The 110,709-nt window shown below is 65.3% G+C and carries 125 protein-coding genes (2 of these 125 cut by a window edge); 23 read left to right on the top strand and 102 right to left on the bottom strand.

The features are described from left to right. On the top strand, window positions 1–1,425 hold the 3' portion of the coding sequence (locus tag MNQ99_RS05795) for a chitinase (protein ID WP_241914752.1). 165 nt of this gene lie to the left of the window's left edge; only the last 1,425 of its 1,590 coding nucleotides appear in the window; the start codon falls outside the window, past its left edge; it ends in the stop codon at window positions 1,423–1,425. Between the two features lie 45 nt (window positions 1,426–1,470). Here the strand turns inward: MNQ99_RS05795 and tsaD are convergent, their stop codons facing one another. The 6 genes from tsaD to alr form a co-directional block, all read right to left on the bottom strand. Then, window positions 1,471–2,538 carry a tRNA (adenosine(37)-N6)-threonylcarbamoyltransferase complex transferase subunit TsaD gene (tsaD, locus tag MNQ99_RS05790; RefSeq protein ID WP_241914751.1) on the bottom strand — a complete coding sequence of 356 codons (1,068 nt, stop codon included), beginning with the start codon at window positions 2,536–2,538 and terminating at the stop codon, window positions 1,471–1,473. Next, window positions 2,535–3,047 (bottom strand): ribosomal protein S18-alanine N-acetyltransferase, encoded by a 513-nt coding sequence (gene rimI / locus MNQ99_RS05785; RefSeq protein ID WP_241914750.1) that lies wholly within the window; start codon window positions 3,045–3,047, stop codon window positions 2,535–2,537. The genes tsaD and rimI overlap by 4 nt, the downstream gene beginning before the upstream one ends. Before the next feature lie 35 nt (window positions 3,048–3,082). Then, entirely contained in the window at window positions 3,083–3,751 is a 669-nt protein-coding gene (gene tsaB / locus MNQ99_RS05780) for a tRNA (adenosine(37)-N6)-threonylcarbamoyltransferase complex dimerization subunit type 1 TsaB (protein WP_241914749.1), read from the bottom strand. Window positions 3,752–3,830: 79 nt separating this feature from the next. After that, entirely contained in the window at window positions 3,831–4,250 is a 420-nt protein-coding gene (locus MNQ99_RS05775) for a VOC family protein (RefSeq protein WP_127511164.1), read from the bottom strand. A gap of 135 nt (window positions 4,251–4,385) precedes the next feature. Next, window positions 4,386–5,072, bottom strand: a complete 687-nt coding sequence (tsaE, locus tag MNQ99_RS05770; protein WP_241914748.1) for a tRNA (adenosine(37)-N6)-threonylcarbamoyltransferase complex ATPase subunit type 1 TsaE — start codon at window positions 5,070–5,072, stop codon at window positions 4,386–4,388. After that, window positions 5,069–6,379, bottom strand: a complete 1,311-nt coding sequence (gene alr, locus MNQ99_RS05765; RefSeq protein ID WP_127511163.1) for an alanine racemase — start codon at window positions 6,377–6,379, stop codon at window positions 5,069–5,071. Before alr ends, tsaE begins: the two co-directional genes overlap by 4 nt. A 214-nt stretch (window positions 6,380–6,593) precedes the next feature. Here alr and MNQ99_RS05760 point away from each other — a divergent pair, with 214 nt between their 5' ends. The 4 genes from MNQ99_RS05760 to MNQ99_RS05745 all read left to right on the top strand — a co-directional run bounded on the left by MNQ99_RS05760 (window position 6,594) and on the right by MNQ99_RS05745 (window position 9,115). Continuing rightward, window positions 6,594–7,931: a 6-phospho-beta-glucosidase gene (locus MNQ99_RS05760; RefSeq protein ID WP_127511162.1), complete on the top strand. Its 1,338-nt coding sequence runs from the start codon at window positions 6,594–6,596 to the stop codon at window positions 7,929–7,931. A gap of 49 nt (window positions 7,932–7,980) precedes the next feature. Continuing rightward, window positions 7,981–8,364, top strand: coding sequence for a hypothetical protein (locus MNQ99_RS05755; RefSeq protein ID WP_241914747.1), 384 nt, complete (start codon window positions 7,981–7,983; stop codon window positions 8,362–8,364). A 42-nt stretch (window positions 8,365–8,406) separates the two neighbouring features. After that, window positions 8,407–8,703: a hypothetical protein gene (locus MNQ99_RS05750; protein ID WP_241914746.1), complete on the top strand. Its 297-nt coding sequence runs from the start codon at window positions 8,407–8,409 to the stop codon at window positions 8,701–8,703. Between the two features lie 100 nt (window positions 8,704–8,803). Next, window positions 8,804–9,115 (top strand): MmcQ/YjbR family DNA-binding protein, encoded by a 312-nt coding sequence (locus MNQ99_RS05745; RefSeq protein WP_241914745.1) that lies wholly within the window; start codon window positions 8,804–8,806, stop codon window positions 9,113–9,115. Between the two features lie 43 nt (window positions 9,116–9,158). Here MNQ99_RS05745 and MNQ99_RS05740 read toward each other — a convergent pair whose 3' ends face one another. Then, window positions 9,159–11,759, bottom strand: a complete 2,601-nt coding sequence (locus tag MNQ99_RS05740; RefSeq protein WP_241914744.1) for an MMPL family transporter — start codon at window positions 11,757–11,759, stop codon at window positions 9,159–9,161. Between the two features lie 4 nt (window positions 11,760–11,763). Further along, window positions 11,764–12,396: a TetR/AcrR family transcriptional regulator gene (locus MNQ99_RS05735; protein ID WP_164745352.1), complete on the bottom strand. Its 633-nt coding sequence runs from the start codon at window positions 12,394–12,396 to the stop codon at window positions 11,764–11,766. 146 nt (window positions 12,397–12,542) lie between these two features. Here MNQ99_RS05735 and MNQ99_RS05730 point away from each other — a divergent pair, with 146 nt between their 5' ends. Both MNQ99_RS05730 and MNQ99_RS05725 read left to right on the top strand, forming a co-directional pair. Continuing rightward, entirely contained in the window at window positions 12,543–13,004 is a 462-nt protein-coding gene (locus tag MNQ99_RS05730; protein WP_241914743.1) for a DUF3817 domain-containing protein, read from the top strand. A 359-nt stretch (window positions 13,005–13,363) separates the two neighbouring features. Then, window positions 13,364–14,638: a cation:proton antiporter gene (locus MNQ99_RS05725; RefSeq protein ID WP_241914742.1), complete on the top strand. Its 1,275-nt coding sequence runs from the start codon at window positions 13,364–13,366 to the stop codon at window positions 14,636–14,638. On the opposite strand, the gene MNQ99_RS05720 is transcribed toward MNQ99_RS05725, so the two are convergent. The 4 genes from MNQ99_RS05720 to MNQ99_RS05705 all read right to left on the bottom strand — a co-directional run bounded on the left by MNQ99_RS05720 (window position 14,635) and on the right by MNQ99_RS05705 (window position 19,557). Further along, complete coding sequence (locus MNQ99_RS05720) at window positions 14,635–14,850, bottom strand: hypothetical protein (protein ID WP_241914741.1); 216 nt, start codon at window positions 14,848–14,850, stop codon at window positions 14,635–14,637. The genes MNQ99_RS05725 and MNQ99_RS05720 overlap by 4 nt on opposite strands. A 16-nt stretch (window positions 14,851–14,866) precedes the next feature. Continuing rightward, window positions 14,867–17,635: a cation-translocating P-type ATPase gene (locus tag MNQ99_RS05715; RefSeq protein WP_241914740.1), complete on the bottom strand. Its 2,769-nt coding sequence runs from the start codon at window positions 17,633–17,635 to the stop codon at window positions 14,867–14,869. 84 nt (window positions 17,636–17,719) lie between these two features. Further along, the gene (gene ppk2 / locus MNQ99_RS05710) at window positions 17,720–18,532 is read right to left on the bottom strand and encodes a polyphosphate kinase 2 (RefSeq protein WP_241914739.1); all 813 of its coding nucleotides are present in this window, start codon (window positions 18,530–18,532) and stop codon (window positions 17,720–17,722) included. Between the two features lie 476 nt (window positions 18,533–19,008). Further along, complete coding sequence (locus MNQ99_RS05705; protein ID WP_241914738.1) at window positions 19,009–19,557, bottom strand: ATP-binding protein; 549 nt, start codon at window positions 19,555–19,557, stop codon at window positions 19,009–19,011. A 325-nt stretch (window positions 19,558–19,882) separates the two neighbouring features. On the opposite strand from MNQ99_RS05705, the gene MNQ99_RS05700 reads away from it, so the two are divergent. Further along, a complete protein-coding gene (locus MNQ99_RS05700; RefSeq protein WP_127511151.1) occupies window positions 19,883–20,269 on the top strand; it encodes an SHOCT domain-containing protein in 387 nt (128 codons plus the stop codon). A gap of 27 nt (window positions 20,270–20,296) precedes the next feature. Further along, a complete protein-coding gene (locus MNQ99_RS05695) occupies window positions 20,297–21,148 on the top strand; it encodes a class II glutamine amidotransferase (protein ID WP_127511150.1) in 852 nt (283 codons plus the stop codon). Between the two features lie 129 nt (window positions 21,149–21,277). Here MNQ99_RS05695 and MNQ99_RS05690 read toward each other — a convergent pair whose 3' ends face one another. From MNQ99_RS05690 to MNQ99_RS05680, 3 genes are all read right to left on the bottom strand, one after another. Continuing rightward, entirely contained in the window at window positions 21,278–21,919 is a 642-nt protein-coding gene (locus MNQ99_RS05690; protein WP_277883620.1) for a GAP family protein, read from the bottom strand. 63 nt (window positions 21,920–21,982) lie between these two features. Continuing rightward, entirely contained in the window at window positions 21,983–23,152 is a 1,170-nt protein-coding gene (locus MNQ99_RS05685) for an AI-2E family transporter (protein ID WP_241914736.1), read from the bottom strand. Between the two features lie 199 nt (window positions 23,153–23,351). Further along, window positions 23,352–23,768, bottom strand: a complete 417-nt coding sequence (locus MNQ99_RS05680; RefSeq protein ID WP_127511147.1) for a hypothetical protein — start codon at window positions 23,766–23,768, stop codon at window positions 23,352–23,354. A gap of 451 nt (window positions 23,769–24,219) precedes the next feature. Between MNQ99_RS05680 and MNQ99_RS05675 the strand changes: the two genes are divergently transcribed. Next, the gene (locus MNQ99_RS05675) at window positions 24,220–24,621 is read left to right on the top strand and encodes a PLD nuclease N-terminal domain-containing protein (protein WP_127511146.1); all 402 of its coding nucleotides are present in this window, start codon (window positions 24,220–24,222) and stop codon (window positions 24,619–24,621) included. 54 nt (window positions 24,622–24,675) lie between these two features. Here the strand turns inward: MNQ99_RS05675 and MNQ99_RS05670 are convergent, their stop codons facing one another. From MNQ99_RS05670 to glgX, 8 genes are all read right to left on the bottom strand, one after another. Continuing rightward, entirely contained in the window at window positions 24,676–25,131 is a 456-nt protein-coding gene (locus MNQ99_RS05670; protein WP_241914735.1) for a GNAT family N-acetyltransferase, read from the bottom strand. Window positions 25,132–25,134: 3 nt separating this feature from the next. Further along, complete coding sequence (mgrA, locus tag MNQ99_RS05665) at window positions 25,135–26,175, bottom strand: L-glyceraldehyde 3-phosphate reductase (protein WP_241914734.1); 1,041 nt, start codon at window positions 26,173–26,175, stop codon at window positions 25,135–25,137. Window positions 26,176–26,378: 203 nt separating this feature from the next. Then, window positions 26,379–26,792 (bottom strand): hypothetical protein, encoded by a 414-nt coding sequence (locus MNQ99_RS05660; protein WP_241914733.1) that lies wholly within the window; start codon window positions 26,790–26,792, stop codon window positions 26,379–26,381. Between the two features lie 336 nt (window positions 26,793–27,128). Next, window positions 27,129–28,781: a bifunctional ADP-dependent NAD(P)H-hydrate dehydratase/NAD(P)H-hydrate epimerase gene (locus MNQ99_RS05655; RefSeq protein ID WP_241914732.1), complete on the bottom strand. Its 1,653-nt coding sequence runs from the start codon at window positions 28,779–28,781 to the stop codon at window positions 27,129–27,131. A 54-nt stretch (window positions 28,782–28,835) separates the two neighbouring features. Further along, window positions 28,836–30,008, bottom strand: a complete 1,173-nt coding sequence (locus MNQ99_RS05650; RefSeq protein WP_241914731.1) for a DUF6226 family protein — start codon at window positions 30,006–30,008, stop codon at window positions 28,836–28,838. 10 nt (window positions 30,009–30,018) lie between these two features. After that, window positions 30,019–31,827, bottom strand: a complete 1,809-nt coding sequence (treZ, locus tag MNQ99_RS05645) for a malto-oligosyltrehalose trehalohydrolase (RefSeq protein WP_241914730.1) — start codon at window positions 31,825–31,827, stop codon at window positions 30,019–30,021. Continuing rightward, window positions 31,824–34,130, bottom strand: a complete 2,307-nt coding sequence (gene treY / locus MNQ99_RS05640; protein ID WP_241914729.1) for a malto-oligosyltrehalose synthase — start codon at window positions 34,128–34,130, stop codon at window positions 31,824–31,826. The genes treZ and treY overlap by 4 nt, the downstream gene beginning before the upstream one ends. After that, window positions 34,127–36,499: a glycogen debranching protein GlgX gene (glgX, locus tag MNQ99_RS05635; RefSeq protein WP_127511139.1), complete on the bottom strand. Its 2,373-nt coding sequence runs from the start codon at window positions 36,497–36,499 to the stop codon at window positions 34,127–34,129. The genes treY and glgX overlap by 4 nt, the downstream gene beginning before the upstream one ends. Before the next feature lie 295 nt (window positions 36,500–36,794). Between glgX and MNQ99_RS05630 the strand changes: the two genes are divergently transcribed. Then, window positions 36,795–38,480 (top strand): glycoside hydrolase family 10-like protein, encoded by a 1,686-nt coding sequence (locus MNQ99_RS05630; protein ID WP_241914728.1) that lies wholly within the window; start codon window positions 36,795–36,797, stop codon window positions 38,478–38,480. 9 nt (window positions 38,481–38,489) lie between these two features. Continuing rightward, window positions 38,490–38,855 carry a TfoX/Sxy family protein gene (locus MNQ99_RS05625; protein WP_127511137.1) on the top strand — a complete coding sequence of 122 codons (366 nt, stop codon included), beginning with the start codon at window positions 38,490–38,492 and terminating at the stop codon, window positions 38,853–38,855. Window positions 38,856–38,867: 12 nt separating this feature from the next. Here MNQ99_RS05625 and MNQ99_RS05620 read toward each other — a convergent pair whose 3' ends face one another. Further along, the gene (locus MNQ99_RS05620; RefSeq protein ID WP_241914727.1) at window positions 38,868–39,218 is read right to left on the bottom strand and encodes a VOC family protein; all 351 of its coding nucleotides are present in this window, start codon (window positions 39,216–39,218) and stop codon (window positions 38,868–38,870) included. Between the two features lie 216 nt (window positions 39,219–39,434). Here MNQ99_RS05620 and MNQ99_RS05615 point away from each other — a divergent pair, with 216 nt between their 5' ends. Continuing rightward, on the top strand, window positions 39,435–39,998 hold the full coding sequence (locus tag MNQ99_RS05615; protein WP_241914726.1) for a dihydrofolate reductase family protein: 564 nt from the start codon (window positions 39,435–39,437) through the stop codon (window positions 39,996–39,998). A gap of 3 nt (window positions 39,999–40,001) precedes the next feature. On the opposite strand, the gene MNQ99_RS05610 is transcribed toward MNQ99_RS05615, so the two are convergent. Both MNQ99_RS05610 and glmS read right to left on the bottom strand, forming a co-directional pair. Continuing rightward, complete coding sequence (locus MNQ99_RS05610) at window positions 40,002–40,352, bottom strand: holo-ACP synthase (protein ID WP_127511134.1); 351 nt, start codon at window positions 40,350–40,352, stop codon at window positions 40,002–40,004. A 240-nt stretch (window positions 40,353–40,592) separates the two neighbouring features. Further along, window positions 40,593–42,494, bottom strand: a complete 1,902-nt coding sequence (gene glmS, locus MNQ99_RS05605; RefSeq protein ID WP_241914725.1) for a glutamine--fructose-6-phosphate transaminase (isomerizing) — start codon at window positions 42,492–42,494, stop codon at window positions 40,593–40,595. A 175-nt stretch (window positions 42,495–42,669) separates the two neighbouring features. Here glmS and coaA point away from each other — a divergent pair, with 175 nt between their 5' ends. The 4 genes from coaA (at window position 42,670) to MNQ99_RS05585 (ending at window position 46,072) form a co-directional block, all read left to right on the top strand. Then, window positions 42,670–43,647 carry a type I pantothenate kinase gene (coaA, locus tag MNQ99_RS05600; RefSeq protein WP_241914724.1) on the top strand — a complete coding sequence of 326 codons (978 nt, stop codon included), beginning with the start codon at window positions 42,670–42,672 and terminating at the stop codon, window positions 43,645–43,647. Between the two features lies 1 nt (window position 43,648). Beyond that, complete coding sequence (locus MNQ99_RS05595; RefSeq protein WP_241914723.1) at window positions 43,649–44,461, top strand: M15 family metallopeptidase; 813 nt, start codon at window positions 43,649–43,651, stop codon at window positions 44,459–44,461. Between the two features lie 64 nt (window positions 44,462–44,525). Continuing rightward, a complete protein-coding gene (mscL, locus tag MNQ99_RS05590) occupies window positions 44,526–44,924 on the top strand; it encodes a large conductance mechanosensitive channel protein MscL (protein WP_241914722.1) in 399 nt (132 codons plus the stop codon). 167 nt (window positions 44,925–45,091) lie between these two features. Next, entirely contained in the window at window positions 45,092–46,072 is a 981-nt protein-coding gene (locus MNQ99_RS05585) for an SMP-30/gluconolactonase/LRE family protein (RefSeq protein WP_241914721.1), read from the top strand. 52 nt (window positions 46,073–46,124) lie between these two features. On the opposite strand, the gene glmM is transcribed toward MNQ99_RS05585, so the two are convergent. From glmM to MNQ99_RS05415, 34 genes are all read right to left on the bottom strand, one after another. Beyond that, entirely contained in the window at window positions 46,125–47,489 is a 1,365-nt protein-coding gene (gene glmM / locus MNQ99_RS05580) for a phosphoglucosamine mutase (protein ID WP_241914720.1), read from the bottom strand. 209 nt (window positions 47,490–47,698) lie between these two features. Then, window positions 47,699–48,193: a 30S ribosomal protein S9 gene (gene rpsI / locus MNQ99_RS05575; RefSeq protein ID WP_241914719.1), complete on the bottom strand. Its 495-nt coding sequence runs from the start codon at window positions 48,191–48,193 to the stop codon at window positions 47,699–47,701. A gap of 37 nt (window positions 48,194–48,230) precedes the next feature. After that, window positions 48,231–48,674, bottom strand: a complete 444-nt coding sequence (gene rplM / locus MNQ99_RS05570; RefSeq protein ID WP_127511127.1) for a 50S ribosomal protein L13 — start codon at window positions 48,672–48,674, stop codon at window positions 48,231–48,233. Between the two features lie 432 nt (window positions 48,675–49,106). After that, window positions 49,107–49,367 carry a carbon storage regulator gene (locus tag MNQ99_RS05565; RefSeq protein WP_241914718.1) on the bottom strand — a complete coding sequence of 87 codons (261 nt, stop codon included), beginning with the start codon at window positions 49,365–49,367 and terminating at the stop codon, window positions 49,107–49,109. 133 nt (window positions 49,368–49,500) lie between these two features. Further along, a complete protein-coding gene (locus MNQ99_RS05560; protein ID WP_241914717.1) occupies window positions 49,501–50,760 on the bottom strand; it encodes a hypothetical protein in 1,260 nt (419 codons plus the stop codon). After that, window positions 50,735–52,789 carry a flagellar biosynthesis protein FlhA gene (locus MNQ99_RS05555; RefSeq protein WP_241914716.1) on the bottom strand — a complete coding sequence of 685 codons (2,055 nt, stop codon included), beginning with the start codon at window positions 52,787–52,789 and terminating at the stop codon, window positions 50,735–50,737. Before MNQ99_RS05555 ends, MNQ99_RS05560 begins: the two co-directional genes overlap by 26 nt. Then, a complete protein-coding gene (locus MNQ99_RS05550; protein ID WP_241914715.1) occupies window positions 52,789–53,979 on the bottom strand; it encodes an EscU/YscU/HrcU family type III secretion system export apparatus switch protein in 1,191 nt (396 codons plus the stop codon). Before MNQ99_RS05550 ends, MNQ99_RS05555 begins: the two co-directional genes overlap by 1 nt. Continuing rightward, on the bottom strand, window positions 53,980–54,738 hold the full coding sequence (locus MNQ99_RS05545) for a flagellar biosynthetic protein FliR (RefSeq protein WP_127511611.1): 759 nt from the start codon (window positions 54,736–54,738) through the stop codon (window positions 53,980–53,982). Next, window positions 54,738–55,013, bottom strand: coding sequence for a flagellar biosynthesis protein FliQ (gene fliQ, locus MNQ99_RS05540; protein ID WP_127511122.1), 276 nt, complete (start codon window positions 55,011–55,013; stop codon window positions 54,738–54,740). Before fliQ ends, MNQ99_RS05545 begins: the two co-directional genes overlap by 1 nt. A 2-nt stretch (window positions 55,014–55,015) precedes the next feature. Then, complete coding sequence (fliP, locus tag MNQ99_RS05535) at window positions 55,016–55,879, bottom strand: flagellar type III secretion system pore protein FliP (protein WP_241915280.1); 864 nt, start codon at window positions 55,877–55,879, stop codon at window positions 55,016–55,018. 2 nt (window positions 55,880–55,881) lie between these two features. Next, window positions 55,882–56,742 carry a flagellar biosynthetic protein FliO gene (gene fliO / locus MNQ99_RS05530; protein WP_241914714.1) on the bottom strand — a complete coding sequence of 287 codons (861 nt, stop codon included), beginning with the start codon at window positions 56,740–56,742 and terminating at the stop codon, window positions 55,882–55,884. Continuing rightward, the gene (gene fliN, locus MNQ99_RS05525; protein WP_127511120.1) at window positions 56,743–57,441 is read right to left on the bottom strand and encodes a flagellar motor switch protein FliN; all 699 of its coding nucleotides are present in this window, start codon (window positions 57,439–57,441) and stop codon (window positions 56,743–56,745) included. Beyond that, window positions 57,438–58,346, bottom strand: a complete 909-nt coding sequence (locus MNQ99_RS05520; RefSeq protein WP_241914713.1) for a flagellar motor switch protein FliM — start codon at window positions 58,344–58,346, stop codon at window positions 57,438–57,440. Before MNQ99_RS05520 ends, fliN begins: the two co-directional genes overlap by 4 nt. Window positions 58,347–58,478: 132 nt before the next feature. Beyond that, window positions 58,479–59,576 carry an OmpA/MotB family protein gene (locus MNQ99_RS05515; RefSeq protein WP_338423115.1) on the bottom strand — a complete coding sequence of 366 codons (1,098 nt, stop codon included), beginning with the start codon at window positions 59,574–59,576 and terminating at the stop codon, window positions 58,479–58,481. Next, a complete protein-coding gene (locus MNQ99_RS05510; RefSeq protein ID WP_241914712.1) occupies window positions 59,573–60,394 on the bottom strand; it encodes a motility protein A in 822 nt (273 codons plus the stop codon). Before MNQ99_RS05510 ends, MNQ99_RS05515 begins: the two co-directional genes overlap by 4 nt. Beyond that, window positions 60,395–60,712 (bottom strand): flagellar FlbD family protein, encoded by a 318-nt coding sequence (locus tag MNQ99_RS05505; RefSeq protein ID WP_241914711.1) that lies wholly within the window; start codon window positions 60,710–60,712, stop codon window positions 60,395–60,397. 252 nt (window positions 60,713–60,964) lie between these two features. Continuing rightward, window positions 60,965–62,725: an HNH endonuclease signature motif containing protein gene (locus MNQ99_RS05500; protein ID WP_241914710.1), complete on the bottom strand. Its 1,761-nt coding sequence runs from the start codon at window positions 62,723–62,725 to the stop codon at window positions 60,965–60,967. Window positions 62,726–62,934: 209 nt separating this feature from the next. Then, window positions 62,935–64,122 (bottom strand): flagellar hook protein FlgE, encoded by a 1,188-nt coding sequence (locus MNQ99_RS05495; protein ID WP_241914709.1) that lies wholly within the window; start codon window positions 64,120–64,122, stop codon window positions 62,935–62,937. Between the two features lie 90 nt (window positions 64,123–64,212). Further along, entirely contained in the window at window positions 64,213–64,728 is a 516-nt protein-coding gene (locus MNQ99_RS05490) for a flagellar hook assembly protein FlgD (RefSeq protein WP_241914708.1), read from the bottom strand. A 13-nt stretch (window positions 64,729–64,741) separates the two neighbouring features. After that, entirely contained in the window at window positions 64,742–65,407 is a 666-nt protein-coding gene (locus MNQ99_RS05485) for a flagellar hook-length control protein FliK (RefSeq protein ID WP_241914707.1), read from the bottom strand. A 1,076-nt stretch (window positions 65,408–66,483) separates the two neighbouring features. Beyond that, window positions 66,484–67,380 carry a C40 family peptidase gene (locus MNQ99_RS05480; RefSeq protein WP_241914706.1) on the bottom strand — a complete coding sequence of 299 codons (897 nt, stop codon included), beginning with the start codon at window positions 67,378–67,380 and terminating at the stop codon, window positions 66,484–66,486. 2 nt (window positions 67,381–67,382) lie between these two features. After that, window positions 67,383–67,805: a flagellar FliJ family protein gene (locus MNQ99_RS05475; protein ID WP_241914705.1), complete on the bottom strand. Its 423-nt coding sequence runs from the start codon at window positions 67,803–67,805 to the stop codon at window positions 67,383–67,385. Window positions 67,806–67,807: 2 nt separating this feature from the next. Continuing rightward, complete coding sequence (locus MNQ99_RS05470) at window positions 67,808–69,136, bottom strand: FliI/YscN family ATPase (protein WP_277883602.1); 1,329 nt, start codon at window positions 69,134–69,136, stop codon at window positions 67,808–67,810. Next, window positions 69,133–69,792 (bottom strand): FliH/SctL family protein, encoded by a 660-nt coding sequence (locus tag MNQ99_RS05465; RefSeq protein ID WP_241914704.1) that lies wholly within the window; start codon window positions 69,790–69,792, stop codon window positions 69,133–69,135. Before MNQ99_RS05465 ends, MNQ99_RS05470 begins: the two co-directional genes overlap by 4 nt. After that, a complete protein-coding gene (fliG, locus tag MNQ99_RS05460; protein ID WP_127511109.1) occupies window positions 69,782–70,801 on the bottom strand; it encodes a flagellar motor switch protein FliG in 1,020 nt (339 codons plus the stop codon). The genes MNQ99_RS05465 and fliG overlap by 11 nt, the downstream gene beginning before the upstream one ends. Further along, window positions 70,798–72,423, bottom strand: a complete 1,626-nt coding sequence (gene fliF / locus MNQ99_RS05455; protein WP_241914703.1) for a flagellar basal-body MS-ring/collar protein FliF — start codon at window positions 72,421–72,423, stop codon at window positions 70,798–70,800. Before fliF ends, fliG begins: the two co-directional genes overlap by 4 nt. Next, the gene (gene fliE / locus MNQ99_RS05450; RefSeq protein WP_241914702.1) at window positions 72,423–72,728 is read right to left on the bottom strand and encodes a flagellar hook-basal body complex protein FliE; all 306 of its coding nucleotides are present in this window, start codon (window positions 72,726–72,728) and stop codon (window positions 72,423–72,425) included. The genes fliF and fliE overlap by 1 nt, the downstream gene beginning before the upstream one ends. Beyond that, the gene (locus MNQ99_RS05445) at window positions 72,728–73,120 is read right to left on the bottom strand and encodes a flagellar basal body rod protein FlgC (RefSeq protein ID WP_127511106.1); all 393 of its coding nucleotides are present in this window, start codon (window positions 73,118–73,120) and stop codon (window positions 72,728–72,730) included. The genes fliE and MNQ99_RS05445 overlap by 1 nt, the downstream gene beginning before the upstream one ends. Next, the gene (locus MNQ99_RS05440) at window positions 73,120–73,461 is read right to left on the bottom strand and encodes a flagellar basal body rod protein FlgB (RefSeq protein ID WP_127511105.1); all 342 of its coding nucleotides are present in this window, start codon (window positions 73,459–73,461) and stop codon (window positions 73,120–73,122) included. The genes MNQ99_RS05445 and MNQ99_RS05440 overlap by 1 nt, the downstream gene beginning before the upstream one ends. 125 nt (window positions 73,462–73,586) lie before the next feature. After that, window positions 73,587–73,958, bottom strand: a complete 372-nt coding sequence (locus MNQ99_RS05435; protein ID WP_241914701.1) for a hypothetical protein — start codon at window positions 73,956–73,958, stop codon at window positions 73,587–73,589. 1 nt (window position 73,959) lies between these two features. Next, window positions 73,960–74,406, bottom strand: coding sequence for a flagellar export chaperone FliS (fliS, locus tag MNQ99_RS05430; protein ID WP_241914700.1), 447 nt, complete (start codon window positions 74,404–74,406; stop codon window positions 73,960–73,962). Beyond that, entirely contained in the window at window positions 74,403–75,749 is a 1,347-nt protein-coding gene (gene fliD / locus MNQ99_RS05425; RefSeq protein ID WP_241914699.1) for a flagellar filament capping protein FliD, read from the bottom strand. Before fliD ends, fliS begins: the two co-directional genes overlap by 4 nt. A 121-nt stretch (window positions 75,750–75,870) precedes the next feature. Next, window positions 75,871–76,716, bottom strand: a complete 846-nt coding sequence (locus tag MNQ99_RS05420; RefSeq protein ID WP_241914698.1) for a flagellin N-terminal helical domain-containing protein — start codon at window positions 76,714–76,716, stop codon at window positions 75,871–75,873. 185 nt (window positions 76,717–76,901) lie between these two features. Continuing rightward, window positions 76,902–77,711 carry a sigma-70 family RNA polymerase sigma factor gene (locus MNQ99_RS05415; RefSeq protein WP_241915278.1) on the bottom strand — a complete coding sequence of 270 codons (810 nt, stop codon included), beginning with the start codon at window positions 77,709–77,711 and terminating at the stop codon, window positions 76,902–76,904. Window positions 77,712–77,957: 246 nt separating this feature from the next. Between MNQ99_RS05415 and MNQ99_RS05410 the strand changes: the two genes are divergently transcribed. The 4 genes from MNQ99_RS05410 to fliW are packed head-to-tail and all read left to right on the top strand — an operon-like array spanning window position 77,958 to window position 81,155. Then, window positions 77,958–78,443, top strand: a complete 486-nt coding sequence (locus tag MNQ99_RS05410) for a flagellar protein FlgN (protein WP_241914697.1) — start codon at window positions 77,958–77,960, stop codon at window positions 78,441–78,443. A gap of 10 nt (window positions 78,444–78,453) precedes the next feature. Further along, window positions 78,454–79,860 carry a flagellar hook-associated protein FlgK gene (gene flgK, locus MNQ99_RS05405; protein ID WP_241914696.1) on the top strand — a complete coding sequence of 469 codons (1,407 nt, stop codon included), beginning with the start codon at window positions 78,454–78,456 and terminating at the stop codon, window positions 79,858–79,860. Window positions 79,861–79,863: 3 nt separating this feature from the next. Further along, entirely contained in the window at window positions 79,864–80,775 is a 912-nt protein-coding gene (gene flgL, locus MNQ99_RS05400) for a flagellar hook-associated protein FlgL (protein ID WP_277883601.1), read from the top strand. Beyond that, window positions 80,772–81,155 carry a flagellar assembly protein FliW gene (fliW, locus tag MNQ99_RS05395; protein ID WP_241914694.1) on the top strand — a complete coding sequence of 128 codons (384 nt, stop codon included), beginning with the start codon at window positions 80,772–80,774 and terminating at the stop codon, window positions 81,153–81,155. Before flgL ends, fliW begins: the two co-directional genes overlap by 4 nt. Before the next feature lie 191 nt (window positions 81,156–81,346). On the opposite strand, the gene MNQ99_RS05390 is transcribed toward fliW, so the two are convergent. The 33 genes from MNQ99_RS05390 to rpsJ all read right to left on the bottom strand — a co-directional run bounded on the left by MNQ99_RS05390 (window position 81,347) and on the right by rpsJ (window position 101,169). Next, a complete protein-coding gene (locus MNQ99_RS05390) occupies window positions 81,347–82,279 on the bottom strand; it encodes a tRNA pseudouridine synthase A (protein WP_241914693.1) in 933 nt (310 codons plus the stop codon). Window positions 82,280–82,467: 188 nt separating this feature from the next. Continuing rightward, window positions 82,468–83,031, bottom strand: a complete 564-nt coding sequence (gene rplQ / locus MNQ99_RS05385) for a 50S ribosomal protein L17 (RefSeq protein WP_241914692.1) — start codon at window positions 83,029–83,031, stop codon at window positions 82,468–82,470. A 65-nt stretch (window positions 83,032–83,096) separates the two neighbouring features. Then, window positions 83,097–84,101 carry a DNA-directed RNA polymerase subunit alpha gene (locus MNQ99_RS05380; protein WP_127511086.1) on the bottom strand — a complete coding sequence of 335 codons (1,005 nt, stop codon included), beginning with the start codon at window positions 84,099–84,101 and terminating at the stop codon, window positions 83,097–83,099. 157 nt (window positions 84,102–84,258) lie between these two features. After that, window positions 84,259–84,660, bottom strand: a complete 402-nt coding sequence (gene rpsK, locus MNQ99_RS05375; protein ID WP_127511085.1) for a 30S ribosomal protein S11 — start codon at window positions 84,658–84,660, stop codon at window positions 84,259–84,261. Between the two features lie 46 nt (window positions 84,661–84,706). Continuing rightward, the gene (gene rpsM / locus MNQ99_RS05370; protein WP_127511084.1) at window positions 84,707–85,081 is read right to left on the bottom strand and encodes a 30S ribosomal protein S13; all 375 of its coding nucleotides are present in this window, start codon (window positions 85,079–85,081) and stop codon (window positions 84,707–84,709) included. Between the two features lie 157 nt (window positions 85,082–85,238). Continuing rightward, on the bottom strand, window positions 85,239–85,352 hold the full coding sequence (gene rpmJ, locus MNQ99_RS05365) for a 50S ribosomal protein L36 (protein ID WP_005267758.1): 114 nt from the start codon (window positions 85,350–85,352) through the stop codon (window positions 85,239–85,241). 74 nt (window positions 85,353–85,426) lie between these two features. After that, window positions 85,427–85,648 carry a translation initiation factor IF-1 gene (infA, locus tag MNQ99_RS05360; RefSeq protein ID WP_005267757.1) on the bottom strand — a complete coding sequence of 74 codons (222 nt, stop codon included), beginning with the start codon at window positions 85,646–85,648 and terminating at the stop codon, window positions 85,427–85,429. A gap of 256 nt (window positions 85,649–85,904) precedes the next feature. Then, entirely contained in the window at window positions 85,905–86,948 is a 1,044-nt protein-coding gene (locus MNQ99_RS05355) for a P1 family peptidase (protein ID WP_241914691.1), read from the bottom strand. Between the two features lie 117 nt (window positions 86,949–87,065). Further along, entirely contained in the window at window positions 87,066–87,314 is a 249-nt protein-coding gene (locus MNQ99_RS05350; protein ID WP_241914690.1) for a hypothetical protein, read from the bottom strand. Between the two features lie 60 nt (window positions 87,315–87,374). Further along, window positions 87,375–88,220 carry a metal-dependent hydrolase gene (locus tag MNQ99_RS05345; RefSeq protein ID WP_241914689.1) on the bottom strand — a complete coding sequence of 282 codons (846 nt, stop codon included), beginning with the start codon at window positions 88,218–88,220 and terminating at the stop codon, window positions 87,375–87,377. Between the two features lie 115 nt (window positions 88,221–88,335). Then, entirely contained in the window at window positions 88,336–89,163 is an 828-nt protein-coding gene (map, locus tag MNQ99_RS05340; protein WP_241914688.1) for a type I methionyl aminopeptidase, read from the bottom strand. 25 nt (window positions 89,164–89,188) lie between these two features. Beyond that, on the bottom strand, window positions 89,189–89,764 hold the full coding sequence (locus tag MNQ99_RS05335; protein WP_241914687.1) for an adenylate kinase: 576 nt from the start codon (window positions 89,762–89,764) through the stop codon (window positions 89,189–89,191). Further along, window positions 89,761–91,074 carry a preprotein translocase subunit SecY gene (gene secY / locus MNQ99_RS05330; RefSeq protein ID WP_127511078.1) on the bottom strand — a complete coding sequence of 438 codons (1,314 nt, stop codon included), beginning with the start codon at window positions 91,072–91,074 and terminating at the stop codon, window positions 89,761–89,763. Before secY ends, MNQ99_RS05335 begins: the two co-directional genes overlap by 4 nt. Before the next feature lie 197 nt (window positions 91,075–91,271). Next, a complete protein-coding gene (rplO, locus tag MNQ99_RS05325) occupies window positions 91,272–91,727 on the bottom strand; it encodes a 50S ribosomal protein L15 (RefSeq protein ID WP_241914686.1) in 456 nt (151 codons plus the stop codon). 2 nt (window positions 91,728–91,729) lie between these two features. After that, window positions 91,730–91,942: a 50S ribosomal protein L30 gene (gene rpmD, locus MNQ99_RS05320; RefSeq protein WP_127511076.1), complete on the bottom strand. Its 213-nt coding sequence runs from the start codon at window positions 91,940–91,942 to the stop codon at window positions 91,730–91,732. Continuing rightward, complete coding sequence (gene rpsE / locus MNQ99_RS05315) at window positions 91,942–92,646, bottom strand: 30S ribosomal protein S5 (protein ID WP_127511075.1); 705 nt, start codon at window positions 92,644–92,646, stop codon at window positions 91,942–91,944. Before rpsE ends, rpmD begins: the two co-directional genes overlap by 1 nt. Next, window positions 92,643–93,026 carry a 50S ribosomal protein L18 gene (gene rplR, locus MNQ99_RS05310; RefSeq protein WP_127511074.1) on the bottom strand — a complete coding sequence of 128 codons (384 nt, stop codon included), beginning with the start codon at window positions 93,024–93,026 and terminating at the stop codon, window positions 92,643–92,645. Before rplR ends, rpsE begins: the two co-directional genes overlap by 4 nt. Before the next feature lie 3 nt (window positions 93,027–93,029). Continuing rightward, window positions 93,030–93,566: a 50S ribosomal protein L6 gene (rplF, locus tag MNQ99_RS05305; protein WP_127511073.1), complete on the bottom strand. Its 537-nt coding sequence runs from the start codon at window positions 93,564–93,566 to the stop codon at window positions 93,030–93,032. Between the two features lie 18 nt (window positions 93,567–93,584). Continuing rightward, window positions 93,585–93,983, bottom strand: a complete 399-nt coding sequence (rpsH, locus tag MNQ99_RS05300) for a 30S ribosomal protein S8 (RefSeq protein ID WP_127511072.1) — start codon at window positions 93,981–93,983, stop codon at window positions 93,585–93,587. Window positions 93,984–94,066: 83 nt separating this feature from the next. After that, window positions 94,067–94,636, bottom strand: coding sequence for a 50S ribosomal protein L5 (gene rplE / locus MNQ99_RS05295; protein WP_127511071.1), 570 nt, complete (start codon window positions 94,634–94,636; stop codon window positions 94,067–94,069). Continuing rightward, a complete protein-coding gene (gene rplX, locus MNQ99_RS05290) occupies window positions 94,636–95,001 on the bottom strand; it encodes a 50S ribosomal protein L24 (protein ID WP_127511070.1) in 366 nt (121 codons plus the stop codon). The genes rplE and rplX overlap by 1 nt, the downstream gene beginning before the upstream one ends. A gap of 3 nt (window positions 95,002–95,004) precedes the next feature. Continuing rightward, a complete protein-coding gene (rplN, locus tag MNQ99_RS05285; RefSeq protein WP_127511069.1) occupies window positions 95,005–95,373 on the bottom strand; it encodes a 50S ribosomal protein L14 in 369 nt (122 codons plus the stop codon). Between the two features lie 389 nt (window positions 95,374–95,762). After that, the gene (gene rpsQ / locus MNQ99_RS05280) at window positions 95,763–96,062 is read right to left on the bottom strand and encodes a 30S ribosomal protein S17 (RefSeq protein WP_127511068.1); all 300 of its coding nucleotides are present in this window, start codon (window positions 96,060–96,062) and stop codon (window positions 95,763–95,765) included. Beyond that, window positions 96,059–96,406, bottom strand: a complete 348-nt coding sequence (gene rpmC / locus MNQ99_RS05275) for a 50S ribosomal protein L29 (RefSeq protein ID WP_127511067.1) — start codon at window positions 96,404–96,406, stop codon at window positions 96,059–96,061. The genes rpsQ and rpmC overlap by 4 nt, the downstream gene beginning before the upstream one ends. Window positions 96,407–96,408: 2 nt before the next feature. Then, window positions 96,409–96,825, bottom strand: a complete 417-nt coding sequence (gene rplP, locus MNQ99_RS05270; RefSeq protein ID WP_127511066.1) for a 50S ribosomal protein L16 — start codon at window positions 96,823–96,825, stop codon at window positions 96,409–96,411. After that, window positions 96,826–97,674: a 30S ribosomal protein S3 gene (gene rpsC, locus MNQ99_RS05265; RefSeq protein WP_127511065.1), complete on the bottom strand. Its 849-nt coding sequence runs from the start codon at window positions 97,672–97,674 to the stop codon at window positions 96,826–96,828. Further along, entirely contained in the window at window positions 97,675–98,040 is a 366-nt protein-coding gene (rplV, locus tag MNQ99_RS05260) for a 50S ribosomal protein L22 (RefSeq protein WP_074701290.1), read from the bottom strand. Window positions 98,041–98,078: 38 nt separating this feature from the next. Continuing rightward, the gene (rpsS, locus tag MNQ99_RS05255) at window positions 98,079–98,360 is read right to left on the bottom strand and encodes a 30S ribosomal protein S19 (RefSeq protein ID WP_074701289.1); all 282 of its coding nucleotides are present in this window, start codon (window positions 98,358–98,360) and stop codon (window positions 98,079–98,081) included. 12 nt (window positions 98,361–98,372) lie between these two features. Then, on the bottom strand, window positions 98,373–99,212 hold the full coding sequence (rplB, locus tag MNQ99_RS05250) for a 50S ribosomal protein L2 (RefSeq protein ID WP_127511064.1): 840 nt from the start codon (window positions 99,210–99,212) through the stop codon (window positions 98,373–98,375). Window positions 99,213–99,242: 30 nt separating this feature from the next. Further along, window positions 99,243–99,548: a 50S ribosomal protein L23 gene (gene rplW / locus MNQ99_RS05245; RefSeq protein WP_127511063.1), complete on the bottom strand. Its 306-nt coding sequence runs from the start codon at window positions 99,546–99,548 to the stop codon at window positions 99,243–99,245. Beyond that, window positions 99,545–100,186, bottom strand: coding sequence for a 50S ribosomal protein L4 (gene rplD, locus MNQ99_RS05240; RefSeq protein ID WP_127511062.1), 642 nt, complete (start codon window positions 100,184–100,186; stop codon window positions 99,545–99,547). Before rplD ends, rplW begins: the two co-directional genes overlap by 4 nt. Before the next feature lie 4 nt (window positions 100,187–100,190). Further along, on the bottom strand, window positions 100,191–100,844 hold the full coding sequence (gene rplC, locus MNQ99_RS05235; protein ID WP_127511061.1) for a 50S ribosomal protein L3: 654 nt from the start codon (window positions 100,842–100,844) through the stop codon (window positions 100,191–100,193). Between the two features lie 16 nt (window positions 100,845–100,860). Beyond that, window positions 100,861–101,169, bottom strand: a complete 309-nt coding sequence (rpsJ, locus tag MNQ99_RS05230; protein WP_003803825.1) for a 30S ribosomal protein S10 — start codon at window positions 101,167–101,169, stop codon at window positions 100,861–100,863. 485 nt (window positions 101,170–101,654) lie between these two features. Here rpsJ and MNQ99_RS05225 point away from each other — a divergent pair, with 485 nt between their 5' ends. Then, the gene (locus MNQ99_RS05225; RefSeq protein WP_241914684.1) at window positions 101,655–103,190 is read left to right on the top strand and encodes a glycoside hydrolase family 1 protein; all 1,536 of its coding nucleotides are present in this window, start codon (window positions 101,655–101,657) and stop codon (window positions 103,188–103,190) included. A gap of 5 nt (window positions 103,191–103,195) precedes the next feature. Here the strand turns inward: MNQ99_RS05225 and MNQ99_RS05220 are convergent, their stop codons facing one another. Next, entirely contained in the window at window positions 103,196–103,333 is a 138-nt protein-coding gene (locus tag MNQ99_RS05220) for a hypothetical protein (RefSeq protein ID WP_164745350.1), read from the bottom strand. 118 nt (window positions 103,334–103,451) lie between these two features. Here MNQ99_RS05220 and MNQ99_RS05215 point away from each other — a divergent pair, with 118 nt between their 5' ends. After that, the gene (locus MNQ99_RS05215) at window positions 103,452–103,832 is read left to right on the top strand and encodes a VOC family protein (RefSeq protein ID WP_127511059.1); all 381 of its coding nucleotides are present in this window, start codon (window positions 103,452–103,454) and stop codon (window positions 103,830–103,832) included. 140 nt (window positions 103,833–103,972) lie between these two features. On the opposite strand, the gene tuf is transcribed toward MNQ99_RS05215, so the two are convergent. The 8 genes from tuf to MNQ99_RS05180 form a co-directional block, all read right to left on the bottom strand. Then, window positions 103,973–105,163, bottom strand: coding sequence for an elongation factor Tu (gene tuf, locus MNQ99_RS05210; protein WP_127511058.1), 1,191 nt, complete (start codon window positions 105,161–105,163; stop codon window positions 103,973–103,975). A 237-nt stretch (window positions 105,164–105,400) separates the two neighbouring features. Continuing rightward, entirely contained in the window at window positions 105,401–107,515 is a 2,115-nt protein-coding gene (gene fusA, locus MNQ99_RS05205; protein WP_127511057.1) for an elongation factor G, read from the bottom strand. Between the two features lie 63 nt (window positions 107,516–107,578). Continuing rightward, the gene (gene rpsG, locus MNQ99_RS05200; RefSeq protein WP_127511056.1) at window positions 107,579–108,049 is read right to left on the bottom strand and encodes a 30S ribosomal protein S7; all 471 of its coding nucleotides are present in this window, start codon (window positions 108,047–108,049) and stop codon (window positions 107,579–107,581) included. A gap of 1 nt (window position 108,050) precedes the next feature. Continuing rightward, window positions 108,051–108,425: a 30S ribosomal protein S12 gene (gene rpsL, locus MNQ99_RS05195; RefSeq protein ID WP_127511055.1), complete on the bottom strand. Its 375-nt coding sequence runs from the start codon at window positions 108,423–108,425 to the stop codon at window positions 108,051–108,053. Window positions 108,426–108,701: 276 nt separating this feature from the next. Next, window positions 108,702–108,830: a hypothetical protein gene (locus tag MNQ99_RS19005; protein ID WP_277883600.1), complete on the bottom strand. Its 129-nt coding sequence runs from the start codon at window positions 108,828–108,830 to the stop codon at window positions 108,702–108,704. A gap of 66 nt (window positions 108,831–108,896) precedes the next feature. After that, entirely contained in the window at window positions 108,897–109,688 is a 792-nt protein-coding gene (locus MNQ99_RS05190) for an IclR family transcriptional regulator domain-containing protein (protein WP_127511053.1), read from the bottom strand. A gap of 25 nt (window positions 109,689–109,713) precedes the next feature. Continuing rightward, window positions 109,714–110,358: a 3-oxoacid CoA-transferase subunit B gene (locus MNQ99_RS05185; RefSeq protein ID WP_127511052.1), complete on the bottom strand. Its 645-nt coding sequence runs from the start codon at window positions 110,356–110,358 to the stop codon at window positions 109,714–109,716. After that, window positions 110,358–110,709: the 3' portion of a 3-oxoacid CoA-transferase subunit A gene (locus MNQ99_RS05180; protein WP_241914683.1), read on the bottom strand. 335 nt of this gene lie beyond the right edge of the window; the window shows 352 of its 687 coding nt (coding positions 336–687); its start codon lies off the right edge, out of view; the stop codon is at window positions 110,358–110,360. Before MNQ99_RS05180 ends, MNQ99_RS05185 begins: the two co-directional genes overlap by 1 nt.

Raw genomic sequence — 110,709 nt, 5'->3', positions numbered from 1 at the left:
ACAGCTACGCCGTTCTACAGCTTTGAGAACCCCTCCAGCGATGCCGAGCGCAGCGTCATCCTCTCCTTTATCGTGGCGGACCCCCAAGAGTCCTGCACTCCGTCCTGGGGAGGCTTCTACGGATTCGACGAAGCCCAAGCCACCATGGACCTGGACCGGAGGGTTGCCCGGCTGGCGGACACCGGCGGACACATCGGCATTTCGTTCGGCGGGCTGCTGAACAAGGAACTCGCCACCGGCTGCACCGACCCAGTCGCGTTGAAGCGGGCGTACAGCCAAGTGCTGGAGCGCTACAACGTGGACACGATTGATCTGGACATCGAAGGCGACAACCTCGCGGATACCGCGGCCGGCGAACGCCGCGCCACCGTCATGGCCCAACTGGCCGCCGAACGGGAAGCAGCCGGCCAGGATCTGGATATTTGGCTGACCCTGCCGGTCGCCCCGCATGGCCTGACCGACGAGGGCGTCCGCACGGTCGAACAAATGCTCGCAGCCAAGGTGCCCCTGGCCGGGGTCAACCTAATGACCATGGACTATGGCCAGAGCCGGCAGCCGGACCAAAGCATGCTCGATGCCTCCATCCAGGCGGCGCGCTCGGCGCACGTCCAACTTCAGGCGGCCTACCGTGAGGCCGGATTGGAATCGGGCGAACGGACGGTCTGGAGCAAGATTGGGCTGACCCCGATGATCGGCCAAAACGATGTGCCGGGCGAGATCTTCAGCCTGGAAGATGCCACCGGCCTCAACGCGTTCGCCTCGGAGGTCGGCATCGGCCGGATGTCCATGTGGTCCTTGAACCGCGACGCCACGTGCAGTGCCAACTATGGGGACGTGACCAAGGTATCCGACAACTGCAGCGGCGTGGAGCAGCACGAGAGCAGCTACGCGGCCGTGCTGGGCCAGAACCTGGGCGGCCTGCCCAGAGCCGTCAGTGAACCGGGTCGGACTGCCTCCGCCGGCGCTGCACCGGAAAGTACGCCCGCCGCGTCCGCTGCCGGGATCGTGGACGACCCGGCGACCAGCCCCTACCCGATCTGGAACAGCGAGGCTGCGTACGTGGCAGACGAGCGCGTTGTCTGGCATCGCAATGTTTACAAGGCCAAGTGGTGGACGCGCGGCGATGTCCCCGACGACCCCACCGCGACTGCAGAAGTGACCCCGTGGACCTTAATCGGGCCAGTGCTTCCGGGCGAAACTCCGCAGCCCGTGGTCACTGCCCCGGCTGGAACCTTCCCGGAGTGGAAGATAGACACCATCTACCTCAAGAGCGACCGCGTCCAACTCGAAGGCCGCGTGTTCGAGGCGAAGTGGTGGACCCAGGGCGACAGCCCCGAAGCCGCCCTGCAAGGAGCGGACAGCACGCCGTGGCTGGTCCTGACCAACGAAGAAGTGGCCGAATTGCTCTCCGACCTCCAGAAGTAGCGGTGCCCCTGTAACGGGGCCTTGCCCGGGTCGGGCCGGGTCCCGTTACAGGTGCACGCTGGTGACCGGCATGGAGGAATCCGGAGCGAACTCGATTCCGGACGGCTGGCCGCCGGCCATCACCACCTGGGCGCCGAGCGCGGCGACCATGGCTCCGTTGTCGGTGCACAGCGACACCGGCGGCACCCGCAGCGAGATGCCGTGTGCGGCACAGCGCTCTTCCGTCAGCGCGCGCAGCCTCGAGTTCGCCGCCACTCCGCCGCCCAGCAGCAAGTTGCTGATGCCGTGCTCGGTACAGGCCAACATGGCCTTGGCGGTGATCACGTCCGCCACCGCTTCCTGGAAGGACGCCGCGATGTCGGCCACCGGAAGCGGCTCGCCCGCGGCCTCGAACTGCTCCACGCAGCGGGCCACGGCCGTCTTCAGGCCGGAGAAGGACCAGTCGTAGCGGTGCGGTCCCGGCGCCTGGGCCGAACCCATGTACTTGGGCTGGCTCAGCCCGCGCGGGAAGCGGATCCGCTTCGGATCGCCCTCGCGGGCCAGCTTGTCGATGGCCGGACCGCCGGGATAGCCCAACCCGAGGATGCGGGCCACCTTGTCGTAGGCTTCGCCGGCCGCGTCGTCAATGGTGGAGCCGAGCAGTTCCACATCGTCGGTCAGGGAGCGCACCCGCAGGATCTCCGTGTGGCCGCCGGACACCAGCAGCGCACCCAGATTCTCCGGCAGCACTCCCCCGTCCAGCACGCCGACGCCCACGTGGGCCACCAGATGGTTGATCGCGTACAACGGCTTGCCGGTGGCCAGCGAGAGCGCCTTGGCTGCGCAGACCCCCACCATCAGCGCGCCGGCCAGCCCGGGCCCCGACGTCACGGCGAGCGCGTCCACCTCGTCCAATGTGACGCCGGCGGTGTCAAGCGCCTGCTCCAGCGTGGGGATGAACGCGTCCAGGTGGGCACGCGAGGCAATCTCCGGGATCACTCCGCCGAAGCGAACGTGCTCGTCCATCGACGAGGAAACGGTGTTGGCCAGCAGCGTGTCGCCGCGGACGATGCCGACACCGGTTTCGTCGCAGGAGGATTCGATCCCCACCACCAGCGGCCGGGTGCGGTTCATCTTCTCTCCTCCGTTGTTTTCGGTTGCTTGCCTGATGTGCCCGCCCCTGCGGCGTCCCGGCCGGCGCCGGGCATGCCGGCCCAGTCCTTGAGCTTCAGCCGCATGATCAGCGCGTCGGTTCCGCCGCGGTAGTAGCGCGGCCGCACGTGGATCTGTTCGAACCCGAACCAGCGGTAGAGCCGCTGCGCCCGCGGATTGTCCGCGCGCACTTCCAGCAGCACGTCCTCCGCCCGCTGTTCCGCGGCCTGCTCGATCAGCAGGGTCAACAGCCTGCTGCCGATCCCCTGCCCCTCGCGCTCGGGCACCACGGCGATGGTCTGCACATCGGCGATCGGCCGCACGCACATCAGGCCCGCATAGCCGATCACTTCGCCGAGCGCATCAACGGCCACGTAGTAGCTGCGGGTGTCCTGCGCCAGTTCCTCGTAGAACATTTCGGTAGGCCAGGCATCGGCCGGAAACAGTTTCTGCTCCAGTGCGTCCACTGCCGGAATATCGTCCTCGGTCATCGCCCTGATGCGGCCCGCGGGCTGCCCGCCGGCGCTCACAGTGCCCGCTTCCGCGGCCCGGGGATCTTCGCGTCGGATTCGCGCAGGTACAGCGGAGCGGTGTCCAACAGGTCCAGCCCCTTGGCCAGCTTGACGATGGCAGTGCGGCCCAGCGCCTCGGCCGTCGGCTGCGTGCCGCTGTACTCGGTGACGCCGCGCAGCTGCTCCGGGTACAGCCCGGCGCCCATGCCGTAGGCTGGCAGGTCCGGGACCTCGGACGGTGCGCTGACGTGCGGGCCGTCCAGCAGTTCATGCGTGCCGCCGGTGCTGCGGTAGCGCGCCCAGTACACTTCCTTGCGCCGGGCGTCGGTGGCCACCACGAACTCGTCCACACCGGCCCGCCACGCATCCAGCGCGGCGTCCACGGCGATGGCGTCCAGGCTCATCACGCCGTGCAGCGGCTTGCCCCAGGCGAAGGCCAGCGACCGTGCGGTGGCAATGCCGGAGCGCAAGCCGGTGAACGGTCCCGGCCCCACGCCCACCACCAGGGCGTCGATGTCTGCGCCGGTGACGTCCGCCGTCGTCATGATCTTGCCGATGCCGGGAGCCAGCACTTCCGCGTGGCTGCGGGTGTCCTCGGTGGCGAAGGCGGCCAGGGTCTCTCCTTGTCCGGTCAGCAGCGCGGCGCTGGCGATGGCGGAGGTATCAACGGAGAGGATCAGCACGCATCAATTTTACTTGAGGTATACCTCGGCCCATCCCATCGGCCCCGGCGCCCCGTGGGGCTGCGGGCGGACGGAGCGGTCAGGACGGCGGTTGGCCGGCGATATTGACCATCCACTGGACGCCGAACTTGTCGGTGCACATGCCGAAGGTGTCGCCCCAAGGCGCTTGTTGCAGCGGTTCGGTGACGTTGGCGCCGTCGATCAGCTTGTCCCAGTAACCGCGCAGTTCGGCCTCGTTGTCGCCGCTGAGCGAGAGCGAGTGGCTGGAACCGGGTGTGTAGTCCATGCTGTTCGGTGTGTCCGCGGCCATCAATACCAGGCCGCGCTCGGTGGCCAGCTGCGAGTGCATGATCTTGTCGATCTCGGCCGGGTCGTCGCTGGCGTGGAAGTCGCCGAAGGTGTTCAGCGTCAATTCGCCGCCGAACACCGACTGATAAAAGGTCATGGCTTCTTTGGCCTGGTCGCGGAATCCCAGGTACGGGGTCAGCGCAGTGTCCATGGTTGGCCTCCTCGCGGGTCTGCTCTCGCCCTCGATTATGGACCTGTGCCCGGGGGCAGTGAAGAGCGCATGCGCCTGCGGCGCCTCCCAGTGCGCTAAATCGTGCAGGAAATCGTGCAGAGCAGCCGTGAGGCGTCAGGCGAAAATGTACGCGGCCCAGCGCGGCCCGTAGGCGGCCATCCGGATCAACCGGGGCTCGCCGTCGTCGGGCTCTTCAAAATCCAGCACGACGCCGGTGCTCGCCTGCGTGCCCGCGGCGCCCTCCGCCGTGCCCGCCACCGTGCGCTCCGCCGTGCCCGGCGCGGCGCCTTCGGCCGGGCGGTTCATCAAGTCGGCCCCGGTGGGCCGGACCAGCGAAATATCCAGCCAGCTGTCGGAGAGGTGCTCCACGCGGCCGCGGCCCCACTCCACAACCGTGACGGCCTCGTCCAGGGTGTTCTCCAGGTCGATGTCGTCGATCTCGCCCTCGGACTCCAGCCGGTAGGCGTCCACGTGGACCAGGTCCGGGCCGCCGTTCATGCTCGGATGGCTGCGTACCAGGACGAACGTGGGCGAAATGATGCCCGGCCGCACGCCGAGTCCCTCCCCCAGACCCTGGGTAAAGGTGGTTTTCCCCGCGCCCAGCTCTCCGCTGAGCACCACCAGGTCGCCCGCCCGCAGTATCCTGCCCAGCCGGGCCGCGAGCTCCTGCGTCTCCGCCGCGGAGCCCACGTGGAACTCGCGTTCCCACACCGGCGTGGCCTGTTGCTCCGGGGCCACGTCTGCCGCGCCCGGCTGGCCACCGCCTGTCACGCCGCCGCCGGTCATGCCAACACCACTCATGCCAGCACCGCTCCGGCGTCCCCGGCGCTGTCCGTGTTCCGGTCGTCGGCCGTGGTCAAGGCGGCGCGGATCTGGGCGGCTGCGGCGGCCTGCTCCGCCGCGGACGCGGTGAGCCCCGTCGCCTCCGCCACGGGAGCGGCCTCCCCGCCGTCGTCCTGGTCCTCGGCGGTCCCGGTGTAGTAGCGCGGGACCCGCGGGCTCACGCGGGTGACAATCTCATAGTTGATGGTGTCGGCGGCGATCGCCCAGTCGTGGGCATCGGGAACATCCGGGCCCGGGCCGAAGAGGATCACTTCCTCGCCCGTGAGGTCGCCGGCGTTGCTGGTCCTCAAATCCACCACGAACTGGTCCATGGCCACCCGGCCCACCACGTCGTAGCGCTTACCCGCGATGGCCACTTGGACGCCGGAGGCGCTGCGCGGGATGCCGTCTGCATAGCCCAGCGGCACCAGGACCAGCGTGGTTGGCTCGGTGGTCAGGTAGTTCAGCCCGTAGGAGACGCCTTGGCCGGGCGGCACCTGCTTGCAGTTGGCCACCCGGGCGCGCAGCGTCATGGCCGGCACCAGCCCCAGTTCTTCGGGGGTCTGCCCGTCAAAGGGCGACAGCCCGTAGATGCCCAGGCCCACACGGACCAGGTCGAAGTGCGCATCCGGGCGGCTGAGCGTGCCGGGCGTATTGGCCAGATGCCGGACTTCCAGATCCAGCCCGGCGTTTTCTGCCACCGCCACCGCCTCCCGGAAGCGGTCCACCTGCTCGTCCGTCTCGGGCCGGTGCGGTTCGTCGGCGACGGCCAGGTGGGAGAACACGCCCACCACGCGCAGCAGCCCCAGTTCCTGGTACTCCACGGCCCGGTTGATCAGGTCTTCCCAGAGCGCCGGCGGACAGCCGTTGCGGCCCAGGCCGGTGTCAATCTTCAGGTGCACGCGCGCCGGACGTTCCAACTGCCGGGCAGCCTTGACCACCGGTTCCAGCTCCCAGCCGGAAACGCCGACGTCGATCCCCGCCTCGATGCCGGCGGCGAAGTCGGTATCCGGGGTGTGCAGCCAGGCCAGGATGGGGGCGTCGATGCCCGCTTCGCGCAGGGCCAGTCCCTCGGTGAAGTGGGCCACGCCCAGCCAGCCGGCACCGGCTTCCAGTGCGGCGCGGGCCACGGGAATGGCGCCGTGGCCGTAGGCGTCCGCCTTGACCACGGCCATCACGCGGGCGGGGGCCGCGATCTCGCGCAGGTGCCGCACGTTGGCGCGGATCGCGTCCAGGTTGATGACGGCTTGGCGGTCATAGGGCAGCGGTGACGTTGTAGAGCTCACGGATCCATTCTCCCATCCGAAGCTTGCTTTCCAGCTGAAGGGTTACGCGGAGCAGGGGCGCCGCAGGGGACGCGCCGGCAGTGCCCTTCGATTGGGCCGCGGCTTCACGCGGCAAGGATGCGTGGTTTGCCCTAGCTGGCACAATACAAGCAAGGGGCGCGTCCCGGGCTCGGGTCCGCCGATTGTTATCCAATGTCAATGTTCGGGGGAAGCGGTGGCAACACTTGCCATTCTGGGCGGCGGCGGGTTCCGCGTGCCGCTGGTCTACCGCGCGCTGGCCGAGGGGCCGGCGGCGGGACTGGTGGACCGGCTGGTACTCCATGACGTGGACGCCGGCCGCCAGCAGGCGATCGCCCGGGTGCTGGCGGATGCTCCGCTGCCCGCAGGCGTCCGGCCGCCAAGCATCGTGTCCGCGCGCAACCTCGACGACGCGCTGGCCGGGGCCGACGTCGTCTTCTCAGCCATTCGTCCCGGTGGCACGCAGGGCCGGACGCAGGACGAACGTATTGCCAGCCGGCTGAACCTGCTGGGCCAGGAGACCACCGGAGCGGCCGGCATTGCCTGCGGCCTGCGGGCTGTCCCCGCCGCGCTGGATATCGCCCGGCGGCTGCGCGAGTTGAGCCCCGGCGCGTGGCTGATCAACTTCACCAATCCCGCCGGGCTGGTCACCGAAGCCGTGCTGCCGGTGCTCGGCCACCGGGTGATCGGCATCTGCGACACGCCCCTCGGGCTGGTCCGCCGCTCGGCCAAGGCCGCCGGCGCCCCGTTGCGCCGCGGCTCATTGGCGGGCGTGGACTATGTGGGCCTGAACCATTTGGGCTGGCTGCGAGGTTTGGAGCACGACGGCGGGGATCGCCTTCCGGAGTTGCTCGCCGACCCAGCGCGGCTGCAGTCGTTTGAAGAGGGCCGCATCTTCGGCACACGGGAATTGCAGGTCCTCGGCGTCATCCCGAATGCCTACCTGTTCTATTACTATTTCCGCCGCGAAGCCACCATGGCGCTGGCCGGTGCCGCCCAGACCCGCGGCGAGTCCATCCACGAGCTGCAGCAGGAGTTGTACGGCAGGCTGCAGACCTCCGGGACTCCGTACGCGGAATGGGAAGACGCCCTCCGACGCCGTGAGGAAAGCTACCTGTCCGAGGCCCGCGAGATCGGCGTTTCCCGCGATGAGGAGGACCGTGCGGCCGGCGGCTACGAACACGTTGCCCTGGACGTGATGCGTGCCCTGCTCACCGGTGAGCGCAGCGAGCTGATCCTCAATGTCCGCAATGCCGGGACCATCCCGCAACTGCCGGCGGACGCCGTCATCGAAGTGCCGTCGGTGGTCGATGCGGACGGCGCCCGTCCCCTGCCGGTGAAACCGCTGACCCTTCACCAGGCCGGCTTGATGACGCAAATCAAAGCAGTGGAGCAGGAAGTCATCCGCGGCGGACAGGGCGACCGTGCCGCCGCGCTGCGGGCTTTCATGATCCACCCGCTGATCACCTCCGGCCATGTGGCCCATCGGTTGCTCGAGGCCTACGAACAGGCCCACGGATACCGCTGGAACTGAGATGGAACAGGCTCCGGGCACGAGCGGTTCAGCGTCGAGGGTCCCGACCGTGCTCCAGGTTGCGGCCTGCTTACTGGCCTTGGCAGCCGGCGCCGCCGCCCTGCTCCTGCCCACGATCGTGCAGGAGACGGTGTCCAGCTCCCCCGGGGCCGAGCCGGAACGCACCACCGAATCGCTCAGCCTGCTCCAGACGCATCCACCTACCATCCTCATTCCGCTGGCTGTTCCGCCGATATTGACGCTGGTTCCGCTTCTGGTTCCCCGCCGCGCTGCGTGGCTGGCAGGCATCATCTGCAGCGCCTTGCTGTTTGGGTTCACCGCGCTGGCCATGGCAAGTGTTGGCTGGTTCTATCTCCCCGCGTTGGGGGCGGCGGTCGCGGCCGTTGTCCTGCGCAAAACAGCCCGGCCCGCCCGCAATCCGAAGGCCGGTTGACCGAGCCTCGCCGCCCGTACATCCCGGGGGGATAATCACCTCATGGACTTCGTTGGCGGCCTGATCGCCCTGGGACTGGTGGCGTTGATCATTGCCGCAACCGTGGCGATGGCGTCCCGCCCGCGGCGTGGCGGTCCCGGGTCTTCAGGGTTCTCCGGCATGTTCGGTGCCATGGAGGAAATCTTCGCCCCGGGCCGCTACGAGGCGCGGATCGAACAGGAGCGGCAACAGCAAGCTCCGGCCACCGCCCCTCTCCCCGGCGACAAGCCCAAACCCGGCGACGAGATCGAGGCCGACGGGCCCGCCGACCGCGACGACGGAAACAGCCCGCAAGGCTGAGCCCCCGCCGGAACTGCCTGCCGACCGGGCCTGCTTATGGTCTGGATCGACCGACCGGCGGCGCTGGCGCCGGCGGACGGGGCTCTGGCAAGGTGGGTGCATGCCCACCGAGGACGATGCGCGCCGTCTCTGCCTGGCCCTGCCCGGTGTCACCGAACGGCCCAGCTGGGGCCGGCCGGCGTGGTTCGCGAAAACGCTCATGGCCCGCATCTGGGAGCCGGGCGTGCTGACCGTCAAGACCGAGGAACGCGAGGCCCTGGCCGGCACGGCCCCGGACGTCTTCTTCTGGACGCCCCACCATCAGCGTTCGCCGCAGCTGGTGCTCCTGCATTTGGCCAAGGTCTCACCGGCCGAGCTCGAAGAACTGCTCGACGAATCGTTCAGGATCGCCGGCGGCCGGCACCTTCCCTGAGGGATGGTGCTGGCCGCCGGTAGAGGATTCGGGTGTGCGCTGCCTAACGGACTCCAGCCGCCAGAGCCTCGTCCCGTTCGGGCGTGTCCACCCGCTGAACCAGCTTGGCGCCTTCCACGTCCACGTCCGGCAGGATCTTGTCCAGCCAGCGCGGCATCCACCAGGCGGCCTTGCCGAACAGGTGCATGGCCGCCGGAATCAGCGTCATCCGCACCACGAAGGCGTCCAGCAGCACGCCCAGCGCCAGCGCGAAGCCGATCGGCCGGACCATGGTCAGGTGCGAGAAGATGAACCCGGCGAAAACGGAGACCATGATGATCGCCGCGGCGGTGACCACCTTGGCACCGTGGTTGAAACCGCTGACCACGGCTGCCCTGGCGTCTTCGCCGTGCGCATAGGATTCGCGCATGCCGGAGACCAGGAACATCTGATAGTCCATCGCCAGGCCAAAGAGCACGCCGATCATGATCATCGGCAGGAAGCTCAGGATGGGCCCGGGGTCATGCACATCGAACAGGTTACCGAGCCAGCCCCACTGGTAGATCGCTACGACGGCGCCGAAGCTGGCACCCAGCGAGAGCAGGAAGCCGGCGGTGGCCAGCAGCGGCACCAGGATGGAGCGGAAGACCAGCAGCAGCAGGATCAGCGAGAGCCCGATGACAATGGCCAGATAGACCGGCATGGCGTCCGCAAGCTTGTCCGAAACATCGATCTGCATCGGCGGCTGGCCGGTGACGGAAATCCCGACGCCGGTGCTCTCCTCGAGAGCGTCCGTCTCCGCCCGCAGGTTGTGGACCAGATCCTCGGTGCTTTCGGCGGCCGGACCTTCCTCCGGAATGACCTGCAGGACCGCGGTGCGGCCATCCTGGCTGGTTCCGGTCGGAACGGCGGCGGACACGTGATCCATGGCACGCAGTTCCTGCGAGAGCTGCAGCAGGGTCTGGTCCGTCTCAGCCCCCTCCAGTCCGGCCGGCAGATCGGCCACCACAATCAGCGGACCGTTGATGCCCTCGCCAAAGTTTTCGCCCAGCTGGGTGTAGGACCGGTAGGCCGTCGAGTCCGCCGGTTCGGAGCTGCCGTCCGGCAGGCCCAGCCGCAGACCGGCGGCCGGCACTGCCATCACGCCCAGCACGGCCACGCCCGCGATCAGCGCCAGCCACGGGTGCTTGGTGACCGATTTGCCCCAGCTGCGCTTGGGATCGTTGTGGAACTCGTGTCCCGGCGCCGCAACCTCCGCATCGGCGGCCACCGGGCCGGTCAGCCCGGCCTTGGCCCAGGCCCGCTTGGAGAGAATGCGCCGGCCCATGATTGCCAGCAGCGCCGGAGTCAGGGTCAGGGCAACCACGACGGCGACGGCCACCGTTGCGGCTCCGGCCAGTCCCAGCACGGTCAGGAACGGAATGCCCGGCACCGCCAGCGCGGCGAGCGCGATGATCACCGTGAGCCCGGCGAAGAGCACCGCATTCCCGGAGGTTCCGGTGGCGCGGCCGATGGATTCGATCAGCGGCACGCCGGACAGCAACTGCGTGCGGTGGCGGTTGACGATGAACAGCGAATAATCGATGCCCACAGCCAGTCCCAGCATCAGCGCCAGCACCGGCGAAACGGAGCTCATCTCGACCACACCGCTCAGGGCCATGGTGCCGCCCACCCCCACGCCCACGCCGACCAACGCCATCAGCAGCGGCAACCCGGCAGCCAGCAGCGTGCCGAGCATCAGCACCAGCACGGCGGCGGCCACGGCAATGCCGATGATCTCGGCCGCACCGAACAGGCTGGAGATATCTTCGACGATGTCCTTGCTGTACTCCGCCTGAAGGCCGGAAACCAGGCCGGCTTCGGTGACTTGCTGGACCTGTTCGCGGTCCTCCTTGGAGACCGACATCATGTCCTGTTCGAACTGGACCTGGACGAAGGCGGCCGAACCGTCTTCGGATACGAACCTCAGTCCGTCCGATGACTGCTGTTGCAGCTTGGCCGCTTCCAGATCGGCAACCCCGGACTCGTACTCTGCCCGGCCGTCTTCGAGCCGCTGTTCGGCTTCATCCAATTGCGCCTGCGCCGCTTCCAGCTGGGCCCGCTGCGGCTCCAGCTGGGCACGGGCCTGCTCGGCCATAGCGGTTTGGCCGGCGGCCTCAAGCTGCTCGATCTGCGCCTCGGCGGCCCGGACTTGCTGCAGCCCCGGCTCCAGCTGCGTCTTGCCCGCATCCAGTTCTGCCCGACCGTCGTCGAGCTTCTGCGCCGCGGCTTCCAGCTTCTCTTCGCCGTCGGCAATTTTCTCCGGTGCGGTGTCCAGAGAGGCCTGTAGGTCCACCGGATCCGTGGCGCGCTTGACGGCGCCCAGCTCCGTCAGGTCAGCGGAGATCTTGGCAATGGCGTCCTCCTGCTTGGCAGTGAATGCCGTGCCGTCCGCCGTCGTGAACACAATGGTGCCGAGTCCGCCTGAAGCGTCCGGCAGTTTCTCCTGCAGCTCATCCGCCACCGCCTGCGCGGGGGTGCCCGGAATGGTGAAGCTGTTGGACAGCGTGCCCATGAAGGCTGCGACGGAACCGCCGACGGCCACCATGATGACCAGCCACGCAGAGACAAACCACCAGCGCTTGCGCGCGGCAAGCTTGCCGAGTCTGTAGAGCAGTGAAGCCATGCGATTAGTCCTTGTGGTTGATGTTGAAGCCGGAACGCAGCAGGTCGAGGCTCTCCAGCAGTTGCTGCCGGAAGGCAGACGGCGGGGGCGCCTCGCCGTCGGGAGTCTGGGTGGCTGCCATCCGCATGGCAGCCTGGGCACAGGCAATGAGCGATCCGGCGAGCGCGGTGACCGTCAGTTCGCCGGCGCTCTCCGGCAGCCGGTGGCGCAGCCCGTCTTCGAGCGATTGCTGGGCGTGCCGCCAAATCTGCAGCTGTATGCGTTCCAGCTGCGCGTCGTCCGCGCCCATTTGGTAGATCTCGCAGAGCAGCGCCAGCCGTTCCTGGCTGATGTCCCCGCCCAAGGTGGCGAGCACTGCGTCCATGATCGGTTCGTCGGCGGAGCGCTCGTCCAGCCGCGCGAACGATTCCTCTAGGAATTCCTCCACCGGCAGCGTGACCGCTGCCTCGATGGACGGGAAGTAATTAAAGAAGGTCCGACGCGAGACGCCAGCCTCTGCCGCCACCTGATCCACGGTGAAACCGCCTGGCCCCTGCTCGCGGGCCAGCCGCAAAGCGGACGCAGTGATGGCAGCCCGGGTTGCCAGCTTGTTTTTCTCGCGGCGACCCTCCAAGGGCACCGCACTTTCTGAACTCACCGGCCCAGCATAGAACCAAACTTGCACACCATGCAAAATTGCCCACCGTGCATGGATTACCTGCACAAAGCTGCCTCGGCTACATTTGTAGGGACCCTGCTTCAGAAGCAGAACGGCCCCCGCACCCCAACCATCCGAGGACATGCATGTCTCCGCGCACCCTGTTCCGCACCGTCGCTTTTGCCGAAGCCGTCACCTGGACACTTCTGCTGATGGCCTTGCTGCTGCGGGCTTTGGTTCCGGAAGCCCGCGTGGCGGTGAGCATCGCCGGCGGCCTGCACGGCTTCGTCTTCCTCTGCTATGTGGTCAGCACGTGCTTCACCTGGGTCAACCAGAAATGGCCTGCGGGCCGCGGCGTCCTCGCGCTGGTCTCCGCCGCCATCCCGTACGCGACCATTCCCGTTGAAAAGTCCTTGGACCGTCACGGCCTGCTCGGCGACATCTGGCGGCTCGGCGCCGGCGGGGAACAACCCCGCGGTTTCCTCGAGAAACTCCAGGCCGGTGTGCTGGCCCGCCCGGTGGCAGCCATCGCCGTTGTCTTAGTCGCCGTCGCCGCTGTCTTTAGCTTCCTGCTCTTCATGGGTCCGCCGGACACCTGGTTCGCGTAGCAACCGGACGAACCGATTCAGGAGCCCGGTCTTCTGAGAACCACCTGCCCACTCGACTTCGGACGGCGTCTGGAACGATGCCGCAGCAGCATGTAGCATCTGCTCAAGCCCTGCTGCCTGACCGCTTTTGCCCACGGTGCCGAGCAGATCGAAGGTTCATGTGAAAGCGCCCGCAACCGAATCCTTGTCTGCCGACGGCGGAATGTTCCGGCCGACGGGCCCCTCAGGGGGTGCGCTCACTCCCTGGCCCCGTTCGGCAAGCCGGGAGGACCACCCCGGCGAGGACCAAGGAAGCCCGTCATTTTTGGAATCCGCCCCGCTGGCGGCTAGCAACGCTCACGATCGAGAGCAGGACCCGCATGGTGGCGGCGACGACGATACTGACGATCATCATTCTCTGGAGCCTGGTCTCCGGGCCGCTTGACCGGCGCGGGATCACGTCGGCCCTCTTCTTCTCCGCCGCTGGCTTTTTCGTCGGCACTTCAGCCCTCGGCCTGCTCGATGCCTCCTTGGAGTCCTCCGCGCTCGGGCGGGTGGCCGAGATCGCGCTCGTCCTGCTCCTGTTCAGCGACGCCACCCGACTCGACGTTCGCTCGCTCCGTCGCGAGCTGGGGTGGCCCGTCCGCCTCCTACTGATCGGGTTACCGCTCACGATGCTCGCCGGGGCAGGGGTGGGGGCGCTGGTCTTCCCCGGAATTCCGCTGGCCTCCACGTTTCTGCTGGCGACGATACTGGCCCCGACCGACGCGGCCCTCGGACAGAAGGTCGTCGCCGACCCGGCTGTGCCGGCCCGCGTGCGGCAGGCGCTGGACGTGGAGAGCGGCTTCAACGACGGCCTCGCGGTTCCCTTCTTCCTCGTTGCGCTTGAAATTGCGAACGCCGAGCTCGAGACGGGCGTGACCTGGGCCGTCGCCAGCAACATGGCTGCACAGATCGGCTGGGGACTCGCCGCCGGACTCACCGCAGGCATTTTGGGCGGCATGCTTTACGGCATCGCCGATCGACGTGAATGGATCAGCTCGGACTGGCGGCAGATCGCACCGTTGGGGGTGGCGTTGCTGGCCTACACCATCGCCTTGCTGCTCGGCGGCAGCGGCTTTATCGCCGCCTTCGCCGGCGGCATCGCCTTCGGGAGTGTCTCGGGCGAACGCAGTTCGCTGGTCAACCTGTTCACGGAGGAGACCGGGGGCCTTCTCGCCGCCACAACATGGATCGGGTTCGGAGCACTGGCCCTCACCCTGGCCATCCCGCACATCTCCTGGCAGGTGATCCTCTATGCCGCGCTGAGCCTGACGCTGGTGCGCATGATTCCCGTGACCATTGCCTTCGCCGGCCGGGGTGTAAGGCGTCCGACGGTGGCGTTCATTGGCTGGTTCGGCCCGCGGGGCCTGGCCTCGCTGGTGTTCGCGCTACTCGCGCTTGAGCGCGGCATTCCCGACGGCGAGGTCGTGCTCACCACCGTCGTTGTCACCGTCGCCCTCAGCGTCGTCGTTCACGGACTGACCTCCGTCCCGCTGATCGCCGCGTACCGCCGCTGGTATGAGGGCCGTCCGGCCGAACATCCGGCAGTGGAGGAGACCATGCCGGTGATCATGCCTCGCCGGCGACGCCAACGCGGCACCGGTCCGGCCTAGCGGGGCGTGTTCCTCATCGGCGCGCCGACCTCGGATCCGCCTTCCCTGGTCAATCGAGTCCGCAGGGTGACCAGGCTCGGCGCGGGAACGAATCCGCCGGCAAACAGTGCTTCGCCCTGCCGAAAGAACGGCGACTGTTCAAGGAACGCCCGGGGCACAAACCCAAAGGTGGACGCCAGCCCATCCAGATCGCTCGGCGAGCTCATCTTCATGAGGGCGCCAATATCTTCACGTGATCGGCGCCGGGACTACGCGCCCGCCGCCGTCGGCGCGGGCAGGCTCGACGGCGCTTCTGCGGCGTGCCTGACCGCGGCGGATTGCCTTGTCCAGTTCGACGACGATGGGGACGATCAGCGCCAGGCCGATGCAGGCCAGCCACTGGCCCCCGCTCAGCGAAGTTGTCAGCAGCAGGTTCTGCAGGAAGCCGATCTCCACCGCTGCCACGGTGAAGAGCACCGGGATCGAAAGGATCTTGAGCGCATTGATAATCGGTGCCACCAGGCCCGACTCCGGATCGCGCCGCTTGGCCAGGCTGCCGAAGACGGAACTCAGCGCGAGCACCACGAACGCCATCGTCAACGGCACGTTGGGTTCGGTGGCGCTCATCGGCCCCGGAGCCAGGAGCAGGGCCGTGATCGTCACTGCGAATCCGACCACCCCGTAAACCAGCCACTGGGTGACGGAACTGCCGTTCGTGATCGGTTGCGTGGTATCCCGCGGCGGTCTGGACATCAAATCCGGGGCCGGAGGATCGGTCATGATGACCATCACCGGAAAAATGGTGATGAAGAAGTTGATGAACAGCACCATCGTCGGAGTCAGGGCAACGCCGTCGTTGATGTTGAAGACACTGGCGGCCAGGAACAGCAGCACCAGCGCGAACAGCGCCGACATCTGGTACCGGACGAATGACACGATCTTGTCGTAGATGCTGCGGCCAAGCCGGATCGCGGTCACCAAGGTGCCGAAGTTGTCATCCGTGAGGATCAGGTTTCCGGCTTGCTTGGTCACCTCGCTCCCCGAGCCCATGGCCACGCCAACATCCGCCTGCTTGAGCGCAGCGGCGTCGTTCACGGCGTCGCCGGTCATGGCGACGACGGCGCCGCCCTGCTGCATGAGCCTGGCCAGCCTCAGTTTGTCCTGGGGTGTCACCCGCCCGAAGACGTGGAGTCCAGGCAGGGCCCGCTGCAGATCCGCATCCGACATCGCCTGGATTTCCGCGCCGCTGATCGCCCCGGCACCCAGCTTGAGTTCGGCCCCGATTGCGGAGGCGGTGACCGCATAATCGCCGGTGATCATCCGAACTTCGATGCCCGCCTCCTGCGCTGTACGCACGGCGGCGGCCGCCTCCGAGCGCAGCGGGTCGATGATGCCGACCATGCCCACGAAGGTGAGCTCGTCAACGAACTTCATCGGATCCTGGGCCACCTCGGCTTCCCGGCCGTCCAGCCTCCTCACAGCGAAGGCGAGGACCCGCAGGCCTTTCTGCGACAGGGACGCGTTGGCTTTCGTGATGTCATCACGGACGTCGCCGATGGTAACCTCCCCCTCGGGCAGCAGGGCCATGCTGCACCGGGCCAGGACCACATCCGGGCCGCCCTTGACCATTTCGACGAAGTGCGGCTCGCCGTCGAGCGGCAGGTTGTGGAATGTCGCCATGAACTTGTAGGCCGAGTCGAAGGGAACCTCCGCGATACGGGGGTAGGCCCGGCGCGTATGTTCCGCATCGACGCCCATCTTGGCGGCCAGCACCACCAGCGCGGCCTCCGTGGGGTCACCGATCACCTCGCCAGAGTCGGAAACCGTGGCATCGCTGTCCAGGCACAGCCCGTACGCCAGTCGGGTGAAGTCCGGCACCGGCTCGCCGGCCGTCTGGCGGATGGCCCCCGTCTTGGCGTAGCCCTCGCCCTGCACGCTGTACCATGTGCCCCGGACATACAATTGCCGCACCATCATCTGGTTCATGGTCAGGGTGCCGGTCTTGTCCGAGTTGATCGCGCTCGTGGCACCGAGCGTCTCGACGTCGCTGAGGTTCTTGACCACTGCCTTGTGCTCGGCCAGCTGCTTGGCCCCGTAGGCCAGCATCGCCTGCACGAACGTCGGCATGCCGGTCGGAATGGCCGCGATCGCCATCGACATGCCCACCAGCAGGACCGTCCCGAGGGCCTGCCCGCGGATCACCCCGATGATGATGATGATCGCGACCGCGGACCAGGCGATGATGCCGATCACTTTGGTGAGTCCGTCAAGCTCCCGCTGCAGCGGGGACTTTCCCGGGTCCACGGACGAAAGCATCGAAGCGATCTTCCCCATTTCGGTCTGCATACCGGTGGCAGTCACCACCATCGTCGCTGTTCCCCGCGTGACGGCGGTGTTCTGGAAAACCATGTTGGTGCGGTCGCCCAGTGACACATCGGCCGCCTCGAGCGTTTTAGGGTCCTTCGCGATCGGCGCGCTCTCACCGGTCAGCGCGGCCTCCTGGGTTTCCAGCGTGGCTGATCGGAGCAGCCGGCCGTCCGCGGGCACCAGGTCGCCGGCCTCGAGGTTGACAATGTCCCCCGGTACGAGGTCCGTGGCGTCCAGCTGGGCCAGGGAACCGTTCCGTACGACGCGTGCCTGCGGAATCTGCATCTTGGCCAGGGCATCAACGCTGGCACGCGCCTTCAGCTCCTGCTGGGTTCCCAGCACCAGATTAAGGATCACCAGCAAGGCCACGATGATACCGACCGCAACCTGGTCAATGATCAGGCTGACGATGACAACCCCCACGAGCATCAGGTTCATCGGATCCCGCAGCAGCCGCAGCGCGATCGCCCAGCGTGAGGGCGGCCGCTCGGCGGCTATCGAGTTGGGCCCGTACCGGGCCCGCCTCTGGTCCGCCTCAGCGGTGTCAAGCCCCGCCTGCTCGTTCGTGCCGAGCTTGGCCACCACCGCCTCGGGCACCTGCGCGTACCACCGATCGGCTGCAGCAGTTTCGGTTGTTTCCGGAATTGACATAGCACTGGTCCTTGCTCTTGCGCGGCCTGTGGTCGCGTCCTTACAGGGAACCTGCCGGTGCAGGGGACTACCAGAGGGCGACAATCAGTAAGGCTCCGGGATCTCACGCGGCAGATACGCCGGTTCTTCATAGTCCCCCGGTCCTTGCCGCTTGGGAAGCATGACGTCCGGTTGTTTAAGCGGCTCATAGGGGATCTGTTCAAGGATGTGGGTCATGACGTTGAGCCACCCGCGTTTCTTATCATTGGTGTGAGCCACAAACCAGGGGGCCCACGCAGTGTCCGTCTGACGGAACATCTCATCCCGGGCACGTGAATAGTCATACCACCGGCTGTAGGACTTCAAATCCAAGTCCGAGAGCTTCCAGTACTTGCGCGGGTCATCGATCCGGCTCTGCAGCCGCAAGGTCTGCTGTTCGGCATCAACCTCGAGCCAGTACTTCAGCAAAATGATGCCCGAATCCACCATGGCGCGCTCAAAGGATGGGGCCATCAGGAGGAACTTCTTCACGTCTTCGTCGCTGCAGAAACCCATGACCCGTTCCACCCCGGCCCGGTTGTACCAGCTTCTGTCGAAGATGACGACCTCTCCCGCTGCAGGCAGATGCGGAACATACCGTTGCACATACATCTGCGACTTCTCACGCGGGGTGGGCGTCGGCAAAGCCACGACCCGGAAAACACGGGGGCTGACGCGGCTGGTAAGCGCCTTGATCACGCCGCCCTTGCCCGCCGTGTCCCGGCCTTCAAAGACGATGACGATTTTGGCTCCTGAAGACTTGACCCACTCCTGCATGGCCACCAATTCACCATGCAGGGGCTTGACGAGCTTTTCGAACTCCCGCTGCTTCATCCTGGGTCTATCTTCGGCACTGTTCTGCTTCTTGGTCTTACCCATGGCCGCCAGTCCTTCGTCGGGTCATCCGACTCAATCACCCGGGCGCTGTCCCTGAGCGCTCCCTGCAGGTTCCCGGTGACCCGCTTGGGACTCCCAGCCACGGGCTACCCCTGTGCCCGCGGCGTAACTTCTCGCAAGATTGAACCTGTGCAGCGGCACCTAGCCACTTGAACGAAGTCTAGCCGCAAGTCAAGCCGCTGAGAACGGTTCGCGGCCAACGTCCCAAGCCAGCGGGCAGCCGGCCGGGATGCGCTGCTGCAGTCCGTAGGGCCAGATGCCGAGAGGTCCTCATTGCGGCCTGACCTGTTCGTTGTGCGTTAATTCCGCGGCTTCCAAGACCCCCAAGGCCAGCTCCTTGGTTTTCAGATAGCTTTCACGCTGCCGTTCTGCTCCTGAACCGTTCCGCAGAATCGAGGTGATCATTCTTTCGACCAATGCCGATTCCTGCCACTCGAGCAAGACCTGATCAATATGACTCAGCAGTCCCGCGACGACATCACCAGCCGAGGAAGGCCTGCCGGTGAGCGCGTTGACCAAAATCCAAGCAGCTCTTCAAGCACAACGCCCAAGGCGTACGTCTTTCCTGAGCCACTCTGGCCGCACCAGAACGTATGGCGGTTGAACCTTTTCGGAATCAGCCGTGCGTCGAAGTGGTCTGTGTTCGTGAAAGTGCCGATCTCCAGCAATGCGCCCGAGGAAGATAGCAGCAACTCCACCATCGCCCTGTCGGCGGCGGCGATATGCGCCGCGCGAAACCCTAAACCCGAGCTGGGCGCGGCCATCCCTTCCGAGTTGTAGGACCAGATGATCCTCACCGAGCCGCTCATAACCCCGTTTTTCCCCAGGCGGAGCTGATGAAGCTGGCCCATCATCGGTGGCCGGTCCGGCACGTCGACCGAAACCAGGGACCCGGTTCCGAGCCGTTCCCGGCTCACCCCTTGGAAGCTGAAGGAACGCCCGTCCACCGAGGACGCGATGAGACCGTCTTCTGACGGTGAGTAGTCGTCAGCATGGTCTGCGGCCATAGTCGCGGCTTCCGAAAGCTTGGCTTCGATTCAGCGGTCTGCAAAACATCCGCCTTGAGTTTCCCAAGCTTTGCGGGCCGGCACAAGGGACGTTGTGGCCGCCGCCCGATAGTGCCGAAAAGCCGATGAATCAGCCTGCGAATCTCACCCTTGCCGGATGAGGTGCCGGCTCTGACAGCCGGACGATACTGGCTCTAGTTATCGGAGGCGCCACGAGCCTCCGACGGTCCGGCTGAGAGGAGCAGTCTCCGGGTTGCGTGTGAGGAGAATCTTTCCGGGCCGCTATTTCCGCGGTCATGGACCAACTTAATGAACAGGATTTCCAATGGATTTTTGGGAGAACTTCTGGAGCGTCATCTGGTGGTTTGTTTGGGTGTTCGCATTCACGACCTACTTGATCGCGGTTTTCATGATCATTGGCGATATATTCCGCGACAACTCACTCAACGGTTGGCTCAAGGCAGTATGGATGATTTTCTTGATCTTCGTACCGTTCTTAACGGCTTTGATTTACCTCATTGCCAGAGGCTCCAGCATGACTGAACGTTCAGCCGAGCGTGCACGCCTCAATCAGGAGTACACCGAGTCGTACATCCGTAATGTCGCCGCTGCCAGCCCAAGCGAGGAAATCTCGAAGGCTAAAGCGCTTTTGGACTCCGGAACAATTACGGAAAGCGACTACGCGAAGATCAAGACCCGCGTCCTGGCGTGAGGCTGCTTGCGCCCAGAGGAGGTAGTTATGTGCCGTTGGCTGGCGTATTCGGGATCGCCCGTGCGCTTGGACGAGCTTTTGTTCAAACCTGCCAATTCGCTCGTTATGCAGAGCAAGCACTCACGCTTGGGAGCCGAAACCACCAACGGAGACGGCTTCGGCGTTGGCTGGTATGGCACCTTGCCAACGCCGGGGATCTTCCGCAGTACGGAACCCGCTTGGAACGATAGTAATCTGCGGGAGCTCTCTTCTCAGGCGTCCGCTGGCCGGGTGTTCGCGCACATTCGTGCCTCAACCGGCTCGGCCGTTCAGCAGACGAACTGCCACCCATTTCGCCATGGGCAATGGCTGTGGATGCACAATGGGGTTATCACGGACTTTCCAAAAGTCAGGCGGGACCTGGCGCTGGCTGTCGACCCCGACCTCTTCCCCCTGATCGAAGGATCAACGGATTCCGAAGTGTTCTTCATGCTTGCCCTCACCTTGGGCTTGGAGGAGGACCCGCACGCAGCGGTCGCTGCTGCGGTCGGGCTCATCGAACGCGTCGGACGGAGCCACGGCATCGAGTACCCGCTGCAGATGACGGTGGCCACAACCAACGGCGACACCACCTGGGCCTTCCGCTACTCCAGCGAAGGCCGTTCACGAACGCTCTTCCACAGCACCGACGTCGCGACTCTCCGGGCCCACTATCCTGACAACGTCATGCTTGAAAAAATCACCGACGATACGGTGGTGGTGGTATCTGAACCACTGGGGGATCTGCGCGGAGCCTGGCAGGAAGTGCCGGAGTCGACCGGCATCGCCGTACACGACGGCGGAATAGACTTCCATCCATTCATACCCTCAGATTCAGCCGACGCGCCTCCTGGACGGTAGTAGCTTGGAGGGGTCCGCCGGAGGCGACCAGCTACAGGCAGCCGTCCTGCTGATTCTGGGACCGCCCGGCACCTCGTTTCATGATTCGTGAGCCGGTGCGCTCCGGATCCGCTTTTCCGTGTTGCCGCATTAGAGTTGGAGAAGACTGTAGCCGGCGATGAAAACCCCTATTGCGAGTATCGCCGCGGCCGTCACTATTCGACCGTTTCGTTGCAGCCAGGCATAGGCGGCCGCCAGTTTCCCTTCGGCTCGTTCCGGGGATCGCACCCAATAGGTAATCGGCAGCACGACCGCCGACTGGGCCACAACTGCATAGCCGAGAACCAGCAAGGTTCGCTCGAGCGGCGACGGCTCTTGGACGCTGATCAGCACCCCGGCGGTGATGGCGAGCAGGAGCGCCTTCGGACGCAGATTCAGCCCCAGACCAAGTCCAATGAATTCCCAAGTGCGGGCGGACTGAAACCGTGCCGTGATTTTGACCAGCATGGCGCTCTCCCCCGTGCTCTTGCGCCTGAAGAGGTAAACAGCGTAGACGATCAGGAAGGCCCCGATTAACAGGCCCAGCGCTGCCTGCAGCTCATCCTGATTCCACCTCGGGATGACCGGCATGAAGCCCATCCCGACGGATGAAAGACCGACGATCACGACTGAACCTGCGATGGTGCCAATCAAAAACGCCAAGGCACGCCGTCGCGGATGAGGCGAGAGCAGAATAATGATGGTGATGCTGGCGGGCACTGTGCTCATCGCCCCGGCTACGGCGACTGGCACAAGGCTCACTAAAAGCTGCAGCACTCGGTGCTCACTCGGCCCTGGTGGCAGCGGGGCGGGACATCATTTCTTCCGCGTGCCATCGGGGTGCGGGCGGTCCGATCTCCGCCGTGCCCGGCGAGCGCGGATGGCGTCGTCTTCGAGCTTCAGGGCGGATTCGATGTCCTTCTTGTCCCCCGTCAAAGCCCGACGCCAGATCTTGGATGGGTCCGAGTCGAGCAAGATCGTGCGGACCAGCAGGGTGAGCGGAACGGCAAGGATGGCACCGACTGCTCCGAGGACGGCGGCCCAGAATAGCACCGAGACAAAGGTCAACGTCTCACTCAGCGACACCGCATTACCAATGTATTTGGGCTGAATGATCGACTGGATGACACCGTTAATCACGCCGTAGGTGAGGATGACGGCGAGGACAACGGGCCAGCCTCCGCTCAGGGCACCAAAGACCAGCGGCGGGATAATGGCGATGAAGTAGCCGATGTTGGGAATGAAGCTGCAGATGAACGACAACACCCCCCAGGCCATGGCGCCGGGGACCTGCAGGATGAACAGGACGAGCCAGTTGAACAGGCCTTGGGCTGCTCCCAGGATCGTGGTCGCAACCGTATACCGCCGTATGTCAGTAGCGAAGCCGCTGAAAGCCGCGCCCATGGCCGGCCGATAGAACTGCAGATGGGTCAGCAGGGCGGCCACCCGTCCGCCGTCAACTGCCATCAAGATGAGCATGGTCAGGATGATCACGAGGACGCCAACCATGCCCGTGATGTTCCCTAGCAAGTCTGTGATGAACCCGATGAGGCGACCGGGGGTGAATGCCTGCAGTACGGTCTGTGTCTGTTCGGAGCCGAATCCCACGGACTCCAGCAGTTGGGCGATCGAGGCGCCCAACTGGTCCAGTTGGGGAGCATATTGCGGCAGCAGCGCAGAGAACTGTGCGAGTGCGGCAATCAATACAACCGAAAGGCAGCCCAGTACGGCGAATCCGGCGGCGATGGTGGTTCCGGTGGCAATTCCCCGTGGGACTCCGTGCCGTTGCATCCAGCGCCGAATCGGATGCAGGCAAATGGTGATCACTAACGCCATAAATACAGGGGTGAAGATCCCCCGGATCGCGGCGATTCCGAAGGCTGCGACGGTCGCACCGCCCAGAGCAAGCAGAATGGTGGTAGCGCGGGGAATGCCAGGACGCGAGACCGGCTCGGACGCTTCGGGTCCCGGTGATTCAGGTTGCATTGCCCCCTCCTTCGCCGCTAGTCGTAGTCTAGGGGCGCAGATGTCTTGTCAGAAGGGGACGGAGGCGGCAGTTCCCGTCAGACGATCGTCCGGGCCATGGTGTCCGTGAGTTCACCCAGGCGCGCCGTCATTGAGGACCCCTCGGACCACGGGACACCGCCGCCGGTGGTGGACGAGCCCTGCCCTCTAAGACATCGTCTTAACAGTTGAGCTCACTCGCTACTCCCTGACGAGCTGTGTCGACTTTGGCTGCTTCGTTCTTCAAGGAATCAACCGCTTGCGGAACGGTTGCGTCATCAGGAACAGCGTCAACTGCGGCTTTAAATTCGTCCGTGGCCGACGCCAGTGCATCAGTCCTGTCCTTCGCCACGTTTGCTGTGGCCCCCTTGAGATCGTTATAGGTATTGCTGACCTCTTCCCGTGCCGAGCGGATCTCCTCGATGGTGGCATCCGGCGTCAGGGTCTCTCGAAAGTTTTGCAAGGCGGCTGCGAAGGCATCGGATGCCCCGCATGCTTTCGCAACATTTTCCTCGGGGCTGGCAGAGCAGCCCGTCAGCATCCCCACGGCCAACCCTAAGGCGGCAGTTCCTATCAGAACCGGGTGTTGTTTCGACATTGACTGTTCCTCTCTTGGATACCGCTCGGGCCGATACCGGTCGGGCCGGCGTCGGGCCATTGGCAGACGGGTCTACAGGCACTTCAAGTGTGAGTCGAGCCCTTGGGTGTGTGCTTCACCCACCGGGGGTGAATTCAAGTTCCCGGTATCGAGAGAGCTTTCCAGGGTTGCCTCCGTTCGATGGCCACGAGGAAGCCACCTGCCATAGATAAGCAGCACGACGACGGTGCTTCTTCCGAGGAGGATCGCCAATCCCTGCCCGCGATCAGACTCCGGACGAGACAGCTGGCGGTAGCCGAGCGGATGGAGGCCCGCCGCCGCCCACCTCACCCGGAATGGATGAGGTGCCTCCCACGATGGACGACGATCCTTAAGCCTAGAACGCGGGAAATGTGGCGGGATAGTGCAGCCTGCGGCCTGTGGCTGCGGGGCGTAACCGAAAGGACTGATCGTGGGCCTCTGGGAAGACTTTTGGGAATTCTTCTGGTTCCTCTTTTGGACCGTCGCGTTTATCGCCTACCTCATCACACTGTTTTCCGTCGTCGCCGACTTGTTCAGAGACCGCTCCCTCAATGGCTGGTGGAAAGCGGTGTGGATCGTCTTCCTGATTTTCCTCCCCTTCCTCACGGTGCTTGTCTATCTCATAGCGCGGGGAACCGGCATGGCCGAAAGAAGCCAGCAACGTGCCCTGAACACACAGGACGCGGTCAACAAATACATTGGGGACGTCGCCGGGACCAGTCCCTCCGATGAGATCGCGAAAGCGAAATCCCTGTTGGATACCGGCAATATCACAGCCGATGAATATGCGGCCATCAAATCACATGCGCTCCATGGCCTCCGCGTACCCTAAAGAAGAACGTCGGGTCGCTCCCCCGCCACCGTCGTCGCCAGAGCAGCCGGGACGTCAGTCGTCGAACCGGGCGAAGGCACGCAAGGCTCCGCCGTCGTTATCAGTGACCTGCGTATAGCCGAGCGATTCGTAGAACGCCTTCTGGCCGGCCTCGTCCTCCGTCAGCAGGACCTTTTGCCGGACGTGGGAGAACGGTTGCAACACCAACTGCACCAGCCGCCGGCCGATTCCCCGCCGCTGGAAGGCCGGACGGACCAACACGTCCTGCAGATAGCAGATCGACGCCCCATCGGATATCACCCGGGCAAGCCCAACCAGTTCGGTGCCGGCGTAGGCAACTGCGATGGCGGCGGAACCGGACAGCGCAGCTGAGACTGTCTCCGGCGACGAGGTGTAGGCGGTCCAGCCGACGGCGTTGTATAAGGCGAGCACCTGGTCGAAATCCAGCGCGGCCGCGTCGGTGAGACGGACGTCGAGGGGCGTCTCGTCTGTCGCGGCGGGACGGTCCACGAACTAGCTCTTCGGCTTCCAGATGTTGATGTCGGAGTCCACCGCGAACTGGTCGATGGCGGCGGCTTCCTCGCCGGTGAAACTGAGCTTGGCTACGGCGGCGAGGCTGTCCTCCAACTGCGTGACACTGGACGCCCCGATCAGCGCCGAGGTCACCGGCGAACCCTTCGACTGCTCGCGCAGCACCCAGGCGATGGCCATTTGCGCGAGCGACTGGCCGCGGTTCTCCGCCAGTTGGTTCAGCCCACGCACACGGTTCAGGTTTCCTTCGGAGAGCATCTGCGGGAACAGCGACTTGTTCTGTGCCGCGCGGGAATCCTCCGGGACGCCTTTCAGGTAGCGGTCCGTGAGCATTCCTTGGGCCAGCGGCGAGAACGCGATGCAGCCCATGCCTTCCTCGTCCAGCACTTCCAGCAGGCTCGGGCTGGCGTCTTCCACCCAGCGGTTCAACAACGAATAGGACGGCTGGTGGATCAGCAGCGGTGTTCCAAGTCCGCGCATGATGCGGGCCGCGTCCCGGGTCTGTTCGGGCGTGTAGGAGGAGATGCCGGCGTACAGGGCTTTGCCGGATCGGACCGCCTGGTCCAAGGCGCCCATCGTCTCTTCCAGCGGCGTGTTGGGGTCCGGCCGGTGGCTGTAGAAAATATCCACATAGTCCAGTCCCATCCGCTTCAGCGAGGCATCGAGGCTGGACAGCAGGTACTTACGAGAGCCCCATTCGCCGTACGGTCCCGGCCACATCAGGTAGCCCGCCTTGGTGGAAATCACCAGTTCGTCGCGGTACGGCAAAAAGTCCTCGCGCATGTGCCGGCCGAAATTCGTCTCGGCGCTGCCCTCGGGCGGACCGTAGTTGTTGGCCAGATCGAAGTGTGTCACGCCCAAGTCGAAGGCCCGGCGCAGGATGGCACGCTGTACCCCAAACGGCTTGTCGTCGCCGAAATTGTGCCAGAGCCCCAGCGAGACGGCGGGCAGTTTCAGGCCGCTTCGTCCCACCCGGCGGTAGGGCATGTTCTGGTACCGGTTCTCTGCAGCTTCAAACGCCATCCCCTCATCATGCCATCGAGGGCAGGCAGGTGCCGACCGGCGATGATTCTGCCCACACCCGCGGGGGCTGCGCAGCCGATGTCGAGAAACCGTCGGCGTCCGGCCCCGCCGGATGACGACAAAGCGATGGGGAGGGCCGGGACATCCAGTCCTCCCCATCACCGGTTACCCCTTGGCGGGATTCCTATGTGAGGGTCGAGTTGCTAGTGGCGGTCGCAGTGGAAACGGACCTTGTTGCTCGACACCCAGCCATCACCCCGGCTGTAGCTGACAGCCTTGTAGGTGCGGTCGCACCGCAGGCCGCCGTCGCGGATGGTGAAGTCGCCGTGATGGGTCCGGACGTAGAACTCATCGACGGCCCGGTTACGGGAAACATTGACAATCCAGACATGGACGCGGTTGGCTTCGTAGTCCGAACCGCGTACCCGGTAGTCGCCCCGACCGGAAATGCGCAGCGACAGGTCGGCGTCGCTTCTGCCCCTGTCCGCTTGGGAAGGCGAAGACGTCGCGGCGACGCTGCTGGCACCGGCCGGCGATGCCAAGCCCATACTGGCGAGAAGTCCCAAAAGAACGCCGACGATCATCAACCACGCGCGCCATTTTGCTGATGTTTTCATCACTAAGTGCTTCCGTGATTTCCGGGTGGCCCGGACGCGGAAGGCGCGTCCGCCTGTCGATCAACGGCTCGGCGGGGCCCCCGGCATGCTGACGCCGCTGCCGCCTACTTGCGCCGGATAAACCACGGGACTGCCCCCGGCCCATTAGTGGTTACATGAGGTTGCCATCCCTCGGGAGGATCATGACTCCAGTGCTCCACCCCGTGCCCCTTTGGTGCGGTTTGCACGTGTATACAGCCTAGTGCAAACAGGACAAGCCGGGTAGCCCGGGAAGCCTTTTTTCCAGTGCCATGGGACCTGCGCCGGTCCATTTCCCGCCATCCTGCCGGCGGGCGGCTACTGGTTCCGGCCGGCGATGATCCTGCCCACCACAACAGGGACTGCGGCGCTGATATCAGATGCCGCCAGCGGCCGGCCTCGCTCAGATAACGACGGCGGTGCGCACCGCCCGCTGGCTGCCCCCGGCGCGCCCGGTTCCGGTGCGGATGCCGCTTCGCCTCGTCGCGCTGCCTCCGCACCGGCCAGTCCGTGGAGGCAGGCGGCCATGGCGGCAACCACCGCCCAGCGCACTGGTTTCGCGAACCCGGCCGCATCCAGCTGCTCGGTCCGGACAGTCGCTGCGAGGGCTCCGAGGATCCCGGCGAGCGTGTCGCCGGATCCGGCCGTGGCCAGCCAGTCGGGCCCGTCGTCCTGGCAGAACAGGAAGCCGTTTGGTGCGGCGATCACCGTCACGGCGCCCTTGAGCAACACGGTGGCTCCGGTAAGACCGGCTGTCAGCGCGGCGAATTCGGCGGGCGAGGCTTCAATATGTTCCCGATCCGTCGCCACCCCTTGTGCCTCCAGGATCCGCACCAGTTCGCCGGCGTGCGGGGTCAGGACCACGTGCGGTCCCAGCTCCGCCGGGAGCGCCTCGAAGGCGCCGGCGTCGGCGACCACCGGCAGCCCGGAAGCTATGGCGTCCCGGGCGCGCCGGCGCTGCTCCTCGTCGCCGTCGGTTCCAGGACCCACCAGCCAGGCCTGGACCCGGGCATCCGCCACCGCGCCCCGTGAACAGACAGCTTCCGGCGTTTGCAGGTTGATCAGCCGGCACACCTCCGACGGTCCCAGATACCTGATCATGCCGACGCCGGTGGCCGCCGCCGCCTTGGTCGCAAGCAGGGCCGCCCCGGGATAGGAGGCGGATCCGGCCGCGACGCCCAGCACCCCGCGGGTGTACTTGTGATCGGTCCGCCGCGGCACCGGCCAGAGCATGGCCAGGTCCTGCGCTTCGAGCCGCAGCAGCCCTGCGTCCGGAAGCAGGCGGCCGAGGCCAAGGTCCACCGTCTCGATCCTGCCGGCGAGCGCTGCCGCGGGATCGAGGAACAGACCGGCCTTGGCCCCGCCGAAGGTCACCGTGAGGTCTGCGGGCAGCACCGGGCCGTCCACCTGGCCGGTTTCGGCGTTCACGCCGCTGGGCAGGTCGCACGCCACCACCAGCGGCCGGCGGCCATAGCCGTCGCCGGAATCCAGCAGCGTCTGCACCAGCTCCCGTGCCGGGCCGCGGAGTCCGCCGGCGGCACCGGTGCCCACAATCCCATCGACCAAGGCGTCCGCGGCCGCGCAGACGCCTGCCGCCGCCCGAACCGCATCGGCCAGAGCCGACGCACCAACAGCAGCCGCCGAATCCAACCGGATCACCCGGCCGCCGGCCCGTGTGAAGGCAGCCAACGCCTCCGTGTGCACGCGCTCGGAGGTGAGCACCGCCGTCGTCATGACGCCGCGTTGCGCCACCGTTGCGGCAGCGAACAGGGCATCGCCGCCGTTGTTGCCGCTCCCGGCCAGCACCACCAGGCGGGCACCATAGATCCGGCGCGTCACGCGTTTGAGTTCGCGGATGATGCCGACGGCCAGCCCGGCGGCCGCGCGGGCCATCAGCTCCGGCCCTTGTCCGTCGTCGAGCAGCGGGCGTTCGGCGGCGCGGATCTGGTCCGGGGTCCAGGCCTCGATCATACGGTCCTTTCGGTCGGGCAACCTTCGGGCGACGGGCAGAAGGTGGAAGGTGGGTTACTGCTGCCGCAGCGGCCAGGGCTGCCAGCCGTTCGGCAACAACTTCAGCGTCCGTTCGGCCTCGGAGAGTTGGTCGTCCGTGTAATCGTGGGAGGGCTCGCTGCCGCCTTCCCAGCCCGAGCCGTCCACCCGCACCAACTGGTATTCGGCTCGCCGGTGCCTTCCCAGGGGGTAGCGCTCCGCGAAGCCTCCGGCAGCCACGGCGAGTACCTGCTGCTCCAGTCCGGCCGCCTCGGAGTCCAAGGTTTCATCGCAGGCATCGCAGCCGCAGGACGGAAACGGCGTGCTGTGCAGCAGACCGCTGTGCAGCAGGACTCCGGGGAAATCGGTAAACGTGAAGACCAGGGGCGCGGCATCCGGGCTGGCGGGGTCCACCCGGACAGCCCGGAGCACGCTCACCTGGGCCCGCATCCGGGCCGCTGTTTCGGCGGTGACGTCCCTAGCGCTGGCCGCGTAGGTGGAGACCAGATGGTCAATCAGGCTGTCGGCCACGGCGTGCAGGCCGCTGAAACGACCGGTGTTGCTGGTGACGCTGTAGGAATCCGACGCTGCCTCCTCGTCACCCCACCGGGTACCGTAGAAAATCTCTGCTCCGTCCCCGTCGCGGTAAACCTCCACCGGGATCTCCGGACGAACGTAAGGTTTCCAGCCGGAGGGCAACGGAACCGGCTGCGGTAGATTCCCGTCGTGCTCCTCGAACCGGGGCAGCGGCTCCGGATCCGACTCGGCCCAGTCGCGGATGGTGGCCAGGGACTCCGCAAACTGTTCCACGTCGGCAGCGTGCAGCCGCTCCACCAGGCCCTGGACGACCAGGCTCATTTCGTGGTCCCCGGCCTCGGTGACGCCGCCTTCCACGCTGCGCCACTGGGCGTCCGGCCGCTGCGCCACCACGGTGTTGCCGGCGAAAACTTCCGCCGCGTTCCCTAATTCCGGTTCGGCGAGCAACGCGGCGGTATTGGCCCGCAGGAACTCCAGCAGCCGGACGGGATCGGCCGCCAGGCCGGCAGCATCTTCGCCGTGCCGGGCGCAAAACCCGACGAACGGTGCATAGCCGCCGACGTGCCGGATCTCGGATCCTTCCGCCTCCGACCGGTAGAGCGCCCTGCTGGAGTAGACAGCGAGCGGCGGCCCGGCGGCGGGTCCTTCGAACAAGTCCTCTGCTGCAGCCATGGAGCCGATCCTAGCCTGCGGCCCCGCTCCGGACTATGGCGGCCGAGTGCCCGGGCAGAACCAGTCCGGCAAACGCCCCGGCGCCGTCTGGCGAAGCACCTCCCGCGGTGCCGGCGGCGCTCCCGGCGGCGAACGCAGCGCCGTCGTCCGTGGCCAGCGCCACCGCCCCCGGCCCGGCCGGGACGGTGCGGGACTCGGCGGCGAAGTTGCAGCAGATGGCCAACGGGCCACGGTGCAGGATCAGCCATCCGGCGTCCGGGTCGGTCTGCACCGACACCGCCGCGAGGTCCGGGTCCGTTAGCTCGGGATTCTGCTTCCGCAGCGCGATCAGCCGCCGGTACAGCTCCAGCATCCTCGCGTGGTCGCCGGTGTCCGGCTCCGTCCAGTCCAGCTTCGAGTTGCGGAAGGTGCTCGGGTCCTGCGGGTCGGGCACGACCCGCGGGTCCCAGCCCATCCGTTCGAACTCCTTGAGCCGGCCAGCGGACGTCGCTTCGCCCAACTCCGGCTCGGGGTGCGAGGTGAAGAACTGCCACGGGGTCGACGCGGCGAACTCTTCGCCCATGAACAGCATGGGGGTGAACGGCGCGGTCAGGTTCAGCACCGCGGCGAGCGCCAGCTGCCCGTAGCCGAGGCTGCCGGTGAGCCGGTCGCCGGCGGCACGGTTGCCGATCTGGTCGTGGTTTTGGGTGCAGACCACCAGTTGCGGTGCAGCCACCCGCTCCTTGTTGATCGGACGGCCGTGGTGCCGTTCCCGGAACGAGGAATAGCTGCCGTCGTGGAAGAACCCGTCCCGCAGCACCTTCTCCAGCGCTCCCAGACCGGCGAAATCGGCATAGTAGCCACTGGTTTCGCCGGTGAGGTTGACGTGCACGGCATGGTGAAAATCGTCGCTCCACTGCCCGGCCAGGCCGTAGCCGTTCAACTCCCGGGACTCGATGAGCCGCGGGTTGTTCAGGTCCGACTCGGCGACCAGGAACAACGGCTTGCCCAGCTCCGCCGCGCAGGTGTCCGTCACCGCCGCGATCTCCTCCAGGATGTGGACGGCCCGCTCGTCCCGCAGCGAATGCACCGCATCCAGCCGCAGCCCGTCCACGTGGTAGTCGCGGAACCACATCTGCACATTGTCCGTGATGAAGCGGCGCACCTCGTCCGAGCCAGGCCCGTCCAGATTGACGGAATCGCCCCAGGTGGTGGCGCTGCCGCTGCTCAGGTACGGCCCGAACCGCGGCAGGTAGTTTCCGCTGGGACCCAGATGGTTGTAGACCACGTCTTGGATGACGCCGATGCCCTTGGCGTGCGCCGCATCCACGAACCGCTGGTAGGCTTCCGGCCCGCCGTAGCTCTCCTGCACGGCGAACCACAGCACGCCGTCGTAGCCCCAGTTGTGTGTTCCGTTGAACGCATTGACCGGCAACAGCTCCACGTAGTCCACGCCGAGTCCGGCCAGATAGTCGAGCTTGCCGGCGGCTGCATCCAGCGTTCCCTCGGCGGTGAACGTGCCGATATGCAGTTCGTAGACCACCCCGCCCAGCCCCGGGGAAACCCAATCCTGGTCCCGCCACGGATGAGCCCCGGCGTCGAAGGTCCGGGACAGTCCATGCACCCCGTCCGGCTGGCGGAGCGACCGCGGATCCGGCAGCGCGCGGTCCTCGCCGTCCAGCAGGTAGCCGTAGTCGGCCTCCCCCTCGGGCACGGAAGCGGTGTCTGGCAGCCGCCACCAGCCGTCGCCGTCGGGTTCGTGCAGCGGCAGCCGCGTTGTGCCCGCCTGTAGTTCCAGCGTGCCGGCCCGCGGCGCCCACACCGCGAAGTCCCGCCTCATGCCCCTTCTTTCCCGCGCATCAGCAGCGCCACCGGCAAATCCGCCAGCACGCTGGACAGGTGGAGGACGCCGTTGCTGCTGTGGCTCCGCCCGCTCAGCACGTCGCGGTATTGCCCCGGCGGAATGACGACGGCGGTGTCCCGCCACCCGCCGTCCCGCTGCAGCCGTACCGGCAGCCGGGTGGCCAACGTGATTGCGCCGCCGCGGTCGAAGCCGAACGCGTGGTCGGCGGCGGGTCCCTGCACCGAAACGGCCTCGTAGCCGGTGAACAGCTCTGGCCGCTCCCGGCGCAGCTGCAGTGCCCGGGCGACCACCAGCATCTTGGCCGCCGCGCCGTCGTCCACCGGCGGCGTCCCGTCCCGGCCCAGATTCTCGAGCGCGGCGCGCCGGGCTTGGAAGTCCACCCGCCGGCGGTTGTCCGGATCCACCAGCGAGTGGTCCCAGAATTCCGTGCCCTGGTAGACGTCGGGCACTCCGGGCATGGTCAGCTGGATGAGCTTGGCGGACAGCGAGTTGCTCCGGCCGAAAGCCACAGTTTCCTCCACCAGTCCGACCAGCAGCCGGTTCACCTGCGGGTCGTCGAAGGCCGCGTCCACGGCGGCATGCAGTTGCTTTTCGAAATCGGCATTGGGGTCGATCCACGACGTGCTGTTGCCGGCTTCGCGGGCCGCCTTCTCCGCGTAGGCATGCGCACGTTCCCGGCTGAACGGCCACGCTCCCAGCGCCGCCTGCCACAGCAGGTCAGCGAACGGCAGGTCTCCGAACGGAGCCAGTCGGTCCAGCTCAGCCAGCCGCCCCGGCCATTGGTCCGCCAGTTCGGCGAGCACGGAGATGCGGGCGCGGGTGTCCTCGCTGCGTTTCGTGTCGTGCGTGGAGAGCGTGGTCATCGCCAGCGGCGCCTCCTGCTGCCGGCGGATCAGCCGGGTGTGCAGCTCGAACGGCTCCACCGCGAAGATGGACGGGTCGGCGCCCACCTCGTTCAACGACGTCAGCCGCGAGTACCGGTAGAACGCAGTGTCTTCCACGCCCTTGGCCATCACCATGCCGGAGGTCTGCTGGAAGCGCGCCGCCAGCTCGGTCAGCACGCCCTTCGGCTGCAGCAGCGGCAACAAGGTGGTGACGGCTTCGGCCAGGTCCGGACGGCGGGCCTGGGCCGCGATTCCGGCTTCCGCCAGATACTCCGCACCGACCGGCAGGTAACTTCGGTACACCGGAAAGCAGCTCAGCAGTTCCGCGAGCGCATCCGCGGCGACGTCGAAGTCCACACCGGCGCCGGCCGGGACCAGCCGCGCCAGGCGCAGCACCTCGGAGCGCAGGATCCCGTCGGCGATTCCCCGTTTGGTGTCATGGATCATGTGCTGGTAGGGCTGGACGGGCGCCGCGTCGGTCAGGCGCTCCCGCCCGTCAGGATCCACCAGCAGCCGGTCTACCTCCGCCAGCGCGTCGTACCCGGTGGTTCCCGCGCAGGCCCAGTCGGCCGGCAGCGTCTCCCCCGGCTCCAGGATTTTCTCCACCAGCACGTAGGCGCCGCCGGTCAGCTCCTGCAGCCTCTGCAGGTAACCCTTCGGGTCCGCCAGCCCGTCCGGATGATCCACGCGCAGCCCGTCAATCAGGCCTTCGTCGAACCAGCGTTTGATCTCGGCGTGGGATTCATCGAAGACCCACGGCACCTCCACCCGGACGCCGGCCAAGGAGTTCACGCCGAAGAACCGGCGATAGTTGAGCTCCGCGTCGGCCCGCCGCCAGTTCACCAACTGGTAGTGCTGGCGCTCGTGGACTTCCCGGGCGGTGGCACCGTCGTCGGCCGTCCCCGCGGCGACGGGGAACCTGTTCTCGTAGTAGCGCAGCTCGCCGCCGGTCAACTCCAGCGCATCCAGTTCCGCGTCGCCGTCGCCCAGCACGGGAATGCGGATCTTTCCGCCGCCGGCGTCCCAGTCGATGTCGAACGCTTCGACATAACGTGACCCGCGGCCCTCGGCCAGCAGCGACCACCACCAGCGGTTATTGGCCGGCGTCCCCACGCCCATGTGGTTCGGGACGATGTCCACTAAGACGCCCAGCCCGGCTTTCCGCGCGGCCGCCGAGAGCGCGCGCAGCCCGTCGATCCCGCCTCTGGCCGGATCCACCGCGCCGAAGTCCACCACGTCGTAGCCGTGATCGGATCCCGGTTCCGCGGTGAGCAAGGGCGACAGATAGACCCAGTCGACGCCGAGGTTGTGCAGGTACGGCACCAGGTCTGCCGCGTCATACAGCGTGAGCGATTCCCTGATCTGCAATCTGTAGGTCGACGCCGGGGCCCTCATCCTTCCTGCTTCCCCTTCTTGCCCCTGGCGGCCGGCTTCGAGGTGGATTCAGCGGCCGACTCCGGCGCAGGGGCAGAGTCCGGTTGCTGCGCGGGGCCCGACGCCGCAGCGTCCTCGGGTTCCGGAGCCTGCCCTGACGCCGCGGCCGACTGGGGTTCCGGAGCTTCCTCGGATTCCGCAGCCTGCACGGATTCCGCCGGCCGCTCCGCCTCGGACATGGCCGCCACCGAGGCCGCCACGGAATGGTCCGGTTCTTCTTCCGGCGCCGAGTGGGCCCGCAGCACCATCGTGGACTTCGCCGCCACCGGCGCGGTCTCCCCGGCCTTCAGCGGCCCGGTCGGGGCCTCGCCGCCGGCGGTGTTGATGATGACGTCCCACGCCGGCGCATATTCCCGCGGCGGCAGCACGAACGGCACATCGTCGTCGTCGGCGTTGAAATACACCAGGAAATGCTCGTCCGTAATCCGCTGCCCGCGGTCGTCGCGACCGCGGATGCCGTGCCCGTTGAGGAAGACGCCGATGCACCGTCCGAGGGCCTCGTCCCAGTCCTCGGGTTCCATCGGAGTTCCCTCCGGGGTCAGCCACACGGCGTCGCTCAGCGGTTCGCCCTCGCCGCGGCGGACGGGCTTCCCGTCGAAGAACAGCCGCCGCCGGAAGGTCGGATGCTCGGCCCGCAGCCGGTTGATGGCGGCCACGAACTCGAGCAGCGGCTGGTCCACATTGTTCCAGTCCACCCAGGACAGTTCCGAGTCCTGGCAGTACACGTTGTTGTTGCCCTGCTGGGTGCGGCCCAGCTCGTCGCCGTGGGCGATCATCGGCACGCCCTGGCTCAGCAGCAGGGTGGTCAGGAAGTTCCGCTGCTGGCGGGCGCGCAGGGTCAGGACCGCCGGGTCATCGGTTGGGCCTTCGACCCCGCAGTTCCACGAGCGGTTGTGCGATTCGCCGTCGTTATTGTCTTCGCCGTTGGCCTGATTGTGTTTCTCGTTGTAGGACACCAGGTCCCGCATGGTGAAGCCGTCGTGGGCGGTGATGAAGTTGATGGAGGCGACGGGACGCCTGCCGGTGGCCTCGTAGAGATCGGACGAACCGGTGATGCGGGAGGCGAACTCGCCCAGCGTGGAGGGTTCGCCCCGCCAGAAGTCGCGGACGGTATCCCGGTACAGGCCGTTCCACTCGGTCCACAGCGGCGGGAAGTTGCCCACCTGGTACCCGCCCGGACCGATATCCCACGGCTCGGCGATCAGTTTGGTCTGGGACACGATGGGGTCCTGCTGCACCATTTCGAAGAACGTCGACAGCCGGTCCACATCGTAGAACTCGCGGGCCAACGTGGAGGCAAGGTCGAAGCGGAATCCATCCACGTGCATCTCCGACGCCCAGTAGCGCAGCGAGTCCATCAGCAGCTGCAGCGAGTGGGGGTGGCGCACGTTCAGCGAGTTGCCCGTGCCGGTGTAGTCCATGTAGTACTGCGGCTGGTCCTCCACCAGCCGGTAGTACGCCCCGTTGTCCAGCCCGCGGAAGGACAGCGTCGGGCCCAAGTGGTTGCCTTCTGCCGTGTGGTTGTACACGACGTCGAGGATCACCTCAATGCCGGCCAGGTGCAGTTCCCGGACCATCGCCTTGAATTCCTGCACCTGCTGGCCCGTATCACCGGAGGAGCAGTAGGTATTCTGCGGCGCGAAAAAGCCGATGGTGTTGTAGCCCCAGTAGTTGGACAGCCCCTTGTCCTGCAGCGTGCTGTCGTTGACGAATTGGTGGACGGGCATCAGCTCGATCGCGGTGATTCCCAGCTTCTGCAGGTGCCCGATCACCGCCGGATGCGCGATGCCGGCGTAGGTGCCGCGCTGTTCTTCCGGGATCTCCGGATGCAGTTGGGTCAGGCCCTTGACGTGGGCCTCGTAGATCACCGAGCGGTGGTACGGCGTGCGCGGCTTGCGGTCGCCGTCCCAGTCGAAGAACGGATTGACCACGACGCCGAGCATCATGTGCTCCGCCGAGTCTTCGTCGTTGCGGGAGTCCTCGTCGCCGAAGTTGTAGCCGAACAGCGGCTGGGCCCAGTCGATCTGGCCGCTGACGGCCTTCGCATAGGGGTCCAGCAAAAGCTTGTTCACGTTGCAGCGCAGCCCCTGGCCGGGATCGTAGGGCCCCTCCACCCGGAAACCGTACTTCTGCCCCGGCTGGATTTGGGGCAGATAGCCGTGCCACACGTAGCCGTCGACGTCTTTGAGTTCGATCCGCGTTTCGGCGCCGTCGTCGTCGAACAGGCACAGGAACACGGCATCCGCTGCTTCGCTGAAGACGGCAAAATTGGTGCCGTTACCGTCGTAGGTTGCCCCCAGCGGGTAGGCGTCTCCCGGCCAAACTTCCATGCGCAACTCCTGATCGTCGATGGGGATCCCCTGATCCTTTCTTACCCCATGGCAGGGACATTGGACATCCCGGGTGCTCCGTCCCAAGGGCCAGATAACGACGGCGGAGCCCGGCTCCACGCGGAATCCGCCGTGTCTTGGGTCCGCTGAATTGCCCTGGCAACTCTTGCCTGAGGCGCCCGTTCAGACACGCTGGCGCCACCGGACCTACACAATGGCTGGTACTACTGTCGACCGGGTCAGAGCAAGCGTATCGTTGACCTACTATCAGGTTCTCGTGAAGCGGGGGCTGGCCATGACTGGCGGCGATTCGGGATCCAGCGGCGTCGTCTCCCGGCGCCAGTTCACCGCGGCGACGGCCCTGACCGTGCTCGGCGCGGCAGGCCTGCTCAGCGGCAGTCTTTCCCGGGCTGTCACCGTCGGCGGCCCCGGAGGCCCCCTCGAGCTGAGCTTGGCGGCGGCGGTCATTAATAGGGTCTACCGCGTCACCGCCCGGGAACCGGCCCGGGTCACGGATATGCCCAAGCACGAGTTCCGCGGCTTCTGGCTCTCCACCGTGCTCAACATCGATTGGCCGTCCCGCCCCGGCCTGACGGCGGCGGCCCAGCAGGCTGAACTGCTCGGCTGGTTGGATCTGGCCCGCAATCGGAACCTGAATGCCGTCATGCTGCAGGTCCGCCCGGCCGCCGACGTCTTTTGGCCCTCGACTGCGGGAGAGCCTTGGTCCCGCTACCTGACCGGCACACAGGGACGGAACCCGGGTTACGATCCCCTGGCCTACGCGATCAGCCAGGCACATGCGAGGAACCTCCACTTGCACGCGTGGTTCAACCCGTTCCGCGTCTCCATGACAACCAACCTGGCCGACCTGATTTCCTGGCATCCAGCCCGTAAGAATCCCAGCTGGACCTTCGCTTTCGGAGGCCGGCGCTACTACAACCCCGGCATCCCCGCCGTGCGCAGCTTCATCATCAAGGTGATCGCGGAAGTCGTGGCGAAGTACGACGTCGATGGCATCCACCTGGACGACTATTTCTATCCCTACCCGGTCGCGGGGCAGAGCATCCCGGACTCGGCCGCCTACAACACGTACCGGCGGGCAGGCGAGAGCCTGGCCGATTTCCGCAGGCGCAGCGTCAATACCTTCGTCCGCGACCTGAGCGCCAAGATCTTCGCCACGAAGCCGCGGATGCTGTTCGGCATCAGCCCGTTCGGTATCTGGCGCAACAAGTCGACCGACAGCCGGGGTTCGGCCACCTCCGGCGTGCAAAGTTTTGACGCCACGTTCGCCGATTCCCGTCTCTGGGTGAAGCAAGGCTGGATCGACTATGTGGTCCCGCAGCTGTACTGGCACCAAGGCAACGCGGCCGCGGACTACAACACGCTGGTGAGTTGGTGGGCGGCACAGGTCAAGGGCACCAACTGCAAGCTCTACATCGGTGAGGGAGCCTACAAAGTGGGAGACGCTGCCCAGGGAGCCGCTTGGCAGAAGCCACGGGAGCTCTACAACCACACCGCGAAGTGCCGGACAACCTCAGGGGTCAGCGGGCAGGTCTATTTCTCCGCCACCTCCGTCCGGTCCAACCGGCTGAACAGCATTGGTCTGGTGAAGGACAAGTTCTACCGGCGGGTGGCGATGACTCCGGTGATGTCCCAGCTGGGCGCCCAGCGTCCCTACGCACCGCTGATCAGCAGCGCGCGATGGAACGGCACCGCCATCGAACTCATCTGGCGGGGCGCCGCCAGCGGGACGCTGCCGCGGCACTATGCCATCTACCGTTGGGAATCCAACGGCGCCGTTGCTGCCGTGATCCCCTCTCAGGCCGGAGCGCTCCGGCGGGTGCACCGGCGGCGCGGCAACCCGGAGCGGTTCGTGGACACGGGCGCGGTTCGGGGACACACCTATTGGTACGTGGTGGTCGGCCTGAGCGACCTGATGGTCGAATCCGCCGCAGCCTCCGCCATCTTCATTCGAGCCTAAGAGGACGTTGTGACGAAACCGCCCCGGTCGGACGGCGATCAGGACCTGGTCCTGCTCGAGTCTCTAGCCCGCCGCTTTTCCGAGGACCCGCTGGTCGAAAGCGGCACCATGTTCCGCAGTCCTGGCCTGAGGGTCGGTGGAAAGATCTTCGCGTTCCTCGGCCACGGCCACCGCCTGATCGTCAAGGTTCCACGGCAGCGCGCCAAAACTGCCGTTGCTTCCGGTGCGGCAGAACCTGTCACCATGGGACGGCGGACAATGAAGGAATGGGTGGCCTTCCCGGCGGTGGCCAACGACGCGCCGGCCACCGAGCAACTGTGGCGCAGCGCCGCCGACGAGGCCTACGCGTACGTCAAAAGCCTGGCCGGCGGCTGAGGGCGGCCGCTGTTACTGGGTTGCCTGCTGGGCGGGTTGGAACAGCTCCACTAAATTGCCGGCCGGGTCGGTGAGCAATATCTGCCGGCCGCCGGGGCCTTCCACCACGTCGCTGCGGAACTGCAGCCCTGCACCGCGCAGCCGGCCGATTTCTGCGTCCAAGTCCTCGACGATGAGGTGGATGCGGTTGCGTCCCGCGGCCGCATACTCCGCCGGCGTGGCGCGGGCCCCCGAACTGGGTGGCCCGGAGAGCAACAGCCGCAGCGGGCAGCGCGTCACGTCGGCAAAGCCGGAAAATTGCCGATTAACGGTGAAGCCGAAATTCTTAGTGTAAAAGTCGACGGCCGCCCCCACATCGTCCACCAGGTAGCGGACGCTTGCGTACTGGTCCGGTGCTGTCGCGGCTCATTCTCCTTCGATCATGGCCTGCTGCCAGTGCCAGCAGGATACATCGCGCTGCCGTCGCGGAATAGGCCCGGATCCGCTGCGCCGGCGAGGACAGAAGCCGTTCCCCTGACGGACAAGGTCGGCAACAATGGGACAACGCTCCCCGTCCTCCCGTTCAGCTCAGGAGTCATCGTGGCAAAACTGCTGTATTCGGCCATCATGTCCCTGGACGGCTACATCGCCGACCAGAACGGCAACTTTGACTGGAGCATGCCCGACGACGAAGTTCATTCGTTCGTGAATGAACTGGAGGATCGTGTCGGAACGTATCTTCTTGGTCGCCGGATGTATGAGGTGATGATGTTCTGGGAAACCGTGCCGACCGGCGGCGACGTCCCGCCGGTCGAACGCGAGTTCGCAGCGTCGTGGCTGCGGAAGGACAAGGTGGTCTATTCCCGGACCCTGGAAAAGGCCTCCAGCGCCCGCACCCGAATCGAGCGGGAGTTTGATCCGGAGGCCGTCCGCCGGATGAAAAACGAGGCGGCAGAAGACCTGAGCATCAGCGGACCGGACCTGGCCAGCCACGCTTTCACGGCAGGTCTGGTCGATGAATGCCAGTTCTTCGTCTCGCCAATCGTGGTCGGTGGCGGGAAGCGCTTCCTGGCGGAAGACGTGAAAGTGAACCTCAAGCTGCTGGACGAGAGGCACTTCGGCAATGGAGTGGTTTACCTGCACTACCGGGTGGCGGGCGGCTAACCGCTACTTCTCAGCCACCACCATGGCCGTGGCCAGATCGCCGTCGTGGCTCATGGACAGATGCCAGTACTTCACGCCCCTGGCCTTCGCCGCCGCGGCAACGGTGCCGGTGAATTCCGGATAGGGGTCTCCCCCTGCGTCGACGCAGATGGTGCAGTCCTGCCAGTTCATTCCCGCGGGAGCGCCCAGTGCCTTGGCGATCGCTTCCTTGGCGGCAAAGCGGGCAGCCAGTGACCTGGCGTTGAGCTCACGCTCGGCAGGGGTGAAAAGCCGCTCGAGCAAGGCCGGAGTGCGCTGCAACTGCCGGCGGAATCTGGAAACTTCCACCACGTCCACGCCGATGCCAACAATCATTTCCCGGCTCCGGCCCGCACGGCCCACGGCGAGCGGGCGCACCTGGGCGCCAGCGCTGGCTCCGGACTGGATCGGAGCGTGCACCGCACCGGTGGCACCGACAGCAGCCGCACTCGCAACCGCAGCGCTGCCCGGCCCGCTCGCACCCGGCGTTGGGGAACGGAGCAGTCCCCGATCCGGTTGTACGGGGATCGGGGCGCTGCAAAGAGGAGGCGTGTGGCCATGCTTGCCTGGTGCCTTTTATTCGACGGTGACGCTCTTGGCCAGGTTGCGCGGCTGGTCGACGTCGAAGCCTTTGGCCGTCGCCAATGCGCAGGCGAAGATCTGCAGCGGAACCGTGGTCAGCAGCGGGGCCAGCAGGGTGGGCGTCTCCGGCACAAAGAAGACGAACTCCGCGAAGTCCTTGACCGCCTCGTCGCCCTCTTCTGCGATGACGATGGTCTTGGCGCCGCGGGCCCGGATCTCCTGGATGTTGGAGACCACTTTGGCGTGCAGCGAATTGCGCCCACGCGGTGAGGGCACCACCACGAAGACCGGCTGGCCGTCCTCGATGAGGGCGATCGGTCCGTGCTTGAGCTCGCCGGCGGCGAAGCCTTCGGCGTGGATGTAGGCCAGTTCCTTCAGCTTCAGCGCGCCCTCCATGGCAACGGGGAAGCCAACGTGGCGGCCGAGGAACAGCACCGATTTGGTGTCCGCCATGCGGACAGCCAGGTCCTTGATGTCCTGGGCGTTGTCCAGCACCTTCTGGATCTTGGCCGGGATCTTGCCCAGATCGGCCAGGATGTCCCTGATCTCGCCCTGGAACTTATTGCCGCGAAGCTGCGCCAGGTAGAGGCCCAGCAGGTACGCTGCGGTGATCTGCGCCAGGAAGGCCTTCGTCGAGGCGACGGCGATTTCCGGGCCGGCGTGCGTGTAGAGCACCGCATCGGCCTCACGCGGGATGGTTGAACCGTTGGTGTTGCAGATGGCCAGTACCTTGGCGCCCTGCTCCTTGGCATAGCGGACCGCCATCAGGGTGTCCATCGTTTCACCGGACTGGGAGATGGCCACAATCAGCGTGTTGGCATCCACGATCGGGTCGCGGTAGCGGAACTCATGCGAAAGCTCCACCTCCACCGGAATCCGGCACCAGTGCTCGATCGCGTACTTCGCCACCTGGCCGGCGTAGGCCGACGTGCCGCAAGCCAGCACGATGATCTTGCTGACCGTCTTGAGCAGCTGCGGATCGATCCGCAGCTCGTCCAGGGTAAGGCGGCCGTCCAGGTCGGACCGGCCGAGCAGGGTTTGGCCGACGGCCTCCGGCTGGTCGTGGATTTCCTTCTCCATGAAGGACGGGTAGCCACCCTTCTCCGCGGCAGCGGCATCCCAATCGACCTTGAACTCGGTTCCCTGGGCGGCATTGCCGTGGAAGTCGGTGATCTCGTAAGAGTCGGGAGTGATGGTGACGATCTGGTCCTGCTCCAACTCCACGGCGCGGCGGGTGAAGTCGATGAAACCGGAAACGTCGGAGCCTAGGAAATTCTCGCCCTCGCCCAGTCCGACGACCAGCGGCGAGTTGCGGCGGGCAGCGACGACGACGTCGGGCTGGTCTTTGTGGATGGCCAGCAGGGTGAAGGCGCCCTCCAGCCGCTGGCAGGCGAGCTGCATGGCTTTGGCCAAAGTGGCGGTGGCAGGGTCCTTGGCCACCAGCGAACGGTAGACGTCGCCGAGAAGGACTGCGGCTACTTCGGTGTCAGTCTCCGAGCGCAGCGTGTAGCCCTTGGCCAAAAGGGACGCACGAAGTTCGGCGAAGTTCTCGATGATGCCGTTGTGGATCACGGCGAGCTGGTCGTCGTCGGCCAGATGCGGGTGCGCGTTCAGGTCGGTGGGTCCGCCGTGCGTTGCCCAGCGGGTGTGGCCGATGCCGGTCAGCGATTCGGGCAGCGGGTCGGCCTCGAGTTCGTCCAGCAGGTTGCTGAGCTTGCCCGACTTCTTCCGCGATTCGATACCGGCGTCGGAGATGACCGCCACTCCCGCGGAATCGTAGCCGCGGTATTCAAGGCGGCGAAGTCCCTCGAGAACAACATCCAGGGCGCTGTGATCAGCAACGCTGACTCCGGCCCCGCCGTCGCGGCGGCCAACATATCCTACGATTCCACACATGGGGTTAAGGGTACCTGCCCGCCGGCCGGCTGCTGACAGCTTGTCTTCTTGTCCCTGTCCGCCCCAAGCCTCCGTCGAACCCGCAGCCCGCGGGCGGCGAGCTGACGGCGTAACCCGGCGCGCCGCCGTCGCGCGCCTTTTGGGATTTGAAACCCGCAGCAGGCACAATTCATAGGTGACTGATGCGACACCGAAGACGACGGCGTCAAGCGGTGAGAGTAATTTCACACCATACGTTGAGCTGGACCGGCAGACCTGGTCCCGGCTGTCCAACGAGATTGAACAGCCCCTTGACCAGGACGATATTGAGCGGCTCCGCGGCCTGGGCGATGCCCTGAACCTGGATGAGGTCCGCGAGGTCTACCTGCCGCTCTCCCGCCTGCTCAACCTGTATGTGGGCGCGGCCGGCGAGCTGCACAAAGCCACCACCACGTTCCTGGGCGAGACCACCCGCCGCACGCCGTTCGTGATCGGCGTGGCCGGATCGGTCGCCGTTGGAAAGTCCACCACGGCACGCGTGCTGCGCGAGATGCTGCGCCGCTGGCCGGACACCCCGAACGTTGAACTGATCACCACGGACGGGTTTCTCTACCCGAATGCGGAGCTGGCGCGGCGCGGCCTGATGGAACGCAAGGGCTTCCCCGAGTCCTACGACCAGCGGGCGCTGCTGCGGTTCGTGTCCGAGGTCAAGTCCGGCGCCGAAGAAGTGCGGGCGCCCTGGTACTCGCATCTGACCTACGACATCGTGCCGGACAAGGAAGTGGTGGTCCACCGCCCGGATGTCCTGATTGTTGAGGGGCTGAACGTGTTGGCCCCTGCGCGCCCGCGGGCGGACGGACGGACCGGGCTGGCCCTGAGCGATTTCTTCGACTTCTCCGTTTATGTGGACGCCAAGACGCCCTATATTGAGCAGTGGTACGTCAACCGCTTCCACAAGCTGCGGCGGACGTCCTTCGCCAATCCGGAATCCTATTTCCACCGTTACGCCTCGCTCACCGACGACGAGGCCACCGAGACGGCGCTGGGCATCTGGCGCCGGATCAATGAACCGAACCTGAGGGAGAACGTGCTGCCGACACGCGGCCGGGCACAGCTGGTGCTCACGAAGGATGCGGACCACTCGATCCGCAGGATGCTGCTGCGGAAAACCTGATATGACAGCTCTGAGGGCTCCGGTGCTCGCCGCAGGCCTGGCCGCCGTGCTGGCCCTGCTCACCGGTTGCGTTCCGGCGGAAGATTCCAGCCCCTCTCCCAGCACGACGGCGGCCGCACCCGATCCATCAGAGGACGCCACTTCCCTGCCGGTTCCGTCGCAGAGCCCGAAGGCTGCGAAGAAGAAGGACGATAAGGCGCCCCGCGCCCGGGAGGACCACACCAATCCGGCGAGCATCGGCGTCGTCGTTAACAAGCTCCGGCCGCTGGTCCCGCTGGACTACCACCCCGGCGACCTGCGCCGGCCGGCGGTGAGCATTGGGACCGGCGGCGAGTCTGCCTTGTTGCGCGATGCCGTGGCAGACGCCACCGAGAAGATGTTCAGCGCTGCCGCGGCCGACGGCGCACCGATGGTCATGGTCAGCGGATTCCGTTCCTATGCCACCCAGGTGGACACCTACAACCACTGGGTCCGCCAGCACGGAAGCGAGGCCGCCGCAGACATGATTTCGGCACGCCCCGGCTACTCCGAGCACCAGACCGGACTGTCCATGGACGTCGGCGACAGCACAGGTGCGTGCAATCTGCAGCAGTGCTTCGCCGACACCGCTGCCGGGATCTGGCTCGCCAACAATGCCGTGCGGTTCGGGTTCATCATCCGGTACTCGCCCGGGGAAGAAGATGTGACCGGGTATTCGCCTGAACCGTGGCACCTGCGTTACGTAGGCAAAAAGGTGGCCGGGAAGATGGCACAACGAAACATCAACTCGCTCGAAGAATACTTCGGGCTGCCCGGTGCGCCCGGATATTCATGATGTCTTCGGAGGAAACTCCTCTTTAGTTCCCTGCTCCTCCGCGGATCAGCGATACATTGGCCGCATGTTAAAGGGATTCAAAGAATTCATCATGAAGGGCAACGTCGTTGACTTTGCCGTCGCCGTCGTTATCGGCGGAGCTTTCGCCCTGGTGGTTAATGCGCTGGTCAATAGCGTCCTCATGCCGTTCATCGCCGGTCTGGTGGGATCGCCCAACTTCGACAGCTTCCTGCTCTGGAACTTCAACGGCAATGAGGTCGCTTTCGGCGTCCTGTTGACCGCCATTGTGAACTTCCTGCTCGTTGCCGCCGCGATTTACTTTGTGGTCGTGGCCCCGATGAACCACATGATCGAGCGGCGTAACCGCCGCCTGGGGATCACGGAGGAAGAAGACGCCCTGGATCCGCAGATCGTGCTGCTGACCGAGATCCGCGACGCGTTGCAGGCTGGCAACCGCAGGTAGCGGCCAAGCACGGCAAACCGCCGCAAAAACATCGTCAGGCCCGTCCCGTACCACTGCGGGGAGGGCCTGACGTTTTGGCTCGGTCGGCGTACGCTCTGAGCATCGCCGCCGGCAGGCCGCCGGTGGACTCCTCCCGAAGCCATATCCCAAGAATCAGGTGAATCTCCATGCGACATCATTCGCCCCTTTCCCTGTTCGCCAAGCTGACCGCCGCTTTGTTGACGTCCTTCGCGCTCCTATTGACCGGTCTGCCGGCTTCTGCCGGTCCCCAGGTGTCCGACAACCACCGTTCATCGTCCGGGCGGACGGACCGAATCATCGACCTGCCTGATGCCACGTCCGCCGAGGGAATTGCCGCGGGCCGCGGCAGCACGTTCTATGCCGGCGACTTGTACGCCGGCGACATTTTCCGCGGCGACCTGCGCCGCGGCACGGCCGAAAAGTTCATCGACGCGCCGAAGGGACGGTTCGCCCTCGGCATGGCTGCGGATACGCACCGGAACCTGCTCTTCGTAGCCGGCGGCCCCACCGGCAAGGCCTATGTATACGACACCCGGACCGGGAAGCCGGTTGCCGATTTCCAACTGAACGACCCAGCCCATTCATTCATCAACGACGTGACGCTTGGCCGTGGCGGCGCCTGGTTCACTAACTCATTTGACGACGAACTGTATTTCCTGCCGGTCGGCGATCACGGGCAGCTCGGTAAGCCCAAGGCGCTGCAGCTTCGCGGGCCTGCCGCAGAGCTGAGCGGGGACTTCAACCTCAACGGCATCGTGGCAGCGGACCATGGGCGGAAGCTGATCGTGGCGCATACGGCCAACGGGGCCCTGTACACGGTCGATCCGCGGACCGGCGCCAGCCGCAAGGTCTCCGGTGTCAAGGTCACCAATGTCGACGGGCTGGAGCTGAAGGGCCGTTGGCTCTGGGCCGTACAGAATACCGACAACCAGATCAGCAAGATCAAGCTGGACCACAAGCTGGCGTCAGGGACGGTCCGGTCCGTCATCAACAGCGATGCCTTCCAGACGCCCACCACCGCAGCGCTGATTGGCAACAAGCTGGCCGTGGTGAACGCCAAGTTCGACACCGGCATCCCGCCGACGGCCGACAGCTACGAAGTTGTAGTGGTCAACCCCCGGCGCTGACCTCAGTCGGTGCGCCGGGGTTGGTCGACGTCGGGCCTAGTCGGCGCCGGGGCTAGTCGACGTCGGCCGGCTCCAGTGACAGGTGCTGCTTCACCGTCTGGGCCAGCTCCTCGGCGGTGGCCTGAGCGGTCACCATGTCGGCGGCCTCCACCATCACGCGGACCACGGGCTCGGTGCCGGACGGCCGCAGCAGCACCCGGCCGGTCTTGCCCAGTCGCGCAGAGGCAGCCTCGACGGCAGATTGGAGCGCCTGGTTGGTCTTGACGGCGCTCTTGTCCACATCCTTGACGTTAATCAGGACTTGGGGCAGCCGCACCATCAGCCGGGACAACTCGGACAGCGGCTTGCCCGTCTTGGCCAGCTGTGCAGCCAACTGCAGGCCGGTCAACACGCCGTCGCCGGTGGTGGCATAGTCCGAGAAGATGACGTGGCCGGACTGTTCGCCGCCCAGCGAGTAGCCGTTGGCGCGCATGTTCTCCAGCACGTAACGGTCGCCCACCGCGGTTTCCTCGATCCGGATGCCGGCCTCCTGCAGCGCCAGCTTCATGCCGAGGTTGCTCATGACCGTGGCCACCAGGACGTCATCCTTAAGCCGTCCCGCATCACGCAGGGCGAGTGCCAGGATCGTCATGATCTGGTCGCCGTCGATCACCTCACCGCGCTCGTCCACGGCCAGGCAGCGGTCGGCATCGCCGTCGTGGGCAATACCAAGGTCTGCGCCATGCTCGACGACGGCGGCCTGCAGCTTCTCCAAGTGGGTGGAGCCCACGCCGTCGTTGATGTTCAAGCCGTCAGGCTCGGCGCCCATCACCACAATGTCGGCACCGGCGGCGCGGAAGACTTCCGGAGAGCAGCCGCTGGCGGCACCGTGGGCGCAGTCGAGGACAACCTTCAGGCCCTCGAGCCGGACGGGCAGGGTCTGCAGCAGGTGCAGGATGTAACGGTCTTCGGCGTCGGAGAAACGCTGGATCCGTCCGACGTCTGCGCCCGTAGGCCGCAGACGCGGCTTGGACATTTCCTGCTCGATCGCGTCCTCAACCTCGTCGGGCAGCTTGTGACCGCCGCGGGCGAAGAACTTGATGCCGTTGTCCGGAGCCGGGTTGTGCGAGGCGGAGATCATCACCCCGAAGTCCGCGTTCAGGTCCCCGACCAGGTAGGCAGCGGCGGGCGTGGGCAGCACCCCGGCGTCATAGACGTCCACACCGCAACTGGCCAGACCAGCCTCCACGGCAGAGCTGATGAACTCGCCACTGGCGCGCGGATCGCGGGCGATCACCGCCGTCGGGCGCTTGCCGTCCTCAACTTGCCGGTGGCCAAGGACCACTGCGGCGGCCTGCGCAACTTCCAGCGCAAGCTCTGCAGTGATCAACCCGTTGGCCAGGCCGCGGACTCCGTCGGTACCAAATAATCTAGACATTGCGAATCATTTTACGGCAGGGTTCCGCCAAGACGGTTCACAGCGTGTCGACGGTCACGCGACCGGCCTCCGGCCCGGTGCCCGCCGCGCGGGAGCGGGCGCTGGATGATCCCGGATGCCGGCGCGGCGCGTGGCGGCTTAAACGGCCGCGAGGCCCCACAGCAGATGCTGCGGGGCCTCGCGGTGGAAGCACAGACTTCCGAAGCGGTTTAGCGCTTCGAGTACTGGGGTGCCTTGCGGGCCTTCTTGAGGCCGGCCTTCTTGCGCTCGATGATACGGGCGTCGCGGGTCAGGAAACCGGCCTTCTTCAGCGTCGGGCGGTTGTTCTCGCGGTCGATCTCGTTCAGCGCACGGGCAACACCCAGGCGCAGCGCGCCGGCCTGGCCGGAGGGGCCGCCGCCGTGGATGCGGGCGATGACGTCGTAAGCGCCTTCCAGGTCCAGGATCTTGAACGGATCGTTCACTTCCTGCTGGTGCAGCTTGTTCGGGAAGTAGTTCGCCAGTTCCCGGTCGTTGATGGTCCAGTTGCCGGAACCCGGAACCAGGCGCACGCGGGCGATAGCCTGCTTGCGGCGACCCACGGCACCTCCGCCGACGGTCAGGGCCGGGCGTTCCTTCTTGGCGGTCTCGGTGACCTCGGATGATTCCGAGGTGTAGCTGGTGAGGGTTTCGCCCTCAGCAGCAGTGTTCAGCTCTTCAGCCACGATTCTCCTTGAATTAAGTTTCTAGTGGTGGCCGGCGCTACTGGGCGACCTGGGTGATTTCGAACGTCTTCGGCTGCTGGGCAGCGTGCGGGTGCTCGGCACCCTTGTAGACCTTCAGCTTAGACAGCTGCTGGGCAGCCAGGGAGTTCTTCGGCAGCATGCCCCTGATGGCCTTCTCAACTGCGCGCACCGGGTTCTTTTCCAGCAGTTCGGCGTAGTTGACGGAGGACAGGCCACCCGGGAAACCGGAGTGGCGGTAGGCACGCTTCTGTTCGAGCTTGGCGCCGGTCAGGGCAACCTTCTCTGCGTTGATGATGATGACGAAATCGCCCATGTCCATGTGAGGAGCAAAGGTCGGCTTGTGCTTTCCGCGCAGCAGTGTTGCGGTCTGGCTGGCAAGACGACCGAGGACAACGTCGGTGGCGTCAATGACGTGCCACTGGCGGTTGATATCGCCGGGCTTCGGAGTGTACGTACGCACGGTTTTTGCCTTCGTTTGGTGTTCTAAGGTAGCGGCGCATTCTTCGCAGAACGCACGCGCAAAGTTGGTGATGCGCTACCGGAACTTCAGGTGAGGACTGAAATCTAACCAGTGGCCCAGAGTGCCTCGGCTATTTCCGTGGATCAGGTTGGCCCTGCAACCGGGCCGTCTCACGGACATAGCGTATCGAGGTTGGACACGCACAACGACGATTTAGAATATCCTGCCGCGCCGGGTTAGGTCAAAAAAGACCATGACGACGGCGGCGCCCCGCCCCGGGTGCGACCCGCGGAACTGCTCGTCAACGGTCGGAGCACACTGCCATTCTGGGCGTGGCCGGCGTCCGCGGGTCGATGTCCGCAGGTGATATCCGTGCTGACTGCGGCGATGCCGGCGAACGCAAAAACGGCCGTTGGCCCGCTGACTCGGAGGTCAGTTCCCGCTGGATTCGTTGGTGCCGGCAACGTTCAGGCCCAGCAGAGCCTTGATGCGCTCTTCGGCCTCCGGTCCGCTCTGCGCGGCAGCCACATTGGCTTCGCTGACGGCCTGGACCACTTCATCGCGCTGGATTTTCACGCCCCGCGGGGCCTCGATGCCGAGGCGGACGCCGTCGCGGCGGGCATCCAGCACGGTGATGACAATGTCGTCACCGATCAGGATCCGCTCTCCGGGTTTACGTGTCAGCACCAGCACCCGTCAACTCTATCGCAGGTAAATTACGGATCCGCCGGGCCACGGCGTAACGCATAGGGCTTGGTCAAACAATTAAGCAGAATCCCGGCCCGCTTGTACCGGAGCCCCGGCTTCCACCGACAACCCACCAATGTCAGAGCCGGGCGGCCTCGGACGGCTCCCCGTCCACCCAGCCGACAGGAATGCCCAAGGTGTTGACGGTCTTCGGGGTGCTGGTGTGCCTGCTTCCGGTCACGGCCAGTCCGTCGGGAACAACAACACGCTGCACGGCTTGCACCCAGCGATCCGTGTCCTCGGACTTGCGCCCGGCGTCCACGGCAAGCCAAATTTGGTCCGCTCCCAGGGCCGGCAGGATCGCGAGCATCTCCAGGGTCGGCGTGAGCGTCTGGCCCAAGCCGAACGCCACGAACACGCTCTGCCCCCTTTCCACTCCGCGGGCGCGGGCCCCGATGGCGCTGTTGCGGTCTTGCACCGGGCGCCGGACATCGGCGGCGTGGGCACCGGCCATCCTGACCATATTCCCGCCGCTGGAGATCCAATCGGCAGCCTCTGACGGCGCGCCGTTGACGGCAGGCGCGGCGGCGGCCATGGAATGTGCCGCCTCCAAGGCATTGCCGCCTTGGCCGATCAACAGCACCAGATCCCCGGGCCCGTAGAGCGGCGACGGAATGACCGGCGCGGCCGCCGATCCCGGACCCGCAGGCTGTTGCGCCTCGTCCGGTTCCCCCGTTCCTCCGGCGTGCTCCATGCCGCTGACGACGACGGTGCCCTGCACGGCGTCCGGCGGTTCGTCGGCGAGCGCCGCCGGTTCCTGGCCGATAACGGCTGCCGCGGATTCCGAGGCGGCTTCGACGCTTAATTTCGAGTCGGTCCGTCGCCGCCCAAATCCGGGCCTTGCCGGAGCGGTCTCGGCGCGTGCCGGCTCGGCGCCAGAGGCCGAATGGCCAGCTTCCGGCCGGGCTGCTGTCTGCGCGGCCTCGTCGGGCCCCGACTCCTCCAGCTTGGCGCCTTTGGGTAGCCGGGTGGGCCGGGCGGTGTTGAACGTCAGATTGTCCATAATGACCGCGAACTGGTCCGTGTGTGTGGACACGTGCAGTTCAGGCGCCTTGCCCAACCGGGAGCCGTGCAACCGCGATTCGGCGCGCTCGGCGTCCGCCAGCAGTGCGGCGATGCCGGCGCGGGCCTTCGGGTCCAGCGCATGCTGACCGCGCATGGACGGGGCAGGCAGTTCCACGGTGACTTCGTAGTGCTCGCGGGCGAAGAAGCCGCGGATGCCGCCGACGGTGACTTTCTCGGCGGCGACGATTTTCGCGTCGGGTCCGTGCTCGGCCAGGACCTGGGCTTTGAGTTCCTGAAGGGAAGCGCCTTTAAGCTGCAGCCGTCTGGCCGACACGCACTACCCCCACGGTCTCGATCTTCACATTGGCGGAGGTGACCTCCTGGTAGGACAGTACCGGAAGTCCCCCGGCCTGTGCCGAGACGAGCCGCCGGATGGCCGGGCGGAGCGCGGGTGCGCAGACCAGCACGGCGGTAAGCCCGTTGGCTTCCACTTTCTCCAGGGCATCCCGCAACGAGGCCAGCACGGCTTCGGTCCGGTCGGCCGAGAGCAGGATCTGCGTACCCAGTTCGGACGGCCGCATGCCCTCCAGCATGGACTGCTCCAGCGTGGGATCGATCATGATGACCCGCAGCAGTTGCCCGTCCAGGTACTGCGCGGTCAGGGCCGGCCCCAGTGCCTGCCGGGCGGCCTCGATCAGCCCCTCCGGATCGGTGGACGACTTGGCCTTGAGCGCCAACGCTTCGTAGATGCGCGGCAGGTCGTTGATCGGGATCTGCTCCGCCAACAGTCCCTGCAGCACCCGCTGCACCTCGGCCAGCGAGAGCAGCGACGGGGTGAGTTCGTCGACGGCGGACGGATTCACGGACTTCACGCCTTCGGTCAGCACACGCACGTCCTCGCGCGTGAGCAGCCGGGCCGCGTTGGCCGAGATCAGCGAGGACAAGTGCGTCACCAGGACCGAGACCCGGTCGATCACCGTCGCTCCGGTCATCTCCGCACTGTGCCGCATCTCCGCCGGAACCCACTTGCCGGCCAGTCCGAACACCGGTTCCACCGTGGCGATGCCGGGCAGCGAGTCCAGGTTGTCGCCCAGCGCCAGCACCTTGCCCGCCGGTGCCTCGCCGCGGCCCGTCTCCACGCCGGCGATCCGGATCGCGTAGGTGGACATGGGCAGGTCGATGCTGTCGCGGGTGCGCACCGGCGGCACCACAATGCCCAGTTCCATCGCGATCTTCCGGCGCAAGGCCCGTACCCGGGCCAACAGGTCGTCCGATGCGCCGGAGACCAGGTCCACCAGGTCAGGGGCCAGCTGGATCTCCAGCGCATGCACCCGCATCTGCTCGATCAGGTCCTCGGTAGTCTCCGAAGCGGGAGCCGCCGGACCCGCTTCGGCGGCAGCGGCGTCGTCGTCCTTGGCTTTGGCCGCCTCCGATGCCTTGAGCCGTTGCGCCATGAAGATCAGGAACGCGCCTACCAGGATGAACGGGATCTTGGGCATGCCGGGGATCAGGGCCAGCAGAATGGCCGCGCCGCCGGCGATCATCAGCGCCTGTCGGGACTGGGTCAGCTGGTCGGAGGCGTCCGAGCCCATTTCCGAATCGGCGTTGGACCGGGTGACGACCATGCCGGTGGAGACGGCCATCAACAGCGCCGGGATCTGCGTGACCAGCCCGTCGCCGATGGTCAGCAACGTGTAGGTGCTGACCGACTCGCCGAGCGGCATGCCGCGCTGGAGCATGCCGATGGCGATGCCGCCGACGATGTTGATGATGATAATGATGATGCCGGCGATCGCGTCGCCCTTGACGAACTTGGACGCACCGTCCATCGCGCCGTAGAAGTCGGCTTCGGCGGACACCGCGGCTCGGCGTTCGCGGGCCTGCACGTCGGTGATCAGGCCGGCGTTGAGGTCGGCGTCGATCGCCATCTGCTTGCCGGGCATCGCGTCCAGCGTGAAGCGCGCGCCCACCTCGGCCACGCGCTCGGCGCCCTTGGTGACCACCACAAATTGGATGACCACCAGGATCAGGAACACCACCGCGCCGATGATGATCGAACCGCCCACGGCCACATGTCCGAAGGCCTCGATCACCTGCCCGGCGTACCCGTCGCCCAGCACCAGTCGGGTGGATGCCACGTTCAGGCCCAGCCGGAACAGCGTGGCCACCAGCAGCAGCGACGGGAACACGGAGAAGTCCAGCGGCTTCTTCACGAACATGGTGGTCAGCAGGATCACCAGCGCCAGCAGTATGTTCACGATGATCAGCACATCCAGCAGCCCGGCCGGGATCGGTACCACCAGCAGCAGGATGATGCCCACCACGCCCATGGGGACAGCGAGCTTGGAGAGGTTGCGGTTCATCAGTCACCTCCAGGCGACGGTTGTGAGGACGATAGCGACAGGGCACGTCGGCCCTGACGGGTTGAAGCGTGGGCGGCAGCATCGGCGTCGGTCATCGCCGGCTCCGCCATGGTGTGGACGCCTGCGGCTGCACTGGCTGAGCTGCCGCGGGCCTTGAGGCTCATCACGAAGGCCAGCACGCGGGCCACCGCGTTGTAGAGCTCCAGCGGGATTTCCTGCCCGATTTCGCACGCCGCATGCAGCGCCCGCGCCAGCGGCACGTCGCGCACCACCGGCACGTGCGTGGTCTCCGCTTCCTCGCGGATGCGGGCGGCAATGAGTCCGGCACCCTTGGCCACCACACGCGGCGCGGATTTGCCCGGTTCGTACTTCAGCGCCACCGCGTAGTGCGTCGGGTTCACCAGCACGACGTCGGAGCCTCCTACCGCGGCGATCATGCGGTTGCGGCTCATCGCCAGCTGCCGCGAGCGCCGCTGCGACTTGATCAGCGGATCGCCTTCGGAGTTCTTGTTCTCGTCCCGGACTTCCTTCTTGGTCATCCGGGTCTTCTTCCGGTTGCGCCGGATCACCACCATCACGTCCAACGCGGCCAGGATCAGGCCGGCGATGATTGCGGTCTGCAGCAGTCCAACGGTGCCGCCACCGGCGGCGTCGAGCAGCGAGGTGACCGAGAGCCCGCCGGCGGTCATCAGCACCGGGACCAGCCCCTGCACCACAAAGTACAGGGCAAGTCCTACCACCACGGTCTTCAGCAGCGCCTTCACGCCCTGCCAGAGCGCCTGCATGCCGAACACCTTTTTGATCCCGTTGACCAGGTTGAACTGTTGTGTCTCCGGCTTGAACTTCTTCCAGTGGATCCCGCCCTGCAGCGCCGCGCCGGCGATGATCACGGCCACCACGGCCAGGAACATCGGCGTGAGCGTGTACATGATGGTGCCCAGCCCGTCCTCCAGCGCCTTGACCACCAGCCCCGGATCCGGCGACGCGATCATCCGCGTGACGGTGAACATCTGGTCGGTGCCCGCCTGCGAGGCCCGGTCGATGGTCATCGGCAGCATCACAGCCGCAGCGCCGATGCCCAGCCAGGCGGTCAGGTCCTGGGACTTGGAGAGCTGGCCCTTTTGGCGGACATCCTTCATCCGCTTGGGCGTGGCTTGTTCTGTCCGTTCTTCGGAGGTTTCCTGCGACACCTAGCCCACCCCCGTCAGCGCCGTCACGGCTTGGCCGGCCAGCGACGAAACAATCCGCGGCAGCGCCACGAACACCACCCCGCCCAGCATCAGGGTCAGGAAGATTTTCAGCGGAAAGCCTAGGGCAAACGCGTTCAGCGCCGGGGCCACGCGGGTGAGCAGGCCCAAACCGGCGTCGGCCAGGAACAGCACCACCAGCAGCGGCCCGGCAATCTGCACCGCGGCCAGGAACATCTGGGTCACGCCGGTGATCATTAGCTGCACGGGCTCGGCCAGGTCCACTCCCCCGCCCAACGGCAGCGCGGTGAAGCTGCGCGCCAGCCCGCCGATGATCAACTGGTAGCCGTCGGAGGCGAACAGCAGCGCCAACGCGGCCATCTGGAACAGCCGGGTGAACTGCGCGCCGTTGACCATGGCCTGCGGGTCGAACGCCTGCGCCATCGAGAAACCGCCGAACAGGTCGATCAGCGTGCCCGCGGACTGCACCGCCGAGAACACGATGAACACCAGGAAACCCAGCAGCGCACCCACCAGGATCTCCAGCACCAGTGCCCCGAAAAACCCGGCGGTGCTCAGCGGCTCGTACCCATCGACCACCCGCGGAGACACCGCCAGCGCCAGCCCGACGCCGAGCATGGCCTTGATCCGGGCCGGGATGGCGCCGTACGAAAACGGCGGGGCTATCAGCAGGAAAGCCACCATGCGGACGCCTGCCAGCATGGTGGCCTCGATCCACGCCTGGTCGAGCGGGATGTTCATTATCCGCCGCCGAGCAGGCCGGGGATTTTCTCGAACATTTCCTGGGTGAAGGAGACCATCTCGGAGATCATCCAGTGCCCGCAGACCAGCAATGCCACGGCCACGGCCACGGCCTTGGGCACGAAGGACAGCGTGATTTCCTGGATCTGGGTCATGGACTGGACCAAGGAGACAGCGAAGCCCACGACCAGCGCGGTGACCAGCACCGGGGCGGAGAGTTTGGCGGCGATCAGCAGGCCCTGCAGGCCGATGTCCAGGACGGCGTTTGTATCCACAGCTAGGTACCGTAACTTCCGACCAGGGCGGTGATGATCAGGCCCCAACCGTCCACCAGCACGAAGAGCAGGATCTTGAACGGCAGGGAGATCATCACCGGCGGGAGCATCATCATGCCCATGGACATCAGCGCCGAGGCGACCACCAGGTCAATCACCAGGAACGGCACGAAGATCACGAACCCGATGATGAACGCGGCGCGCAGTTCGGAAATCATGAACGCCGGAATCAGGGTCTGCAGCGGCACGTCCTCCGGGTTCTCCGGGTTGGGCAGGTCCGCGGCCCGCATCATCAGAGCCAGGTCTTCCTGCCGGGTGTGCGCCAGCATGAAGTTCTGCAGCGGAGCGGCTGCGGCCGAGACCGCGTCGGTGAACGTCTCCGTCCCCTCCATGTACGGCTGCACGCCCAGCTCGTTCACCTGGGTCAGCACCGGCCACATGATGAAGAGGGACAGGAACAGGGCCAGCCCGGCCAGCACCTGATTCGGCGGGATCGAGGGCAGGGACAGCGCGTTCCTTGTCATCGCCAACACCACGAAGATGTTGGTGAAGGACGTCATCATCAGCAGCAGCGCCGGGGCCACCGAGAGCAGGGTGATGCCCAGCAGCGTAATGACGGCCGACGACGGCGTGCCGTTGGGACCGTTGATCTCCACCGAGAACCCGCCGTCACCGTCCGGCGAGCCCGGTTCCGTTGGCGCGAACGGGTCGCCCGGGGGTGCTGGGGCCACCGGCGACGCAGACGCGGACGGGGCGTTCAGCAGTGTGGCGGCTACGGCAAAGAGCACTGCCAGCAGGAGTGCCAGGAGTGCTGCGGTGGCCAGACGAGGCCAGCGGCCTGCCGTCGGGGCCGGAGTGCCGGTGATGCTCAACGCGAACGGACCTGCTTCAGGGCTTCGGCCGTCTGCTTCCAGGTGGACGGAGAAAGGATGGAGCCGGCCAGCGGGGAATCCGGCACCTGCTCCTGCCAGCCGGCGGCCCGGGAGGCCCGGCGGCCGGTGCGTTCGGAGCGGCGCCCGCCTTCGATCGGGTACAGGCCGGCGTGCCGAAGCGGAATGACCTCTGTCTCTTGGCCCGGCTCGTCAAACGTTGGGCCGTCGAATTCCTGCTCGACAGACCGCTGGTCGTAGCCGTCTGTTTCCGCGTCCACCGGCTGCGGCTGCACCGCAGCACGGCGGGCCGCACGGCGCGGGACGTCGGAGGAGCCAGCGAAGCGAGCGGCTGAAGAACCCGCTACCGCGGCATCAAACGGGCCGGACGCCTCGCCGACGGCAGGTGCCGCAGCGCGGTGGGGCGAGGCACCGCCGTCGTACTGGGCTGCAGTCTGGGCTGTTGCCCGGTCGGTCCCCGCGGCGCGCACTCGGGCGCGGACAGCGGCTTGGTCCTTGCCTGCCGCACGGCCGGTGGCCAGCTCCAGCAGCCGAGCGAAGCTGTCCGACGCGGTCTGCGGAGCCCGGTGGGAGTGCTGCGCCTCTTCCTCCGCCGGCGCCTCGCGGGTGTCGAGCACATTCACGGCCTGGTCGGTCACACCCAGCAGGAAACGCTGGCCGTCGGCATCCACCACGACCACCGAAGCCTTGGGCCCGATGGTTTGACGTTCCACCACGCGCACCAGCTTGCGGGCGCCGGTGCGGGCGCCGCGGCTGAAGCGGCGCTGCAGCACCCAGAGCAGTCCGAGCACCACGGCCAGCGAGAGCGCTACCCGCAGGGCGAGGGCCACGGTCTCCATTTAGAGGAGTCCTTCGGGCACATCGAGGATCTTGGTGATGCGCACGGCGTAGTCCTGGTCGACGACGACAACCTCGCCGTGCGCGATCAGGCGGCCGTTGAGCAGCACGTCCGCGGGGGCGCCGGCCGAGCGGTCCAGTTCAATCACGCCGCCCGGTTCCAGATTCAGCACATCGCGCACGGACATCCGCGTACGGCCGATCTCCACGGTCAGCGCCATCTCCACGTTGTTGATGCGGCCCAGCTTGGCCAGCACGGACTCGTCCACACCGCTGCCGGCAGCGTTCTCGCGCAGCCGGATGGCGAACCAGCCGCCGGCCTCGCCGTCGCCGCCGGTGAGCTTGAACACGGCAGCTTCCGGATCGGAGAACAGCGTCGCAGCGTTGGCCACGTGTGCCTCCCCCAACACGCCGGCGCCGAGCACCGACGTGGCAGCTTCCAGCGCCGGACGCAGCAGATCCGCGGCGGAAACCAGCGGGGAATCAGTACCGGCGGCGGCGGCCAGCGCGGCTTGGTCGGCCACCACCAGCGCCACATCGGCGGACGTGCCGCCCACGAAGGAACCAACGACGGCGGAGGCCACCTGCCCGGGCAGCGGCCCGCCTTCATCCTGGCGCACCGCATAGAGCGGAGTATTGGTGGGCAGCAGCCCCAGGAGCGCGTCGGCGGCAGCAGCCTGCAGGGTCTGGGTCTGTGTCATCGGGCGTTCTCCTCGGTTGTAACAATGACTCCGGCCAGGCGGTTGCCGTTGGCGCCGACGGCGGCATGGGCCAGACATTCGCCGTTGATGGCAACATCCAGCGGGCGGTGCTGCGGGTGCGGCAGCGGCAACAGGTCGCCCACGGACAGGTCCAGAACCTGGCCCGGGCGGACCCGCATCGGCGCGAACTGCAGTGAGACATCCACCGGAATCTGGACCAGCTGGGTCTCCAGCAGTTTGCGGGCGTTGGCCGGGCTGCTCAAGGCGAACGAATCGCGCAATTGGGTCAGCAGGACCTCAGCCGGAATGGCCACGGTGGCCGGTGCGGACAGGTCACCCACGCGGATCTCGAACGTCGCCACGATCATCAGGTCGTTGGTGGCCGCCGCCTGGGCGAACTGCGAGTTGTAGTGGATCTGGTCCAGGCTGATCGGTGTGGTCAGCAGCGAGCCGAGCGAGTAGCGCAGGTCCTCCAGCGCATCTTCCATCAGCCGGCTGACCAGGGCCTGTTCAATCTGGGTGAACTTGCGGTCCGGGTAATTGTGGGTGCCGTTTCCGCCCAGCATGTGGTCCACCCAGGTCATCGCCGCCTTGGTGGGGAACTGGAGCACCGCCTTGCCGGTGATGTCATCCAGGGCGCAGAGCACCATGGCGGTACTCGCCGGCAACGACGCCGCGTACTCATCGTAGGTCTGCATTTGGACCTGCTCAGAGGTCACAGTGCAAATCACCCGGACCTTTGCGGTCAGCTGGGTGCCCCACTGGCGGGCGAACGTTTCGAAGGCCAGTTCCAGCACGCGCGAATGCTCGCGTGCCAGAGTGGTCGGCCTCCGGAAGTCGTACACTTCGACGGCTCTGGCCGGCTTTTCGGGCGCGTTAGATTGCACATGTTCCTGGACCGTCACAGCAGGCACTATCGGCAGCTGAATCCCCGATGTTAGGAGTCCGCGAGATGCGGTGCATTAGGGTGCCAGATGGTGCCCGCCCATGGCGCCCGGATGTTAAAGGCCCGCCTTGAGCTGTCACCAGCCAGCCCCTCAGTGGTCGTCGGACTTTCCGCCCGGCGCCGGCGCATAGGTGGCGCTCGGGCCCGGCCCGACCGTGCCGTTACCGCCGGTGATGACTTCGCCCCCGCCGGAGCCTCCTGCACCCGGCTCGCCGGCCACCCGCTCGGTCGACTCTCCTTCGGAGCCTTCAGCCTCCGCTGCCTCGGCCGCGGCCTTTGCCGCCGCGTCGGCTTCGGCCGCCTTCTGGACCGCTTCCGCCCGTTCGGCGGCAGCATCCTTGGCGGCGCCGGCAGGGTCCTTGAGCACTTCGGGCATCAGGTTGCGGATGGCTTCGGGCTGGCCGGAGAGCACCACAATGTCGACGCGGCGGTTCATCGCCAAATCCTCGTCGCTCCCGCTGGTCTTCAACGGCCGGGACTCGCCGAACCCCACAGCGGAGATCCGGCTTGACACCACACCGCTGTCTTCCACCAGATGCCGCAGCACATTAACTGCCCGCTCGGAGGAAAGTTCCCAGTCCAGAGCCCCCGGGTCCAGATGGCGTACCTGCGCCGTGTGGCCTTCGACCTTTAGCTCGTAGCCGACGGGCTTCAGCACCGGTCCCACAACGTTCAGGATCTTGATGGTCTGCCGCGTGAGTATGGGTGAGTCCGGCTCGAAGAACGTTTCGCTGCCGATCAGGCGGACGGTCAGGCCGCGTTCATCCAGTTGGAAGCGGACCGCCTTTTCCAGGCCTTCTTCCTGCAGCCCCTTGGTGATCTTCTCCTGGATCTTGCGCAGGTCGCTGACTTCCTCGATGGCCAGATCCAAATCGGTCTTCCGCTCGCCCTCGGTGTCCTCCTCGGCGTCGCCGGCGGTGAACCCCTGGCCTTCTTCGTCGATGAGTTCCGGAGGAACCACTACGCCCTCGGCCGTATCCACGGTCTGCGTACGAGCCACACCAAAACCGGTGGCCAGCGAATTGGCCAACTGTTGGAACTTGGCCGCATCCACCGTGGACATGGCAAAAAGCACAATGAACATGCACATCAGCACGGTGACCATGTCCATATACGAGGCCATCCAGCGCTCGTCCGGGTGCTCGTCCTCTTCCTCGCCGAGCGGACGGCGCGGCCGCCGGGACTTCATGCCGCCTTGGCCTCGGGCTTGTCGTCGGAATTGCCGGACTTGCCTTCCTTGGCCGGCTTGCCGGTGCCCATCTCGTGTGCAGGAACCATGGCCCGCAGCCGCTCCCCCAGCAGACGCGGCTGGCTACCGGCCTGCACGGCCAGCATGCCTTCCATCAGCAGGGTCATGCGCTCGGTTTCCAGATCCGCGAGGCGCTTCAGCTTGCCGCCGATCGGCAGCCAAATGAAGTTGGCGGAGAGCAAGCCCCACAGCGTGGCCACGAACGCCGTCGCAATCATCGGTCCGAGGGTGTCCGGGGTGGACAGGTTCTCCAGCACGTGGGTCAGCGAGACGACTGTGCCGATGATGCCGATGGTCGGTGCGTAGCCGCCCATGCTCATATAGAACTTGGATGACTGGCGATCGGCGCGCGCTTTCGTGCTGATTTCGTCTTCGAGGAGGATCCGCAGTTCCTCGCCGTCGGTGCCGTCGGCAATGTTCTGCAGAGCCCGCTGCATGAACGGGTCCTTCTCCTCAGTAGCCTCGGCATCCAGTGCCAGCAGGCCCTCGCTGCGGGCCTTCTCGGCCAGCTCGACCACACGGTCTATGACTACCTGCGGCTTCGCCACCTTTCCGGTAAAGGCCCTCGGCAGCGTCTTAAGCGCTTGAAGTCCGTCCTTGAGCGTGGTGCTGGCCAGGCCCACGGCAATCGTGGCCCCGAAAACCAGGATCATGGGGGCCGGGATGAGGAGCGCCTCAACGTGTGCACCCTCAAGGGTGATCATGGCGTAGAGCGAGCCGAAGGCCAGCAGGAGGCCAATAAGTGTTGCGGGATCCATTTACGTATTCCTAGGGCGCAGCGGCACAGTGTTACCGGAGTCCCCGGACTCGTCTCCGGAGGCAGACACCGCGGGGGGCACAAGGCCGAGTTGGGGATGGCTGTGCTGGTGGACTGAAGGCGGCAGTTCACGGGCCAGATGCAGCACGTAGGCGCGGTAGCTGGCGATCATCTCGATGACCTGGCTCATCGTCTCGGTAACGATGTACTTCGCACCGTCCACCATCACCAGCGTGGTGTCCGGGTTGGCGTGGATGCGCTCAATCAGGTCAGGGTTGACCGCAAACTGGCTGTCATTCAGCCGCGTTACTACGATCATCAGCCCATCCCAGGTTTCTCGAGGGCTCCGGTGAGCCGCTACCTACTACCTTCGGCCGCGCGCGCCCAGCGGTTAGCTAAGCGGGCTGGTTGTCAGCTGTGTCACCCCGCATCGTCGGGCTGGTGCGGTCCCGAAGTCATCGGCTTCCTGATCGCAAGTCGGCCGCCCAAGTAACGGTGGAGGGGACTCCCCTGCTCAGAACGGCCATCGTGTCGCGCCAACTACAGGTGGCGCTGCGCAAGGTCAGCTTCATTATGGAGCCCGGAGCGGCCTGGCCGGGACGTGCGTTTGCCAGTACAAGTTTCGCAGTGGTCTTCTGTCCGGGTCGATGTAGTCGGGCGGGGTGAACCACGGGATTCCGTCAATGACGTTGATTTCCCAGTTGCCTTGTTCGATCAGGTCATGGTGCAAACTGCAGAGGCAGACCCCGTTGTTGATGTCCGTGCGGCCGCCGGCCCACCAGGGCACGATGTGGTGCGCTTCGGTCCAGAACGCGGGCATGCTGCACCCAGGGAAGGCGCAGCCTTTGTCCCGTAGGAGCAGCGCCTTACGGATGGCCCGGCTGAAGAACCGCTGGGACCGGCCCAGGTCCAGGACCTCGCCCTTGGACCCGAGAATCGCCGGGATGATTTCGGCATCGCAGGCCATCCGGCGCACCGTCTTGGCCGACAGAGACCCGTTGAAGACCGCGCTGCCGCCGCCAGAGAGCAAGCCGACCAGTTGTTCATAACCGGCGGTCACAATCACTTGAGTGCGGTGCCCGCCCGAGTCCGGAAGCTTGTCCACGTTCAGGGCGATCCGGCAGGCACCGATCAAGCCGGCCAGCAGCTTCTGCGCCCTGGTGAAGCCATCCATTCCGGCAACCACCGCCGGATCCACCCCGCCGGGACGTGAATCAACGTCCGAAACATCGCCCTCTGCATCTCCCATGGGGGCGGAAGACGCGCAGTCCATGTCGGTGTGACTGGGATCTTCGCTGCCGGGATCTGCGACGCCGGTGCCGGCCGTGCCGGCATCCGTGGTTGCGGTGGTGCCTGTGCCGTTGCCGTCCGATCCGGCAGGGGCGCCTTGGGTCCGGCTGTTGGCGGCGGTTTCGATGGCGTCGGAGCGGATGCGCGGGTTCGCGGCGCTGTTCATCACCGTGGCCAGGGCCTCGTACTGGTCGTCGGTGGTATTGATGACGAACTGGTGCAACCCGCGGCGGCGGCCGCGGTAGAACATGCCCTGCCGGGACCGCAGTTCTTCCTCAGAAGGCTCGGCGCCGTCCTGGTCGACGGCTGTTTCCCAGGTCTTGGCGACCATCGCCAGCGTATCGTCGTCGCCCTCGGCGGCCTGCCGGACCAGCGAGGACTCCATTGCTTCCAAGGTCCCCGGGTTGGCGGCATGGCGGGCCCGGCCGATCGAATCGGTGACAAGGACCGCGGCGTTCCCGCTGATCACTCCGGCGGCCATCGCCTCCGCCAGTGCGGGCAGAGCCGGAGCGCTTCGTTCACCGTCCAACCGCACCGGCGCGGTGATTACTCTTCCGACCCGCAGTCGGCGTCGCGCTTCGACGATGCCGATCCCCAGCCGGGAGCGCAGGTACTCGGCGTTGTTCCGGAACTCGGTCTTGCGCCGGCGCTGCCGCTGTTTCGAACCCGCACTGTCAGGCCGCGCGGCGACAATACCGCCGCGTTCGCCAGCATCGTTCCCGGAGGCGGCTATGGCCGCGGCCGGGTTGGCCCACCCCGCCGTACCGGGGGAATCAGGCGTGTCCGCAAGGGCACTGGGTTCGCCTGCCGTTTCACCGTTCGCGGCTATATCCGCCCGCTCCACCGCATGGGCGCCGACGGCCTGCAGGAATTCCACCGTCTTCGAAACGTCCTCGACCGCCGCTAGGGTGTTGGCCAATTCCCGCGTGCTCAGCGAACCCGACTCGGCGGCGAACCAAACAGCTACGTCCTGCATCAGGGCGCGTACCTCGGAGAGAGGGTCCTCCATCTCCCCGGTACGGTCCAACGGTGCAAGCGCCATACCACAATTTTATTCGCACACACATTCGACCCACTAGCGAAACAGTCGAATGTGTAGGGATAGTGGACGCCGAAAGGGCAACCGGCAGGCGGAGGAGTACAACGCGCTGGTCACGAAAAACGGCCGCCTGCGAACGGTGCAGACGGCCGCTGCGGCTGCCCGCGAACGGTCGGGCAGCCGCACTTCGGTGGTGGCTTGGGGCCTCCGGACTAGCGCTTCAGGTTTGTCAGTTCCTGCAGCACTTCGTCGGAGGTAGTGATGATGCGGGCATTGGCTTGGAAGCCGCGCTGCGCAACGATCAGGTTGGTGAACTCCTGGGAGAGGTCCACATTGGACATTTCCAGCGAGCCGCCGGCCAGCGTGCCAAGTCCGCCCGTGCCGGCTGTACCCAACTCAACCTGGCCGGAGTTTGCCGTGGCACGGTACGACGACGAGCCCGCCTTTTCGAGGCCGCCCGGGTTGGTGAAGTTGGCCAAAGCGATGCGACCAACAACAGCCTGTTGACCATTGCTGAAGGATCCCATCAGGGTTCCGTCATTGGCCATCGTGAAGGATTCCAGTGCGCCAGCAGCGCGGCCGTCCTGGCTCTCGAAGCCGACCGTGGTCATACCTGCATAACCTGTGAGCGCTGAGATATCGATGTCGATGCCGTCTGCGTCAAAAGGAGCAACCGGAGCAGTGGGTAGCGTCATCTTGCCATCGGTAAATTCCAGCTGTCCAATGGTGACTTCGGTGTTAGCGCTGTTGGTGTGTTTGACGTCCCAACCGGCTGCAGTGCGCTGGAATGTCAACGACAACGTCGATCTGGTTCCGTCAGCTGTATAGATCTCCACATCACGGACCAAACGATCGTTGACCGCTGCTTCCGAAGGCAGGTTCCCCGAGACTTCAGCCTCCGTTGTCGCTTTCGCTTCCGAAATCGCTTCGGGGGACAGATCAATGGGGCCAACGGGACCACCGACCGGGATCTGGCCGTTCGCAGCCATCCAACCCTGCAAAATCGCTCCGTCCGGGGAGACCAAGCGTCCGGTGGAATCCAACTCAAAGGCGCCGGCGCGGGTGTAAAGCTGTTCGCCGCCCTTGGTGGTGACGAAGAAGCCGTCGCCGGAGATCATCATGTCGGTGGCCTTGCCGGTGGCCTGCGAGGAGCCCTGGGTGAAGTTGGTGGAGATGCCGGCAACCTGCACGCCGAGGCCCACCTGAGCCGGGTTGGTGCCGCCGGCCTGGGCCTGCGGGCCGCCTGCGCCCTGGGTCATCTGGGACAGGGTGTCCTGGAACTGGACCGAGGAGGCCTTGAAGCCGGTGGTGTTGACGTTGGCGATGTTATTGCCAGTGACATCCAGCATGGTCTGGTGCGAGCGGAGACCGGAGATTCCGGAGTAGAGCGAGCGGAGCATGATCAGCGCCTTTCGGATCGTGGAACGGACGAGTGATTCAGTGACTGGGAAAATCTGTTGCTTGCAAAAGCGGCTTGAGGACACAACAAGTCAGGCGGCGCCCCCACTGGTCCCCGAGGCGTCGCTGCCGGAACCACCAGAGGAGGCAGCGGCGTCGTCAGCTCCGCCGGAGCCGGACTCCGCCGGCGCGGCGGCGTTGATCCCGGCGATCAGGTCCAGCGGGATCTCCTTGCCGTCCACGATGACCTGCGGGACCGGCCCTGCGTAGGACACCGAGGTGGCTGTGCCGGTGATCAGGGAGCCGTCCTGGCCGTAGTAGCTCACCTGCTGGCCCACCAGCGCCGCGGCTACACCGCGCATTTGTAGCGAGAAATTCTCTTCGCTGGTGGTGGTCATGGTGGCGATGCTCTCCATCATGGCCAGCTGGGTGGTCTGCGAGATCATCTGGTTGGTGTCCATCGGCGAGCTGGGGTCCTGGTTCTGCAGCTGGGTGACCAGCAGGTGCATGAACATCTCGCCGTCCATGGTCTGTTTCGGCGCGCGGACGGGTGGGGCCGTGTACGTCGGGGTGACTGTGCCAACGGGCGTGACTGAGTCGGTGGGCATGGTTCTCCTTGTCTCAGGCCAGCACGTCGAGGCTGGTCGAAATCCCGTAGGGACGTCTCAGGGCGGATGGATCGGTGGTGTCTTTGACAGCGCCGCTTCCGGGGGATGTTCCCGGTCGGCCGTCCTGGCCTTGCGAACGGCCGGAGGGCCTGCCATCAGGCCCGAACTGCAGGCCAGGGCGGTCATCGTTGGGCCGGTTCTGGTTGGACAAATCCAGGTTCGCGTTCATGCCGGTCGACGCAAGATCGCGCTTCAGGTCGGCCATGATGGCGCGCAGGGCTTCGCGGCCGGCCTCGTTCGGCGCGAACAGCTCCACCCGCACGCCCTCCCCCGTCACGTGGGCACGGACCGTGACCGGACCGAGGTTGTCCGGCGTGACGCTGATGGTCATCACGTGCTCGCCCGGCTTGGCCTGCGCCAGGGTGAACAGCGGTCTGGCCACCTGCGCGGTGAAGGGCAACTGCTGGTGTGCAGGCACGGGAGCTGGCGCCGAGGTAGGGGCCGTTGCCGCGGTCTGGGACACCGGGGCAGGTTGGGCGGACACCGGAACCGGGCCGTTGACCGGCAGCTGTTCGGCCTCGCCACGGGCACCGTTGACCGAAGCCGTGGCTGCGGCTGCGGCTGCGCTTGCCCCTTCGGTCGAAGCGAGCCCACCTTGGGTCGCGCTGCCCGGGAGCATTTGTCCGGGAAGTACGACGCCGGTGGGCAGCTGAGTAGCTGTGCTCGCCTGCGCTGGTGGTTGGGTCGGGGCAGCTTGCGCGAGCGAAGCAGCCGACTGGTTCTGCGTTGCTTCCCCTGTTCCAACCGCCGCCGCCACGACGGCTCCGGCCGCGGGTACGTTTCCGGCGACTACGGCGGCCTGGCCCGGAGCCCCCGCGAGTGTTCCGGTTGCAGACGTGGTTGGAGCCGCTGTTGCAGCGGCGCCAGCGGGGGGTCTGGTTGCAGACGCAGTGGGGACCTCGGTTACAGGAGCACCAGCGGGAGTTCCGGTTGCAGACGCAGTGGGGACCCCGGTTAGAGGAGCACCAGCGGTTGTTCCCGCGCCGGCCGTGTCCGCGGTCGCGGCCGCGGCAGGAGTGGGGCCTCCTGCGCCGGGCGCGGTGACGTTCTGCCCATGGACAAGGCGGACAGCAGGCTGATCACCGGGTACCGCAAGGCCAGTATGCGACGTAGTAGTGCTGGCCGCGGTTGTGGTGCCACCAGGTGCTCTTGCATCCCTTGCCGGAGCACCGACCGCGGCGGGCCAGCCACCGGTACTTTCGGTGACGGCTGCCGTGACGTTCACCGCATCACCGGGCGCAGTGGACTGCGAAGCGGCCGCGGCCTCGCCTTCTGCTGATGTTGCGGCACCGGCAGCGTCGTCCGCGGGCAGAGCTGGACCCGTAACCATAAGCCATGGGGCCGCTGCGCCGCTGGGTTGTGTAGCTGCACCTGTCCCAGCAGGAACTGCCGCGTCGCCGGAGGGAATCGCGTTGACCTCAGTCGCTGTCTTGCCATTGGCGTCAGGATGCGGCGTTGCGGCGCCGCCGGCGGCCGGACCTGGCCCCGCCTGACCGGCGTTGCCAGCGGCAGCCGCGGTGCCCCCGGTGGAGGCGGCGGCGTCGTGCTTTGAGGGCTTCGCGGAGTAAGCAGCACCCTGCTGGAGCGCGCCCTGCATCGCGGCGTCGAAGCCGGGGCCGGAGGAGCGCGAACCGGACCCGCTGCCACGGGACGGCGAAGCGGCGGCGGCGATGGGTAGGGAGTTCACGGGGAGGCTCATGCTCTCTGTCCTGTCGCCATGGCTGCCTGTGCGGTGGCCAGCAGGTCGGTCAATTGTCCGGAACCGGCGGAGCCCTGGCCGGAGAGCATGGAGGCGAGGCCACCGTTGCCGGTTTGGCCTGACAGCATGGCGCTGATGGCGCCGGCGGTGCCGATCTGGCCGCTGAGCATCGAGCCCAGTCCGGTGGAGGTGGAGAGCTGGGCGGCGCCGATCAGTTCGGTCAGCGCGCTTTGCTGGTCAGCGGTCAGTGCGCTTGAGCCGGCAGCAGCGCCGGTAGCAGCGCCACCAACACCGCCGGCGGCCTGGACCGTGGATTCATCGGGCAGGATGCGGCGGATGGCGGTGATGTTGGAGTCGTTCTCCCACGCGTCGCGAACCTGGATGGTGTCGCCGGGCTGCGGGGCATCGATGGCCTTGCCGTTGCCCAGGTAGATGGACACGTGGCCGCCGTCGAAGCTGAAGAGCAGGTCGCCGGGTTTGGCGTCGGCCATGGAGGCTACCGGGGTGCCTTCCTTCATCTGGTCCCAGGTGACGCGCGGCAGGTCGATGCCGATGTCGCGGAAGGCGTGCTGCACGAAGGAGGAGCAGTCCAGCCCGACGGAAGCATCGTTGCCGCCCCAGACGTAGGGCAGGCCCACGTACTTCTCGGTGGCAGCGATCAGTTCGGCGGCGGACCCGGTCGCCGCGGTTCCGGTCGCGGCCATGCCGGAGGCACCGCCGACCGTGGAGCTACGGGTCGCGGCGGTGAGCGCATCGGCAAACGTGCTTGCCGTGCTGCCGCCGGTGCTGCCGCTGCCGGACGTGCCCGAAGCGGCATCGGCCGCAACGGCCGGCTGGGTGAGCTGGGTGAGGGTGGACTGGATCTGCTGGATCCGTCCCATGGTGTCAGTCATGCTCATCGTCCGTCACCGCCCCGGGCGCCGATGGACAGCTCGTCCAGCACCAGCTGCTCGCGGCGGAGCTCCTCGACTGCCTCGGCCTCAACGTGCCGGGTTTCCAGCTTCTCCAGCCCCACGGACTGCTTGCGCACGGCGAGGAACTCCTGCTGCGCCTGCTGGGCCTCGTGCTGCCGGGTGCGGTCCAGGTTCTCCAGGTCGGCCAGCATGCTGCGCGAGGCGGACCGGGCGGCTGCCACGGCATGCAGCGTGGTGGCGTCCGAGACCTCGCTGATAATCTCGCCCAGCTCGTTCCGGGCGGCCACCACCCGGGCACCGGACTCGCGGGCGCGGTTGTTCGCGGCGGCAAGATGGCCGGCGGCCTGGTCCTGCTGGAGCTGGCGCAGCCGCAGCAGTCCGGCCAGGGGGAAGGATCGAGCCATCTCTACATACCTCCGAGGGTGCGGGTCAGGCGGTTCAGCTGATCCCAGGACTGGGCGGCGGGCGTCTGGTCGTCCATCCGCTGCTGCAGGAACAGGTTGATGTCGTCTTCGTGCTGCACGGCCGCATCAACCATCGGGTTGGACCCGGGTTGGTACGCGCCCACGTCCAGCAGGTCCTGCGCCGCTTTGCGGGCGGCCAGTACCTTGCGCAGGGCGGCGGCGGCGCGGGAGTTTTCCGGTGTATTGACCTTGGACGCCACGCGGGAGATCGAACCCAGCGGGTCCACCGACGGGTAGTGCCCGGAGACCGCGAGCTTGCGGTCCAGCACCACGTGCCCGTCCAGAATGGAGCGGGCGGAGTCGGCGATCGGTTCGTTGTGGTCGTCGCCGTCCACCAGCACCGTGTACATGCCGGTGACCGAGCCGGTCTCGGCCGTGCCGGCGCGTTCCAGCAGCCGGGCCAGTACGGAGAAGGTCGACGGCGGGTAGCCGCGGGTGGCCGGAGGCTCGCCGACGGAAAGCCCGATCTCGCGCTGGGCCATGGCCACGCGGGTGAGCGAGTCCATCATCAGCATCACGTCGGCGCCGCGGTCGCGGAAGGACTCGGCGATCCGGGTGGCGGTGAAGGCCGCACGCAGCCGCATCAGCGCGGGCTCGTCGGAGGTGGAGACCACCACAATGGAGCGCGCCAGGCCGGCCTCGCCCAGGTCATCCTCGAGGAACTCGCGGACTTCACGGCCGCGCTCCCCCACCAGCGCGATCACGGAGACCTCGGCGTCGGTGCCGCGGGCGATCATGGACAACAGCGAGGACTTGCCCACGCCCGAACCGGCGAACAGGCCCATGCGCTGGCCCTTGCCCACCGTGGTCAGCGTGTCCAGCACACGCACGCCCAGCTGCAGCGGGGTCTCGATCCGTGCCCGGTGCATGGCGGACGGGGTGTCGTTGTCCAGCGGCACCAGTTGATCGAAGACCAGCGGGCCCTTGCCGTCGATCGGCCGGCCCATGCCGTCCAGCACCCGGCCGAACAGCCCGGCGCCGGTGGGTACCAGCACCGGGACGCCCTTGGCCTTGGCCGGGGTGCCGGTGTTGATCCCGGTGAGCCGGCCCAGCGGCATGCAGCGGATGCTGTCCCGGTTGGTGGCCACCACCTCGGCCTCCACGCCCTGGCCCTCACCGATCACCACCAGGTCGCCGATGGCGCAATCCAGGCCAATGATTTCGACCCCGAGGCCCACCACCGAGGACACCATCCCGTAGCGCTGGGGCGCGGCTGCGGACAGCGCGTCGGCGAACCGGTCGGCGCGCGGGCGCCAGGCCACGGCGGTCACTGCGGCACCTCCAGCAGTGCGGCCTTGGCGCGGGCCAGCGCCGTGCGGATCCGCGCGTCCAGGAAGCCGTCGGCGAATTCGGTGACCGCATCGCCTGGGGCCAGCGAAGAATCGGGGCTGAAACCAACGCCGGCCTGGCTGCGGGTTTCCGGCGCCAGCATGGTCAGGTCGGCCGGGTTCATCCGGACGGTGTGAACCCGGGAGGCATCCACCCCGGCCAGTGCCCGGGTGAGGGCCGAGCGCGCGGAGGCATGGCCGTCGGACAATTCATGGCCCAGGATGGCCTCGGCCAGCTCGATGGCTGCCGCGGCCAGCGTGTTCTGCGCGGCGGCCAGCACCGGTGCAGCGCGTTCTTCCAACGCACGCGTGGCAGCACCGAGCGCTGCCACCGCCTGCTGCACGCGGGCACGGCCGTCGGCCATCATGGCGGTGTGGTCCTGCTCCATGGCCAGCTGGCGTGCGCGCATCATCTCGGCGCCTTCGCGCATGCCGGCGGTGTAGCCTGCGGCGTGACCGCGGACCTTGGCCTGTTCGAACGCCCGCTCCTGCGCCTCGTCGTCGCTGCGCAGCTCGGTGTAGGCCACCTTGGAGAAGTTCTTCGCCCCGGTGTTCAGCTCCGGGAAGCTCAGCCTGGAAAACGTCGCGTCAGTAGACATATTCGTCTTCCTCCACGCCGCGTTGGACCGTGATGATGCCGCTGGCTTCCAGCTCGCGGATGGAACGCACGATGTCCGCGCGGGCCTCTTCGATCTGCGACATGCGCAGCGGGCCTGTGGCGTTGATCTCGTCGTCGAGAATGTCGCGGTTGCGCTCTGAGACGTTCTTGCGGATCAGTTCGGTGACCGGTTCGCTGGCGCCCTTCATGGCCACCGCCAGCACCGCGATCTCGATGCCGCGCAGCACTTGCTGCACGTCGCGCGGTTCCAGCTTGGTGATGTCTTCGAAGGTGAGCATCCGCGAGCGGACTTCCTCGGCCAGCTCCGGGTCGCGTTCGTCCAGCGCCTCCAGCAGGGCGCGTTCGGTGGCGACGTCGGCGCGGTTGATGATGTCCACCAGCGGCTGCACGCCGCCCACCACCTCCACCTGCTGGCGGGGCACGACGGCGCCGGCCCGCACCTTGAGCGTCTCGGCCACGATGGTCACGGCCTCCGGAGTGGCGGTGCCCATGGTGGCGATGCACTGGGCCACCTCGGCCCGGACCGACTCGTCCAGCCCGGCAATCACCGCGGAGGCCTGCTCCGGGCGCATGTGCGCCAGCACCAGGGCAATGGTCTGCGGGATCTCACCGCTGAGCAGCGTGACAAGCTGGCTGGGATCGGCCTCGTCCATGAACTCGAACGGCTTGCCGGCCAGGGAGGTGGCCAGCCGGTCCAGCACACCGGCAGCTTTCTCCGCGCCGAAGGAGGCCGCCAACAGTCCGGCGGCGAACTCCTTGCCGCCGCGGGGCCGGCGCCGGCCCTTGACCGTCATGTCGTGGAATTCCCTGAACGCCTCTTCGGCAACCACGGGATCCACATGGCCCATGCCCACCAGTTCGGCGGTAATCAGGTCGGCCTCAGCCTCGCTGAAGCGCTTCATCACCTCGGCGGCCCGGGCCTGTTCCATCTGCATCAGCACCACCGCCACCTTCTGGGTGCCGGTCAGGGCGGTCAATAGCTCACTCATGCGTTCTGCTTTTCATCCATCAAGGACCGCAGGAAGTCGGCGGTCTTGTCCGGTTCCTGGGCGGCCAGGGCGTCGATCTCCGCCCGCTTCCGGTTCATGTCCTTCTGTTCGTCGGAGAGTTCCGGCGGCCCGGTGAGTTCCAGTGCGGTGGTCAACGGTCCGGTGACGGGGATCGGTTCCGGCACAATCACGGGCTTCAACTGCAGTTCCTGCGGGGCCTCGATTTCCGGCTGGAAGTCCTGCAGCTCGCCCAGATCCACCGGCTCGCGGTTCTGGCGGCGCGACCAGCGGGCGTAGACCAGCAGGGCGATGATCACCAGCAGGACGATCCCCGCGGTGATGATGGCGGTGCGGATCAGCTCGGCCTGGCGCGCGGCTTCCTCCGCGGCCTGCGCGGCGGCCAAGGCCTCCGCGGCCGCTTGCGCGCCGGCGGTGTTGAACGGCACCAGTTCCACGGTGACCTCGTCGCCGCGCTCGGCGTTGATGCCGGCCGCGGTGGTGACCAGGCCCTCGATGTTGGCCAGGTTCAGTGCCCCGGCGGCGTCGGCATCCAGCGCCACGGAGACGGTCTGGCGGTTGATCGCGCCGGCCGGGATGGCCCGGGTCTCGGTGACCTTGTTCAGCGCGTTGTTCTTGGTCTCCGACTCGGACGTGAAGGTTCCGTCACCGGCTGCGTCGCCGGGGACGGCGATGTTGTCCGGGCCCAGCACCCCGGCCGCGCCGCCGCCGGATCCCTCGTACTCCTCGGTCTGCGTGGACTCATTCAAGGCGGGTGCGCCGTCCGGCGTCGTAAAGGTTTCTTCCACGCGTTCGGCGGACTCGTAGTTCATGTCCGCGGCCACCACTACGGAGGAATTGCCGGGCCCGACCACGCGGTCCAACATGGTCTGCACGGAGGCGCGGACTCGCTCTTCGTAGTCGGAGGCCTGCTTGTCTGCGGAACCGGTGGCGCCCACCCCGACGGCCGACAGCACGGTGCCGGCGGCGTCGATCACGGCCACGTTCTCCGGCTTCATCCCGTCGATGGACGCGGAGGTCAGGTGGACGATGGCTTGGACCTGGTCGGCGCCCAGCGTGGTCCGCTCGGTGTCCACGAAGACGGAGGCGGTGGGCTCGCCCTTCTCGGAGACGAACACCGTCTGCTCCGGGATGGCCAGCCGCACGGAGGCGGTCTTGACGCCGTCGAGCGCTTCAATGGTGTTGGCCAGTTCGCCTTCCAGCGCGCGCTTGTAGGTCACGGACTGCTGGAACTCGGAAGAGGTCACGCCCATGTCGTCCAGCAGCGAATACCCGCCGGTGGAGGAGCTTGGCATTCCCGCCGAGGCGGCCTTGAGCCGCTGGTCGTAGACGTTCTCCTCCGGGACCAGGATGGTGCCGCCGCCGTTGGTGAGTTCGTACGGGACCCCGTCGGTGCGCAGCTGCTCCACGATGGTGTTGGCGTCGGCGGCGGCCAGCCCGGAGAACAGCGGCGTGTAGGAGGGCTTGGACGCCCACGCCGTCAGGGCAGCGATGCCGAGGACGACGACGGCGATGCCGATGATCGCGATGGTGCGCTGCGCGACGGTGAACTCGCGGATGGTTTTACCCAACCGCGATAGCCAGGAGGAGACTGTGGCGGGCATTAGGCCTGCATCCTCATGATCTCGTTGAAGGCGTCAACGCCCTTGTTCCGGACCGCGGCCACCAGTTCCAGCGTCACCGCGGCGCGGGTGGAGGCCAGCGTCGCGTTGTGGATGTCGTTCAGGTCGCCGGTGACGGCCTGGATCGCCAGCTCGTTGGACGTCGACTGCAGCTGCTGCAGGTTGTCGACGGCACCGGTGAGCGAGGTGGCGAAGCCTACGCCGTTGGTTGACTGCGGGGCCTCGGCCGCGGGCAGGTAGCCGGTGCCGGTCACGCCCTGGATCGGCGGAATGGAAGAGAGCGGCATCAGTTGCGTCCAATCTGCAGGGCGGCCTCGTAGGTAGATTTGGCCCGGTCCACCACTGCCGCGTTGGCCTGGTAGCCGCGCTGGGCCATGATCAGGCTGCCCATCTGCTGGGAGAGGTCGATGTCCGGGTAGCGGACGTAACCGTTCTCGTCGGCCAGCGGGTGGTCCGGCTCATGCACCATGGTGCCTTCGGCGTCGCCGAACTCTGCCCCGGCCACATACACGCCGGAGACGCCCTGGCCTTCCTGCGCCACCACATAGCGGGCCTGGAACGCGGCGCCGTCGGTGCTGGTGGCGTTGTTGGCGTTGGCCAGGTTGTCGGAGACAGCGTCCAGCCACTTGCGGTGGACGGTCAGGCCGGTACCGGCGATTCCAATGGCGTCGAAAGTCATCAGTTGGTCCTCATCGCCGTGCGGACGCCGCTGAAGGGACTCTCCGCGGCACGGGCTGCGAACTGGTAGCGCAGCACAGTTTCAATGTTGGAAAGGGTCTCGGTATCCAGGTTGACGTTGCTACCGTCCAGCCGCGTGGGCTCCAGCGAGCGGTCCATGCTGGCGCTGGCGCTGCCGTCCCCGCGGGCCACCGACTTGGCCAGCGCTTCCTCGAACTGGACGCGCTGGGCGTGGTAGCCGGGGGTATTCACGTTCGCAATATTGTTGGCGATGGCACGCTGGCGCATGGCGAGGCCGTCCAGGGCGCTCTGCATGGCAGCACCCGTCACAGATTCGAACACAGCAAGACCCGTCTCACTACTGGCATGTGGTCGGCCGATCCATGGCCTGTTCGGTGAGCTATCCGTGCTCACTATCCAGCTATCGGCACGCAGACGGGAGTGCGTTAGGTAAATCTTGAGATTGGTTAACCGTTTACATCCAGGTAGACCGAACGGTCCGACGCGCCACGGCTGGGAACGGCATCCAGGAAGGCCATTTCCTGCCGGTTCTGCCGCATATCCGCGCGTAGTTCGCGGATCGCTTCCTGCTGTGTGGCTGCCAGTTTTGTGGCCCGCTCCACCAGTTCGTTCGGGATCGGCCCCAGCCCCTGCGGTGCCTTCCACAGCACGACGGCGGTGCGCCGGCTTGCGTCCGGCTCTTCACCCTCGCTCGCGGCTTCGGCAGCGGTTGCCAGCATCAGCTCCAGCTCATCGAGCACTTCGATCCAGCGGCGCAGGTCGCTGGCAGCGTTCTCGGTGACGTTCTCGGTGACGTTCTCCGTGTCGTTCGCCGGCATCTCAGGCGATGCCAAGTTCGCCGCCCATGCCGGCACCGCGGGTACCCTGTGCCGGGAGCTGCTCCGCTGCCTCGTGCCAAGCCTCCCGGAGCGGTTCCAGCAGCTCAATGCACTCGCGGGTCCGCGCGGCATCGCGGTGGATGTTCGCGTTCATCATCGCGTTCAGCGTGTAGGTGTAGAGCGCCTTCAGGCCCTCTCCCCCGTCCCACACATCGGTCTTCAGCGTGGACATCAGCTCGGACACAATGGCCTGCGCATGGATCAGGTTCTCTGACGCCACCGACCACTGCTGGGCCTGCTGTGCCGCCTCGGCCCGATTCAGGTCCAGCAGCAGCCGGTCGTACAGCATGGTCAGCAGCCGCGCCGGCGTGGCGGACATGATCGCGTCGCGCTGGAACTGGTTCCGCTTTGCCTGGGCTCCGAAGCCCGGCCCGTAGGTCAGTGTCATTTCTTCGTGCTCCCCCATGCCGGCAAGGTGGCGAGCTGCGAATTCAGCCAGTCGCCCTGCGATTGCAGGCTGTTCAGCGTTACTTCCAGCTGGGCCCACGTGCGCTCCAGCGTGGAGCGCCGGGAAGCCAGCCGCGTGTCCCAACTGGTCACCTGTTCGTTCAGGTTCTTGACCAGCGATTCCTGGCCTTGGATGCGCTTGGTGATCTGCCCGTCGTACTTATCCGATGCTTCCTTGGAGGCAGTCTCGACGCGGCCGGCGATCGTTTGGACCACCTTCTCGGCCCAGGCGGAATCTTCCTTCATCGCCTTGCCGAACTTCTCGGCATCAAATTCGATGGTGCCTTCTTTGGTGATGCTGATGCCGATTTCCGACGGCGACCGCCCATCGATCGGACTGATCGCTGCTTTTATCATGCGCTGCTCAATATCGCGCACGCTGCTGTCGCCGGTGAAGATCCCGCCCTTGGTCGTCGTCGACCCTGTGGACGTGGAAACGTTGACCGATGAGTTCTTAGAGATGAAGGCGAACAGCCCGGTCAAGCCATCTGCCAGAGCCTTGGCCTTCGCCGTCACTGCTTCGTCGTCGCGGGTGACGGTGATGGTGGATTTGTCACCGTTAGCCGCGTCAGCCCCCAAGGTAACGCTTACACCCGGAAGAAGATCGGTAAACGTGTTCGAGGACGAGGAGATGATCTGTTCGACGTTGGTTCCGGCCCAAAGCTTTACCTTCGCGTTTTTCGCAGTAGCGACGTCGTCAAACGTGAAGGACGCATCGTCGGTGGAAACGGTGAAGGCGTTTTCGACGCCGGATTCCTTTGCAGCGAACTGCAAGCGAAAATCGGGGTTGGCTGCATCTCCGACTGAGACTTTTGTTGCGGTGATGCCCTTTCCGGATTCGTTGATTTCTCTAACGATCTGGTCCCAGGTCTTGCCCTCAGTGTCCACAGTGACTTGGCCGTCTTTGAGCGCAATCGTCAGGACGGTCGCTGATTCAGGCCAGTCGCTAAGAAGGGCGGAAACTGTGACCTGTGCCTTCGCAAGTTCGACGACTTCAATATCGATCGCTCCAGCGGAAGCGCCTGGGGCAGTCGTCACTGAGACTTTCTCCGAGCTACTCTTGCCCGAGTAGATAGCGAGCGCGTTCGCCTTGCCTGTGTCAGCTGCGATTTTTCCTAGGTCGGAGATTCGCGTATTCAGGGCCTGAAGTGCGCTGACCAGCGTTTGGGTGCTGGAGACCTTGTTTTTCAGAAGGGCTTGCGGACGCGCTTCCAGCTGCATCAGCTGGTTAATCATGGTCGCGGTGTCCAAACCGCTGATCATTCCACCAATCGAAAACGCCACGCCAGTTCCTCCTGAAAGAAGCCTGTTTAGTAGAGCGAATGCCGACGCCCGGCAGCGAAGACTGTGAGGTCCAATTCATTCGCCTCGCTGCCGGGCCGCATTCAGCCGTTAGCTACCCGGTTTAGCCGAGGAGCTGCAGCACACCCTGGTTGATCTGGTTCGCCTGGGCCAGCATTGCGGTGCCGGCCTGGGACATGATCTGGTTCTTGGTGAACTTAGCCATTTCCGAAGCCATATCGGTGTCGCGGATCCGCGACTCCGATGCCGACAGGTTCTCGGCTGCAATGTTGAGGCTCTTGATCGTGGACTCGAAACGGTTCTGGATTGCACCCAGATCGGAACGAGCAGTTGAGACGTTCTTGATCTGGGTGTCGGCAGCACCAATTGCCGCGAGACGGGTAGTCGCGTCGGTCGTTACATCGATCAGGAGCACTGCATCGGCTACGGCCTTGACATCAGCACCATTGAGATCAACGTCAATTTGGTCCGCGGCGGCAACGTTTCCGGCTCCAACCTGGAAAGTCAGGACGCCTGCAACCCCAGCAGACTTATCCAGGAGCTTGGTGCCATTGAAGTTCGTCGATGCGCTGATCCTGGTCAATTCATCACCAAGAGCCGTGATTTCGGTCTGAATTGCCGTGCGTGCGTCAGCGTTGTTCGAATCATTACCTGCCTGAACAGACAGATCCCGAACTCGCTGCAGGATGGAGTGGACCTCGGTGAGAGCACCTTCAGCGGTCTGGATGACCGAGATGCCGTCCTGGGCATTGCGGGCAGCAACGGTCAGGCCGCCGATCTGCGCGCGCAAGCCCTCGGAGATGGACAGGCCGGCTGCGTCATCGGCAGCGCGGTTGATGCGCAGGCCGGTGGAGAGCTTCTCCAAGGACTTGGAGATGTCGTTCTGGGTGTTAGACAGGTTGCGGTACGAGTTCAGGGCCGCAACGTTGGTGTTAATGGCGAAAGCCATGATGAAACTCCTCCATGAGATGGTACAAATTCACCGGCCCGTCCATGGGCTGGCAACTGTAGCTATCGGAGGAAGTTCGGGGTTGGTTAGGAGATTTCTAAAAATATTCCAGATCTCCACGCGGCGCTGGCGCGCCTTGGTCGATCAACGGCGGAATAAGCGCCTCTAGTCGATCTACGACTGACTTAAGCCTGCGCTGTTTGGTGCTGGCGCGTGAAGCGAGTGATGCCGCCGACCGTCTGGTCGGCCAGGGCCGTCAGGTACGCGTTCCTGCGGGAGGGAGCAATCCGCGACTCGGGCACATAGGAGGCACCGCCGTCGTCGGAATAGTGGGTGTGGAGGCCGTCGCGGAGCAGGCGGATGGCTTCGGAGCGCTGCTGGGAGACGGCCGAGTGAGTGGCACCGACCTCTTCGGCGATCTCCTTGACGGACCGGTCCTCGAAGTAGATCTGCTCTACGATGTAGCGCATTTTCGGGGGAAGGTTGTGCACTGCAGCTTTGAGGAAGGTGAGACGTTCCTCAGTGAGCAGGGAGCCCTCGGGGGACGCGGTTTCGGAAACCAGGAGCTCGGCCGTGGTGTCATCTAGCGCGGAGACCGTCCGGGATGCGTCGTCCAGGGCCGCCTCGGCCGTCTCGCGATCCACCCCAAGGGCGGCAGCAACTTCGTCGACGCTCGGGTAGCGGCCCAGCTCTGCGGTCAGGGTTTCGCGGACGGACAGAGTTTCCTTGATGCGCTTGCGTACGGAGCGGGGGGCCCAGTCGATGGCCCGCATCTCGTCCGCGAAGGCGCCGATGATCCGCCGTCGGGCGAAGGCTCCGAAGGGGACCCCAAGGGTTGGGTCGAAGGCATCAGCTGCGGTGATGAGGGCGACGGAGCCGGCAGAGGCGAGATCGTCGCGGGAAAGATGAGTGGCTTTAGCACACACTTCGGAGACCAGATATCCGACGAGCGGGAGGTTTTCAACCACCAGCGCATTACGGTCAGCACGTTCCACTGACATGTCCCCCCTCCGTGCCAAGATGCATGGATGGATCGCTTCATTGAGACTCCGAGGGGTGCGGCCTCGGAAGAACGATTCATCTCTTGGTGAAACCTACCATCAAATGCTTCTAACGGACAGGGTTTTTGGGCCGATAGATAGGAATGTAGCCGTGCCGTTACTTTCAGTTCATCCAGTGACGGCCTTTTGACGCGGAACGTGGGGGCGTTTCCGCAGAATCAACCAGGGGAGGTGCCTGACATGGGAGCCCATGAACTGTCCGCCATGCTGTGGCACGAACGCGAACTTCTTGAACTGTTGGTCTTCAAGCTCGAAGTGGAGCAACTGCTCCTGACCGCCGGCAAGTCCCGCTGGCTGCAGCACGCCACTCGCGAGGTGGAACAGGTGCTGGAGCGGCTGCGCGACGCCGGTCTGGCCCGGACGGTAGAGGTGGCCCTACTAGCCCGCGAATGGGGCACCCAGGAAGGTGCCACGCTGCGCGAGCTGACCGACCAGGCTCCGGAAGGACCCTGGGGCGAAATCTTCAAGGGCCATCTGCAGGCACTAACCCAGCTGACCCTGCAGATCCGCGAGCTACGCGACGTGAACGAGAAGTTTCTCCGTGCCGCTGCCCGTTCCACGCAGGAAACGCTGGCCAATTTCAATCCCGACGCCGGCACCTACGACTCCCACGGAACGGCCGGAGTATCCGGTGACCGTTCCCAGCTGTTCGACACAACGATCTGAGGTTTTCGCAGTGAGCACCTTCAGCGGCCTGAACACCGCTTACACCGGTCTGGTGGCCGCCCGCCAGGGCTTAAACGTCGTGGGCCAGAACATCGCCAATGCCAACACCGAGGGCTACACCCGCCAGCGGGTCAGCACGTCATCGATCGGCGCGCTGGAACGCACCGGCCTACTGACCGGCGGAGTGCAGATTGGTCAGGGCGTATCGGTTGACGCGATCGCCCGGCTGGGCGACATGCACCTGGACACACGCGTGCGATTCTCCGCCGGCGTTGCTGGATATTCTGCCGCGCGCGCGAACGCGATGTCCGATCTGGAAGCTTCGCTCCGCGAACCCGGCAAGAATGGCATCTCCGCCCAGCTCCAGGACTTCTGGGCATCGTGGCAGGATCTGTCCAACAGGCCGAACGATCCTGCAGCCGGCGGTGTGGTGCTGGAGGAAGCGAACATCCTGGCCAACATGATTAGACGCGGTTACCAGGAAGTGCGTGAGCAGTTCTCCCGTGTGCGCTCCAATGTGGACACTATGGCCGCAGAGGTCAACGGCACCGCCTCGCAGGTAGCTAGCCTGAACGAGAAGATCCGGTTCGCTGTGGCCAACGGCGGCTCTGCCAACGAGCTGATGGACCACCGCAACTTGCTGACCGAGCGATTGGCTGCCCTCACCGGTGCCACTGTTCGCCAAGGTAGCGACGGGCAGGTCGACGTCCTCATCGGTGGGAACGCGCTCGTCACCGGTTCCAGCGCTCACAGGGTCAGGATTGACGGCGATACGGATATCTCTGGTATCGACGGCGTGAAGATGATGTGGGAAACACGTGATGCCCCGATGGTGCTCGATGGCGGCGAGATAGCCGGCGCACTGTCCATGTTGGGAGCTGGCCCTGGGGTTGGCCCCTTGCGCCAGGCAGCGGATAGTTACAACGGATTCGCCAGAGGCTTGGCAGAAGCAGTCAATGGGGTCCACGCTGCTGGCTTCACTCGAACCGGGGCTGGCGCCGGTGACTTTTTTGAGTACGACTCGGCTAATGCAGCACAGTCCCTGAACGTCTTGGTTGCCTCCTCCGACAAGCTCGCTACGGCTGGGGCAGCGGGAAGTCCTTTGGACGGTTCTCACGCCGACAAGATCTCACAACTGGCCCACGACCCGGACGTATCCCCCGATCGCCATTGGGAGCAAATCGTCACGAAAATAGGCGTCCAAGCCAAGACTGAACTGCAGCAGGCCAATCTGGCTGACATCGCGTCGCAGTCGGCGAAATCCCTGCAAATTTCGAACGCATCAGTAGATCTGGACGAAGAAAACGTAAACCTGCTGTCCTACCAGCACGCCTACCAAGGCGCGGCGCGAGTAATGACGGCGATTGATGAAATGCTCGACACGTTGATCAACCGCACCGGATTGGTTGGGAGATAGTCCATGATTTCGCGAGTCACTAACCAAACGATGAGCAGCTTTGCGCAGCGCAATCTGCAAGACAACATGGCACGTATTGCCAAGCTGCAGGAACTGGCAGCCGGCGAGTCGCTGATTACCCGCCCGTCGGACGACCCGACCGGTACGGCGGACTCCATGCGCACTCGGGCAGATATTCGGGCCAACGAACAGTACAAACGCAACATCGACGATGCAAACGGCTGGCTTACTACGGCCGATTCAGCCTTGGGAACGGTCACCGGTCTGTTGAACAAGGCCCGCGATCTCACTATCCAGGCCTCAAACGGCTCCCTCACGCCAACGGCACGAGAAGCAATCGCTCTGGAGCTCGACAGCATCAAGTCAAGCCTTCTGGATGCGTCGAAAACCCAGTATCTGGGCCGAAGCGTTTTTGCAGGCAATTCAGACGGAAAAGTCTTCGACTATACGGACGTAGCGCCCTACAAATTTGATGGCCCGGATTCCACCGTGGATCGGCGTATCGGAGCGAACCTCACTGTGCGTGTGGACGCAGACGGCGCCTCGGTCTTCGGTGAGGATGGGACCGACGTGAATGGTAATCCGACCACATCGGTCTTCGCTCTCCTGGAGTCCATGTCAGCAGATCTTCGCTCCGGCGTGGATGTCAGCGATCGACTGAATGCCATCGATGCCAAGCTGAACACTGTGATCAATGCCCGCGCCGAGGTCGGTACCCGCCATGCACAGATCCTGAAAGCCCAGGAGACGAACTTGGACGAAGCTGTTTCGCTGGAAGCCCGCCGCTCCGGGATCGAGGATCCGGACTTGGGCAAGGTGGTGCTGGACCTGAAGATGCAGGAGGTGGCTTACCAGGCAGCCCTGCAGGTCACGGCGCGTGTGCTGCAGCCGACGCTGATGGACTTCCTGCGGTGAGCGCCTCGCTGACCTTCGTCGCTCCTCCCCCGGGTCTGGCTCCGCTGGTGAACTTCACCTTGGACGAGATCGATGGTGCGGCCGGCCTGTACTCCTTGCAACCAGTGGCCGAACCAGCCAAGCGCCTGTTCGTGCTAGACGCGGCGACCTACCTGAACCAATACACGCCCGTGATTTCCGACGACGACCGGGCAGCCCTGGACCTCAACGCCTCCGAGGACGCCATGGTGCTGGTGGTAGCCAACCCAGGCGAATCCGGGACCACCGTAAACTTGATGGCTCCGATCGTCGTCAACGTCCACACCGGCGTCAGCGCCCAGGTCATCCTAGAGGGCCAGGACTGGCCGCTTCGCGCCGAATTGACACCGCAGGCGGCCTAGCAGCACTTCGCTCGACGGCTGGCTATCTGCATAGTGGTGGGAGAAGTCAGACGTCTAAAACCATTGTGTTTAATGCATTTGCCATGCAAGATTTAGCCAGCAGGGTCCAATGGACCTGCTGGGGGATCCGGGATCACACCGGTTGAATGGCTTCCGGCGGCTCATGGGGGAACCGCCGGAAGCAATCCACCTCACCCCTCGTCAGGGTCCGAGCGCTTGGCCCTGGTTTGCTCAGCGCGGCGCAGCAGTTCGCCACCGTCCGGATAGAGCACTTCTTCCAGCACCAACGGATGCGGCGGGGCCAACTTGGTCTGCGAATCGCGGACCTTCGCCAGCATCCGGTCACGCAGCCACTCTGCCGACTGCTCACCGCTGCCGACCATCAGCGACGCGCCAATCAGCGAACGTACCATGTTGTGGCAGAAGGCATCAGCCTGAACGGTGGCAATGACCACGCCGTCGGCATCACGGGTGAATTCAAACTTCTGCAACTCACGAATGGTGGTGGCGCCTTCGCGCGGTTTGCAGAACGCCAAGAAGTCACCGATGCCCAGGAGTTTGGCGGCGGCCTCGTTCAGCAGGTCGACGCCGAGAGCGTGTTTGTGCCAGAGCGTGGTGTTGCGGAACAACGGATCCCATAGCTCGGCGTCGTCCGCGATGCGGTAGCTGTAGCGGCGCCACAAGGCTGAGAACCGGGCGTCGAATCCTGCCGGTGCGATGACAGCCCGCCTGACCTCGATGGCCCCGGCGAGGTCCCGATAGGGCACCGGTGCGCCGACGCGGCCGCCAAGCACCTTGGCCAGCACGCCGCGTAGCCGTCGAACCAAGGCATGTCCGGGGTCCACCTCCTGCCCTCGTGCGAGTCCGTGCCACTCCTTTGCTTCCAGGTCGAAATGCACCACCTGACCTCGGGCATGCACGCCGGCGTCGGTGCGGCCGGCAACGGTGAGCCGGACCGGCCGTCGGATCATTATCTCCAGCGCTTCCTCGAGAGCGCCTTGGACGGTCAGCCTGCCGGGCTGCACAGCCCATCCGCTGAAGGGACCGCCGTCGTACGCCACGTCCATCCGGACGCGCACAAGATCGCCGCCCCGGTCAGGGACGGCGGAGGTGTTCAGTTGCATGGGGTTAATGCTACCGGGAGCCCGTTAGCAGTATTCGGAAGCTGCCGGACACCCGGATGAGTTGCAGGCAGCCGCCACACCGCTCCCCCAAGCCGAGCATCGCCGTCGTTGTTTGAAATTTCTTGGGTACGCAGAAGCCCGCCGCTCCCCTAAGGGAACAGCGGGCTTCAGACAGCGAAAGTGAAGAACTACTTCTTCTCTTCGGTGGCTTCCTCAGCGGACTCGGCCGACGGAGCGGACTCCGCGGAATCAGCCGACTCGGCGGAATCGCCGGACTGTGCGGACTCGGGCGACTCAGCAGACTCGGCCGAAGCGGTCTCTTCCTCGACCGGGGCCGGGGCAGCCTTGGCGGTGGCCTTCTCGGCCTCGTTCACCACGGCCTGCTTCGGGGAAACGGGCTCCAGCACCAGTTCGATGACTGCCATGGGGGCGTTGTCGCCCTTGCGGTTGCCGATCTTGGTGATGCGGGTGTAGCCGCCGTCGCGGGCGGACATGACCGGAGCGATGTCGGTGAACAGCTCGTGCACGATGCCCTTGTTGCTGATTACGGCCAGCACGCGGCGGCGCGAGGACAGGTCTCCGCGCTTGGCGAAGGTGATCAGGCGCTCTGCGAACGGGCGCAGGCGCTTGGCCTTGGTGACCGTGGTGGTGATCCGCTTGTGCTCGAAGAGAGCGGCAGACAGGTTGGCGAGCATCAGGCGCTCGTGGGCAGGACCGCCTCCGAGGCGCGGACCCTTAGCGGGGGTAGGCATTATGTTTTCTCCTCAATGGTGCCGCTGTGCGCTCCCGAGCGCCAAGGCGGCAGAATTCTTGCGATTTAGAGTTCGTCCTCGAAGGTTTCGTCCTCGTCGATGGCAGCCGCGCGGGCAGCCAGATCGAACCCAGGAGGCGAATCCTTCAGCGACAGACCCAGTTCCACCAGCTTTGCCTTGACCTCGTCGATGGACTTGGCACCGAAGTTGCGGATGTCCATCAGGTCGGCCTCGGAGCGGGCAACGAGTTCACCCACGGAGTGGATGCCCTCACGCTTAAGGCAGTTGTAGGAACGGACCGTCAGCTCCAGGTCCTCGATCGGCAGGGCCATGTCGGCAGCCAGGGCGGCGTCCGTGGGGCTCGGGCCAATCTCGATGCCTTCGGCGGCGGTGTTCAGCTCGCGGGCCAGGCCGAACAGTTCAACCAGGGTGGTTCCGGCAGAGGCGACGGCGTCGCGCGGTGCAATGGAGTCCTTGGTTTCGACGTCGACAATCAGGCGGTCGAAGTCGGTGCGCTGCTCAACACGGGTTGCCTCAACCTTGAAGGTCACCTTCAGCACCGGCGAGTAGATGGAGTCAACCGGGATACGGCCGATCTCCTGGTCGCCGGACTTGTTCTGGGCTGCCGACACGTAGCCACGGCCGCGTTCGATGGTCAGTTCGAGTTCGAACTTGCCCTTCTCGTTCAGCGTGGCGATGTGCAGGTCCGGGTTGTGGAATTCCACGCCGGCCGGCGGAGCAATGTCTGCAGCGGTGACGACGCCGGGTCCCTGCTTGCGCAGGTAGGCAACCACGGGCTCGTCGTGCTCGGAGGAGACGGCCAGGTTCTTGATGTTCAGGATGATCTCGGTGACATCTTCCTTCACACCCGGCACGGTGGTGAACTCATGCAGCACGCCGTCGATGCGGATGCTGGTTACGGCAGCACCCGGGATCGAGGACAGCAGCGTGCGGCGGAGAGAGTTTCCGAGGGTGTAGCCAAAGCCCGGCTCCAACGGTTCGATGACGAACCGGGAACGGTTATCGGCCACTACTTCTTCAGTAAGGGTGGGGCGCTGTGCAATGAGCACTTAGTTTCCTTTCAGCGAGCATCCGCTATATGACGCAGCACGAATTGGTGGAAATGGGCGGCTGGTCAGCCTCCAGCGTGGAACTTTCGGCCGCCGACAGGATCTCCCGCAAACGTGGGAGGACTCTGTGCGGCGGCCAAAAGTATCCTTGGGCTGATTAGACGCGGCGGCGCTTCGGCGGACGGCATCCGTTGTGGGCGCTGGGGGTGACGTCCGAGATGGAGCCAACCTCGAGGCCAGCGGCCTGCAGCGAACGGATGGCGGTCTCGCGTCCCGACCCCGGGCCCTTCACGAAGACGTCGACCTTCTTCAGGCCGTGCTCCTGGGCGCGCTTGGCAGCCGATTCGGCGGCCATCTGCGCGGCGAACGGAGTGGACTTGCGGGAGCCCTTGAAGCCCACCTCGCCGGCCGAGGCCCACGAGATGACGGCACCGGACGGGTCCGTGATGGACACGATGGTGTTGTTGAAGGTGCTCTTGATGTGCGCCTGGCCCAGCGCGATGTTCTTTTTGTCCTTGCGACGCGGCTTGCGGACCGCTCCACGAGTCTTGGGGGGCATTTCTTCTCCTACAAAGTTGGTTGGTAGCTAGCTGACCGGCTGGGAATCAGCGGGTCTTCTTCTTACCGGCGACGGTACGCTTCGGGCCCTTGCGGGTACGGGCGTTGGTCTTGGTGCGCTGTCCGCGGACGGGCAGGCCGCGGCGGTGGCGGATGCCTTCGTAGCTGCCGATTTCAACCTTGCGGCGGATGTCGGCTGCAACTTCGCGGCGGAGGTCGCCTTCAACCTTGTAGTTGCCCTCGATGAAGTCACGCAGCTGAACGAGCTCAGCGTCGGTGAGGTCCTTGACGCGGGTGTCCGGGCTGATACCGGTCTCCGCGATAACCTGCTCTGCACGGGTCTTGCCCACGCCGTAGATGTAAGTCAGGGCGATAATTACCCGCTTTTCGCGGGGAATATCTACGCCAGCGAGACGAGCCATATTGGCGGTTCTCCTTGTTGTATCCGGAGGTCTGAAGCAGCACATCCCCGTTGTGCGGGTCCCCGGCCTCCGTGCCGGGGGTATGCAGGTTGCCCTGCTGCGCTGCCTTTATTGAGTTACTACGCGTGGGCGTGCGGCCCCTGCTAAAGCAGGAGTCTTAGCCCTGGCGCTGCTTGTGGCGCGGGTTCTCGCAGATCACGATGACGTTGCCCTTGCGACGAATCACCTGGCACTTGTCACAAATCCGCTTGACGCTCGGCTGGACCTTCATGGTTTTCCTTTGCGTTGTTAGCTGATGCTGTTGTAACTACTTACGTTCCCCGCGGTTGCCCGCGGCATAAGTCTTTACTTGTAGCGGTAGACGATACGGCCCCGTGAGAGGTCGTACGGGCTGAGTTCCACCACAACGCGGTCCTCGGGGAGGATCCTGATGTAGTGCTGACGCATCTTTCCTGAGATATGAGCCAGCACAACGTGCCCGTTGGTCAACTCAACGCGGAACATCGCATTGGGCAGAGCCTCCTGCACAGTGCCTTCAATCTCAATGACACCGTCTTTCTTAGCCATATCCTCCGCTAACGTCAGTAACCATCGCTGACGCGGTGGCTAGTTTTTGGGTTTTGCTTGCCGCTACACCCACTGACGCCGTACGAAACCAAACGGCTTTCGCGGGCGCCATGCACCCGAAGATGGGCATGAAAGTAGAGACAACCAACAGACAACTGTACTCCGGATGCGGGATTAAGTTAAATCCGGATAACGGTTGGGCAGCGGCCCCGCGCTGCCCAGCGCAATGCCCCGTGTGATGCCGCGGCGCAACGCCTCAGTCCGGGTACGGGTACTTTTCCAGTACGACGCCGGAGCCCTCCACCCGTTCGGCGCTCACCACCGCGTCCCTGATGGCAGCGGTGACCGCCTCCGCGGCGAGCACGTGCAGTTCCGCCCGGGCATCCATCGGACCTTTCTGGACCAAGGGCTGCGCTCCGGTGGCCAGGGTGAAGACCACATCTCCGTCCATCAGCGTGTGCGACGGGCTCAGCGCCCGGGCCAGCCCGGCGTGCGCGGCGGAGGCGGCCCGTTTGGCTTGGGCCGGATCCAGCACCGCGTTGGTGGCGACCACACAGAGGGTGGTGTTCAGCGGGGCGGCCGACGTTCCAAACCCCGGTGGCGGGCCAGCGGCAGCGTCCTCCCCCGGAGGTCCACCAGCGGCGCCGTCCTCCCCCGGTGGTCGACCAGGGCGCGCAGCGCCCGTGTGGAGACCTTCCGCCCCACTTCCCGCGCCGTGGAACGGCATGCCGACGGCGTTCACCACCGCCAGCGCGCCAACCACCACGCCGTCGTTCGCGCCGCTCATCCGCAGCGAGGCGGTCCCCACACCCCCCTTGTACTGCTGGAAGCCCATGGCCGCACCGGTGCCGGCGCCGACGTTGCCGCGCTGCACCGCGCCGAAGTCTTGCATCGCGCCCGCGGATGCAGCGGCGTCGTACCCCATCTGCTCATCAGGGCGGGCCGTGATGTCCCCGCCCCGGCCCAGGTCATAGATGGCTGCCGCCGGGACAATCGGCACCACGGCGTTCGCCGTGCGGTAACCGAGTCCTTGTTCCTCCAGCCAGCGCTGTGCCCCGTGTGCGGCGATCAGCCCGAAGGCGCTTCCGCCGGCCAGCACCACCGCGTCCACGGTCGGCACCAGGGTGGTGGGGTCCAGGGCGTCGGTTTCGTGCGTGGCCGGCCCTCCGCCGCGCACGTCCACGGCGCCCACGGTGCCAGGCGGCGGCAGCACCACGGTGACGCCGGTGAGCCAACCGTCGCCGGTCTTTTGGACCTGGCCCACGCGGATGCCGGGCACATCGGTGATGGAAGAAGCCATGGCCTCATCCTCACCCGGCAGCTGCGCCGGAGCAAGGATGGGGCCATTCAGTGAGTTGGCCCGGCGGGCACCCGGGTGTTGCCGGGCGGCCCATCCGGCGCGGACCGCCCGGCGGCATCATGGCCTGTTCCGCCGCCGGCGCCGGAGCAACGCGGCCGCGCCGATGCCGGCGAAGGAGGCGGTCAGCACGCCAATGACCGCCGTCAGGAGGACCCGCAACCCGCCCGGCTGCGTCTCATCCCCAGCGCCGGAGACGAGGGTGAAGCCAGCGTTCACCGCCGGGAGCAGAACCGTTGCGAAGAGCGCGGCAACGACCACCACCAGCACCACCGCTTTCCCATCGATGCGCTTCGGATTCCGGCTCATGCAGTCTCTCCTCTGGTTCTTCCCAATTCGTCTTTTACTGTCGGCGGAGGGCCGCGGGGGTCAGCCGGCGCCGAGCGCCGTCAGGCCCCGGTGTCCAACGTCCACGCAAGCGCCCACGAACAGTATGACTACGTAGGCGCTGACCGGCACCAGCAACGCCCATTCGCGCACGGACCCGGCATTTCCCAGCAGCGGCAGCGCGAAATAGCCGTTCCGCCGCCAGATGGTGTTCAGCAGCGGGACACGGCGCCAGACCTTGGGCGGCTTGATGCGTAGGGGCCAGAGCAGATTCACTCCCCCGGTGGTCAGCATGTCGCCGAGCACATGCATGACCACGCCGATGCCCATGGCCAGCGGGAACCAGTTCTGATGTTCCGGGGCGTACAGGGCGATGAACGCGGCCACCGACACGCCCACGGCCCACGGAATCTTCTGCAGCCCGTCGGGCAGGAACTTGAGGGCTTTGGCCGCGAAGGCAACCAGCAGCACGCACAAGATGCCCGCACCCGGATAAACCGTGCCGAACCATTCGGTCTCCACCGTCCAGAGCCCGGCAACCCACGCCGTGGCCACGAAGGCCACCAAGCCGATCAGCGAGTGGGTGCCTCGGCGATGTCCGCCGGCCAGCGCCCCCACGCCGGCGCAGACCGAGTTGGAGAGCGGGGGCAGCGAGTGGGCGATGGTGGCGTTGTGGTGGTCTGCGTCCGGCACCAGCGCGGCGCCTGCGGTCACCATGGCTCCGGTGATCAGGCCCAGCGGCCCGACGTCCAGCAGTCCCCAGCCCAAGGTGAGGCTCTGCTCGCCCCAGCCCATCGGCGTCGTAATGGCATCCAACGGCACGTGCACCTGGCTGGTGAGGGCGATCCAGGCGGCGGCGCCGGAGAGGGCGTGGTGGGATCCCATCATGGTGCGGGACATCCTTTCGGGGAATTTCATTAAACGCCCGAAGGCCGGTCCGGCTGGACGATCTATCCAGCGGGACCGGCCTTCGGGCGATGAAGTCGGGCCGGGCAGCCGGCAGCTAGTCCAGCGGCACCGGGGTAACGCCCAGCGGAGCCAGCCGTGCCGCTCCCCCGTCTTCGGCCGTCAAGACCCAAATGCCGCCGTCATGCACGGCCACGGTGTGCTCCCACTGGCAGGAACGCGAGCCGTCCGTGGTCACCACGGTCCAGTCGTCGTCCAGCACCTTGGTCTCGATGTCCCCGCGGACCAGCATTGGTTCGATGGCCAGGCACAGCCCGGGGCGGATCTTCGCCCCGCGGTGGTTGGTCCGGTAGTTCAGCACGTCCGGGGCTTGGTGCATGGCGGTGCCGATGCCGTGGCCAACGTAGTCCTCCAGGATGCCCAGCGGCTTGCCGGGCACGGAGGACACGTAGTCATCGATGGCGTTGCCGATGTCGCCCACGCGATGGCCGTTGGCCAGGGCGGCGATACCCCGCCACATGGCTTCCTCGGTGACATCGGAGAGCCGCTGGTCTTCCGGATCGGCGGTGCCCACGATCACGCCGCGTGCGGAGTCGCCGTGCCAGCCGTCCACGCTGCAGCCGCCGTCGACCGAGATGATGTCTCCGTCCTGGAGCACCTTGCTTCCGGGGATGCCGTGGACCACTTCCTCGTTGACGGAAACGCAGACCGTGGCCGGGAAGCCGTGGTACCCCTTGAAGTTGCTCTTGGCGCCGGCTTCGTCCAGCACCGCTTCGAAGGCCGCGTCCACGTCCGCCGTGGTGGCGCCGGGGACGGCAGCGGCAACCGCGGCGTCAAGGGCGCGGCTGACCACCAGACCGGCGGTGCGCATTTTGCGGATCTGGTCATTGGTCTTGTATTCGATGCTGGGCTGGCGGAACGCCATGGGCTGTCTCTGACTCTCTGGGGTGTTAGGCCGTGACGGACTTGAGCGCGTTCATGATCCGCTCGGTGACCTCGTCGATGTCGCCGATGCCGTCAACGGTGGCCACAATGCCGCGCTCCGCGTAGCGGTTCACGACGACGGCGGTCTCCTCGTGGTACAGGGCCAGCCGGCGCCGGATCACTGTCTCGTTGTCGTCGCTGCGGCCTTCCTGCGCGGCGCGGCCGAGCAGGCGCTGGACCAGTTCCTCGTCGTCGGCGGTCAGCTGCAGGACGATGTCCAGCTGTGTGCCGGCCTCGGCGAGGATGTTGTCCAGTTCGTCCACCTGGCCGCTGGTGCGGGGGTAGCCGTCCAGCAGGAAGCCGTCGGCGGCGTCCGGCTGCTTCAACCGGTCGCGCACCATGTTGTTGGTGACGCTGTCCGGCACGAACTCGCCCTTGTCGATGTACTTCTTGGCTTCGATGCCTAGCGGCGTCTCTTCCTTCACGTTGGCGCGGAAGATGTCTCCGGTGGAGATCGCGACGATGCCCAACCGGTCGGAAATGCGGGAGGCCTGGGTGCCCTTGCCGGATCCGGGCGGGCCGATAATGAGCATTTGTGTCATCGCAGAAGTCCTTCGTAGTGGCGTTGCTGTAGTTGTGCGTTGATTTGTTTGACGGTCTCCAATCCCACACCAACCATGATGAGGATGGAAACGCCGCCGAACGGGAAGTTCTGGTTAGCGTTGATGAGCACCAGCGCGATCAGCGGGATCAGCGAGATGATGCCCAGGTAGAGCGCACCGGGCAGCGTGATCCTGGCCAGCACGTACTGCAGGTACTCCGCGGTCGGGCGGCCGGCCCGGATGCCCGGGATGAAGCCGCCGTACTTCTTCATATTCTCCGCGACTTCCTCTGGGTTGAAGGTGATGGCCACGTAGAAGTAGGTGAAGAAGACGATCAGGGAGAAGTAGACCGCCATGTAGAACGGCGAGTCCCCGCTGACCAGGTACGTGTTGATCCAGTTGACCCACTCCGGCGGCGCGGTGGTGCCGTCGGTCGGCGTGTTGAACTGCGCGATCAGGGACGGCAGGTACAGCATCGACGACGCGAAGATCACCGGGATGACGCCGGCCATGTTGACCTTGATCGGAATGTAGGTGCTGGTACCGCCGACGGTGCGGCGTCCCACCATGCGCTTGGCATACTGCACCGGGATCCGGCGCTGCGACTGTTCCACGAAGACCACCGCAGCCACGGTCAGCAGGCCGACCAACAGCACGCCGAGGAAGACGTTCACACCCTGGGTGTTCCAGATCTCGCCCAGCGAGCTCGGGAAACCGGCGGCGATCGAGATGAAGATCAGCAAGGACATGCCGTTGCCGACACCCTTCTCGGTGATCAGCTCGCCCATCCACATGATCAGGCCGGTGCCCGCGGTCAGTGTCAAGATGATCAGGCTGATCACGACCAGGTTGTCTTCGGGGATGATCGGAACCGGGCAGTTGCCCAGCAGAGCCCCGCTCCGCGCCAGCGACACCAGCGTCGTGGCGTTGAGCAGGCCCAGGGCGATTGTCAGGTAACGGGTGTACTGCGTCAGTTTGGACTGGCCCTGTGGACCTTCCTGGTGCAGTTCCTGGAACCGCGGGATGACCACGCGCAGCAGCTGCACGATGATGCTGGCGGTGATGTACGGCATGATGCCGAGGGCGAAGATGGACACCTGCAGCAGCGCGCCGCCGCTGAACAGATTGACGAACTGATACAGCCCGCCGCTGGTATTGCCCAGCGCCAGACACTGCTGCACGTTGCCGTAGTCCACACCCGGTGCCGGGATGAATACGCCCACGCGGTAGATCGTCATGATCCCCAGCGTGAACAGCAACTTGCGCCGCAGGTCCGGCGTCCGGAATGCCCGGCCAATTGCGCTAAGCAAGCGTCCTCCCAAAAAGTTTCTGATGCCGCTGCGCGGCAAGTCACAAGATCCGAGTCTATCGGCTCGGCCCGTTCGCATTAAACGGATTAAGAATACGTCGTGTGCCTTTAAAGCGGCTGAACTCGTGGCGACCGGCGAATACCGGCCACCACGAGTTCAGTCAGGGGCTGCTAAAAGACTGCACCCGGTACGGGCTGCTAGAGCGCCGTCACGGTGCCGCCAGCGGCGGCAATCTTCTCAGCGGCACTGGCGGAGAAGGCGTCAACCTTCATATCGACCTTGACGGTGATGTCGCCGGTGCCCAGGACCTTCACGGGCTGGTTCTTGCGAACCGCGCCCTTGGCCACCAGGGCCTCCACGGTCACGTCGCCGCCTTCGGGAAACAGCTCATTGAGCTTGTCCAGGTTCACCACCTGGTACTCCACCTTGAACGGGTTCTTGAAGCCGCGCAGCTTCGGCAGGCGCATGTGCAGCGGCAACTGGCCGCCGGCAAAGCCAGCCTTGACCTGGTAACGGGCCTTTGTACCCTTGGTACCGCGACCGGCGGTCTTACCCTTGGAGCCTTCACCACGACCAACACGGGTCTTGGCGGTCTTGGCACCGGGGGCAGGACGCAGGTGGTGGACCTTGAGAGTCTTGTTCTCTTCTGCCATCTTTACTTCGCCTCCTCAACCTTCACCAGGTGAGAAACAGTGTTGACCATGCCAACGGTCACTGCATCGGCGCTACGGACAACGGTGTGTCCGATGCGCTTCAGGCCCAGTGAACGCAGCGTGTCGCGCTGGTTCTGCTTGCCGCCAATGACGGACTTGATCTGCGTGATTTCCAACTGTGCATCCGACGGAGTCAGATTCTTGGGCGTGGTCATTACGCACCTGCCTTCTGCATGTTGCGCAGCAGGATCGCCGGAGCAACGTCTTCCAGGGGCAGGCCACGGCGGGCTGCCACGGAGCGGGGCTCCTCCAGGCGACGCAGCGCGTCGACGGTAGCGTGCACGATGTTGATCGCGTTGGACGAACCCAGCGACTTGGAGAGCACATCGTGGATGCCGGCGCACTCGAGTACGGCGCGGACCGGACCGCCGGCGATCACACCGGTACCGGCAGCGGCCGGACGCAGCATGACAACGCCTGCAGCAGCTTCGCCCTGCACCTGGTGCGGAACGGTTCCGGCGATGATCGGGACACGGAAGAAGGACTTCTTGGCCTCTTCCACGCCCTTGGCGATCGCTGCCGGGACTTCCTTGGCCTTGCCGTAGCCCACGCCGACCATGCCATTGCCGTCGCCGACAACTACCAGAGCCGTGAAGCTAAAGCGGCGGCCGCCCTTGACGACCTTGGACACGCGGTTGATGGTGACGACGCGCTCGAGGAACTTGTCCTTCTCGGCATCGCGTGCATTGTCGCGGCCACGTCCGCGGCCACCACGGTCGCCGCCGCCGCTACGTTCGCCACGACGTCCGCCGCGGCGGTCGTCCTGGCCGGAAGCAGCGGTGGTCTCAGCGGATCCCGCGGCAGCGGTCTCAGTTGCTTCAGTCACCTGAGTTTCCTTTTCGTTGTTCTCAGCGGTCACAGTGCCAGCCCACCTTCACGTGCGCCGTCGGCAACCGCTGCGATGCGGCCGTGGTACCGGTTGCCGCCGCGGTCGAAGACCACAGCCTCAACACCGGCAGCCTTGGCACGCTCGGCCACGAGCTCGCCGACGCGCTTTGCCTTGGCAGACTTGTCGCCATCGAGGGCCCGCAGATCGGCTTCCATGGTGGAAGCAGAAGCCACGGTGATGCCCTTGCTGTCATCGACAACCTGGACAAAGATGTGGCGTGCGGAACGGTTGACCACCAGGCGCGGACGGACCGCGGTACCGGTGATGCGCTTGCGGACGCGCAGGTGGCGGCGGCCGCGTGCTGCGGACTTGGACTTTGAGGTCCGCTTCTTATTAATGCTGATCGCCATGGTTTACTTACCAGCCTTTCCGACCTTGCGGCGGATTTGTTCGCCGGCGTAGCGAACGCCCTTGCCCTTGTAGGGGTCGGGCTTACGCAGCTTGCGGATGTTGGCAGCAACTTCGCCGACCTGCTGCTTGTTGATGCCGGAGACGGAGAGCTTGGTAGCACCCTCCACGGCGAAGGTGATGCCTTCGGGGGCATTCACGATCACCGGGTGGCTGAAGCCCAGGGCGAACTCGAGGTCCGAGCCCTTGGCCTGCACGCGGTAACCGGTGCCGACGATCTCGAGGTCCTTCTTGTAGCCCTCGGTCACGCCAACGATCATGTTGTTGATCAGCGTGCGGGTCAGGCCATGCAGGGACCGGGATTCGCGCTCGTCGTTCGGGCGGCCAACGGTCAGGGTGCTCTCCTCGAGGGAAGCCGTGATGGGCGAAGCCAGAGTGTGGCTCAGCTCGCCCTTGGCGCCCTTGACGGAGACGACGTTGCCGTCGACCTTGACCTCAACGCCAGCGGGAACGGTGATGGGGAGACGTCCAATACGTGACATTTAATCTCTTCCTTTCCGTTACCAGACGTAAGCGAGGACTTCGCCGCCCACGCCCTTCTTGCCGGCCTGACGATCAGTCATCAGTCCGGAAGAGGTGGACAGGATTGCGATGCCCAGGCCACCGAGCACGTGCGGCAGGTTGGTGGACTTCGCGTAAACGCGCAGACCGGGCTTGGAAATGCGGCGGATGCCGGCGATGGAACGCTCGCGGCTCGGACCGAACTTGAGTTCCAGGGTCAACTTCTTGCCGACCTCGGCCTCTTCTTCCTTCCAGCCGGCGATGTAGCCTTCGGCCTTCAGGATGTCGGCGACGCGAGCCTTGAGCTTGCTGTACGGCATCGACACCGTGTCATGGTAAGCCGAGTTGGCGTTGCGCAGACGCGTGAGCATGTCTGCGACAGGATCTGTCATAGTCATTGTGGGCTCTTGCCCTTCCTCGTAACGGTTTCCTCGCTCCGGACAGCACTGGGCGCCGGGGCGGGACCTTTCACGTAGCTAGATTAATCTTCGGTCTTGAACGGGAAGCCAAGCGCCTTCAACAGCGCACGGCCCTCGTCATCGGTCTTTGCGGTGGTCACTACGGTGATGTCCATGCCGCGCACGCGGTCGATCTTGTCCTGATCGATCTCGTGGAACATCGACTGCTCGGTCAGACCGAAGGTGTAGTTACCGTTTCCGTCGAACTGCTTGCCGTTGAGGCCGCGGAAGTCGCGGATACGGGGCAGAGCCAGCGAAACCAGACGGTCCACGAATTCCCACATGCGGTCGCCGCGCAGCGTCGCGTGGGCGCCGATCGGCATGCCTTCGCGCAGCTTGAACTGGGCGATGGACTTGCGGGCCTTGGTGACCTGCGGCTTCTGGCCGGTGATCTGGGTCAGGTCGCGGACGGCGCCGTCGATGAGCTTGGAGTCCTTGGCGGCATCTCCCACACCCATGTTGACAACGACCTTGACCAGGCGCGGAACCTGGTTCACGTTCTCGTACTTGAACTCGTCCCGCAGAGCCTGCTTGATCTCGCCGGCGTAGCGAGTCTTCAGACGGGGGACGATCTTGGTGACAGTCTCAGTCATTAGAGGTCCTTCCCGGAGGCCTTGGACACGCGGATGCGCACAGTGCGCTCACGGCCATCACGCTCGACGGTTTCGGTGCGGTAGCCAACCCGGGTCGGCTTCTTGGTCTCGGGATCGACGATCGCCACGTTCGAGATGTGGATCGGAGCCTCAACGGTCTCGATGCCACCGGTCTTCGTGCCGCGGTCCGACTGTCCGGCCTTGGTGTGCTTGGTGACGCGGTTGACGCCTTCAACCAGCACGCGGTTGGTCTCCGTGAACACCTTCAGGACCTTGCCCTGCTTGCCGCGGTCGCCGCCGCGCTCAGCCTTGGCACCGGTGATGACCTGAACCAGGTCACCCTTCTTGATCTTGTACTTAGCCATGGACTACAGCACCTCCGGAGCCAGCGAAATGATCTTCATGAACTTCTTGTCGCGAAGCTCACGGCCGACCGGACCGAAGATACGGGTGCCGCGGGGATCGCCGTCGTTCTTGAGGATCACGGCTGCGTTCTCATCGAACTTGATGTAGGAACCGTCCGCACGGCGGCGTTCCTTCTTGGTGCGAACGATGACAGCCTTGACGATGTCACCCTTCTTGACGTTGCCGCCCGGAATTGCGTCCTTGACGGTGGCAACAATGGTGTCGCCAATGCCTGCGTAGCGACGGCCGGATCCGCCGAGAACGCGGATGGTCAAGATTTCCTTGGCCCCCGTGTTGTCGGCGACCTTCAGTCGCGACTCCTGCTGAATCACTTATTACTCCTGTCGTCGCGCCGGTTCTCATAGCTGAGCCTTGCGGAACGGATATGGGTAGCCCGCACCGTAACTCCCCCTGGCCACACGTGTGTGCGGTCCGAAGGCGGTTGCGGGAATTTGCCTATTCTGTCCATGCGGAAGGATGGATGGTCTTTCCAAACGGCACAGGCAAGATTACTAGTTTATGACCAAGACACCCCGGACGTGAAATCACGGCCAGGGGCTTGTACTTTTCAAAGGGTCCGCGGTCAATACTTCAGCAACCGCCTTCCCTTCCAAACCCTTCCGGTTGCTCCGGCGAACCGGGATCCATGGTGCCGGAAGGGAAACTTAAAGGGTGCGGGGCCCGCCCGCTCTGCAGGCGGGCCCCGCACAGGACCTAAGTCCTACTTGGCCTTTTCAATGATCTCGACCAAGCGCCACCGCTTGGTGGCGGACAGCGGCCGGGTCTCGGCGATCAGAACCAGGTCGCCGATGCCGGCGGAGTTCTGCTCGTCGTGGGCCTTGCGCTTTTCGGTCCGGCGGATCACCTTGCCGTACAGCGCGTGCTTCACGCGGTCCTCAACCTCGACCACGATGGTCTTGTCCATCTTGTCCGAGACGACGTAGCCGCGGGCGGTCTTACGGTAACCGCGAGCCTGAGTGGCTTCTTCCACAGTTGCATCCTTGTTAGTGTTTTCGCTCACTTGGCCTCATCCTCCGAAGCGGGGGCTGCGGTCTCGGCGGTGTCGGCTTCTGCAGCCTTTTCAGACTTCTTAGCCTTCTTGGCCTTCTTCTCCTCGGCCGGGGCTTCAACTGAAACCTCGACGTCGGGGCGAATGCCCAGCTCGCGCTCACGCAGCACGGTGTAGATGCGTGCGATGTCGCGCTTGACTGCCTTCAGGCGGCCATGGTTTTCCAGCTGACCGGTGGCGGACTGGAAACGGAGGTTGAACAGCTCCTCCTTGGCCTTGCGCAGCTCCTCTGCGAGACGGTCCTTATCGAATGTCTCGAGCTGATCGGTTGCCAGTTCCTTTGAACCAACTGCCATTTCTATTCACCACCTTCGCGACGCACAATGCGTGCCTTCAACGGCAGCTTGTGGATCGCCAGGCGCAGTGCCTCGCGAGCTACCTCTTCATTGACACCGGAGAGTTCAAACAGAACCCGACCCGGCTTGACGTTTGCGACCCACCATTCCGGCGAACCCTTACCGGAACCCATACGGGTTTCGGCGGGCTTCTTGGTCAGCGGGCGGTCCGGATAAATGTTGATCCAGACCTTGCCGCCACGCTTGATGTGGCGGGTCATCGCAATACGGGCCGCTTCAATCTGGCGGTTGGTGACGTATGCCGGCGTCAGAGCCTGGATACCCCACTCGCCGAAGCTGACCTCGGTGCCGCCGGTAGCAGCGCCGGAACGACCCGGGTGGTGCTGCTTACGGAACTTAACTCGACGTGGGATAAGCATTTAAGCTTCTCCTCCTTCTGCCGCGGTGTTCTGAGCAGTAGCTCCTGCCTCAGCGGCAGGAGCGTCGGCCTTGGCTGCACCCTCGCCTGCGGCGGGAGCGGCAGGACGGTCATTACGACGACGGCGCTCGCCACCAGCGGCGGGGCGGCCCGGACGGTCGCCACGGCCACGCGAGGACGGAGCGGCAGCCTGCTGGGCAGCCAGTTCCTTTGCGGTCACGTCGCCCTTGTAGATCCAGACCTTGACGCCGATGCGACCGAACGTGGTCTTGGCCTCGAAGAAGCCGTAGTCGATGTTCGCACGCAGGGTGTGCAGGGGCACACGGCCTTCGCGGTAGAACTCCGAACGGCTCATTTCAGCGCCGCCGAGGCGACCGGAGCACTGGACACGGATGCCCTTGGCGCCGGCGCGGGTGGCGGACTGCATGGCCTTCTTCATGGCGCGGCGGAAAGCCACGCGCGAAGTCAGCTGCTCGGCGATGCCCTGGGCAACCAGCTGAGCTTCGATCTCCGGGTTCTTGACCTCGAGGATGTTCAGCTGCACCTGCTTGCCGGTGAGCTTCTCCAGCTCGCCGCGGATGCGGTCTGCTTCGGCGCCGCGGCGGCCAATGACAATGCCGGGGCGTGCGGTGTGGATATCCACACGAACACGGTCACGGGTACGCTCGATCTCAACCTTCGCGATGCCCGCGCGGTCCATGCCCGTGGACATCAACTGGCGGATCTTCACGTCCTCGCGGACGAAGTCCTTGTAGCGCTGGCCGGCCTTGTTGCTGTCAGCGAACCAGTGGGAGACATGGTCGGTGGTGATACCGAGTCGGAATCCGTGCGGGTTTACTTTCTGTCCCACTTACTGGTCCTCCTCTTTCTCCGGGGTAGCTACAACAAGCGTGATGTGGCTGGTCCGCTTATTGATGCGGTAGGCACGCCCCTGGGCGCGCGGCTGGAACCGCTTCATGGTGGGGCCTTCATCTACGAATGCTTCGCTGATATAGAGGTCGCTCTCGTCAAAGGCGACGCCGTCACGGTCCGCGAGAACGCGGGCGTTGGCGACGGCCGACGCGAGTACCTTGCTGACCGGCTCTGAAGCTGCCTGGGGGGCAAACTTCAAGATTGCCAGAGCCTCATTCGCCTGCTTGCCACGAACAAGGTTGACGACGCGCCGGGCCTTCATAGGCGTCACGCGGATATGGCGCGCAATAGCCTTGGCTTCCATTGCTTTCCTTCTCTCGTCTTCTGCCGTAAGAGCAGCGCCTAGCGGCGCTTGCCCTTGCGGTCGTCCTTCACATGGCCGCGGAAAGTCCGCGTCGGGGCGAATTCGCCGAGCTTGTGCCCGACCATCGACTCGGTGACAAACACCGGGATGTGCTTGCGTCCGTCGTGTACGGCAATCGTGTGCCCGAGCATGTCGGGGACGATCATCGAACGGCGGGACCACGTCTTAATGACGTTCTTGGTGCCCTTTTCGTTCTCTGCAGCTACCTTCACGAAGAGGTGCTGATCGACGAAGGGGCCTTTCTTCAGGCTGCGTGGCATGTTCCCAGGCTCCTATCGCTTGTTCTTGCCAGTACGACGGCGACGCACAATCAGGCGGTCGCTTTCCTTGTTCGGGCGGCGGGTGCGGCCCTCGGGCTTGCCGTTCGGGTTGACCGGGTGACGGCCACCGGAGGTCTTGCCCTCGCCACCACCGTGCGGGTGGTCGACCGGGTTCATGGCCACACCGCGGACGGTCGGGCGGACGCCCTTCCAGCGCATGCGGCCGGCCTTGCCCCAGTTGATGTTGGACTGCTCGGCGTTGCCAACCTCGCCGACGGTTGCGCGGCAGCGCACGTCAACGTTGCGGATTTCGCCGGACGGCAGACGGAGCTGGCCGTACTTGCCTTCCTTGGCTACCAACTGCACGGAGGCGCCGGCGGAGCGGGCCATCTTGGCACCGCCGCCCGGACGCAACTCCACAGCGTGGATCACAGTACCGACGGGGATGTTGCGCAGCGGCAGGTTGTTGCCCGGCTTGATGTCGGCGCTAGCGCCGGCCTCAACGGTGTCTCCCTGCTTCAGCTTGGCCGGAGCCAGGATGTAGCGCTTGGTGCCATCAACGTAGTGCAACAGAGCGATCCGCGCGGTGCGGTTCGGGTCATACTCGATGTGAGCGACCTTGGCGGGCACGCCGTCCTTGTCGTGGCGACGGAAGTCGATCAGACGGTACTGGCGCTTGTGTCCGCCGCCCTTGTGGCGGGTGGTGATCTTGCCGGAGTTGTTACGGCCGCCGGACTTGGTCAGCGGACGCAGCAACGACTTTTCCGGTGTCGACCGCGTGATTTCGGCAAAGTCGGCTACGCTCGAGCCGCGACGGCCCGGTGTAGTCGGCTTGTATTTACGGATTCCCATAGTTCAATTCCTCGTTAAAGTGGTCTCCGCTTAAGAAAGCGGACCGCCGAAGATGTCAATTGTGCCTTCCTTCAGGGTGACAATGGCGCGCTTGGTGTCCTTGCGCTGTCCCCATCCGAACTTGGTCCGCTTGCGCTTACCGGCACGGTTGATGGTGTTGATCGAGTCGACCTTGACGGAGAAAATCTTCTCCACGGCCAGCTTGATCTCGGTCTTGTTAGAGCGCGGGTCGACGAAGAAGGTGTACTTACCTTCGTCGATCAGGCCGTAGCTCTTCTCCGAGACGACGGGAGCAATGATCACGTCGCGGGGATCTTTTGTGGTGGTCGCGCTCACTTGGCGTCCTCCTTGGCAGTTGCGTTAGCTGCAGTCTTGTCGCCGGTTTTATCTGCGATGAAAGCCTCGAAGGCGGCCTGGGTGAAGACCACGTCGTCGGAAACCAGCACGTCGTAGGTGTTCAGCTGATCCACGTAGATGGTGTGAACACCCTCGATGTTGCGCAGGCTCAGGGCCGCAACATCGTTGGCGCGCTCGATGGCTACGAGCAGGTTCTTGCGGTCGGTGATGGCGCGCAGGGTCTCGGTAACAGCCTTGGTGGACGGCTTGTCGCCGGCAACCAGTGCGTCCACAACGTGGATGCGGCCGTTGCGTGCCCGGTCAGACAGGGCGCCGCGCAGGGCAGCAGCCTTCATCTTCTTGGGCGTGCGCTGGCTGTAGTCGCGCGGGGTCGGGCCGTGCACCACGCCGCCGCCGGTCATGTGCGGAGCGCGGATCGAACCCTGACGGGCGCGGCCGGTGCCCTTCTGCTTGAACGGCTTGCGGCCGGCACCGGAAACCTCGGCGCGGGTCTTGGTCTTGTGGGTTCCCTGACGGGCAGCAGCGAGCTGTGCGACGACGACCTGGTGCAGCAGCGGCACGTTGGTCTGGACGTCGAAGATCTCTGCAGGCAGGTCAACCTTGATCGTGTTAGCCATTGAACTAGGCTCCCTTCACAGCGGAACGGACGAGAACGACCGAGCCGCGGGCACCGGGAACGGCACCCTTGATCAAGAGCAGCGAGTTCTCGGTGTCCACAGCGTGAACGGTCAGGTTCAGTGTGGTCTGTTGGACGGCGCCCATGCGGCCGGCCATGCGCTGGCCCCGGAAAACGCGGCCCGGAGTGGACGCGCCACCGATGGAACCGGGCTTACGGTGGTTCTTGTGCGCGCCGTGCGAGGCGCTTACACCGGCAAAGCCGTGACGCTTCATGACACCAGCGAAGCCCTTGCCCTTGGTGGTTCCGACGACGTCGACCTTCTGGCCGGTCTCGAACAGCTCCACGGAGAGTTCCTGGCCCAGCTCGTAGGAGTCGGCGTCGGCAGTGCGCAGCTCGACCACGTGGCGGCGCGGGGTAACCCCGGCCTTCTCGAAGTGGCCGGCCAGCGGCTTGGTCACCTTGCGCGGGTCGATCTGGCCGTAGCCGATCTGGACGGCGGTGTAGCCGTCGACGTCCGCAGAGCGCAGCTGGGTGATGACGTTGGAGTCAGCCTTGACGACGGTGACCGGGATGAGCCGGTTGTCCTCGTCCCAGACCTGGGTCATGCCGAGCTTGGTACCCAGCAGTCCCTTTACTTGGCGTGCAGTGGTAGACATATGAATCCGCACTCCCCTACAGCTTGATTTCGATGTTCACGTCCGCCGGCAGGTCGAGCCGCATCAGCGAATCGACGGCCTTGGGCGTGGGATCGATAATGTCGATCAGCCGCTTGTGGGTGCGCATTTCAAAGTGCTCCCGGCTGTCCTTGTACTTGTGCGGCGACCGGATAACGCAGTACACGTTCTTCTCGGTGGGCAGCGGCACGGGGCCGACTACCGTTGCGCCTGCACGCGTGACCGTCTCAACGATCTTCCGTGCTGAAACATCAATGACCTCATGGTCATATGACTTCAGACGGATGCGGATTTTCTGTCCCGCCATGGCGTCTCCGCTCTCTTTCTCAGTGCTGCTCTGTGGACTTTCTTCCTGTGCGCCCCACTGGCCGGATCTCCCCGTGCCTGGCGCTCCTCCAACAGACTGAATCCGGATGAATCCGGGTTCCTCACCCTGCCGAGGCTCCGACCCCCGCGGTCGGGCGTGTCGCGAACCTTCTGCGCACTCCGCCCGCTCAAAATGGAGGGTGGGTTATATTTGGGCTTTCATCTCTGTGGAGCCTGACCCTGCCCCGGGCATTATCCCGGGCGGGACACAGCTTCGCACATAGACATGCAAAAGCGCTTGAACAACTTGTCTAGTGTGGCAGATTTTGGCCGCGATTGCGAATCGACGCCTGTGGCACCGGGCCCCGGCCGCTGAGGCGGACGCGCTCTGGCGCGCGCCGTCCTGCGGTGCAATGCTGGTGCCTACCCGCTCCGGAGGGACCTGTGTTGAAGCGGGAGCTGTAGTCAAAGGGAGGATAGGCGCGAATGGCACTGGGCACCGATCATCTGGCGGCCTTGCTACCGTCCGACTTTACCCTGGGTGTAGCCACCGCGGCGTTCCAAATCGAGGGCGCCGTGGCCGAAGACGGCCGCGGGCCGTCCGGCTGGGACGCCTTCACCCATGAGCCGGGCCGGATTGCCGGCGGAGCCACGGCGGATACAGCCTGCGACCACTACCACCGGATGCCGCTGGACGTGCGTCTTCTGGCCGAGCTTGGCGTGGACTCGTATCGGTTTTCGTTGTCCTGGCCGCGCATCCAGCCCGGCGGCAAGGGCCCGGTCAACCAGCGGGGCATCGACTTCTACGACCGGCTGCTGGATGAGTTGTTGGCACGGGGCATTTCCCCAATGTGCACGCTGTATCACTGGGACACGCCGCTGCCGCTGGAGCGTGTCGGCGGCTGGCTGAACCGGGACACCGCCTACCGGCTGGCCGACTTCGCCGCCATCGCCGCGGATAGGTTCGGCGACCGGGTGGACCGCTGGGTGACCATCAACGAGCCGACCACCGTTACCCTCAACGGCTACGGCTTGGGCGTCCATGCGCCTGGCCAGGCCGGGCTGTTCGATGCCCTTCCTGCGGCGCACCATCTCATCCTCGCGCACGGGCTCAGCCTCTCGGCGCTGCGGGCCGGCGGAATCTCGGGCGAGGCTGGCATCACCAACGTCTACTCCCCCGTGGTCGGAGCAAAGCACGGGCTGGCGCACGATGTGCTGGTGGAACTGTTCGACGTGCTGCACAACAGGATGTTCTCCGACCCGGTGCTGCTGGGCCGCTACCCGAGCTTCAATCCGGTACTCAAATCCTTCCTGCAGTACCTGCGGGAAATTCCGGACGAAGACCTGGCGGTGATGAGCCAACCACTGGACTTCTACGGACTGAACTACTACTTTCCCACCCGGATCGGCCTCGGTCCGGGTCCTTCCACCGGGCCGGACGCAGTCCCCGACGGGCTGCCCGAGCCGCTCAGGCAGCAGGGCGCGGACCTGCCGTTCCATCTGGCCGGCTGGCCCGGCTATGCGCGGACCGAGTTCGGCTGGCCGGTGGCGCCGGACTACCTGCCGGTGGCCTTGGCCAATATGGCGGAGCGCTATCCAGACCTGCCGCCGGTCTACATCACGGAAGGAGGTGCCAGCTTCAAGGACGTGGTGGTCCCGGATGCGCTCACGAACGAACCGTCCGTGGCCGACGTCCGGCGGGTGGACTATCTGGCCCGGCATCTTGAGGCCGCCCTGACCGCCACGGCACCCAACGGGCCCGCCGCCGGCATCGACCTGCGCGGCTATTACGTCTGGACTTTAATGGACAACTTCGAATGGGCAGCCGGCTACAGCCAGCGGTTCGGGCTGGTCTACGTGGATTTCGCGACCCAGCAGCGAATCCGCAAGTCCTCATTCCATTGGCTGAAAGACCTCGCTGCGCTCCGCCGTCGCGATTCCGGCGCTCGAACCGCCGCAGCACGGGCGCACACAGTCTCGGCGGAGAGCACGCCCGAGGAACGCGCACAGCCGCAGGCCTGATTTTCCTACTGTTTGCCGCCGTTCGCGCGCCGGACGCGGCGGACACGGTCCAGTTCATGGCGGAAATACCGCCTGCCCCAGAAAACTGCCCCGACCACTGCGGCGATTAGGCCAATGATGATCCACACGATGAGCCATTCCATGGTTCCGATCCTAGCGGCCGGACCGCAAATTTCGTGGTGCTCCACCGGTTCCAAGGGCGGCGGGCAGGACTATTCTGGGAACTGTCCACAGCATATGCTCCCAGGAGGCTGAAATACCATGCTCAGCACCACCACCATGACGACGGTCCTGCCCGTGAAGGACTTGGACCGGGCGCGCGCGTTCTACCAGGACTCCCTCGGCTTGAAGCCGGCGGGCACCAACGGAGACGATTCGATGATGTTTTCCAGCGGCGGGTCCAACGCCGTAGAACTCATCGTCCGACCGGACGCCGATACCTCGGACCACACCTCGGTCAGTTTCGAAGTGGCCGATCTTGAATCCGAAATGTCTGACCTGGCTGGAAAGGGCATCCACTTCGCCGATTACGATCTGCCGGGCCTGAAGACCGAGAACCACATCGCCGTCAGCGAGCACCAGCGGTGCGCGTGGTTCCCCGACTCGGAAGGCAACATTCTCTGCCTGCACCAGAACATCTGATTCCACCGGGGCATACCCTGTGCGCAGGCAACCCGCGGCAGGCGGCACCGTCGTCGTTAAAAGGGAGAGCCCCCGCCGTCGTCAGACGGCAGGGGCTCTCCTGATGCTGGCCGGAATCCTCCGGCTAGCAGATCACAAAGTTACTTGGTGATCTTGGTGACGCGGCCCGAACCAACGGTGCGGCCGCCTTCACGGATAGCGAAGCCGAGGCCCTCTTCCATAGCGATCGGCTGGATGAGCTCAACGGTCATCTCAGTGTTGTCGCCCGGCATGACCATTTCGGTGCCTTCCGGCAGCGTGATAACGCCGGTCACGTCGGTGGTGCGGAAGTAGAACTGCGGACGGTAGTTCGAGTAGAACGGGTTGTGGCGGCCGCCTTCATCCTTGGACAGGATGTAGACGTTGGCCTCGAAGTCGGTGTGCGGGGTGATCGAACCCGGCTTCACAACAACCTGGCCGCGCTCCACGTCTTCGCGCTTGATACCGCGCAGCAGCAGACCACAGTTCTCGCCTGCCCATGCTTCGTCGAGCTGCTTGTGGAACATCTCGATACCGGTAACGGTGGTCTTCTGGACCGGGCGGATGCCGACGATCTCGACCTCGGAGTTGATGGCGAGGGTACCGCGCTCGGCGCGGCCGGTCACCACGGTGCCGCGGCCGGTGATGGTGAAGACGTCTTCAACCGGCATCAGGAACGGCTTGTCCTTGTCGCGGACCGGGTCCGGAATGAACTCGTCAACGGCGTCCATCAGGTCCTCGACGGACTTGACCCACTGCGGGTCGCCTTCCAGTGCCTTCAGGCCGGAAGTGCGGATGACCGGTGCGTTGTCGCCATCGAATCCCTGCGAGCTGAGCAGCTCGCGGACTTCCATTTCGACCAAGTCGAGCAGTTCCTCGTCATCAACCATGTCCGACTTGTTCAGGGCCACCAGCAGCGACGGAACGCCAACCTGGCGGGCCAGCAGAACGTGCTCGCGGGTCTGGGCCATCGGGCCGTCAGTCGCAGCAACCACCAGGATTGCGCCGTCCATCTGGGCGGCACCGGTGATCATGTTCTTGATGTAGTCAGCGTGGCCGGGGGCGTCCACGTGGGCGTAGTGGCGCTTCTCGGTCTGGTACTCGACGTGCGAGATGTTGATGGTGATACCGCGCTGGCGCTCTTCCGGGGCAGAGTCGATAGCTGCGAAGTCACGCTGCTCGTTGAGATTGGGGTACTTGTCAGCAAGCACCTTGGAAATGGCAGCGGTCAACGTGGTCTTACCGTGGTCAACGTGACCGATGGTACCAATGTTGACGTGCGGCTTAGTCCGCTCGAACTTTGCCTTCGCCACGGGTTCCTCCTAGAACGTTTTGAGAAGAATTGCTCTCCGGACGCGATTGTCACGGCCGAAACTTGAACAAGTCTACTTCGGGCTTTTGTATTTGGTGAAATTACTGGTTCCGTCAGGTACCGGCAAAAGGATTGCGCGGTTCCGTCAGAGGGGTTGTGCCGGCGGCCGGCTGCTGTGCTTGGCCGGCCGCCTGCACGGGTGCCGGGTCCTTACGAATAAGGACCCATCACCAGGGTTTTACTCGCCGCGCGTCTTCTGGATGATCTCGTCGGCAACAGCCTTCGGGACCTCAGCGTAGCTTTCGAACTGCATCGAATACACCGCACGGCCCTGCGTCTTGGAACGCAGGTCGCCGATGTAGCCGAACATCTCAGAAAGCGGAACGTTAGCGCGCACAACCTTCACGCCGCTAGCGTCCTCCATGGACTGGATCTGTCCACGGCGGGAGTTCAGGTCGCCGATCACGTCGCCCATGTATTCCTCAGGGGTACGTACTTCGACGGCCATCAGCGGCTCGAGCAGGACCGGGTTGGCGCGGCGTGCGCCTTCCTTGAAGACCTGGGAACCAGCGATCTTGAAGGCCATTTCCGAAGAGTCGACGTCGTGGTAGGCGCCGTCGATCAGGATGGCCTTGACGCCGACCAGCGGGTAGCCGGCCAGCACACCGAGCTGCATGGCATTCTGAATGCCAGCGTCAATCGAGGGGATGTATTCGCGCGGAATACGCCCGCCGGTGACCTTGTTCTCGAACTCGTAGAAGGTGCCGTCGGTGGTGTCCAGCGGTTCGAAGGAAACCTGGACCTTCGCGAACTGGCCGGATCCACCCGTCTGCTTCTTGTGGGTGTAGTCGACCTTTTCGACGGACTTCTTGATGGTTTCACGGTAGGCAACCTGGGGCTTGCCCACGTTGGCCTCGACGTTGAATTCGCGGCGCATGCGGTCCACCAGAATGTCCAGGTGGAGCTCGCCCATGCCGCCGATCTCGGTCTGTCCGGTGTCCTCGTTCAGCGACACGGTGAAGGTCGGGTCCTCGGCCGAAAGCTTCTGGATGGCCGTGGAGAGCTTCTCCTGGTCGCCCTTGGTCTTCGGCTCGATGGCCACGAAGATCACCGGCTCCGGGAAGGACATCGACTCGAGCACGACCGGTGCTTCCATGGCGGAGAGGGTGTCACCGGTGGTGGTGTCCTTCAGTCCGATGGCGGCGTAGATGTGGCCTGCATGGGCCTCATCGACCGGGTTCTCCTTGTTGGCGTGCATCTGGAAAAGCTTTCCGATGCGCTCCTTCTTGCCCTTGGTGGTGTTGAGCACCTGGAGGCCGGAGGATGCCTTGCCCGAGTACACCCGGATGAAGGTCAGCTGGCCGAAGAACGGATGGGTCGCGATCTTGAACGCCAGAGCGGAGAACGGCTCGTCCTCGCTCGGCTTGCGGACCAGTTCGACTGACTCGTCCTTGGGATCGTGACCGATCATCGGCGGAACGTCCAGCGGCGACGGCAGGTAGGCCACCACGGCGTCCAGCATCGGCTGCACGCCGCGGTTCTTGAACGCGGAACCGCAGAACACCGGGTAGGCCTCGGAGTTGATGGTCATCTTGCGGATGCCGGCAACCAGTTCCTCGTTGGTGATTTCCTCACCCTCGAGGTACTTTTCCATGAGCTCGTCCGAGGACTCGGACACGGACTCGATGAGCTGCGCGCGGTACTCCTCGGCCTTGGCCTGCAGGTCCTCGGGAATCTCGCGGGTCTCATAGGCGGCACCCATGGTGACGTCGCCCTTGGCATCGCCAGGCCACACCATGGCCTTCATGGTGATCAGGTCAACCATACCGATGAACTCGGATTCAGCGCCGATCGGCAGCTGCATGACCAGCGGCTTGGCGCCGAGGCGCTTGATGATGGTGTCGACGGTGAAGTAGAAGTCGGCGCCCAGCTTGTCCATCTTGTTGACGAAGCAGATGCGCGGAACGTTGTACTTGTCCGCCTGGCGCCACACGGTCTCAGACTGCGGCTCCACGCCTTCCTTGCCATCGAAGACGGCTACGGCGCCGTCGAGCACACGCAGGGAGCGCTCGACCTCGACCGTGAAGTCCACGTGGCCCGGGGTGTCGATGATGTTGACCTGGTTGTTGTTCCAGAAGGAGGTCACGGCGGCAGACGTGATCGTGATGCCGCGTTCCTTCTCCTGCTCCATCCAGTCAGTCGTCGACGCACCGTCGTGCGTTTCGCCGATCTTGTGGTTCACACCCGTGTAGAACAGGATGCGTTCCGTGGTAGTGGTCTTACCGGCATCGATGTGGGCCATGATGCCGATGTTGCGGACCTTCGTGAGGTCGGTGAGCACGTCCTGTGCCACAATGTCTCCCTTTGTAGGTGAGGGGTACGACGGCGGCGGCTGGCCGCCGTCGTTCCGTCTCTGTTACCAGCGGTAGTGGGCGAAGGCCTTGTTGGACTCGGCCATTTTGTGGGTGTCTTCGCGACGCTTCACAGCGGCACCGAGACCGTTCGACGCATCCAGAATCTCGTTCATGAGACGCTCGGTCATCGTCTTCTCGCGGCGGGCCTTCGAGTAGCCGACCAGCCAGCGCAGGGCCAAAGCCGTGGCGCGGCCCGGCTTGACCTCAACCGGAACCTGGTAGGTGGCGCCGCCAACACGGCGGGAGCGGACCTCCAGGGTCGGGCGGACATTGTCCATGGCCTTCTTCAGGGCAGCGACGGGATCGCCGCCGCTCTTGGCCTTCACGCCATCAAGGGCACCGTAAACGATGCGCTCTGCGGTGGACTTCTTGCCGTCAACAAGAACCTTGTTGATCAGCTGGGTCACCAGCGGGGAGCCGTGGACGGGATCTACAACTAGCGGCCGCTTGGGGGCCGGACCCTTGCGAGGCATATTACTTCTTCTCCATCTTCGCGCCGTAGCGGCTGCGAGCCTGCTTGCGGTTCTTGACACCCTGGGTGTCAAGGGCGCCGCGGACGATCTTGTAGCGAACACCGGGCAGGTCCTTCACACGGCCGCCGCGCACCAGCACGATGGAGTGTTCCTGCAGGTTGTGGCCTACACCGGGGATGTAGGCAGTCACTTCGATGCCGCCGGCAAGCTTGACGCGGGCTACCTTGCGGAGCGCGGAGTTCGGCTTCTTCGGGGTGGTGGTGTAAACGCGGGTGCAAACGCCGCGCTTCATCGGGCTGCCCTTAAGGGCAGGCGCCTTGGTCTTATTGACCTTAGGTGAGCGGCCCTTGCGGACCAGCTGGTTAATCGTAGGCACTTTCGTGATCTCCGTTTTTCGTGAGCTTTGCCCCGCCTCACATGCAGGGCCAGGCACTGTCGGTCGTCTTCGCACCCGCTGCCGAATTGAAGCGACCGTAGGCGTGCAAAAGTGTGGCATCCTCCGCGCAAGAACCCCGCGAACCGGAAACAGGCCCCGCCCCGGTTTGATCCGGAACGGCCTTCATCCACTGCCACACAAAACAATCGAAGAAAAGTCTATCAGAGAATCGCGGCACCGGATGACGGAGCCTATCGGGAGCCGCCCGCACCGCCATCACTTCCCCATGGCCTGCAGCAGGGCGGCCTCCAGCGGCGCGGCCAGCGTCTGCATGTAGGTGCGGCTCAGGGCGCGCAGGGCTTGGATTTCCGGCAGGAACTTCCGCCGCGGGGTCACAGATTCCATCACCGGACATTCATCCACGCCAAGGTCAACGAAAGTTGGCCTCGGGGTAAACATCCGGGGCTTGCCCTACTGCTGCGCGCGCAGGGCGTCGGTGATCTTGGCCGAGGCGGCCCGCAGTTTGGGCAGCGCCTCGGCGACCACGGCATCCACGTCGCGGGTGCCGTCCGCCAGCGAGGCCTGCATGGACATGTTCAGCGCGGCGGCCACGGAGCCGTCCGGATGCAGGACCGGCACCGCCACGGAGCGCAGGCCGATCTCCAGCTCCTGGTCCACCAGGGACCACCCTTGGCTGCGCACTGTGTCCAGCTCCGCGCGCAGCTTCACCGGGTCGGCGATGGTCCGCGGCGTCAGTTGTTTCAGGGTCGTGGAGGCCAAGCGCTGCTCCAGTTCCTCGATCGGCAAGCCGGCCAGCAGCACCCGGCCCATCGAGGTGGCATAGGCCGGGAACCGCGTGCCCACCATGATCCCCACGGTCATGATCCGGCGGGTGTGGATGCGGGCAATGTAGACAATCTCGTCGCCGTCGAGGATCGAGGCGGACGTGGATTCGTGCAGCTCGGCGGAAAGCTCCTCCAGCAATGGCTGCACCAGCTGGGGCAGACTCTGCCCTGCAAGGTAGGAATACCCCAGCTGGAGCACCAATGCGGTGAGCTCGAAGACGCGGCCGTCGGTGCGCACATACCCCAGATCCACCAGGGTGTGCAGGAACCGCCGCGCCGTGGCGCGGGTCAGGCCGGTCCGCTTGGAGACCTCGCTGAGCGTCATGGTGACGTTGTCGGCGTCGAAAGCCCGGATCACGGTCAATCCGCGGGCCAGTGACTGGACGAACTGATCGCCAGGCGTTTTGGTCTCTGTCATGGTTCCTTCGAGCTTTACGGGGGCTTTACTCGGTGGGCGGGAGCAGCTTGATGTCCATCTTGGACTGCAGCTCCTCAAGCGTGGTCCCGAACGTTTCGCGCACCCGCACGCCTTCCGGCGTCAGCAGGAAGACAGCGTCATTAGTGTATACGCGGGTGACGCAGCCCACGCCCGTGAGCGGGTAGCTGCATTCGGGCACCAACTTGGGCGTGCCGTCTTTGGCGAACAGGGACATCATCACATAGACGTCCTTGGCGCCGGTGGCCAGGTCCATCGCGCCGCCGACGGCGGGGATGGCATCCGGGGCGCCGGTGTGCCAGTTCGCCAGATCGCCGGTGGCCGAGACCTGGAAGGCGCCGAGCACGCAGACGTCCAAATGGCCGCCACGCATCATGGCGAAGGAGTCTGCATGGTGGAAGTAGGACGCCCCCGGCACTTCGGTGACCGGGACCTTGCCCGCATTGATCAGGTCCTGGTCGATCTCATCACCGTGCGCCTCCGGGCCCATCCCCAGCATGCCGTTCTCCGTATGCAGCGTGATGTCCTGTTCGGCGGTCAGGTAGTTCGAAACGGACGTCGGCTGGCCGATGCCGAGGTTCACGAAGGAACCGGGCTGGATGTCCTGCGCGACCAGCCTGGCCAGGTCCTCGCGGCTGAGTTTCTCGCTCACTAGTGTGCCTCTCCTTCTGCGGCCTGCGGCGCAATTTCGACGACGGTGTCCACGTAGATGCCCGGCGTCACGATGACTTCGGGATCCAGTTGGCCGGTCTCCACGATGCCGGAGACCTGGACGATGCTTTTCTTGGCGGCGGCGGCCATGATCGGACCGAAGTTGCGGGCGGTCTTGCGGTAAACCAGGTTGCCCTTCTTGTCCGAAGTGAGCGCCTTGATCAGTGCCACGTCGCCGTAGATCGGGGACTCGAGCACGTAGCCCTTGCCGTCGATCATGCGGGTTTCCTTGCCCTCGGCCAGCATGGTGCCGTAGCCGGTGGGCGTGAAGAAGCCGCCGATGCCGGCGCCG

It is taken from the genome of Arthrobacter sulfonylureivorans (genome assembly GCF_022637435.1).
Taxonomy (GTDB): domain Bacteria; phylum Actinomycetota; class Actinomycetes; order Actinomycetales; family Micrococcaceae; genus Crystallibacter; species Crystallibacter sulfonylureivorans.
The sequence above is the reverse complement of the archived record's forward strand: the minus strand, read 5'-3'. Positions and strand labels throughout refer to the sequence as shown.

Excerpts from the sequence above, each read along its gene's own strand:
- tsaD (WP_241914751.1), bottom strand. The coding sequence starts at position 2,538 with ATGAACCGCACCCGGCCGCTGGTGGTGGGGATCGAATCCTCCTGCGAC.
- rimI (WP_241914750.1), bottom strand. The coding sequence starts at position 3,047 with ATGACCGAGGACGATATTCCGGCAGTGGACGCACTGGAGCAGAAACTG.
- MNQ99_RS05775 (WP_127511164.1), bottom strand. The coding sequence starts at position 4,250 with ATGGACACTGCGCTGACCCCGTACCTGGGATTCCGCGACCAGGCCAAA.
- tsaE (WP_241914748.1), bottom strand. The coding sequence starts at position 5,072 with ATGAGTGGTGTTGGCATGACCGGCGGCGGCGTGACAGGCGGTGGCCAG.
- MNQ99_RS05750 (WP_241914746.1), top strand. The coding sequence starts at position 8,407 with ATGGACTTCGTTGGCGGCCTGATCGCCCTGGGACTGGTGGCGTTGATC.
- MNQ99_RS05745 (WP_241914745.1), top strand. The coding sequence starts at position 8,804 with ATGCCCACCGAGGACGATGCGCGCCGTCTCTGCCTGGCCCTGCCCGGT.
- MNQ99_RS05740 (WP_241914744.1), bottom strand. The coding sequence starts at position 11,759 with ATGGCTTCACTGCTCTACAGACTCGGCAAGCTTGCCGCGCGCAAGCGC.
- MNQ99_RS05730 (WP_241914743.1), top strand. The coding sequence starts at position 12,543 with ATGTCTCCGCGCACCCTGTTCCGCACCGTCGCTTTTGCCGAAGCCGTC.
- MNQ99_RS05725 (WP_241914742.1), top strand. The coding sequence starts at position 13,364 with ATGGTGGCGGCGACGACGATACTGACGATCATCATTCTCTGGAGCCTG.
- MNQ99_RS05720 (WP_241914741.1), bottom strand. The coding sequence starts at position 14,850 with ATGAAGATGAGCTCGCCGAGCGATCTGGATGGGCTGGCGTCCACCTTT.
- MNQ99_RS05715 (WP_241914740.1), bottom strand. The coding sequence starts at position 17,635 with ATGTCAATTCCGGAAACAACCGAAACTGCTGCAGCCGATCGGTGGTAC.
- ppk2 (WP_241914739.1), bottom strand. The coding sequence starts at position 18,532 with ATGGGTAAGACCAAGAAGCAGAACAGTGCCGAAGATAGACCCAGGATG.
- MNQ99_RS05705 (WP_241914738.1), bottom strand. The coding sequence starts at position 19,557 with ATGGCCGCAGACCATGCTGACGACTACTCACCGTCAGAAGACGGTCTC.
- MNQ99_RS05700 (WP_127511151.1), top strand. The coding sequence starts at position 19,883 with ATGGATTTTTGGGAGAACTTCTGGAGCGTCATCTGGTGGTTTGTTTGG.
- MNQ99_RS05695 (WP_127511150.1), top strand. The coding sequence starts at position 20,297 with ATGTGCCGTTGGCTGGCGTATTCGGGATCGCCCGTGCGCTTGGACGAG.
- MNQ99_RS05685 (WP_241914736.1), bottom strand. The coding sequence starts at position 23,152 with ATGCAACCTGAATCACCGGGACCCGAAGCGTCCGAGCCGGTCTCGCGT.
- MNQ99_RS05680 (WP_127511147.1), bottom strand. The coding sequence starts at position 23,768 with ATGTCGAAACAACACCCGGTTCTGATAGGAACTGCCGCCTTAGGGTTG.
- mgrA (WP_241914734.1), bottom strand. The coding sequence starts at position 26,175 with ATGGCGTTTGAAGCTGCAGAGAACCGGTACCAGAACATGCCCTACCGC.
- MNQ99_RS05660 (WP_241914733.1), bottom strand. The coding sequence starts at position 26,792 with ATGAAAACATCAGCAAAATGGCGCGCGTGGTTGATGATCGTCGGCGTT.
- MNQ99_RS05655 (WP_241914732.1), bottom strand. The coding sequence starts at position 28,781 with ATGATCGAGGCCTGGACCCCGGACCAGATCCGCGCCGCCGAACGCCCG.
- MNQ99_RS05650 (WP_241914731.1), bottom strand. The coding sequence starts at position 30,008 with ATGGCTGCAGCAGAGGACTTGTTCGAAGGACCCGCCGCCGGGCCGCCG.
- treZ (WP_241914730.1), bottom strand. The coding sequence starts at position 31,827 with ATGAGGCGGGACTTCGCGGTGTGGGCGCCGCGGGCCGGCACGCTGGAA.
- treY (WP_241914729.1), bottom strand. The coding sequence starts at position 34,130 with ATGAGGGCCCCGGCGTCGACCTACAGATTGCAGATCAGGGAATCGCTC.
- glgX (WP_127511139.1), bottom strand. The coding sequence starts at position 36,499 with ATGGAAGTTTGGCCGGGAGACGCCTACCCGCTGGGGGCAACCTACGAC.
- MNQ99_RS05630 (WP_241914728.1), top strand. The coding sequence starts at position 36,795 with ATGACTGGCGGCGATTCGGGATCCAGCGGCGTCGTCTCCCGGCGCCAG.
- MNQ99_RS05610 (WP_127511134.1), bottom strand. The coding sequence starts at position 40,352 with ATGATTGTTGGCATCGGCGTGGACGTGGTGGAAGTTTCCAGATTCCGC.
- glmS (WP_241914725.1), bottom strand. The coding sequence starts at position 42,494 with ATGTGTGGAATCGTAGGATATGTTGGCCGCCGCGACGGCGGGGCCGGA.
- MNQ99_RS05595 (WP_241914723.1), top strand. The coding sequence starts at position 43,649 with ATGACAGCTCTGAGGGCTCCGGTGCTCGCCGCAGGCCTGGCCGCCGTG.
- mscL (WP_241914722.1), top strand. The coding sequence starts at position 44,526 with ATGTTAAAGGGATTCAAAGAATTCATCATGAAGGGCAACGTCGTTGAC.
- MNQ99_RS05585 (WP_241914721.1), top strand. The coding sequence starts at position 45,092 with ATGCGACATCATTCGCCCCTTTCCCTGTTCGCCAAGCTGACCGCCGCT.
- glmM (WP_241914720.1), bottom strand. The coding sequence starts at position 47,489 with ATGTCTAGATTATTTGGTACCGACGGAGTCCGCGGCCTGGCCAACGGG.
- MNQ99_RS05555 (WP_241914716.1), bottom strand. The coding sequence starts at position 52,789 with ATGAACCGCAACCTCTCCAAGCTCGCTGTCCCCATGGGCGTGGTGGGC.
- MNQ99_RS05545 (WP_127511611.1), bottom strand. The coding sequence starts at position 54,738 with ATGAACATCCCGCTCGACCAGGCGTGGATCGAGGCCACCATGCTGGCA.
- fliO (WP_241914714.1), bottom strand. The coding sequence starts at position 56,742 with ATGGAGACCGTGGCCCTCGCCCTGCGGGTAGCGCTCTCGCTGGCCGTG.
- fliN (WP_127511120.1), bottom strand. The coding sequence starts at position 57,441 with ATGACACAGACCCAGACCCTGCAGGCTGCTGCCGCCGACGCGCTCCTG.
- MNQ99_RS05515 (WP_338423115.1), bottom strand. The coding sequence starts at position 59,576 with ATGAAGTCCCGGCGGCCGCGCCGTCCGCTCGGCGAGGAAGAGGACGAG.
- MNQ99_RS05510 (WP_241914712.1), bottom strand. The coding sequence starts at position 60,394 with ATGGATCCCGCAACACTTATTGGCCTCCTGCTGGCCTTCGGCTCGCTC.
- MNQ99_RS05505 (WP_241914711.1), bottom strand. The coding sequence starts at position 60,712 with ATGATCGTAGTAACGCGGCTGAATGACAGCCAGTTTGCGGTCAACCCT.
- MNQ99_RS05500 (WP_241914710.1), bottom strand. The coding sequence starts at position 62,725 with ATGGCGCTTGCACCGTTGGACCGTACCGGGGAGATGGAGGACCCTCTC.
- MNQ99_RS05495 (WP_241914709.1), bottom strand. The coding sequence starts at position 64,122 with ATGCTCCGCTCGCTCTACTCCGGAATCTCCGGTCTCCGCTCGCACCAG.
- MNQ99_RS05490 (WP_241914708.1), bottom strand. The coding sequence starts at position 64,728 with ATGCCCACCGACTCAGTCACGCCCGTTGGCACAGTCACCCCGACGTAC.
- MNQ99_RS05485 (WP_241914707.1), bottom strand. The coding sequence starts at position 65,407 with ATGCTCCCGGGCAGCGCGACCCAAGGTGGGCTCGCTTCGACCGAAGGG.
- MNQ99_RS05480 (WP_241914706.1), bottom strand. The coding sequence starts at position 67,380 with ATGACTGACACCATGGGACGGATCCAGCAGATCCAGTCCACCCTCACC.
- MNQ99_RS05475 (WP_241914705.1), bottom strand. The coding sequence starts at position 67,805 with ATGGCTCGATCCTTCCCCCTGGCCGGACTGCTGCGGCTGCGCCAGCTC.
- MNQ99_RS05465 (WP_241914704.1), bottom strand. The coding sequence starts at position 69,792 with ATGTCTACTGACGCGACGTTTTCCAGGCTGAGCTTCCCGGAGCTGAAC.
- fliG (WP_127511109.1), bottom strand. The coding sequence starts at position 70,801 with ATGAGTGAGCTATTGACCGCCCTGACCGGCACCCAGAAGGTGGCGGTG.
- fliF (WP_241914703.1), bottom strand. The coding sequence starts at position 72,423 with ATGCCCGCCACAGTCTCCTCCTGGCTATCGCGGTTGGGTAAAACCATC.
- fliE (WP_241914702.1), bottom strand. The coding sequence starts at position 72,728 with ATGCCGCTCTCTTCCATTCCGCCGATCCAGGGCGTGACCGGCACCGGC.
- MNQ99_RS05445 (WP_127511106.1), bottom strand. The coding sequence starts at position 73,120 with ATGACTTTCGACGCCATTGGAATCGCCGGTACCGGCCTGACCGTCCAC.
- MNQ99_RS05435 (WP_241914701.1), bottom strand. The coding sequence starts at position 73,958 with ATGCCGGCGAACGACACGGAGAACGTCACCGAGAACGTCACCGAGAAC.
- fliS (WP_241914700.1), bottom strand. The coding sequence starts at position 74,406 with ATGACACTGACCTACGGGCCGGGCTTCGGAGCCCAGGCAAAGCGGAAC.
- MNQ99_RS05420 (WP_241914698.1), bottom strand. The coding sequence starts at position 76,716 with ATGGCTTTCGCCATTAACACCAACGTTGCGGCCCTGAACTCGTACCGC.
- MNQ99_RS05410 (WP_241914697.1), top strand. The coding sequence starts at position 77,958 with ATGGGAGCCCATGAACTGTCCGCCATGCTGTGGCACGAACGCGAACTT.
- flgL (WP_277883601.1), top strand. The coding sequence starts at position 79,864 with ATGATTTCGCGAGTCACTAACCAAACGATGAGCAGCTTTGCGCAGCGC.
- MNQ99_RS05390 (WP_241914693.1), bottom strand. The coding sequence starts at position 82,279 with ATGCAACTGAACACCTCCGCCGTCCCTGACCGGGGCGGCGATCTTGTG.
- rplQ (WP_241914692.1), bottom strand. The coding sequence starts at position 83,031 with ATGCCTACCCCCGCTAAGGGTCCGCGCCTCGGAGGCGGTCCTGCCCAC.
- rpsK (WP_127511085.1), bottom strand. The coding sequence starts at position 84,660 with ATGCCCCCCAAGACTCGTGGAGCGGTCCGCAAGCCGCGTCGCAAGGAC.
- rpsM (WP_127511084.1), bottom strand. The coding sequence starts at position 85,081 with ATGGCTCGTCTCGCTGGCGTAGATATTCCCCGCGAAAAGCGGGTAATT.
- rpmJ (WP_005267758.1), bottom strand. The coding sequence starts at position 85,352 with ATGAAGGTCCAGCCGAGCGTCAAGCGGATTTGTGACAAGTGCCAGGTG.
- infA (WP_005267757.1), bottom strand. The coding sequence starts at position 85,648 with ATGGCTAAGAAAGACGGTGTCATTGAGATTGAAGGCACTGTGCAGGAG.
- MNQ99_RS05355 (WP_241914691.1), bottom strand. The coding sequence starts at position 86,948 with ATGGCTTCTTCCATCACCGATGTGCCCGGCATCCGCGTGGGCCAGGTC.
- MNQ99_RS05350 (WP_241914690.1), bottom strand. The coding sequence starts at position 87,314 with ATGAGCCGGAATCCGAAGCGCATCGATGGGAAAGCGGTGGTGCTGGTG.
- MNQ99_RS05345 (WP_241914689.1), bottom strand. The coding sequence starts at position 88,220 with ATGATGGGATCCCACCACGCCCTCTCCGGCGCCGCCGCCTGGATCGCC.
- map (WP_241914688.1), bottom strand. The coding sequence starts at position 89,163 with ATGGCGTTCCGCCAGCCCAGCATCGAATACAAGACCAATGACCAGATC.
- MNQ99_RS05335 (WP_241914687.1), bottom strand. The coding sequence starts at position 89,764 with ATGACACAAATGCTCATTATCGGCCCGCCCGGATCCGGCAAGGGCACC.
- rplO (WP_241914686.1), bottom strand. The coding sequence starts at position 91,727 with ATGGCAGAAGAGAACAAGACTCTCAAGGTCCACCACCTGCGTCCTGCC.
- rpmD (WP_127511076.1), bottom strand. The coding sequence starts at position 91,942 with ATGACCACGCCCAAGAATCTGACTCCGTCGGATGCACAGTTGGAAATC.
- rplR (WP_127511074.1), bottom strand. The coding sequence starts at position 93,026 with ATGGCGATCAGCATTAATAAGAAGCGGACCTCAAAGTCCAAGTCCGCA.
- rplF (WP_127511073.1), bottom strand. The coding sequence starts at position 93,566 with ATGTCACGTATTGGACGTCTCCCCATCACCGTTCCCGCTGGCGTTGAG.
- rpsH (WP_127511072.1), bottom strand. The coding sequence starts at position 93,983 with ATGACTATGACAGATCCTGTCGCAGACATGCTCACGCGTCTGCGCAAC.
- rplE (WP_127511071.1), bottom strand. The coding sequence starts at position 94,636 with ATGACTGAGACTGTCACCAAGATCGTCCCCCGTCTGAAGACTCGCTAC.
- rplX (WP_127511070.1), bottom strand. The coding sequence starts at position 95,001 with ATGGCTAAGTACAAGATCAAGAAGGGTGACCTGGTTCAGGTCATCACC.
- rpmC (WP_127511067.1), bottom strand. The coding sequence starts at position 96,406 with ATGGCAGTTGGTTCAAAGGAACTGGCAACCGATCAGCTCGAGACATTC.
- rplP (WP_127511066.1), bottom strand. The coding sequence starts at position 96,825 with ATGCTTATCCCACGTCGAGTTAAGTTCCGTAAGCAGCACCACCCGGGT.
- rplV (WP_074701290.1), bottom strand. The coding sequence starts at position 98,040 with ATGGAAGCCAAGGCTATTGCGCGCCATATCCGCGTGACGCCTATGAAG.
- rpsS (WP_074701289.1), bottom strand. The coding sequence starts at position 98,360 with ATGCCACGCAGCCTGAAGAAAGGCCCCTTCGTCGATCAGCACCTCTTC.
- rplB (WP_127511064.1), bottom strand. The coding sequence starts at position 99,212 with ATGGGAATCCGTAAATACAAGCCGACTACACCGGGCCGTCGCGGCTCG.
- rplD (WP_127511062.1), bottom strand. The coding sequence starts at position 100,186 with ATGGCTAACACGATCAAGGTTGACCTGCCTGCAGAGATCTTCGACGTC.
- rplC (WP_127511061.1), bottom strand. The coding sequence starts at position 100,844 with ATGTCTACCACTGCACGCCAAGTAAAGGGACTGCTGGGTACCAAGCTC.
- rpsJ (WP_003803825.1), bottom strand. The coding sequence starts at position 101,169 with ATGGCGGGACAGAAAATCCGCATCCGTCTGAAGTCATATGACCATGAG.
- MNQ99_RS05225 (WP_241914684.1), top strand. The coding sequence starts at position 101,655 with ATGGCACTGGGCACCGATCATCTGGCGGCCTTGCTACCGTCCGACTTT.
- MNQ99_RS05220 (WP_164745350.1), bottom strand. The coding sequence starts at position 103,333 with ATGGAATGGCTCATCGTGTGGATCATCATTGGCCTAATCGCCGCAGTG.
- MNQ99_RS05215 (WP_127511059.1), top strand. The coding sequence starts at position 103,452 with ATGCTCAGCACCACCACCATGACGACGGTCCTGCCCGTGAAGGACTTG.
- rpsG (WP_127511056.1), bottom strand. The coding sequence starts at position 108,049 with ATGCCTCGCAAGGGTCCGGCCCCCAAGCGGCCGCTAGTTGTAGATCCC.
- MNQ99_RS19005 (WP_277883600.1), bottom strand. The coding sequence starts at position 108,830 with ATGGAATCTGTGACCCCGCGGCGGAAGTTCCTGCCGGAAATCCAAGCC.
- MNQ99_RS05190 (WP_127511053.1), bottom strand. The coding sequence starts at position 109,688 with ATGACAGAGACCAAAACGCCTGGCGATCAGTTCGTCCAGTCACTGGCC.